Genomic DNA, 115,343 nt, shown 5'->3' on the forward strand with positions numbered 1-115,343 from the left:
CAGGATTTTACCTGGATGTTAAAAGTCGTTAGTAGTCGTTTGTGTTGTATGGTCAAGCGACTAAGCGTATACGGTGGATGCCTTGGCAGCTGGAGGCGATGAAGGACGTAGGAGCCTGCGAAAAGTCTAGGGGAGCTGGCACACAAGCTTTGATCCTAGAATGTCCGAATGGGGAAACCCACTCCTTTTAGGAGTATCCATAACTGAATACATAGGTTATGGAGGCGAACCCGGGGAACTGAAACATCTAAGTACCCGGAGGAAAAGAAATCAATAGAGATTCCCTTAGTAGCGGCGAGCGAACGGGGATTAGCCCTTAAGCTCTTTATGTTTTAGTGGAAGGTTCTGGAAAGTACCGCGATACAGGGTGATAGCCCCGTACACGAAAAGGCATTTAGAGTGAAATCGAGTAGGTCGGGACACGTGTTATCTTGACTGAATATGGGGGGACCATCCTCCAAGGCTAAATACTCCCAGCTGACCGATAGTGAACCAGTACCGTGAGGGAAAGGCGAAAAGAACCCCGGAGAGGGGAGTGAAATAGAACCTGAAACCGTATACGTACAAGCAGTAGGAGCCCTTCGGGGTGACTGCGTACCTTTTGTATAATGGGTCAGCGACTTATTGTCTGTAGCAAGGTTAACCGCTTAGGGGAGCCGTAGAGAAATCGAGTCTTAATAGGGCGTTTAGTTGCAGGCAATAGACCCGAAACCCGGCGATCTATCCATGGGCAGGTTGAAGGTTGAGTAACATCAACTGGAGGACCGAACCCACTAATGTTGAAAAATTAGGGGATGACCTGTGGATCGGAGTGAAAGGCTAATCAAGCCGGGAGATAGCTGGTTCTCCTCGAAAGCTATTTAGGTAGCGCCTCGCGTCTCACCCTCGGGGGTAGAGCACTGTTTGGGCTAGGGGGTCATCCCGACTTACCAACCCCATGCAAACTCCGAATACCGAGGAGTGCAATCGCGGGAGACACACGGCGGGTGCTAACGTCCGTCGTGGAAAGGGAAACAACCCAGACCGCCAGCTAAGGTCCCAAATATCAGTTAAGTGGGAAACGATGTGGGAAGGCCCAGACAGCTAGGAGGTTGGCTTAGAAGCAGCCATCCTTTAAAGAAAGCGTAATAGCTCACTAGTCGAGTCGGCCTGCGCGGAAGATATACCGGGGCTCAAACTGATAACCGAAGCTGCGGATGCTCTTAGGAGCATGGTAGAGGAGCGTTGTGTAAGCCGTTGAAGGTGGATCGGGAGGTCTGCTGGAGGTATCACAAGTGCGAATGCTGACATGAGTAACGATAAGGGAGGTGAAAAACCTCCCCGCCGGAAGACCAAGGGTTCCTGTCCAACGCTAATCGGGACAGGGTTAGTCGACCCCTAAGGCGAGGGCGAAAGCCGTAGTCGATGGGAAACAGGTTAATATTCCTGTACTCGCTATTACTGCGACGGAGTGACGGAGAAGGCTAGGCCGGCATGGCGATTGGTTGTCCATGTTTAAGGTTGTAGGCTGGGGACTTAGGCAAATCCGGGTCCCTAAGGCTGAGAACTGATGACGAAGCCCACTTAGTGGGTGAAGTGGTTGATGCCCTGCTTCCAGGAAAAACTTCTAAGCTTCAGGTAATAGTGAATCGTACTCTAAACCGACACAGGTGGTCAGGTAGAGAATACCAAGGCGCTTGAGAGAACTCTGGTGAAGGAACTAGGCAAAATGGTACCGTAACTTCGGGAGAAGGTACGCCGGTTTTGGTGATGGGACTTGCTCCCTAAGCTGAGGCCGGTCGAAGTGACCAGGTGGCTGCGACTGTTTATTAAAAACATAGCACTCTGCAAACTCGTAAGAGGACGTATAGGGTGTGACGCCTGCCCGGTGCCGGAAGGTTAATTGATGGGGTTAGCTTCGGCGAAGCTCTTGATCGAAGCCCCGGTAAACGGCGGCCGTAACTATAACGGTCCTAAGGTAGCGAAATTCCTTGTCGGGTAAGTTCCGACCTGCACGAATGGCGTAACGATGGCCACGCTGTCTCCACCAGAGACTCAGTGAAATTGAAATCGCTGTTAAGATGCAGTGTACCCGCGGCTAGACGGAAAGACCCCGTGAACCTTTACTACAGCTTTGCACTGAACTTTGAGCCTATTTGTGTAGGATAGGTGGGAGGCTTTGAAGCAGCGACGCTAGTTGTTGTGGAGCCGTCCTTGAAATACCACCCTGGTATGTTTGAGGTTCTAACTCTGGTCCGTTATCCGGATCGAGGACAGTGTATGGTGGGTAGTTTGACTGGGGCGGTCTCCTCCCAAAGAGTAACGGAGGAGTACGAAGGTGCACTCAGCATGGTCGGAAATCATGCAATGAGCATAATGGTATAAGTGCGCTTGACTGCGAGACAGACATGTCGAGCAGGTACGAAAGTAGGTCATAGTGATCCGGTGGTTCTGTATGGAAGGGCCATCGCTCAACGGATAAAAGGTACTCCGGGGATAACAGGCTGATACCGCCCAAGAGTTCACATCGACGGCGGTGTTTGGCACCTCGATGTCGGCTCATCACATCCTGGGGCTGAAGCCGGTCCCAAGGGTATGGCTGTTCGCCATTTAAAGTGGTACGCGAGCTGGGTTTAGAACGTCGTGAGACAGTTCGGTCCCTATCTGCCGTGGGCGTTGGAGATTTGAGAAGAGTTGCTCCTAGTACGAGAGGACCGGAGTGAACGAACCTCTGGTGTTCCGGTTGTCACGCCAGTGGCATTGCCGGGTAGCTATGTTCGGACGGGATAACCGCTGAAAGCATCTAAGCGGGAAGCCTCCTTCAAGATAAGATCTCCCTGAGGCCTTGAGCCTCCTGAAGGGCCGTGGAAGACTACCACGTTGATAGGCTGGGTGTGGAAGCGTTGTGAGGCGTTGAGCTAACCAGTACTAATTGCCCGTGCGGCTTGACCATACAACAGAGATGGTTACTAACGACTAGCTAAGCTAGCGGATTGTGAGTTAGAGACATACGATCGCTTGCGGTGTATTACTACAGATTGTTTTACCGACTTATTTGGGGTTATCGCCGGTCAACAACATGACCGAGGCAAACAGCGATAACGCGGCAGGCCAAGCACTTTGCTTATAAAACCAACGCCAACCCAAGCCAGTTTGCCTGACGACAATAGAGTTGTGGAACCACCTGATCCCTTGCCGAACTCAGAAGTGAAACGCAACATCGCCGATGGTAGTGTGGGGCTTCCCCATGTGAGAGTAGGTCATCGTCAGGCTTCTAATCCGAAAGGGCCACCCAATAGGGTGGCCCTTTTTTTATGGCTAAAAATATTTTAAAGAAGCAAAAAACAAAAAACTAAGAAATGGAAGAAAGGGGGAGCAGAAAATACTTAGTAAAAATTAAATAGAAAAAATAAAAGTAATTCTGGAAAACTTTAATGCTTAACTTTCTATTTAAAAGTCAGTCAGTAAATAAAAAGAAAAAGCTAAAATTACCTGAGCACCTTAAACAGACGCTCTCCTAAAAAGCCTATAAGAATAGGTCTTTACCGATCTTCTCTCCAAACGCCTTTGCACTCACACAAAAAATAATCCAACAAAAATAACTCGCGTAAAAACCAGAAAAGTACCCATACCACTCCCGCCAAAATTAAATTTAGCCGGTAAAAATATCGGTTATTTTTTAGTCTCTGCAGTAATCCCCTGTAACCATGGGGCCTGCAGCCCGTTTATTAAAGTTATGCACAACTCTATCCAGACTTTCTGTTAGTAACTCCAGACTGTGGAAATCCGGGTAAAACAAAACCCCAGCAAGTTTCCCTGTTGTTTGGATAGGGTGAAATACTTTTACTACCGGGCAGCACCTGCGCTGCCATATGAGTCGTGCGCGATCCCGGAGCCGTGCCAGCTTGGAACACCGGAGGCGCCCATAGGGTAGTGTGAGACAGCCCTACCCGTTGGATTGGAGGTGAACCGCGCCTGTGGTGGTCTAAACCGACATAGTGGTTTATCAGGTTTCTAATTAGAAAAAGGGTAGTCTAATAGGGCTGCCCTTTTTAGTGCCTGCGCTGTACTCTAGCTTAGCTGGCGAGCAGCGTTGTAAGTCTTCTATTAGGAATTCCTAAAGGTAGCCGTCATTTAAATTACTGTAACAGCTATACATTGGTGAGGTAATTTAGTGTCCTCTTTTCACTCCAACGTTAAAGCTATAAACAAACGATATATCGCTATTATTGAGCTCTTCCTCAAGAACTGGGTTAAAAGAAAATTTATTTTTTATAGAGTCAGGAATTATTCTTTTGGTAATAAAATGGCGCATGCAGAGGATGCTGTTTTCGCTAGCTACTGAGTATATTGCGTTTAGTAGGGAAACAAAGCTCTCTTCATCAAGATAAGCTGAGATGTCAGAAACGGAGAATTTATCAATTTTATTTTTACAGTTGTATAAATATTGTTCTATCGGTGAGGTTACTATTTCTATGGCTGTTTTATCTAGTGCTCCCTTAATTACTGGATAGTTATTTTTTTCCAAATATAAAGGCATTCCATATGCGGGGTTGTATTTTCCAGTTAGCAGGAATGTCATAAAGAAATTGTCAAGAACCAGGTGGTTCATTAGAGAGTGGTCCATTCTGCCTAATAAATACTCAGAGATTGACACTTCTTGTGGGATATGTTCATAGAACCCAGGATCTTTAAGGAAAGTTCTGAAGAAATATTTGTTGGTAAGGAAATGCAAAAATGTTTTCCAGGTTGGGGTATTCCATTTGTTTTTAACAAACTCACGCTGTTCTTCAATGCTTTTTAGGTGGGTTAGAGTTTTTATTTTGCTGGGTCGAATAACTTTAATTATCATACTGATTAACTTGAAGTGCTTTTCGAAAGCGCCTTCATAAATAAACCCTTTTTCAATGATGTTTATGTTGTTTGACCAAAATAACTCCGCCTTTTTTGATAAAGAGGGTTTTATGTTGTCATAGGTGTTTAATCTCTTTTTGCATGGGAGTATTCCTGAGAACCTTAAAAATTCTTCATAATTTAATTTCTGGATGCCAATTTTTTTTAGTTCCAAGAGATAGTTTTGGCTGGGATTCAAGTCAATGGCTGTTATTTTTTTGGGATTACCCAGTAGAAGGCTTAAGACGCGATCTCCACCGCCAGTAACACATAAAATACTATCATTTTCATTGATATTTAGAGCCTTAAGCTCTGATCTTGAATCTTCATTTGGCCCTGAGTAACTGATTCTGTTTGCATAATGAGAAAGTGATATGTCACTAGGTTTGTTCATGGCATACCTGATCGGGCTGAATTTAGTTACGTTTGATTTAAAAAATAGTCCACTACTTTGGTCAGATAACTCTTGCTATTACACCATTGATTCTGAACCGGGTGACCTAAGACTCTTTGGCTATTTGCGCTGCAAAACCTGAAGTCACTGTTTAAAAATGGTCCATTTTGCATTCTATTAATGATCTTAAGTATCCGCCTTTCTTTTTCTGGTAGGCTGCTTAATAATACGTGGCTGTCTTGAATTTGCCTTAAATCTAGCTCAAAGTAATCGCGATTAAACTTAACGAATTCGTCGATTGTCATTGGGTTAGAGTCGGCAATATTAAAGTATTGGTTTTTTGTGAGTTCATGGTTGTTTGAAATCTTTAATATTGCATCACAGCAAGTGTCAACCGGAATGACATTGATAAGGCAGTTTGGAAGATATTTTAGGTGAATGGGGGTCTGTACATTCTGTTCTTTTAGTCTATTTAGCAGTTTTACATATTCATAGTAACCGGACTGAGAGTTTGTGTAGCCAGTCACCGAGTCTCCTAGGACAATAGTTGGCCTATAGATGGTGTATTCCAGGTTTTTGGACTTTGCGATTAAGTTCTCTGCTGCATTTTTGGTGTAATCATAAGCATTAAAAAATTCTTTAGGTTGATAGAGTTTTTCCTTTATGGTTACTCCGCTGGCATGATCTTTACCGGCAATAAAACTGGTTGATATTTGGTTGAACCGACATTTTGCTGCTACAGCAACCTCTATTAATCGTTCCACACCGTTAACATTTGTATTAATGCTTTGCTGCAGGTTGCTATAGCTATAGCGCATATCAGCTGCACAATTCCAAATTGAACCAATGTGTAGCGAATGTAGTTGTCTGTAAGACATAGAACTTAAGTTGAGCTTTGGCCTGTTCAAATCTCCTGAAATTATTATAAGTCGGTCGAAATCATTTTTCGAAAGTTTGTAAGTCGAATTGACAAAACTATTTCTTTGTTTTAGCTGCTCGAATCGAGCATGAATATCATTTCGCGCAATTAAAACTACATTAAAACCTTTTCGTAATAGTCCCCATGTTAAGTATTGGCCTATAAAGCCAAGTCCACCAACAACCAGTTGTATTCTTTTCAAATCTTGTATTTCTGATAATTTTTTAAAGGTATGCTGGTTTTCTTTCATTGATCCATACGAACCAATCATAGTGGTGAATTAGATGTGTGTTTCTTTAGCCCAAAAGGATTATTCTCCTTGAGAGTCACTTTTACTTTTTTACTGTGGAATATAAAAATTTGGTCTGGTTTCGGGTGTATCTTGAGGGTGCTTATGATTAACACAACTAAGCTATCCATCTATTTAACAAGGTCTAAAGGCTCGCTGTGAAGTCAAACGATGGTAATAAGTGGTAGTCGCATCATGGTGCTGTCATCCATTGCGAAAGTTGTACCAATAACTCAAGCTATGGATTTTCAGTAGAGTACCATTAAGTAATTGTAGTACACCTGAGTATTTGGCCGTAGATTGACTGTAGATTCTCTATTTTTACTGCACCCGTCATAAACGGATCCGGCATCATTGTAGGAGACTTGAATTTATTCTTCCGCTAAAGCGTCTTCTAATAGACGATTTGGAGTTTCCTGCAATCGATACTTTTGGCTATAGCTCTTATTGGATACTTCGATATGATCTATTGCTTGTTTTGGTTTCAAGATTTTCCCATGTAGTTTTAAAAGTGATTTCATATGGGGGACAGTGATCTAAGGATCGAATAGGCTCTCGAAATTACTCAGGGTTAGTTTGTTGGATATTTCCTCTCCTGGAGAGACGTTAGCTTTGATGCCAAAAAGCTTGCCTGGTTCTCATTTTTTGAACACGTTCTGAATAAAGCTTGCTGTAAGCGGCTGAAATGAGAATTGGCGGGTAAGATTGGTCAAAACCGGTAAAAGGAGAATTACCAGTGAAGCGACTAAGGAATGTTATAGCAAAGTTAATGGCGTTGGGTATTTTGAGCCTAATGGGGGGGTGTTCAAAGGATGCGGAAGTAACAGTAGGAACTAAAGTACTTGATCAGCAACATATAGCTGCACGGATTGATGGCCAGGAGGTCAGCGTGCAGGCCTTGGATAAGGAACTCCAGCTTGTGCTGTATGATATTGCTGAAATGGAGCATAAATTACGTCTCAACAAGCTGCATGAAATGATTGCCAAAACAGCAAAAGATGGTCAAGAAATAGAAGTTATGCTTCCCGTTCCAGAGCCACCACGAATAGATCTTGATTATGGCGGGCGCGCCGCTCGAGGAAATCCCGAAGCGCCTATAACAATTGCTGTGTTCTGCTCCTTTCAATCTCCCCACTGTAAATCCTTTCAGCCAACCTTGAGGCGTTTGTTGAGTGACTATTCTGGTTGGGTTCGCCAGGTAAATTTTGATTTTCCCCTTAAGTTTCATCGGGAGGGTATCAAAGCTGCTGTTTCGGCTAAGTGCGCTGGTGAGCACAATATTTTTTGGGAATATCACGACGCCTTATACGCAAAAACTCCAAACCTTGGTGAGAAGTCTTACTCCCAGACCGCAAGCAGTTTACTGATCGATGACAAGCAGTTTAAAGCCTGTATTGGAGATATGAATTATAAAGAAGTTGTTCTGGGGGATCAGGAAATTGCTTTAGGGCTTGGCCTTACAAATGTGCCGGTTGTTTTTATAAACGGTTTGTATCTAAAGGGTGCACGATCATTTGAGCAATATTCTTACTGGATAGAAAAGGAACTAATCAGGCTTGATATAGATCCTCAGAAAAAATATACATGGAAACAACAAAAAGATACTGAGAATCATTTACCTGTTACGGGTCTACCTCTTGCCCTGGTAGGAGTTAGTGAATCGAGTATAGAAAGTAAGTCCAAAGCTTTAATAGAAGTAAATGGGCAGAAGGCACAGAGTTTTTCACTGGGGCAGTCTGTTCTTAAAGATGTCGTTCTGAAGCGTTTGAAAGGGCACTATGCCGTTATTGATAATCAGGGATCCCTGGAGCGTCTGCTATTGCAAGGTGAAGTGGGTAATATTATCCCTTTAACTTTGTCCCATCAGCACGATGAGGAGCTGCGCAAACGTATTGAACAGCCTCAGGGAGAAAAGGGTAAAAAGCTAATCGAGCCGGCTGGTGTGTTGACTCTTGGGCAAGAGTGGTTGGCGAAGCAACTCGAACAACGAGAATTCTTGGAGGCTAAATTTATTGAGGCGGAGCTGGAAGTTGAGGGTCACCATTTGATGCGCTTGGAGGGGGTGGCCAACAATGAGTTCTTTACTGCACTTGGATTCGAAGAAAACGATGTGCTGTTGAGGGTCAATGACAGTTGGGTCCACAGTGGTCAGAATGAGCTTTGGAGTGCTCTTACCAGTGGAAAAGTAATTGATGTTGCCTTTATGAGAAAGGGTTTGCCGCATAGATTGCAGTATGTGGTTGAAGAGAGTGGTTACTTTGATGAGGATTTAGGTAAGTGAATTGATTAGGGCCCGCGGTACTTTATTGCGGGCCCTGAATTTACCGAGCAGTAAAAGTTACTTATTTATCCGGATTTCCTTGCCACAGTAGGTCAGCGACAATATTTTGTCCTTGAATGCTTGGGTGGAAACAGTCTCCACCATCAATATCATCTTTATTAAACTGAAAAGTCCCGGCATTTAACTGATCCTCACCGGTATATTCAGCAACAACTTCTACCCCATTCATACCGTTGTAACTTTCTGCTTCCTCAACAAGGATTTCGTTATAACGTTGTTGGGCTGCGGCTATTCCGTTATAACGAGTAGCAAAGCTCTCTCCATTCATCGAGCCGCCATTCGTTGCAATTCGGCAGATTCCGAAAGTCGACCAGACACTCTCGCAATCTACGCGGGAATTACCGCTTTGCTTATCCAGACCTGCTGCCCGGAGATCGTGTACTCGTGGTACTGAGCCGAGTACTATCGTTGAGCCGTTAGGGAGACCATCGACTAATTTGTCCAGTCCAGCTTGAACTGCCGAGCGCCACTCGCTATCGGTGTAGAGTGGATCGTTACAGTTGGCTGGATCGACGCAATCCCGGTTACAGATGTCATTACCGCCCAATACTACCTCGACATGATCAGGTAAATTACTTTGGGATAGAATCCGATCGGCTTGAGTGGAGAAATTGTCGCCTCCACTACGCATCTCAGCACCGGATTCCGCTGCACTTTTATTGGCAGCCATATTGGGGTAGTTAACTTTATATTTATCGTGAACACTCTCCACTGAATTGTCGTCGCCGTCAAACCAGGAATGCTCGGGTTGGTCCCCGCCGAGAAGACAAAACAGGTCCCAGAAATACTTATTGCGGGTACAGTCTGCACCGAATGCCATGGTAATACTGTCACCCGCAGCAACAGACTTGGAGGGGGCTGCCATTGCTGGCTGTATCGACAAGATGCTCAAACAGAGCGTTACTAGAACTCCATATTTATTCAACATTGTATTTTCTCCCACACCGACTTTCGCCGTAAGTTGTTATCGTTTTATTCACTGCTCCGGTAAACGAGAAGGAGTGTAGGACGCACTCAGATATTGTGAGTGATGAATGCTTTAGACCCTTTGGTCAGTTATCAATAAATTGAAGTCTGTTGGAGTTTTGTCGCCGAGAGCATTGATTACTTTATTGGCGTTTCAAAGCTTTAGTTTTTCTGGCACAGTTTTATGCCATCTGTTTTTCTTCGGACGCTTCCACTATACTGCGCTCTACTTGTCGGAGTGCCTGTGGGCTGAGATCGCTGTTGCGAGATCCGTTGAACCTGATCGGGGTAACCCCCGCGTAGGGAACAAGATCTGAAGTCGCCTGTTTTGTTACAGTTTGGCGTCTTTTCTCTTTGTATGTGCCCTGGATGCTGCGACCTTTAAATTTCCAAGTTTTAAGGTTACGCATGTCTGAGATCATTGAACAATCCGGTAAAGCCGGAAAGTCCTCCCGCGCTGCCAGTCGCGATTCCGCTAAAGAATTTCTTGAAAATCTCACGGTTCAATCTTTCCCCAACTCGAGCAAGGTGTATTTGCCCAGTGAAACTCCCGACATTCAGGTTGGTGCTCGTCAGATCTGTTTGGGAGATAGTTTGGTAGGGGGGGATGCAGAGAATCCGGTGTTTGAACCCAATGAGCCCCTAACCATTTACGACACTTCGGGCCCCTATTCCGAGCCCAATTTTAAAGTGGACGTACGGGAAGGGTTGCCCAAATTGCGCCAGGGCTGGATAGAGGCCCGCAGAGATACTGAACTGCTGGACTCTCGCCAAGCGGCCTACAGCCAGAAGCGTATGGCGGACCAGGGGCTGGATCATATCCGCTTTGAAAACCTTCCCAGCCCTCGCCGGGCCAAACCGGGACAGAATGTATCTCAGATGCACTATGCCCGCCGCGGCATTATTACCCCAGAGGTGGAATTTATCGCAGTGCGCGAAAATATGGGCCGAGCCAAGTTGGCAGCGGAAATGAGTGAAAGTGAATACCAGAAGGCACGTGATGGTATTTACATCCCCGAGCAAATCACGCCGGAATTTGTGCGCCGGGAAGTTGCAGAAGGGCGGGCAATTATCCCGGCGAATATTAATCACCCGGAAGTGGAGCCGATGATTATCGGGCGCAACTTCCTGTGCAAGGTGAATGCAAATATTGGTAACTCGGCTGTGACTTCTTCCATTGAAGAGGAAGTGGAGAAACTGGTTTGGTCCACCAAGTGGGGCGCGGACACGGTGATGGATCTGTCTACCGGTGCCAATATCCACGAAACCCGCGAGTGGATTCTGCGCAACTCGCCAGTGCCCATCGGTACTGTGCCCATTTACCAGGCGCTGGAGAAAGTAAACGGAATTGCTGAAGATCTTAACTGGGATGTGTTCCGCGACACCTTGATTGAGCAGGCGGAGCAGGGGGTGGATTACTTCACTATTCATGCTGGCGTGCTTTTGCGCTATGTGCCGCTCACTGCCAAACGTATGACCGGGATTGTCTCTCGCGGTGGTTCCATTATGGCCAAATGGTGTCTCGCCCATCACCAAGAGAATTTCCTCTACACCCACTTCGAGGAAATCTGCGAGATTATGAAGGCTTACGATGTGAGCTTTAGTCTCGGTGATGGCCTGCGCCCGGGCTCCATTGCGGATGCTAACGATGAAGCCCAGTTTGGCGAGCTGCACACGCTTGGCGAGCTGACTGAAATTGCCTGGAAGCACGATGTTCAGACGATGATCGAAGGCCCCGGTCATGTGGCTATCCATAAGATCAAAGAAAATATGGATGAGCAGCTGAAGCACTGCCACGGCGCACCTTTCTACACTCTGGGTCCATTGACCACGGATATTGCTCCCGGCTACGACCACATTACTTCCGGCATCGGCGCTGCACTTATCGGCACCTACGGTTGCGCCATGCTCTGCTATGTGACCCCCAAAGAGCACCTGGGTCTACCCAATAAAGAGGATGTTAAAGAGGGCCTTATGGCATATAAGATTGCGGCTCATGCCGCAGACTTGGCCAAAGGGCATCCGCGGGCACAGAAGCGCGATGACGCCCTGTCAAAAGCCCGCTTTGAATTCCGTTGGGAAGATCAGTTCAACCTCGGCTTGGATCCGGAGCGGGCACGCACCTATCACGATGAAACGTTGCCAAAGGAATCCGGCAAGGTAGCTCACTTCTGCTCCATGTGCGGCCCGAAATTCTGCTCCATGAAAATCACCCAGGATGTGCGCGATTATGCGGCCAAGCAGGAAGCGGCACAGGGCATGGAGGAAATGTCGATTAAATTTAAGGACATGGGTAGCGAGATTTATCACAAGGGCTGATGAGTATTTTGGGGGAGAGTCCTCTCCCCCAAGAATCGGATAGCAAAAGTATGGCGAGTGCATAGCGCATATCGCTGGGTGTCGATTTGGATTTGCGAAGATAGGTGGTCTGTGACAAGCGAAACCAAAGCCAAAGTAGCTATTGCCGGTGGCGGCCTGTTAGGTCGCTTGCTCGCCTGGCGGCTCTGCCAACGGGAACTGGATATTACCCTGTTTGAAGCGGGTGATCTGTCGGCACCAGTCGGGGGAGCTTGCTGGACGGCAGCGGGAATGATCTCACCACTATCGGAATTGGTGCACAGCGATAAACAGGTTTACAACCTGGGGCTGAAAAGCCTTGAGATTTGGTCTGAGTGGGCCCGGCAGCTGGAGGAGCAGAGCGGGCAGGACGTGGAATACCGCAGGGCGGGCTCAGTGCTGGTTGCTCACGGCAAGGATAAAAGTGAGCTGCTGCAATTCCTGCGGGAGTTACAGGGTAAGTTGGGTGAATCTGCCAGGGAGCAGGTGGAGCCACTCGATAGCAATACTTTAGCGAAATTAGAGCCCTCCTTACATGGCTTTGAACAGGGGCTTCACCTGCGGGGTGAGGCGGATATCAATAATCACCGCTTATTGCCTGCGTTACTCAGCGTATTGCGCCGAGGTGCAGTCACTCTGCGAGAGCACAGCAAGGTAAATTGCGAAGCTGGGCATATCTCTGTGAACTCGGAGCGTGAACAATTTGATTGCGTGATCGACTGCCGTGGTCTCGGTGCCAAGGGGCAGATTGAAGGCTTACGCGGTGTCCGTGGTGAGGTGATGGTGGTGGAATCTCGGGAAGTGGTTTTGCAGCGTCCAGTGCGACTGCTCCACCCGCGCTATAAGCTCTATGCCGTACCCCGCAGCGATGGGCGCACAGTAATTGGTGCTACGGAAATTGAGAGCGAAGACCAGTCGCCCATTTCCGTGCGCTCCAGTATGGAATTGTCTTCCGCGCTTTACTCCCTCAACCCGGCTTTTGCCGAGGCTCGTATTGTTGAGACCCGCGTAAATTGTCGCCCCGCCACTATGGATAATATGCCTTATATCCACAGCGAGGATGGGCTGATTAGGGTGAATGGCCTTTACCGTCACGGTTATCTTTTAGCGCCGGCAGTAGTGGAGCAAGTGGAGAATCAAGTGGCACAACAACTGTTACAGGTGGTTTGATGCAGGTACTAATTAATGGGGAAACACAGAGCCTTGAATCCCCGCTAAAACTCTCTGCGCTTTTACAGCAGCTCGGCTATCGCGGAGAAACATTTGCCGTTGCGATCAACGGTGGATTTATTCCCCGTACGGAATATAGCAATACACAGATAAATAACGGCGATAGCCTGGATATTGTTGCTCCGGTAGTGGGGGGGTAAAGGTGAGCGATCTATTAACACTTTACGGAAAAACATTTAACAGCCGGCTTTTGGTGGGCACCGCCCTGTATCCCTCCCCAGCGATTATGCGCGAATCCGTGCAAGCCTCAGCTTCGGAAATTATTACTTTGTCTCTTCGCCGGCAAAATCCGGCACAGCAGCAGGACAATCGATTTTGGGATTATATTCGCGAGACCGGTTGTCAGTTGTTGCCTAATACCGCTGGTTGTAAATCGCCGCGAGAAGCGGTGGAGCTGGCAAAAATGTCCCAGGAAATTTTCCAGACCGATTGGCTCAAGCTGGAAGTGATTGGCGATGATTATAATTTGCAGCCAGACCCCTTTGGTTTGGTAGAAGCTGCGCGGGAATTAATTCAGTTAGGCTTCAAGGTTTTGCCTTATTGCACAGATGACCTGGTTCTGTGTCGAAAACTTTTGGATGTGGGTTGCGAGGTATTAATGCCCTGGGGGGCTCCCATCGGTACCGGGCAGGGCCTGCTCAATAAATATAACCTGCAAACACTGCGCGAGCGCCTGAGTGATGTACCGCTTATTATTGACGCCGGAATCGGTGCGCCATCACAGGCGGCAGAAGCACTGGAGATGGGCTTTGATGCGGTGTTATTGAATACCGCGATTGCAAAAGCCCAGGATCCGGTACTGATGGCTAGTGCTTTTAAACTGGCTGTGGAATCCGGGCGCGCCGCCTTTAATGCCGGCTTGATGCTCAGGCGTCAAACTGCCAGCCCCAGCACCCCCACCCTGGATATGCCTTTCTGGCAGCAGGCAGAGAGCATATTGCAGGATTAGTATTTTTATGCGCGATCAACTCCAATTGAAAAAGCCAATTGTCTGGACCATTGCCGGCAGTGACTCCGGCGGTGGCGCCGGTATTCAGGCGGACCTGCTGACTATTGCCGACCTCGGCTGCCATGGTTGCAGTGCTATCACGGCCAATACTGCACAGAATACGGTGGAAGTTACTGCAATTAATGCAGTTTCCCTAGAGGTCTTGGGTTCTCAGTTACAGGCTTTACAGCGGGATCTATTTCCTGCCGCAATTAAAATCGGTCTGCTAGCGAATGCTGAACAAGTTGTTGCGGTGGCAGATTTCCTGCGCCAGCTGCAAGCGGTGCAGCCGGTTCCGGTTATTTACGACCCGGTTGCTGTTGCTACCAACGGAGCCGGGCTCACCGAAGGGAATATTACCGCAACGGTGTTGGCTCAGTTGATGCCACAATGTGATCTGGCTACTCCCAATTTACATGAATTGGAATGGCTTACCGGAGCCAGTGTCACGGGTGCGGAATCTATTGTGCAAGCTGCGCATCAGTTGCACGCCTACGGCGGTACCGCAATTTTAGTTACCGGCGGCCATACGCAATTGCGTGCGGGAGAAGTTGCCGACTTACTGTGGGATGGTGAAAAAGCCGATTGGTTTATTGGCCGGGAAGTATCCAGTACAGGCACACATGGCACTGGCTGCACCCTGTCCTCCGCTATTGCCGCTTGCCGCGCTTTGGGCTACCCGTTGCGAGATGCCTGCGTTGTGGGTAAAGCCTATGTTCAGCGGGGCTTGCGCCGGGGAAATAATGCACATATCGGCGCTGGTGCTGGACCTGTAGGTCACTGTGGCTGGCCCCTGGATTTCATCGACTTCCCGGAGATTTTGGTGCGGGGAGAAGAGCGTGCGCTGGATTATGGTTTTGGTGCGGCCCAGCCTCTTGTTCAAGGGTTTGCCCAAACAGACTCTCAAGCATTGGGTTTATATCCGGTAGTGGATACAGTGGAGTGGTTGCAGCGCCTGGCTGAGCTGGGGGTGCGTACTTTACAGCTGCGAATAAAGAATCCGGGTGGGGACCTGCGCGCACAGATTGAGAAGGCAGTGGCTATTGGCAGGACATATAACCTGCGCCTGTTTATCAATGATTACTGGCAGTTGGCGATTGAGTGCGGCGCCTACGGCGTGCATTTGGGCCAGGAGGATTTGCAGTCTGCTGATCTGAGGGCAATTCAAGCGGCAGGATTGAAGCTGGGTATCAGTACCCACGGCTTCTATGAATTACTGTTGGCCTACCGTTATCGCCCCAGTTACCTGGCCATTGGTGCAATTTATGCGACCAACACCAAGGATATGTCGGATCAGTTGCAGGGTGTGCAGAAACTTGCGCAAATGGCAGCACTATTGCCCGATTATCCACTCGTGGCAATTGGTGGTATTAATATGCAGCGAGCCAGTGAGGTTATCGCTAGCGGCGTTGGCAGTATCGCCGTGGTCAGCGCTATTACTAAAGCAAAAGATTACAAGCAGGCGGTTGCCGATTTTAATGTCCTGTTGAAAGGTAAGCATGCGGAAGTAGAGCCATGTTAAGTAGTAAGGAATTACAGCGTTACAGTCGCCAGATAATGTTGCCCCAAGTGGGTGAAGAGGGGCAGAAAAAACTGTCTTCTGCGCGAATTCTGATTGTTGGCTTAGGTGGGCTCGGCAGCCCGGCAGCGATGTATCTGGCCGCAGCCGGTATTGGAGAGTTGCACCTGGTGGATGGTGATCATATCGATCTCTCCAATTTACAGCGCCAGGTTTTGTACAAAACCAATCACCAGGGAAAATCCAAAGCCATGGTGGCTGCACAACAATTGGCTGCAGCCAATCCAACTATTCGCATTCACCCCCACAGCCAAATGGCGAATGAATCCTGGCTGCGCGAGCAGGTAAAACAGGTGGATCTGGTGTTGGACTGCACCGATAACCTGGAAATCCGCCATACGATCAACCGGGTTTGTTATCAGGCAGGGTGTCCGGTGGTAATGGCATCGGTGCAGGGGTTTTCCGGCCAGCTGATTAGTTTTGATTTTTCTGAAGGAAACGGCCCCTGTTATGCCTGCCTGTTTCCGCCCCAGGAGCAGGCTGAAGTCCAGAACTGCTCTACAGCAGGTGTGATCGGTCCTGCGCTGGGGGTAGTTGGCAGCATGCAGGCTCTGGAGGCCATGAAATACCTGATGGATTTGCCGGTATCGAGCTTGAATAAATTGCACTTAATCGAGACGGAAACCTTAGCTTTGCAAACTTTGCAGCTGCCGAGCCATAGCAATTGCCCAGTTTGTAGTGCCTGATTTCTTGTGTTACCAGCAGGAGGCTCGATAAATAGTTTTATTTGGAGAGTCCCTTATTGGCAATGTCTTGTCGCAAAATTTTCTTTCAATAGCCGGGTTAAAATTCACGCCATTTTTGTACCTTATAAATCTTACTTGTCTATATAAATAAGCTATTGGCTCGATAGCTTGTGAGAAGTGAATAAAGGTACCAAAATGGCCTTATAACCATTTCGGTGACAACAGTTTTTGGAAGAGGGATTTGTATTATGAAAAAAATCGATATTGGTATCAGTGAAAAGGATCGGGAAAAGATTGCTGCCGGTTTGAAACATTTGTTGGCAGATAGCTACACCCTTTACCTGCAAACCCACAACTTCCACTGGAATGTTACTGGGCCTCTGTTCCGCGAATTACACCTGATGTTTGAAGAGCATTACACCGAGCTGGCCACTGCGGTGGATGATATTGCCGAGCGCATTCGTACCCTCGGGGTTTCCGCTCCCGGTACTTACCAGGCTTTTGCTCAACTCAGCTCCATCAAAGAAGTTGTTGAGGTACCACCCGCGGAAGAAATGGTAAAAATTCTCACTAAAGGGCATGAGCAGGTGATCAAAACCTGTCGTGAAGTTTTAAAAGATGCCCAGGCGGGAGAAGATGAATCCACAGTTGCCCTGGTATCTGATCGTATGAGAGTTCACGAGAAAACGGCTTGGATGCTGCGCGCAACCAGCAGTCACTAGTCGCTCAAATAAGTAGAGGCACTTTTATAGACCTCAACCAGTAATCGCGGATAAAAACGCGGTTGCTGGTGCCGACAAGGTGCCTCGGCTCTTTAATAATATCCCCACCTCCTGACTCACTACTGGTGCCGATAGCGGCTGGCATTCCAGCCCATATTCCCGAACCTGGGTTTCGCACAAGCTCGGTACTGCACTAATCCCCATTCCCGCACGTACTAACTGGCCGATTGTGCTTAATTGATTAGCTTCGCAGATATAGTGAACTCCTTTGCCACTTTGCCCGAAGGCCTCATCGGTCCAGCGCCTCACCGCTGAGCCGCGGTTCATAGCAATAAAAGGAAAACTGGCCAGGTCACTCCAGCGCACTTTTCCTTTTTCGCTGAGGGGGTGCTGGGGTGGCATGACTGCGATAAAACGATCCCGGTGTAGGGGCACAAACTCAAGCCCACCTAAATCCTCGGGGCGAAAACTGATGCCCAGCTCTGCCCGGCCATCCTGCACCGCTTGGGTTACTCGTTCCATCACCACATCTTCCAACAGGATATTGATTTGTGGGTGCTGGCGGTGAAAATTGGCTAATAATTGGGGGAGTTGGTTGAGCGCATAGGCGGGAATTACTGCCAAGCGCAACTGCCCACGCTCCAGGCGAAAGGCCTGCTGTACCGCATCCAGGGATTGATCCCAGTTGTGCAGTAGTTGTTCGGCGCGGGAGAGAAATTCCTCACCCTCCGGGGTGAGAGTGAGTTGGCGGGCTTCTCGACTGAAAAGCGGGCCGCCAGTCGCATCCTCCAGATTGCGGATGGCAATGGACAGGGCTGGCTGGGAAGTGTGCAATTGAGCGCTGGCCTGGGCCAGGCTGCGGCTGCGGGCCACTGTGACAAAGGCGCGTAGTTGTTTGATCGTGGCACTCACGGCGGCTGGTTCCAGGGGAATTGATAGATTTGGCTATGTTAACTTTTATTTAACAAATCTAAAAAAGATTAAAATAGTTTTAAGTCGTGGGGCAGGGCATGATTGCTCCCCTTGTGCCCAAGAGGGCGATTCGAAAACACAATAATGAGCCACAAGGTCTGTTGAAATGAAGGACAACTCCCAACCGCTCTGGCAACCCAGCGCAGAGGCTATTGCCGCCACCCAGATGGATGAATTTCGTCGCAGGGTTAACCAGCAATACCAGCTGGATCTCAATGATTACGCGGCCTTATACCAATGGTCTGTAGATAATCGCGAAGCTTTCTGGCGGGAGTTGTGGGGTTACACCGGAGTTATTGCTGCAGATAAGGGTGATGAGACACTCAGTAACGACTCCATGCCTGGTGCGCAATGGTTTCCACAGGCACGCCTGAATTTTGCTGAGAACCTGCTGCGTTATCGCGATGACAAGGCTGCCCTGGTCGAGCGCCTGGAGAACGGTAGCCGCCGCGAGCTGAGCTACAAGGAGCTGTATGATCGGGTGGAGCGCCTATCAGCGGCCCTCGTTGCCCAAGGCGTTGTTGAGGGAGATCGGGTAGCGGGCTTTATGCCCAATGTGATCGATACCGTAGTGGCCATGTTGGCCACCACCAGCCTCGGTGCTATCTGGACCTCCTGCTCACCAGACTTTGGTATCAATGGAGTATTTGACCGCTTTGGCCAGGTGCAGCCGAAAGTACTATTTGCCTGTGAAGGATACTTCTATAACGGCAAGGTTATTGATTCACTGCCGCGTCTGCGCGAGATCATGCAGCGAATCGAATCTATAGAAACTTTGGTAGTAGTACCGGTTGCGCGCTCAGAAGAGGAAACTGCTCAGATACTAGCGGCAGAGCCGCTGGGTAAGGCGGTACTACTGCAAGCTTTTGAAGCTGCGGCGCCCGCTCGCGAACTCTCCTTTGTACAAACCGAATTTAATCACCCCCTGTACATCATGTACTCCTCAGGTACTACTGGTGTACCCAAGTGCATCGTCCACGGAGTGGGGGGCACTTTGCTCCAGCACCTGAAGGAGCATCGCTTGCATGGCGATCTGCGCCGTGAGGATGCACTTTTCTACTTCACCACCTGTGGCTGGATGATGTGGAACTGGCTGGTGAGTGGCCTGGCTTGTGGGGCGACTCTAGTGCTGTTTGATGGCTCACCTTTCTACCCTTCATCCCAAAGTCTATGGGATATGACCGATGAAGAGGGAATCAGTGTGTTTGGCACCAGTGCCAAATATATTGCTGCGCTGGAGAAGAGTGGCTGCAAACCCCGGGAGACCCACAAACTGGAGAAATTGCGTGCGGTGCTCTCCACAGGCTCTCCGCTGGCCCACGAAGGCTTCCGCTATGTCTACAGAGATATAAAAGCAGATCTCTGCTTATCCTCTATTTCCGGCGGCACCGATATTGTGTCTTGCTTTGCCCTTGGCAACCCAACTTTACCGGTCTATGCCGGTGAATTGCAGTGTCGCGGCTTGGGTATGGCGGTGGAAGTCTGGAATGATACAGGCAGTGCAGTGGTTGAAGAGAAAGGGGAGCTGGTTTGCTCCAAATCCTTCCCCTGTATGCCGATTGGCTTCTGGAACGATCCAGATGGAGCCAAGTACCGCGGTGCTTACTTTGAAAATTGGCCTGGTGTGTGGGCGCATGGGGACTATGCCGAGATTACGACACACGGTGGTGTTGTGATCTATGGCCGCTCCGATGCAGTACTTAATCCCGGCGGGGTGCGTATCGGAACCGCAGAGATTTACCGCCAGGTGGAGAAAGTCGAGGAGGTGCTCGATAGTATCTGTATCGGCCAGCCCTGGCACGACGATGTGCGGGTAGTGCTGTTTGTGGTTTTGCGAGAGGGTGTTGTACTGGACGAGGATCTGACCCAGAAAATCCGCTCCACGATTCGCGCCAATACCACGCCTCGCCATGTACCGGCAAAGGTGATCCAGGTGGCGGATATTCCTAAAACTATCAGCGGTAAGATTGTGGAACTGGCTGTGCGCAATGTGGTGGAGGGTAAACCGGTTAAAAATAAGGAGGCCCTGGCCAACCCTGAAGCCTTATCGTTATTTGAAAAGCTGCCGGAGTTGGCAGAGGAGTAAGTTAGGGAGCCTCTGAACAACTCCGTGATACCTCTGGCATGCAGAGCGGTTCACAATCAAGGCGCGGCTTCGCAGGAATGTCTAGACCTTTCAAGAGGTCGCAACGCGGAGTGTGGATCGCTCTGCATGCCCCGAAGGGCGGGCCTTGAAGGCCACAGCTGCTGCGTTGCAGCTCTTGCAAAGGGCTACGGCCATTCGCGGCGAGCTGCGCCTAACATCTGCAACCTTCAAGGCCCGCAGAGGCATTACGGAGTTATTCAGAGGCTCCTTAGGAGTAAGGGAGCGTAACCCGGCGCCATTTAGTTTGCTGCGGTTCTGCGCTACCCTTCACTTTATAAACACCAATAATTCACGGTAGAAAAACAGTCATGGTTACTTATTTGTACTGGGCAGCGGTGATTGCCCTGGTTATTGCTTCTCTTTTTATCGGCAGTCGCCTGGGCAGCCTTAAGATCGGCGCAATCGTGGCTGCGGTTTTCTTTGTTGGCGGCTGGCTTGCCTACTACTTTCACTATGAGCAGGTTTTCGTGAAGCGTTTTGGCGGGGTCATGCGTATCTCTGTGCCCGATGGGTACCGCCATATCGGCGCCACCTGGAAAGAAGATAATTTGTGGATCGAGAATTATAACCCCAAAACTAACCAGTGTATTTTCACGGAGTATTCCAAAGGAAATATTCTGGAAGGGCGGGTGATTATCCAGGATTGTAATCCCTTAATGCCCAGCCAAGGCACTCAGCCATAGAAGTCCCAAACGCCGAATCGGCTTATTGGCTGCTCAATAAGTCGATTTAATTATCCCAGCTGTTGTCATCAGCTGGATATTCCAGCCTACGGAGGGAACGGATACCCGGATTTTTTGCGGAGTAGCCGCTACTGACATTGGATAAAGATCTTGCGAATTCTCTTTGTCTCCCTACTTGTTGCCCTTCTAGCGCTGCCAATGCAGCTGGCAGCAGCCATCCCATTTTTTGATCGCTTGCCGGGTTTTACCCTGCTGGTGCAGGGCGATCCCCAGCTGCAGGAAAAATTGACCTCCGAGCTCAACGAGTTGCGCAAGAACAGTAGTGCGCTGGAAAACTACGATGATCCGGCGGATATTGCGCACTATGAGCGGGGTAACCTGGAAAAATTACTGCGTGCGCAGGGATATTATGATGCCACTGTGTATGAGTCTGTTTCTGGCAACCAAATTTTCTATAGTGTCACTCCCGGCCCCCAGTACCATATCAAGAGCCTGGATATTATTATGCCGGCCGGTTTGCGGGCAGGCTTTAGTGGTTTGCCTATCCATGTTGGAGATCCCCTGATTGCCAGCAAGGTACTTGAGGGCGTAAAAAAAATTACCAAGTACCTCAATGAAAATGCCTGTCTGCTGAATGTGGATGTCAGCTACCAGGCAACGGTGATTCACCGGGAAGCTGCTGCGAGACTGGAATATCGGGTGGCCCCCAGTCCCGAAGTCCATATTGGCCAAGTCCGCATTGAAGGAGTCACCTCTATTGAAGAGGACTACCTGTTGGATAAGGTCAAGATTAAATCCGGAGATTGCTTCAGCCGCAGTAAACTGGATGCTGCGCAGTTGCGCCTGCTGCGCACCAACTTAATTGCCAATGTAAATACTGAAGTTTCTGAACCCTACGATGGGTTGGTGGATGTTACTTTTGTTATTCAGGAACGCAATCACCGCACCATAACCTTGGGGGTGGGGTACACCTCTGATGAGGGAGCCGGTATTTCAGCAGCCTGGGAACATCGCAATGTTTTCCATCGTGGGGAAAAAATTGAAGTCGAAAGTAAGCTGAACGAGGTAAAGCAAACCCTGGAAGGCAAGCTCACTATTCCCCGTTTCTTCCATGACAAGCAACGCTTGACCGCCAGTATTGCTTTGGAAGGAGAGGATGTTGATTCCTACCGTTCAGAGTCCCTGACATTCAGTGCACTGGTATCGAGAAAGATCAGTAAGCATCGCACGCTGAGTGGTGGCGCTGAGCTGAAATTCAGTGAAGTGGACGAGAAGGTGGAAGGGGCAGTTGAAGCAGATGATCCCGATGAAAACTACACGCTGTTAGCTTTCCCCTTGGGCTTTAAATTAAACACGACAGACAAACCCCTGGATGCCCGCCGTGGCGCCACTTCTGCGTTGGAAGTAAAACCCTATATCGATCTTAGAAATACCAACACCACCTTTATTAAAAATACCCTACAGCTCACTGCGTATAAAACAGCCGATGACTGGCGTTATAAGCCCACCTTGGCAATAAGGTTGAAAGCCGGGGCAATTACAGGAGAGTCGAATCTTGAGCTGCCTGCGGATGAGCGCTTTTATGCCGGTGGCGGTGGCTCCGTGCGGGGTTATGGTTACCAGGAGTTGGGTCCGCGACTTATTGAGATTAATGATGAGGGTGAGGAAACCCTCTCCGATGCTATCGGTGGTCGGGGACTTAGCGAGATTTCTTTTGAGGGCCGTTTTCGTTTTACGGATACCTGGGGAGGTGTGATTTTTCTCGATGGCGGCAATGCCTATGAGGACGCAGCGCCCAAGTTTTCTGACCTGTTTTGGGGAACGGGTTTTGGCGTGCGCTATATCACCTCCTTTGCCCCCATCCGCATGGACATCGCCTTTCCTCTCGATCGCCGTGAGGGCATCGATGATCGCTATCAGGTGTATGTGAGCTTGGGGCAGGCATTCTGATGCGCTGGTTGGGCCTGTTTGCGCTGGGCGTTGCCCACTGGGTGGGTGCTTTCCTGCGTGGGCTCTGGCGCTCTCTGGGTGCTGGGGGTTCCCTGGTAACAGGCATTTGTCTGTTCCTCCTGATGTCCGCTATCTATTTCCTCAGCACGGAACCGGGGCGCGTCGGCCTTACTCGTGGGGCTTTTTACGCTGCCGAGCAACTGGTGGACGACCTCGAAATTGAGGCAGAGGGAATTCGCAGTGAAAAATTAGGATTTTGGTTTTTCGAGCGACTGAGAATTGACTATCGAGCTAATACGCTTGCCGAAGCCCAGGACCTGGAAGTTAATCTCAACAGCTTGTCCCGAAATCCCATCGATATCGAGCGAGTGGGGGCCAAAGATTTACTGCTCAACCTGAATATCCTCAATGAACTTCTCTCTGCGCTGGCAGATTCCGGCGAAGAGGAGGTTGAAGTTGTCAGTGAGGAGCAGCCATCGACTACTTGGGAGTTGCTAGTTCCTGGGTTTCGTTTGGCGCAGCTGGATATAGCTCGCCTGCAATTGGTGGACAGCCGGTTGACGGGGATTCCCCCTGTTGCTATTCAGGCTGACGCCCAATACCGCTGGCAGGATAAACCGGCGCAGCTATTTATCGAAGTGAGTGAGCTGAATGGTTCCGAGTTTAATCTCACTGTAAATGGCCGGATGCAGGGCGAGCGCTTTGTAATCGATTTCTCTACCAGTGAGGTGGGCCAGGGGTTTGTCAGCCGACAGCTGCATCTGCCGGAAAATCAGGTATTGGATGCTCGCGGCGAATTATCCCTGCGTAAGCAGGGTGAAAAACTGCTGCTGGATATTAATTCGATCGCAGCTCCTCTAGCAGAACATCAGCTGGATCTGACAGGGAGTATCGAAGCCGATATTAACCCCTGGCGCTTATCTTCAACGGGGATTTGGCTGCGAGTGGATGAGCGGCGCAGTACGATTAAAGGCAGTATCAGCGCGGACGGTGTCAATGGGACAGTTAATCTCAATCAAATCCCGCTAACGCTTTCCCGCCCTTGGCAGGATATCCTGGACAGTGGTTGGCTCAGCGCAGATTTTTCAGTGCAGGGCTCCCTGAAACAGCCGAATATTAATGGCAGCTTACAAGTGGAAAGCAGCTATCGGCAGCAGCCCCTGCAATTGGAAGGCCGGGTCGATACCCAGGCAGGTGTGATTGACTTGCAAGCCTTGTCTTTACACTTTGCCGGTGCACGGATCGAAGTGCTCGGTAGTGTAGATATGAATTTGAAAGCACTGGATTTGGTGGGAGAGATTGATGAGTTGGGAGTTGAAGAAATTCGCCGGCTTGCAGCTTCGCTACCCCGGGCTGATAGGGTAGATATCCCCACTGCTTTATCCGGCACCTTGCACCAGTTGCGTGTGGAGGCCATCGGCTCATGGAAAAACCCAAACCTCAATTTGTCCCTGAGTGCAGTGAGTGTTTACCACGACTTACAGGGTGAGTTGTCGGCGGCGATAAGTGGAAACCTGCACGCGCTGACCATTGATGAATTGGTGTTTACCGGTGAGAAGCTAAATCTGGAAGTGATCGGTCAGCTTGATATTGAACAGAAGCAGCTGGATTTACACGGGCAGATCGACGGCAAAAATATCAGTTTGCGCGATGACCTTGGAGTTGCCGCAGCAGAGGGGGTAAGCCTAGGGGGATCTTCCGAAGTAACGGTCCAGGGGGAGTGGAGTAATCCCCAGGTAAGTATTTTACTGGATTCCAATGGCGTCGCGCAGGATTACCCCTTTAACTTAAAAGGGGAAGCCAGTGGCGATATGGACCTGATAGAGGTCAGTGACCTGCGATTGGAGTTATTTACCAACGGCAATGGCAACCAGTTTGGTTCATCCTCAAGCAGAGGCCCTCAGTCCCCCGTGATTGCCTCAGGTTTTGATAAAGGGGAGCCGGAGCCCCTACAGAGCCAAAGCCGCCTGACAGCCCTCGCTGAAGATGCCCAGCAGCTGGGTCGGGTGGGGGTGGCATTGCTGCAGGCCGATGGTTCTATCGAACCTCGGCAAGACCGATTACAAATTGATATGGGCGCGCGCAATCTACCGCTGTTCCTGGTAGATATTGTCGGTCTCTCTCTCCCTAACTCCCTTGAAGGGGAGTTGAGCTTGGATGGCAGGGTTGATGGGGCTATTTCAGACCCGCAGATTAAAGCCAACCTGATCGCCCAGGGAGAATTTCATCTGGAGCCCTGGCATGTACAGGGTACTTTGGACTATGCAGACAGGAGCCTGGTAACTGATGGTATCGAGCTGCTATGGGCGGGTCGCAACCAATTATCGATACTGGGTAGCTTGAATGCAGAGCGACTGGATTTAGAGCTGCGCGGCCAGGGTGATCTATCGGATTTGGCGAATAGTTTTTCTAGCGGTAGGGCGGGTAATGGTGATGTCAGCCTTTATGCCAGTATTGGTGGAAGCCCCAAGCAGCCTGAATTCCAAGGGGAGTTGCGAGCTACCGGAGAAGCCCTGGGGCGAGGGCAGCGCGGAATCCAGGTTCAACCGCTTTCGATAGTATTGGATTGGCAGACAGAGAATGGAGAGCTGGATGCATCCCTGATTGCCCAACACGGCGGTAGCAACGCAGTAAATAGCCAAGTAAGTGTATTGATTGCACCGATCTTCGAGCAACTATTTGCTGAGAATAATCAAACTGGTGGCCTGCGAAATGTGCCCTTTCAATTGCAGGGGCGCGGTACGGCCGATTTGTCAGTGATTGCGGAATATATTGATCCCCGTGTCCACCGTATGCGCGGTTTGCTCAGTTTCAATGTTGACGGTACCGGAAATTGGCAGCGTCCTCTATTAACCGGTGATATCGAATTGAGTAATGGTCGCTATGAGCACCGACCGAGCCATACTCGCATTGCGGATATTAATTTCTACGCGCAGCTGTCTCCTGAGGAGTGGCGGATTGTGCGAGGAAGTGCTACCGATGGTGATGGTGGGCGGATAAACCTGGGAGGGGCGGTCTTTTTACCTCCGGATAGCTCGCCCAGTTTTGATATCGTATTAAGCCTCAGTCGGGCCCACTTGCTTAACTCACCGGGAGTACGCGGTGCAATATCCGGCGATGCCCGTTTGTCGGGCTCAACCCAGGATGCAGAAATTACCGGGCGATTCACTTTGAAGCCGCTGGCTGTACAGATTGAGCAATGGATCGGCAGCAGTGTTCCAGAAATCCAGGTGGTGGAAGTTCAGGTCGATGGCCCACAGGTGCAGCGATCATCTCCCTTGTTTAGCAAAATTGGATTGGATGTAGAGATTGTTTTGGACCAGCAATCCTATGTGCGCGGACTTGGCTTAAATTCTCAATTGCGCGGCGTGGTGGATATTCGAGGCACTGCAGATAAGCCAAAAGCCTCCGGCGAATTAACAATTGTTCGCGGCAGCTTTGATTTATTCGGTAAGAAATTTGATCTGGAAGATGGAGAAATTCGCTTCGAGAATAATGAGGTCGCTATCCTGGTTGAAGGTGCCTATGAATATAGCGATGGAGAAATAACCGCGCAGATATCAGGTACTGCTGCGGACTTGGATATTACATTTACCTCTGACCCCTCGGCCTCTCAGGATGAGATACTGGCGCAGTTGCTTTTTGGGAAGTCATTATCAGATATTTCACCTTTACAGGCTGTTCGTTTGGTTAGTGTTGTTCGCAGTTTGCAGTCGGGTCGAGCGGTATTGGACCCTATCGCTAAGACACGTGAGCTGTTGCATCTGGATACACTCAATATTGAGCAGGAGGAGGGAGATGAAGGTGATGAATACGCATTGAGCTTGGGCAAATATATTACCAATCGAATTTATGTGGAATTACAGAGAAGTACCGATCCTCTCAGTCCCTGGCAGGCGGAGATGCAAATAGAACTTAGGGATAACCTCAACCTGGAGTTCAAAAGTGCCGATGACGGTGACAGTGGTTCCGGTAGTGTAGAGTTACAGTGGAAAAAAGATTATTAGGGTTTTCGCCACTAACCCCCTATCGTTGTAAGAAGCATCGCTAATATTTGGTGATTAGCATATCCGTTATTTTTAACGTGCAACCTGGCTGGGGTGGATTGTTGACGCCCCAGTTGTCGATCACGATCATCATGGATTCATCAAAAATTGCAGGCCCCTTTTCCCGGTAGGCATGCCAAACCTGATTTGAATCATCGCACTTAGACGCAGATGCTCCACACACTCTTATATCCCATTGATAGGTTCCACTAGCTTCACCCGATATGATTTTCCTGGATGTAAAAGTTATATGCTGTTGGGCACCACTCTTCACCTGTAGGGGACCTGTTTGGCTTGTCCACGCCGCCTGTTTGGGAAGCCCTCCCCAATTGGAAGCGAAACCTCCCGGACCATTGGAGCCTGTTGTTTCTACAAAATCGACTTCCCGCTGCCCCCCGGCCCAACATCCACCGGGTTGTCCACACCAGGGAAACATATAAACGGCAATCCACTCTTTAGCACCACATTTACGTGGGGGCACGTCAACCTTAAAGTCAATTGCAGAAATATCTTTCATTCTAATCTCGGTATTCCCGCACTGAACCGCAGATGTATAAGCGCAGGAGCCTTTGGTATCGCCATCCATAATAATAACGCCGGATCCTTCCGTATTGCTTGGTTGAAAGCTGATTTTAGTGCAGCGATTGTTCTTGGCCACTTTGTCATCTTGATGATTGAATATGGGCTTACATGTTGTTGCTGATGCCAGATTTAAGGTGGATAGGGCAGCAAAGATCAGGACGAGTCGGGTTGCTTGTAGCATGGTGTGGAGCTTGCAAACTATAAAACTCAATAAATTATAGTTTGTGTCTTGATGATCAGGCTTTAGTAGAAATGTTTAGCCTGTCAATAAGATAAATTTTGGCTGGTAGCACAAAGGTCACTTTCACTTATCCAGAAGGTAACCTTTTTATAGATGAAGTCCAATGATCATTGAGTGCTTACAAATGATTCTGAACGTAACTTAAAACGTCTGTTGGAGCGCAGTTGTCCTTAAATCTATCTTGCAGGCTGTAGGCCATTTTTTCCAGAGGTGCACCGTTGTAGCCGTAGGTCTGAATTTCACTGATATAACGTTTGATAAATGACTCTGCTCCCAAGAGAGACCATTGGTGGACATGGACTAACTCATGGAAATGGAGGGAAATGTCCGCAGCAAAAGGTGTTTTGACAAAGTAGGTATCTTTGTAAGTGATACCGGCTACTTCCATGTCGACAAAGTCACCCAGACCAGCCTGGTAGAGCTCGGGAAACCTCGGTTTTGGAATATTATCAACCACTACAAAGTAGCTTTTGCTAAGAAATTCTTCCGTATAATACCCTGAAAACTTCTCTGTGAACCTTGCGCAAGATTGTCTCTCTTCCTTGAAGTCTATCAGTGTTTGATCAATCCAATGGTCTATTTTTTGCAACATCTATATCGTCCTGATTGGGAGGCAACTCTGGGGCTTTGCTCACCCCAGAACAGAATTTTTAATATACGAAATAAAGTTGTGCCGAGAGTTATACGTAGGAGTATATCACCGATCTACTTTCTTTTTTCTTTTGAAGATATTTCTTGCAGGGATAGTAAAGTATCGCAATCAGAGCAATCCAGTAAGCATAGGTTCTCAGTAAGTTAGGTGTGTAGCCCTCAGGCCATACTTTGGAGCCATTGAAGAAATTGGTTGCTACTCCAAACTCTAAGTAGCTCCATAGATGTGCGGACAGATTGATCACTGGGACATGGAGTAAATAGAAGAACAATGAGGCCTGCCCAAAGAGGAGCAATACATCCAGTATTCGGTTTTGCCGATTTTCAACGATAGCCATGATCAAGAAAACTATACTCATTGTCATAAGGATATAGCTGAACGACATTGGGTATTTAGCGGTGTTGATAAAGCCCAGAAGCCCCTGCTGTGAATTCCAATCATTGGGGTCGCCAAAGCCTATTAGTCTAACTGCAATAAATATAATCGATAGCGCAGTTGCTGTTGTTATTAGTAGACGCACTCGTTGCTTGTTTGCCATCTCGTAAAGAGGCCCAAATACATAGCCAAGGTACATAAGAGCAAAGAGGGGAATAATATTGTAAGCAGCAAAAATCCCGGTGTTGAACTCGAAAAGTCTAAAACTAGTGCGTACATGCGCAAGAATCCAAAGCCATTCATAGCCACCTAATAGCTGGCGCATGAAGTCATCATTCAGGTATCCATGTAAGGATATTACGGCCAGGCAAACGATGGTGGTCCAAATCATTGGAAAATAGATTAAGCCCGCCAGTATGATCATGGATATGCCCAGGGCCCAGATTACCTGTACAAAAGCGTAATTATAAGCAAACTGCCAAGAGAGGTTTACCAAGGTTAGTTCGAGGATAACTAGTACTAACCCTCGAAGCATTAAGAATTTTGCCAACTCCGGCTTGGAGTTAAGTTTTTTACCGTGAAAGTAGGCACTCAATCCTGTAAGAAATATAAATCCAGGGGCACATATATGCGTGATCCAACGAGTTAAAAACAAAGCGATGGACGATTGGGATAGGTCCAATGGGTCAAACTGGGTCGAAGTCCAATAATCTCGAGTATGATCGAGGGCCATAATAATTACTAATATACCTCTAGTGATGTCTATTGCTGGATATCGCAATTTGTTATCTCCAAAGTTAGTGGGTTTTATAGCGTTTTCTCTCTAAGGGTTCTTGTTACCTTGAGGTTGGAACATAAGAGAGTTAAAGAGAGCTATAAATGATGTCTCTTGGTCTTTGTTTGTTGTTGTTTGGAGGCAGGTGGGAGCTGTCTGCCTTTCATATTGTACATATATTCTTCAGGCAACCAATTGCTTTTTAATTGTGTGATATGTAGGTGGAGGGACGATAGTGTAGGAATTTTTGGTTCTGGCAAGGCCAAGAAATTTTGCCTACCTAATAATCAATATTATTTAATTTGTTTGGTTTTGCTTTTAGCCTAGGGGCAGTTAGAGGCCGGATTATGGATTTGAAAGTAAGACAAAATCAGTGATCGCGGCCTGTTCCCAGTGAATATATTTTCCTGTGGTTAAAAGAGGGGTTTTATCAATAACTGCTTCAAAATTATTAAGCTACAGGTGGAGCATATCAGTTTACTTCGATATTACCGTGCTTCGCCTGAGTCACTACGGTATACGGCAAAACAACGGTATCAGCGGCTACAGAAAAAACAGCATCTATAGCTACCAGTGGAACACGGTTGATAGTTGATCCAGTATTTACAGTCTGACTGGGTTCGCTATTTAGCAAGCAAAAGGAGTAAGAGGTTCCGCTATAAACTCTTGGAATACTTTCGCAATAGCTTTTGTGGCCTCTATGAGTGATATCTACCTGATTATTCTTAGGGTTAACTGTCTTCACTGTGGCACATGATACACAAACTAGAGAGGCTGATACTAAAGAAATAATACGTTTCACAAACTAATCCTTGCTGATGTGATCTTTTGCGGGGCTATAGAGTAGTGTTTTCTAAATTGGTTCCAGATTTTGTGTGTACTATAAGTATTATCTGTACTCAATTGGAAGGGAAGAAAGTCAAAATTTTCACATCTAAGGTTTACTTTGTCGCTGCTTAGCGGTATCTCAAACTCAGAACATTAGTTTCAAGTAAAGGGCGGACTGATATACGATATTGGTTAGAATTTAAATATTTTTTGCCTGATAGTAATTTTTTAGAGTTATACCCATTTGGCCTCTATGCCTTTTCTTTTGAAATCTTCTAAAATTTCTGGATTTTCTTCATTGTAGAAAAGTATGAGCTTTTTCAGGTTTGGTAGGAGGTTTGTGTCTTCGGTGGAATGGATATCAAAGTCGTCAGTAGTTCCACACCAAAAGGGAATGATTTGTAACCAGATATGGCCACCCCCATCCTGATGAAGGTCAGTTATATCGTTTAGCCATTCTTTCTTAATTGGAATGGACCGGAAGTGGTCGAGAGCTTCCGGGATAGGCTCGTACCCTTCTTCTTCTATATCTATATTTCTTTTGGTGTAACTATCGGCAAACTGAAAAATATCGAATTCAGACTGTATTACCTTATAATGGTACATTAACTTATCCAGGACTAATAATCTGAAGTTTTCATCCTTGAATTCCGCATATTCACTCATTTTTAAGTCTACCTTTACTTTCCATATAAGTATTGTGAGATCCATTTTTTTCATTGTCTACAATATATTTCGTAATAGGGAAAGTTCTTTCGGCTTGAGAGAATAAAAGTAGTTTTTACTAGGTCAATCAAGAATTTTAGGTATATCTTTGGCGGTTAAGTAATGCCGATAAGTTAGAGAATTTGAGTTATCGTACTAATTGCGAATGTTGCTTGTTTCAAATGCCCGCCAAAACTCCCGCTCATAGGCTTGGATTAACCGCACGCGAATGGCAATATCATTTTCTCGAACACCTGAAGCTAGTCCTCTTGCAATTATATCGATAGCCTGTTCCCTGAACCCTTCTGGAAGTTGGCTAAAAGTCATTAAGAAACTGAGCTGTTCATTGGTAAAGCGTTTATTTTGTTTGAGAGCTTTTGCAACGCGCTCAGCATTTTTGCCAAAACTCTGAAAGTTGATTAACAGGGCAGCGGCAATTTCGGCGGGTGTAGCGTAGTTGGCTAGCCAGGTAGTATAGGCTGGATAGGCTTGGGCACCTGCGAGTGGTTGGTATTGGGCGATCTGCTCGGGTGAGATGCCCAATGCTTGAATTAGGTTAGGTAACAGGGTATTAGCTTGAATTTCTGCTGTCGTAATTCGAGTAAAAAATGCTCTGGTACTATGTCCCGGTAAGCCACCAAAACGATGCAGAGATAGTGCATTACTTCTCAAGTCCGATAAGTTAATAAGGCGTTGCTCCATTGCGAAAGCCTGTAACTTAGCGTCCGGTAGAGTATTTTTTTCCAGCTGTAGAACAAAGACAGGAGTAGGGCCCTTGAGATACAGCTTTTCAAGGCGCTCTATCAGAGCCTTTGCATCCTGTTGGTTTGTGGCGATATCTGCTGTGGCCGGTTGAGTGATGGCCAAAAGAACAACCAGTCCCACAAGAGCGAATCTTAAACAATGCGTATTGGCCACTATTCCAACTCCGCTGGTGCACGAAATAAGCATAGCAGGAAGACAGAAACTGGACTGGTAGCGTATTTGTCAGGCCACAGTACTTTTTCTGCGTATTAATTCGGCGGGATCAATTCGATAGAAATGACTTAACTCCTTATAGAGCTCCGGGTGTAAGGCGTGCATAGCCGTTGGGATCGTATAGAAACTTTCTGTTGCTACAGCAAAGAACTCAGCGGGAGACTGGGCGCCGTATAAATCGAGCACAGAGGGTGTATCACCAGGAAACTCACCGAATTCAGCTCTTTGTCTCAAACGGTGGAATTCCCGGCTCATAACCTCAGCCCAGGTGGCCCCTTCATCACTGCTTTCAAATAGAGGGCGGCCATCAAAGTAACCATCCTCTTCATCGACTTTGTGGGCGAACTCGTGCAGGGCGACGTTGTGGCCCCGTTCAGGCGACTGTAAATCTTTCTCCAGGTCACCCCAGGAGAGGACTACGGGTCCACGATAATGTGCCTCCCCTTCACGGGCACTGTGCCTGGCTGTTTCTATATAGCCTTCCCGACGTGTTTCGTGAGCGACATAGGTGTCTGGGTAGAGCAACAGGCTGTAAAGGTTGGGGTAGCATTCATTCTTGCGGCCCAATAGGAGTAGGCAGGCATGGGCAGCGATGGCCACCTTCATGCGTTCATTGACCTGAAGCCCCTCGCAACCGACAAACTCTTTGCCGTGGAGAAATAGGGCGATATTACTGCATAACTCTTGCTGTTGATTGGAGTTAAGGTAGTGATAGAGAGGAAGATTTTCCCTAATGAGTTGTAGCTGTTCCCGTGTTAAGGGTTGTGAGCGGAGGTAAAAAATGCGCCACTGTCGGTAGAAGTGGGGAACCAGCCATATCGCCAGGGCCAGCAGGATAATTGCGATAAAAGCACTCACAGCTTAAACACCGGTTGTTTGCGTGAGATATTATCTTCCAGCTTAAATTCTTGGCAGGGAGTCCCCTGGTGAAATTTCATTTGCCACTGCCCTTTACTTCTAACCCAAATAGATGATCGCTTACAAAACCCCTTGTACTCCCCTTGCTGGCCTCGCCGTGCAGATTTATACAACAGCATAATGACTGTGTCAGAGAGAGGAATGCATTCATAGTTTTGGCTGTGAATTTCCCAGCCCGTATTTTCCTCCTGTTGCATTGATCGCACTATTGCCTTGAAATCAAAGGTCCGCCCGGATTTCCCTACCTCTATAAAATCAGGGCTTAGCAGCTTGCTAATGACTTCAGGGTCTTTGCGTATCTCGAACTGATGCAGCTTTGTTTCATTCTCAATCAGAATATCGGTAATCTCATGTATCACTGTTTTACCCGGTATGCCCCAGTTGCGACAAATTACTATTTGCCTGATTTTAGAATGGGGAGTTTACTGCCGAATTCAAGGTTAAGGTTTCGGATGGATAGAGTTATCCGGAAGCGAAGCTTGATAAATGGGGGATGTCTGCCAACACTTAGAGCGTCTGGGTGATTTTCCTGTCACTGTGGAGAAGCTTATGCGTTCGCTATTGGCCCTTCTTATCTTGATGTTTGGAGTCTGTACCCAGGTGCTGGCCCAGTCCGGTGAAACTCCGTTAAAAGTGGCGATCGCCGGGGATGCACCACCCTATGTGATTGACGGTGCGACCAGTGGTTTGGAAATAGATATCGTTCGGCAAGCTCTCCCTGGCTATAAGTTGGAGTTCGTACAGATGGGGTTTGCGGAGACGGCCCCGGCACTTGAGCAGGGTATGGTTCAGGCAGCGGTGAATGTACTCAAGAAGAATGATGGCCTATTTTACTCGAACAATATGATCAGCTTTGCCAATTACGCCATTGCTAAAGCCAGCGCAGAAATGAAGATTGGCAGTATTGCAGATCTCGCGGGTAAGAAAGTGATCACTTGGCAGGGAGCTCCCATGGATCTTGGGCCCGAATTTGAAAAAATGTTTGGGCCTAATGGCACCCAGAAACAGAATGTTATGCAGGCGCCAACAGCTCGTGACTTGGTTGCCCAATTCTGGAAAATGCCAGATGCGGTCGCCGTGGTGGATATGGAGCTATTTAAGTACTACAGCAATAAAATGGGTCATACCATGGCTCAGGTTGACCTATTCCAGATATTCCCGATGATGACAGACTTTCGAGTCGGTTTCCGCGATGAAAAAGTGCGAGATGACTTTAATCGCGGGCTGGCAGAGCTGTGCAGCAGTGGCCGCTACAAAGCCCTATTGCAGAAATACGATGTGGTGCAAAAGCAGGATATTTGTAAGTAGAAAGCCTGAAATTGCGGAACAATTAATCGAGAAAGAAGGGACCTGGATCTTGTGATTTAGGCCTTTCTTGATTGGTGTGGTGGGGCGGGTTCGGACCTACTGCATCTAGTTCGTTGTCGGCAAATAGAAACTTGCTGCTTAATGAATTCTGCGGGGTTATCGATAAATCTTATCGGTCTTAGGTCCCAGTTTCTGAGTGCTCATAACCTCTGGCCAGTTTGATAAAAGCGCTCAGGTATTCAACTTCGCTGTCGTCTTCGCGAGTTCCTAAGAAAATCTGTTTGGCAATACCTTGTCGCCCGAGGCGCACCACCGATAGTGCCAGCTTGGTAGAGTACTCCTCTGCAAGCCAGCGCGGCAGGGCCGCGACCCCGCGGCCGCTTGCCACCATCTGTAGCATGATATCGGTAGTTTCACTGGTCTTGTGGCGCAGTGGCACCACGCCCGCAGGGTTGAGAAACTGGGTATAGATATCCAGGCGGTCCGGCGGCACGGGGTAAGTTAATAACACCTGATCCCGTAGGTCTTCTGCTGTCAGGTACTTTCGCTTTGCCATCGGGTGATCTCGAGGGACTACCAGCACCTGCTCGTAGTCAAATACGGGATCGAAGCGCAGTCCGGCTTTATAGAAAGGGTCAGGGGTAACTAGCAGGTCGATCTCGTAACCCAGTAAAGCGCCGAGACCTCCAAACTGAAATTTCTGCTTAACATCCACATCCACGTCCGGCCAATCTTCCAGAAATGGCGACACTACTTTCAGTAACCACTGATAGCAGGGATGGCATTCCATACCGATACGCAGGGTACCGCGCTCACCCTGGGCCATTTGCTTTAGCTTGCTCTCAGCGTGTTCCAGTTGTGGCAGGACTCGATTGGCCAATCCAAGCAGATACTCACCGGTCTGGGTCAAGCGCAAGCTACGGCCCTCACGCAACCAGATGGGGGCCCCGAGGTTCTGTTCCAGCTTGCGTACCGTGTGACTCAGCGCCGACTGGGTTAGGCAGAGGTGCTTGGCTGCAGCGGTTAGCGAACCGTGATGGTCTACGGCCTGGATTATTGTTAAGTGCGTGCGCTCTAGCATAGCTGTACCCGAGCAAACCATGAGTAAAATTAATGGATAGTTGAAAATATACCATTTTTGTTCATTTATAAAGAGGCTTATCCTGCCTGGCAATGTCAATCACCAAGCAAAGAACTCAGTTTTTGCCTTAGGAATCAGGATACCAGGCCGCAATGAATAAAGAGTTTGCATTCACCATCAAGAGCTTACGTTTTGATGAAAACTATCGTCCAGCGGATAGCACGCGGATCACCACCAATTTTGCGAACTTGGCGAGAGGGGAGAGCCGTCGGGATAACTTGCTCAACACCTTGAGAATGATTGATCGTCGTTTCAATGCCTTGTCGCATTGGGACAACCCTAGTGCAGATCGTTACTCTGTAGAGCTGGATATTATTTCCGTTGATATTGATATTGAAGGCAACGGAGAAGCCTTTCCTACCATTGAAGTATTGAAGACGAATATTGTTGATCATAAAAACAATCAACGGATTGAGGGCATAGTAGGAAACAACTTTTCTTCATATGTGCGGGATTATGATTTTAGCGTGTTGTTGTTGGAGCATAACAAGAAGCAAGACAAGTTTAGCCTTCCTGAGGGCTATGGTGATCTTCACGGGAAAATTTTTCAATCGTTCCTGAATTCAAGTGCCTACAAGGATAACTTCAGCAAGCCCCCTGTTATTTGTCTGAGTGTATCGAGCAGTAAGACTTATCATCGAACTGAAAATCAGCACCCCGTGCTGGGTGTTGAGTATCGGCAGGACGAATACTCTTTAACTGATGAGTATTTCGAGAAAATGGGTTTGCAGGTTCGCTATTTTATGCCGCCGGATAGTGTTGCCCCTTTGGCCTTTTACTTCCAAGGTGATTTGCTTGGTGATTATACGAATCTTGAGCTTATAGGCACTATCAGCACGATGGAGACCTTTCAAAAGATATATCGACCTGAAATATATAATGCAAACTCTGTAGCGGGGACCTGCTATCAGCCCAGCTTGAAGCACCAGGATTATTCACTGACTAAAATAGTTTATGACCGGGAAGAGCGTAGCCAGCTGGCTATAAAGCAAGGGAAGTTTACTGAAGAACAATTTATCAAGCCATACAAAAGTATCCTTGATCAGTGGGCCGCTAATTACGCGCTTTAATTAACAAATATAGATAAGATTATTTTTCATGAATCGCCTATTGCCAACTTCAAGCGCTGGAAGCTTGCCTAAACCATCCTGGCTCGCAGAGTCCGAAAAACTTTGGTCTCCCTGGAAATTACAGGGCGATCAATTACAAGAGGGTAAGCAGGATGCCTTGCGCCTGACATTACAAGAGCAACAACAAGCCGGTATCGATATCGTTAGTGACGGAGAGCAGACCCGCCAACATTTTGTGACTACATTTATTGAGCACCTCAACGGCGTTGACTTCGAGAAGCGGGAAACTGTTAAAATCCGCAATCGCTATGAAGCGAGCGTGCCGACAGTTGTTGGCGAAGTATCTAGGCAACAACCAGTATTTGTTCAAGATGCTAAGTTTTTACGCAAGCAAACCAGTCAAGCTATCAAGTGGGCATTACCTGGCCCCATGACAATGATTGATACTCTCTACGATAGCCACTACAAAAGCCGCGAAAAGCTCGCCTGGGAATTTGCCAAAATTCTCAATCAGGAAGCGCGTGAGCTAGAGGCTGCGGGTGTTGATATTATTCAATTTGATGAGCCCGCATTTAATGTGTTTTTTGATGAGGTGAATGACTGGGGGATTGCCACTTTAGAAAAAGCCATCGAGGGGCTGAAATGCCAAACTGCCGTACATATTTGCTATGGCTACGGTATCAAAGCCAATACAGACTGGAAGAAAACTCTGGGTTCAGAGTGGAGACAATATGAAGAAGCGTTTCCAAAACTGCAAAAATCCAATATTGATCTAATTTCGCTCGAATGCCACAACTCCCATGTTCCAATGGATCTCCTTGAGCTTATTCGTGGTAAAAAAGTGATGGTGGGCGCTATTGATGTGGCAAGCAACACGATTGAAACACCGGAGGAAGTCGCCGATACCTTGCGAAAAGCACTCAAGTATGTGGATGCTAAGGATCTCTATCCCTGTACGAACTGTGGTATGGCGCCTCTATCCCGTAAGGTTGCGAACCGTAAGCTCAATGCGTTAAGTGCAGGTGCAGAAATTGTTCGAAGAGAGCTCTCGGTTTAGCTGTCTACAATATTTAGGTGCTCCCATGTCACTTTCCAGTACAGCCATAGAACCGTTGCGCTTTCGCGAGGCACTGGGACATTACGCTTCCGGTATTACCGTGATCGCATCGCGCCGTGAGGGTGAGCCGATAGGCTTTACCTGCCAGTCGTTTTATAGCGTATCGACGAGCCCGCCATTAGTGTCGTTCAGCGTTATGTCGAGTTCGTATAGCTATCCCAAAATTCGTCAGGCAGGTCGATTTTCGGTCAATATCCTGTCGGATGATCAGGTCAAGATTTCCAACCAGTTTGCTCGTCAAGGCGCGGACAAATGGAGCGAAGTCGAATGGCAGGAATCGCCGCTGGGGAATCCCATTATCGCCGGCAGCTTACACTGGCTTGATTGTGAAATTCATGCTGAACACGCCGCCGGAGATCACCTGATTGTGATTGGTGAGGTGAAGGCGTTAAACCTACAAAAAGCTGCTGCAAGGCAGCCACTTCTGTATTTCAAAGGCCAATATCGCAACCTTACTGCGGTGTCCCCAGCCGGGTAATACATGTGAGCAACGTGTTGCGGACTTGCAGCCCCATCGCCTGCTTCCAGAAGAAACCCGCATGAATTAGTTCGAGGAATTTATGGAATTTCTACTCTACCTGCTGCTAGGAGCTGTGGCTGGGGTGCTGGCCGGCTTGTTTGGCGTTGGTGGTGGCATCATCATCGTACCCGTGCTGGTATTCAGTTTTACTGCCCAGGGTGTCGATCCGCTTGTGCTGACCCACCTGGCCGTGGGTACTTCGCTAGCGACTATTGTCTTTACTTCGATTAACTCGGTTTTGGAGCATCAGCGCAAAGGCGCGGTGCTATGGCCAACTTTTGCCTGGATGAGCCTGGGTATTCTTCTCGGTGCAAGTCTCGGCTCCTTTACTGCGGCAGCTATCCAGGGGCCGATGCTACAAAAGATTATTGGTGTATTTGCTATCACCATTGCCATTCAAATGGCACTGGAACTTAAGCCCAAGGCCAGTCACGCTGTTCCCGGCAAGCTGGGGCTGACAGCGGCCGGCGGGGTAACAGGCTGGGCCTCTGCCATCTTTGGCATCGGCGGTGGCACACTAACTGTTCCCTTTCTGACTTGGCGCAGCGTGCCGATGCAGCAAGCAGTGGCAACTTCCTCAGCCTGTGGTTTGCCGATTGCTGCTGTCGGCGCTCTGAGTTTTATGGTTATTGGTTGGCAGCAACCTGAACTGCCGCAGTGGAGTTTTGGTTTTATCTACCTGCCAGCCATGGTCGGTATCGCCATCACCAGCATGTTCTTCGCCCGTTTTGGGGCGCGTCTGGCTCACAAGTTATCTCCGCAATTGCTGAAGCGGTTGTTTGCCCTGCTGTTGCTCTGCGTGGGTGGGAGTTTTCTTCTCTGAGGCATCAATGAATTGCAGTCTGTCGATTACAGTCCGCTGTAGGCCCGGCTGCGAAGGAGGGTGCTTCAATTCTTCTCTCAAGTTCACTATGTAACCTGCATTCATTAGAAGCTTAGCAGTTTGTCTACAGTATCTATGACGGCCACAGTGCAGGCACGATTATGCACGCAACGGTAACGCAAAGTACCGAGCCCGCCAATAGCGATGCGCAAGCTGTAGCCGTGCTGAAATTTACCATCGCCGTAATCGATGACCAGAACAACGTACAGACTGACGGTGCAGGTGATCTAATGTCCAGTGTTTATATAACAACCAAGACTCTACAAACCGATGCAGGTCAGCCCGTAAACGTCGCAGACAATGCCGCTGATTTGGTAGCGAGTTGTATTGTTGAAGTGGCCAACCGCCTGGCTGAGCATAGTTCTATTACGGCAATGGCGATTCCCACCAGGTGAGACCAGGGTACCAGGTATGCGTCTTATATTGATTTAGTAGAAGAGAATGGTGTGATGGCGTAAATTTGTATCCTTTCTAGTGATCTAGATGGCTACCTTCTGGGATTTGAAAAAAGGTGGAGTTTTTACAAATATGCATAAGGGGGAACATGTGACTTGTAAGGGCTGCGGCTATGACAAAAAATTAATAGATGCTCACATTATACCCAAATTCTTTTATATGGAATTACGTGCTGATGGTAATCACCTAAATGTGCTGCATGCTGGTAATGAAAGAATCGGGCGATCCTTTAAGGGAGATTATGATAATTCTATTCTTTGTAAAGATTGTGATGGAGTCTTTGAGAAATATGATGATTATGCAAAAAAAATTCTAATCAACGGCTTTAATTTATTTCGTCCTATATGGCGCGGGAGCGAGCTTCTTGGGTGGGAGCTGCCGCCGTACGATTTTTCAAAAATAAAGCTATTTTTTCTTTCAGTTTTGTGGAGAGCGTCTATTAGTACTAGGCCCTTTTTTAAGGGGGTGGACCTAGGGATGTTGGAGTCTGATCTTAAGGAGATCGTATTTAACCGGGCTGTTGATATCCATAATAGATACACAATTATGTTGTGTAAATTTTTACCCTCAAAAAGTGGAACACTAGAGAAAACCATAATCGCGCCCGAGAAAGTGAGAGTTCGAGAAATTGTCTATTACAAATTTTATATGGGTGGATACATTGTTTGGGTTAAGATCGACAAGAGAATGGCAGTAAGAGTTTTACAGAAATGTGAGTTGAGGCGTCTTAAAGGGGTTGTGTTAGCAACTGATTTTTATTCCTCTGTGGAGTATGGCGACCTGGAAAAAGCTATGATAGATTTTTATGCTGAGTAAAAGGGTGCTGTTATGTAGGTAGCATATTTCTATATTTTGTTTTTAGGGAAAAGTAGTCGAATAATGAATTGCCATGTATGTGCTTCTTGTGGGGCTATGTAGATGTTAGGTTTAAAAATTCTTGGAGGTGGGGGTGCTTGAAGAGTATGTTCATAGATTTAGAAATGCTTTAGTGAAGGCATCCGAAATTGAGTCCTATCGGCTTTATGAGTTAGAGCGCTGGGAGGAGCTTAATTCATTTCCTTTTGGAGCTTGTGATTTGGCAAGTAATTTCCTAGCTATGTATCTAAAGGAAAAGGGAATTCAGGCTAAAGTAATTTGGTGTAGTAATGAGCTTGAAAAATATAGCGGAATTAATTTTCATGTTTGGCTAGAGGTGGATGATAAATTTATTGATATAACTATCTCCCAGTTCCCGGAGTACAGTCAGGATCGCGTATATATATGCAGAAAAAAATATCCGTCGATATTGTCGGATATTTATAATCACTGCCGTGATCTAGGTCATCATAATTTTCAAGAAAGGGAGATTCAACTTGAAACATCTTCAGGGGGTGGGGGAAAGTTATATGAGGAAATTAGAAATATGGCAGATACGGAGTGGTAATTTTAGTACTCCAATTGGTAGGTATTTAAATTCACGGAGGGAAAATGAGTAGAAAGGCGTTATTTAGGAGGGCAGCTTTGGCGGCTATACATTTTACGAGAAATTATGCTTACTACAAGGCTGGATGGGATGGTAATGGAAAGGCTGTTGCAAGAAATGATTTCTGGAGGAATGCGAATACAAATTTTGTAGATCAGGTGGTGTTGCATTGGTGTTATTTGTTTGGTCGTAGAAATGATCGACACAGCTATCAGTTTGTTGTTCCAAATAAAACACAGTTTAAGGCTGATTTATATGATTCCTTATCTTTGAGTGAAAAGAAATTTGACTTATATAGAAATAAAATGTTGAAGCATAGGGATTCGTTTATTGCACATCTGGATGCAGATGATTCAATGTATATCCCTAAGTTAGATGTTGCATTTCTTTCCGTGAAATTCTATTTCGATAGCTTAAAGAAATTCGACATTGATCAAGTTTATTTAAAAGAGCCAACTTTGGTTCCGGAAAATTTGGATGCCTATTATGAGAGTTCGTATGAGGAGGCGCTTTTGGAGTATGACAGGCACCAAAAGTGGGAGTAGAATTTCAGGACTTTTTTGATTTTCTTATGTTTGCGGTCTGAGATCTATAAGGGTTGGTTTGATGAAAAAAATATTTAGCAGGTTGTCAGATTCGGCTAGCTTGGGCATTCGCGCATATAGTAAGGAATATTTATCAAGCGTAAGGGATGTTTATCCGATAATTGCTAATCCGAACTTGCTTAGATCGCATATTAAAACAGAAGATTTTGGTGGCTGTGAGAGCTTGTTAAAATTTTCATTGGTGTTCAATGATTTGTCGTTGTTGACTATAAATGGCACTAATGAAATTGTATTTAATATGATGAAGCCAAAATGGTTTGAAGAACATTTTGGGGTGAAAGGTGCTTCTGTTGAGATCAGTGCTGACCTGCTGAAAGAGTTGGGGGGAGATCCAGAAAAGTTAAGTATCACTCCAAGCTTTATCTTTCCTTTAGGAGAGTCAATTGACAAAATGCTAAATGAGCTTAGCTCATTTATGGAGAGAGGAAGGTTGTTAATGCAACCTGCTCGTACATTACTATACTTGGAGAATGAAAAAAATGATAAAGGAGGGCAAAACTGGAAAGCTCTTTCTGTATCTCAATTCTCTTCATTGGAGAAGTGGGAGATAATTGACGAAAAAAGCTCAAGACCAATACCTATTAGCTTTGATTCAAATGATCATCTTGATCAGCAATCCATGTTTGAAATAACAATCCCCTATCTTGAAGGAGTTAGTTTTAATGATTTGGAAAAAATTCTTGATGATGAGGGGGATCTGATTTCAGGTGTTCGGCAGTCTATAAAGCAGGCTATCTCAGAATGTGGAAATGGCGTTGACCCTAGATTAATTGCGAAAGATATAATTGATCCAAAGGTAGATGCATTAAACCGGAAGTTTAATTCTATTATAAACTCTCATGTATTTCGTATAGCTGGAGCAAGTGTGGGTACAGTAGTGCTTGCATATACAGCTGTTGCCACGTCTGGAATTTCTTCTTCTCTTGCTACTATTTGTGGAAGTACAGGTTTTGGTTTGTTGGGTAAAGAATACTCCTCATATAAAGAGAAGGTGAATGCTTTAAAGTATGATCCTTATTATTTTCTTTGGCGCTGCAAAAAAGTACAAAAAGAAATTTAATAAGGTACTTCTGTTTAGATAAGTGGAGTTTGCTTGGCTCGATAGTTCAGTTTTTATGTTGCTTCATATTCTTCCCCATAGTTAGTAAATTTTATCAATAGTACCTTGTTCATGTAATTGCCAGTCTCTTGACTGGTCGCGTATAGAGTCGAGAGGTATTTGGGAGGAATGGTGTTATAAAAAAGCGATAATGCAATTCAGCCCCATACACTTCGGTCAGGCTAATCCCTGTAGTCTCACATCTTAAAGAAGTAAATCAACCGGGATATGTTGCGTCCCGTTTCCATTTTTGAAGCTTGTGGAGGCTTTAGATTTAGCTATGCCCCTGTGATTAACTCACGATCTAATGTCGTGTGCAGGCGGTTCTCAAGTGTTTCCGCTTTTGTCGTTTAGCTATCTCTATATTCTTGTGTAAATCATAGTATTTTGATAATTGAAACCCAACTAAATTCTGCGTTACTAAATAGGTTTTTGATGGTGGCTTCAGAGGGGGGTGGTATCTTCGATCGCGATGCTCCCATTGTTGATCGCTCATTAACACCGGTTAATGGCGATGTGGCAATTGTTGTTCTTGATGGACAGCTGGGGTGGAAAATTTTTGATTGGCGCTGAGGACAACTAATGTCCGCCAATAAAGAGTTTGCGCCAATACCAATATGGGGGGTTAGGGGTTGATAGTGGAGGGGCTGGTTAAGGTATCAATCGGGCACGACCGAGGGGCATAAAAAGGGGTTGGTTGAATGCGTAGGTTTTGAATGATTGCCCGGTTTAATTTTAGCCACAACAAAAAAGGGCTTACGTCGTGAAACGTAAGCCCTTTTCTTTGTATGGCGCGCTCGGGAGGATTCGAACCTCCGACCGCCTGGTTCGTAGCCAGGTACTCTATCCAGCTGAGCTACGAGCGCGTCGTTATGGGTGCGAACTATAGAGAGTTGATTCGTTGCCGTCAACCTCTTTTTGGAAAAAATCCTTAAAAATCCGCAACTTATCGAGTTTCTGGGCCCCTCTGGGAGCGGTCGACCAGTCTCAACAGGGCGCGAATTCTGCCGTGCCTTTCCTCAATTTGCAAGCCTTACTTTGAAAAATACTGCCTTGGGTACCAATTGCGCCAGTGATCTTGGGGCGAGGCATTAAATTCCTCGGTGTGATTGGCGGCGAACTATACTCATTACTCTACCGGGATTCCGATGATTCGCACCTTTTCCATTGCCCATTGCCAGGTCCGGCCTATCTTCCGGCGGCAGGCTTCTCCAGAGATATAGTGAGAATATATGGCGGACGAGCAGGACCAAGAGCGAAAGCTGCCGCAGGGGGAGTCTCCTTCACCGCCACCGGGAAAGCCGGTTCCGCAAGGGCCGCTGAATTGGCTTCAGTACTTCCTGTGGATTTTCCTTTTAATACTGACTGTACAGTACTGCACTAACGGACAGCTTTCTGGCAAGCGGACTGAGTTAGCTTATAGTGACTTTAAGAAAGAGGTCGCCGAAGGCAAAGTTGCCAGCGTGGTTATCGAGGGGGATAGAGTCAGCGGCACTTTTAAGCCGGAGGCGGGCAAGCTGCCGGCGTCAAGCACTGGCGAGAAAGAAAAAAAGGCTCCACCGCCGGAGCACTTCACAACCATTTTACCTTCCGTTCAAGACCCCGAACTGCTACCCCTTCTGGAAAAGGAGAAGGTGGAAATCCTGGCAGAGTCTCCGGGAGGGGGCTTTATGCAGCGGATGTTGATTCTGCTTCTGCCCTGGATACTGATTATTGGGCTCCTGGTTTGGATGGGGCGGCGAATGCAGGAAAAGATGGCCAGTGGAGCTCCCGGCAGTCCCTTCGGTTTTGCTCGATCACCAGCAAAGCGGTTTGAGCGCAGTGAGTCTCAAGTGACTTTCGATGATGTGGCCGGGTTGGCAAATGCGAAGAAGGACCTGCAAGAAGTGGCGGGGTACCTTAAGAACCCGGAGCACTATCGCAAGCTCGGAGCGAAGATCCCCCGGGGCATTTTATTGATGGGCCCTCCCGGCACTGGCAAAACCCTGATGGCGAAAGCGCTGGCCGGTGAGAGTGAAGCGCCATTTTTCAGTATTAGTGGCTCTGAGTTTATTGAGATGTTTGTAGGAGTGGGTGCTTCCCGTGTGCGGGATATGTTTGCCGAAGCCAAGAAAGATGCTCCTTCAATTATCTTTATCGATGAGATTGACTCCGTCGGCCGGGCGCGGGGAACGGGTGTTGGTGGCGGACACGATGAGCGGGAGCAGACGCTCAATCAGATCCTTGGTGAGATGGATGGCTTTGATCCCCAGGAGGCGGTGGTGGTGGTTGCGGCAACCAACAGGCCCGACGTTCTCGATGCGGCACTGCTAAGACCGGGGCGCTTTGACCGAAAAATTACTCTGGACCTTCCAGATAAGGCCGCACGCAAGGAAATTCTTGAGATTCATTCCCGCGATGTCCCATTGCACGGCAAGGTGGATCTGGAGCGGCTCGCGGCTCTGACTGCAGGTTTTGCCGGCGCAGATCTGGAAAATCTGATAAATGAGGCTGCGCTGTTGGCGGGGCGAGAAGATAAGTCTGCGGTGGATATGGATTGTTTATTGAGGGCGAGGGATAAAGTGGTTCTCGGTGGCGAGCGCGAAATGGTTATCAGTGAGGAGGACAAGCGGATTATCGCCTACCACGAAGCGGGACATGCGCTGGTAGCAACGCTATTGCCGAATGCAGACCCCTTGGAGAAGGCGACTATTATTCCCAGGGGGCACAGTCTCGGCGCTACCGAGCAGATTCCCACCGAAGAACATCACAGTATGCAGGTCAGTTATCTCCGCGATCGTATCGGCGTAATGCTTGGGGGGAGGGTTGCTGAGCGGGTGGTGTTCAAGGAGGTGAGCACTGGTGCTGAGGCAGATTTAAAGCAGGCGACGCGACTGGCCCGTCACATGGTGACGCACTGGGGGATGAGTGAAAAATTAGGCCCCGTTGCTTTCCGCCGGGGAGAGGAGCATATATTCCTGGGGCGCGAGATGGCCCAGCAGAAGGACTTCAGCGAACACACCTCAGAGATTATTGATGACGAAATTATTGCTTTGATCAGCGGTATTGAGATGAAAGTAGATCAGTTGCTGACAAAAAATCGCAAGAAATTGGATGCATTGGCTGGGGCTCTTTTGGAAAAAGAAACCCTCGATGCAGCGGAAATAAATGAAATACTTTCCCATGTGGCTGCGGGTGGTGATGACACATCTATTGTGCCGAAATAGCTCCTGGCTTTAATGGAAATTTATTTTTCAGGCGGACCCACTGGTCAAATTTAATGTATTTAAAAGTACCAGGTTAATTGAGTTTATTAGTTTTGAATTGCCGATAACCTGAAATATCGAAGGGCACTTTCAGGTTGATCTAAAAGAGCTGAGGGCGCATCAATTTAAAATAGACAAAAAGTTTTGTGTTTTTGGGGTGGTTTAGATACATATTGTCATTGGCTTTTTTGAAAATAATCAATTTTCTATGTAAAAGGGCAACTTAGGGTATCGCCCTTAAACAGTGCATAATTTTATTTTTTCCATTCCCTTTAATTTTTTTCTTCAAGTTGAAAGAACTTTCCAGACTAATTGAGTTATTTTTACAGACATTTACGTTAAATAGACTTCCACACACGGTTGTGAGCCTGTAACCTGTCCATGTCACAGATTCACTACGAAATCTGTGCCTCTTTATCAGCGCGGTCTTGAATCGGAGCTTCACTTAGTCGGAGCCTCTTTATAGAGGTAGAGCGGTGGAGCCAGGCAGTACCGATTGCGATAAGTCCGTTGTTGTACATAAAAAAAATAAAACAATGGAGAGAAAACATGGGAAGTCCGTCAAAACCCAAGCAGCACTCTGCTCTGCTTTCCGCCTGTTCCGTAGCAACTCTTTGGTTAGCCAGTGGTATTAGCCCCAGTTATGCCGCAGAGGGAGCAGTCGGCACCCTTATGGAAGAAGTGCAGGTAACAGCCCGTAAGCGTGCAGACGCAGAATTACTTCAGGATGTTCCGGTAGCGGCAACCGCCTATTCCGGTGACCAACTGGAGGCTCTGCAAACCAGGGATTTACAAAGCCTTTCTTTCAAAATGCCCAACGTCCAGCTGGAGGATGTGGGTACCGTAAAAAATACGGCAAACTTCACTGTGCGCGGTCTTGGAGTGAATAGCTCTATTCCATCAATTGATCCCACAGTAGGGGTCTTTGTCGATGGTATGTACCTCGGTGTGAATGCGGGTGTTGTTACCGATGTGTTTGACCTGGAGGGTATCGAAGTTCTCCGTGGTCCGCAGGGCCTGCTATTTGGTCGTAATGTTACCGGTGGTGCTGTCGTAGTTAAAACAGCGCGCCCAACTGATGAATTCTCTGCTCGCGTCAAAGTGTCCACAACGGATAATCTGGATGTGGTGACTGCGGGTTCAATTAATGGTGCCATCTCTGACGATGTTAACGGCCGTCTGACCGTTTACTACAACGATGACCGTGGCTGGTTCGAAAATGTTGCCACCGGCAATGATAATGCCGGTGCCTCTGACAGCTGGTTTATTCGCCCAAGCTTTAGTGTTCAACTCAATGAAACGGCAGAGCTGCTTGTGCGGATGGAGCACGGCCGCATGGACTCCGATGGAGTGGTTGCGCAAAACCGTGGTAATGAACCTTATATAGTTACCACTGATGACGGTTTTGTTGCCTACCCGAGTGCAACCCAGATTGCTGAGGCTTTCGGTATTCCTGATTGGGACAACAGTGAAGATTCTTTTGAGGTGGCCCAGGACGAAGAGGGTTATCAAAAAGACGAGTGGTCCCAGATCATTACTGAGTTCAATAAAGATGTTGAGTTCGGTGATGGCACTATCACAAATATCCTGGCTTGGCGTGAATATGAGGCTCGGGGCTTAGGGGATATTGATTCCCTGCCTTTTGTTGGTTTCCATGCGGACTCAAGCGTGGATCAGAGCCAGTTGAGTAACGAGTTGCGCTATGCCGGCCGTTTCGGCCGCACGGCCATCACTGCCGGTGCCTATTGGTTCTCTCAGGATGTAACCTACCTGGAAAATCGTTTGCTGGCCGACGGTGAGGGCGGCATTATCGATTGGACCGGTGGTGGTGTGCAGGATCACAGCACTTATGGATTCTTTACCCAGGCTGATATCGATCTGAACGAGGCCTGGGTGTTGACCCTGGGTGGACGCTACTCGAGTGAGGAGAAAGACGCGAAGATTGCCTCTATTCCCCTGAATCTCTGCACACTGGACGGCTGTGCTGCCTACGACTTTGAAGATAGCGAAAGCTGGAATGCCTTCACTCCCAAAGTTGGCTTGCAGTGGACTGTTTCAGACGAGACGCAGCTCTATACATTCTGGACCAAGGGTTTCCGCAGTGGAGGGTACAACTTCCGCAACGCAGGTATAGATCCGACCACAGCAATGCCTTATACCCCGCAGGCAACGGACCAGGAAGAGCAAAGCAGCTTCGAAATTGGGGCCAAGGTAGACTGGCTCGATGGCCGTGTTCGTACCAATATGGCGGTATTCCACAACACGATTGATGATATGCAGCGGGAGGAGAATCTCGCTGACGCAGTGACCGGTGTGGCGCAAATCATTCGAAACACCGCAGATGCGACAATTCGTGGTGCTGAACTGGAGACCATGGCTGCGCTCAGTGAAAACCTGCTGTTTACCTTCAACGTGGGCTATGTAGATGGCGATTACGATAAGGTACTCGGTGACCTGAATGGTGACGGCCTTGTGGATGATGAAGACCTGGGTCTCGAGATCCCACGCCTGGCGCCATGGACTTATGGTATAGGGTTAGTGCACGATTTGTCTCTGGGTTCCTACGGAACAATCACCTCCCGCATTAACTACAATCATCGCGATGAAGCACCGTATACGGATGACAACAGAGGCATGCTGTCTGAAGTGGAAATGGTGGACTTTAGTATTGGTTATACTGCGGATAGCGGCCAATATACAGTTTCTGTATTCGGTAAAAATATGCTTGATGAAGTTACTGAGGGTAATGACACACAGCTACCAGTTACCCTTGGTGGTATCGGTGCCAGCTTTACCCCGCTGAATAAAGGTCGTGTTATGGGGGTTGAGTTTATTTACGAACTCTAATCCCGGCTGAGAACTTGCTGCTTAGAGAAAGTAATTTTTAAGCCAGCAGACTTCGAAACGGCCAGTTCCTTTTCACAATTGAAAGTTGTGATGGGGCTGGCCGTTTTTTATTGGGTTGCGTGTTGAATAAAAACTGCTTGATGATTTTTGATACTCTTGTTTTGTTAGCGTGGCAATAAAAGTGAACCTATAAAGGGGAAAAATATGCGGTTTATTGATCTGCCTACATTTGGTGGGCCTGAAGTTATGCAATTGCAGGAGATGAATAAGCCTGCTCCCGGAGCAGACGAAGTCCTTATCCGTGTAGCCGCAGCTGGGGTTAATCGCCCTGATATTGTGCAGCGCCAAGGGCATTATCCGGCACCTCCCGGGGCATCGCCGGTATTGGGATTGGAAGTGGCTGGTGAGGTTGTTGAAGTCGGGGAAAAAGTTGTGCGCTGGCAGGTGGGAGATAAAGTTTGTGCCCTGACCAATGGTGGAGGCTACGCAGAGTTTGCAGTAGCTCCAGAAGGGCAATGCCTCCCGGTTCCCGCAGGCCTTAGTCTTATTGAGGCAGCTGCATTGCCGGAAACTTTTTTCACCGTATGGACTAATGTATTTGACCGCGCTGGTTTAAAGCCGGGCGAGGTGATTTTAATCCATGGTGGTTCCTCTGGCATTGGTACCACGGCGATCCAGCTGGCCCATCAATTGGGAGCCCGGGTTTTCACTACTGCGGGAACAGAAGATAAATGCGCAGCCTGTGTGGCTTTGGGAGCGGAGAAGGCGATTAACTATCGGGATGAAGATTTTGTCTCCGTTGTGCGCGAGATGACAGATGATCACGGAGCTGATGTTATCTTGGATATGGTGGGCGGTAGCTATATCAATAGCAATATTCGTGTGGCCGCTAACGACGGCAGAATTGTGAATATTGCCTACCTGGCTGGCGCTAAAGTAGAGGTAAATATGATGCCGGTGATGTTGAAACGACTTACATTGACTGGCTCAACTTTGAGGGCACGCTCGCCAGAAGTGAAAGCCGGTATTGCGGAATCGCTGGAACAGAAGGTTTGGCCGCTAATTGAAGCGGGTAAAGTATGGCCGCAACTAGCCGCTGAGTTTCCTCTGCAGCAGGCGGTTGAGGCCCATAACTTACTGGAGTCTGGCACTATCACCGGAAAAATTGTTTTAACCTTGTGATGGCTTGTGGCTGCCTAGGGCGAGGAGTAAGTGGGCATCCGCTGAATAACGCCCTCAGGCACATCCCCGGGTTCACAATAGATTTTGCCGGGCAGGCGCTGTAGAGGTGGGCGGACTGTCACATCATCGCTCATCATTTCCACATAGGCTTTGTATAGATTGCTGATATTGCGTACATACTGCACGGGCTCGGAGCCTCTCACATAGCCGTATCTAGCCCGTTTAAAGTACTGGGGCTGGGCTAGTTTCAGCATGGCGACTTCCACATTGTCGAACCACACATTGGGATCCAGTCCCAGTTCTTTAGCCAGCCGCTGGGCATCGAGTAAGTGGCCGTATCCTGCATTGTAGGAAGCGAGAGTAAACCAGAGTTTATTTACGGTTGGCAAAGCGGGATTAAAGCGATCGCGCACCCAATCCATATATTTTACCCCCGCTTTAATACCTCTTTCAGGTTCGAACAGCGGCGGAGGAAATCCCATTTCCTCGGCTGTGGCAGGCATTACCTGCATCAATCCCTGCGCGCCAACTGGAGATACGGCTTTAGGGTTGAAATTGCTTTCCTGCCACATCTGCGCGACGATCATGCGCCAATCAAAATCGTATTTAAAGGCGGATTCCTTCACCAACTCATCGTAAGGAGAGAGGTTTTCTCCCGGTATTACCCGGGAACTTACTCGCTGGGTAAATCGTTTGTTCGGCTCAAAATAAGCCTGGTATTGTTTTTGATATTGGCTCGTTTTTCTGTAATTTTTCAAAAACTTATTCAAGTTCTGTAGCAGGTGCCAATTTTGTCTTAATACCATCCAGCCCTGTGGACGCGGGTCACCGATAAGGGTTCCGAGTACCAGTTGTGGCTGAACGGATGCCTCAATCTTGGCTCGACCGGAGTGGGATATGGTCGCATCTACCAGTCCGTCGGCGATTAGTGAGAAGATTTGTGACTGGGAAATATCTGGCGGCGCCACACGAATATCGACATCAATACCTGCTTCTTTCAGTGTTTCAGCGGTTTCAATAAATGACGAGTAGGCGCGCAGGGTTAACTTGCGACCATTCAGATCCTGAATCTGGGTGATGGGAGGGCTGCCTTTACCACTGACAATCTGGTCTGTGGATTCGACATAGGGCTTGGTGAAGACCATGCCCTGGTCTTCACGGGCACTGGTAATATTGAGTTCGGCCCCGGCAAAGTCACCGCGGCCTGCCCTCAGCCAGTCGGCAAGGTCTTCTTCGTAGGGGACAACAATAACCTGGAGTTGGAGTTTGTGCTTATTGGCAAAAGCCTGGGCCAGGTCGTAGTCAAACCCCATTAATACCCCTTTCCATAAGAAATAGGTTGTCGGCCCGTTATAAGTGAGTAGCCTGATTACTCCCGATTTTTTAATACCCTTCCAATCGGTAATGCGTTCTTCCTGGGATTTAACCAGGTTGCGGGTCAAAAAATTATCGAGAGTGGTATGTAGGCGTTTGGAATCTTTGCGTACGCCCCAGGCAATATTTTGTACTTCAGATACGTCTGCACCAATCCGCATGTCATCGCGGTAATTGCGCAAATCCTGGGCTGAAAAATCTTCCAAAATAGCAACACGGTTCTTTTGGCCATTAATGATATCCAACAGCGTATCTCGGTTACCATTAATATCAATTTCTCGAATAGTTAGGTTTGAGTTTGGATTTTCGGCAACAAGTTGCTCTGCAGTTTCTTTAATAGAGGAGCCGGCGGGGATAATAAATTCCAGGTCCTTTAATTTGCTCGCATCTGAAATATCTGGACCCTCAGGACCAGTGACGAGTACTAACCGCGAATGGCGAAGAGGAACCGTGAAGTCAATAATTTCTTCACGGGCGTCAGTGACAGTCAGGTTATAGGCGATTACATCTGCCTGGCCATCGATCAGCATTTGCACCGCATCATCGGGCGTTTCAGCTTTTATCCACTTGGGTTCCAGCTTTAACTGTTTGGCCAGTTTGTTGGCAAGTTCGAAGTGACGGAGACTCACCACATCGTCACGAGGTAGCAGGTCCTCGGAAGCGCCGGTTAAATTAACGAACCGAATTGTGCCGTGTTTTCTTATGTCCCTAAGGTCACCGGTTTCGATGTAGTTGACTTGCTGTTCTTTAGCGGGGGTTACTTCAGGCAGTTGCCCTGATCGCTTGTCGGCATCCTGCGCTTCGGCAGCTGACATGGTGACTGATTCGGCTACTCCAGAATCACGCTCTGGTTCCGTGCAGGCTGCAAGGGCAAGCAGTAGTACTGAAAGTAGTATCAAGGTCCACTGGTTGAGGTGGATAGCAGTAGATTCACTATCCATATATTGCTCCGAAGGCACTCTACCTCAACCATTATAGTGTCGCTTGATTTGCGCTCTTTAATTGTTAAAGAAATCAGTTTTCGATGGTATTAACTTTTGCAGTGAAGTTCCCTTTGGCCAGCTTAATATGGACTTGCTGGTCGGTATCCAGTTCTGAACTATCGCGAATTGCGCGATTTTCTGAATCCAGAACAATGGCATAGCCTCGCTGCAATACTGCCAGAGGACTGATGTTTTGTAGTAATTGGGCCCCGTGGGAAAGTTTGTCGCTGCCGCGCTGTAATATCAGTTGTATCGCACGCTCTAGGTTTCCCTTGAGTTGGATTAACTGCTTTCGACTGTTGTCGAGTCGGCGTGTCGGTAGGTTGTGGGCAAAAGCTCTGGAGGCGGAATCCAATTGGGATTTGCGACTTTGGATTTGTTGTTGGCAAGCTGCTACCAGGCGCATCTCCAAATGATCCAGGCGCTGGGCTTGGTTGAGGAGCTGCTCCTTGGGATGGCGCAAACGGTTGCGTCGCAATTGAACCTGTTGAGATAAATGTTTTAGCTGGTTGTCCATGGCGCGGTGCAATCTGCGCTGGACCTGGTCAAGCCGCTGTAAAATTTCTGCAGCATTGGCGCTGGCTATTTCCGCCGCGGCAGAGGGGGTGGGTGCGCGCAGGTCTGCGGCTAAATCTGCAATAGTCGTATCGGTTTCGTGGCCGACTGCAGAAATAGTGGGAATAGGGCTTGCGGCCAGTGCGCGGGCGACAATTTCTTCATTAAAAGACCACAGGTCTTCCAGGGAACCTCCGCCGCGACCGACAATTAATAAATCGTGGCGACCACTGCGGCCCGCTTTTTCAATCGCTGCTGCGATTTGCTGAGCGGCATCCTGACCTTGAACGGCTACGGGCCAGATTTCAATTTGTGCAGAAGGGTGTCTCCTGCCCAATACGTGAATCATATCCCGTATTGCCGCGCCTGTCGGCGAAGTGACAATGCCGATATTGGTTGGCAAAAACGGAAGAGAGCGTTTTCTGCTTGTTTCGAACAGGCCCTCAGCATTCAGTTTTGCTTTGAGCTGTTCCAGCTGGCGCATCAGGGCGCCAAAGCCGGCCTCCTCCATATGCTCAACGATTAACTGAAATTCTCCGCGCCCTTCGTACAGGCTCACCCTGGCCCTGATTAAAACCTCGCGACCATTTTGCGGCCGAAAGGCGACACTGCGATTGCGACCGCGAAACATGGCGCAGCGCACCTGGGCCCGCGCATCTTTAAGGCTAAAATACCAGTGCCCGGAGCTGGGTATGGAAAAATTGGAAATCTCCCCACTGATCCATAGAAGGGGCACACTGCTTTCCAGAAGATGTTTAACTTCCCGATTCAGGTCACTTACCGACAGCACGCTGCGCTTGGCATTTTGACTAGGGGGAATTGTCTGCATCGGTGAATCTCGTCGGGCGTATTGGGCGGAGCAATATTGCAGTATCGCCCTTATAGGTAAAGAGCTTTACCGTACAAATCCGTTTTTCTGCAAATTGATGTTTGCGCTTTGGGCGCGTAGAGGTATAATCGCGCCGATACCCAATCCCGCCTATTCGAGGTTTGAGTGTCAACAATGTCTGAATCCAATCTGCGCATCGCGCGCGAAGCCCTCACTTTTGACGACGTCCTACTTGTGCCCGGATATTCCGAGGTCACGGCCAAGGATGTGAGTTTAAAAACCCAACTCTCCCGCAACATTACCCTGAACATCCCCATTGTGTCCGCTGCTATGGATACAGTGACGGAAGCTCGCCTGGCCATTGCGTTGGCCCAGGAAGGGGGTATCGGCATTATTCACAAGAGTATGTCGATAGAAGAGCAAGCTCTTGCCGTTCGCGCGGTGAAGAAGTTTGAAGCCGGTGTTGTAAAAGACCCTATTACTATTGAGTCCGATGCCACTGTGCGCGAGTTGATCGCGCTGACCAGTCACCACAATATTTCCGGTGTACCGGTAATGGATCGTGGCGATTTGGTAGGTATCGTCACCAGCCGCGACGTTCGCTTCTTGACTGATCTCGACGTCAGTGTCGCCAGCATCATGACGCCGAAAGAGCGTCTGGTGACGGCCCACGAAGATGCGAGCCCCGACGAAGTACGCGAACTGCTGCATAAGCACCGTATCGAAAAGGTACTGGTGGTTAACGACAACTTTGAGTTGCGCGGCCTGATCACTGTTAAAGACTTTAACAAAGCAGAGCAGTACCCGAACTCCTGTAAGGATTCCGATGGTCGCCTGCGTGTGGGCGCGTCTGTGGGCACCAGCCCGGACACCGATGATCGCGTAGCTGCATTGGTAGAAGCCGGCGTTGATGTGCTGGTAGTAGATACCGCCCACGGCCACTCCCGCAACGTGATCGAGCGCGTGCGCCGCATTAAGGAAATGCACCCCCAGGTGGATGTGATCGGTGGCAACATCGCTACGGCTGACGCAGCGCGTGCACTGGTTGAGGCCGGTGCGGATGCGGTTAAAGTGGGTATCGGCCCCGGTTCTATCTGTACCACCCGTATCGTAACGGGTATCGGCGTACCCCAGGTGACGGCAATTGCAGAGGTTGCCACAGCCCTTAAAGAATTTGGTGTGCCCATGATCGCCGACGGTGGTATCCGTTACTCCGGCGATATCTCCAAGGCAATTGTTGCCGGCGCCTCATCAGTCATGATGGGTTCCATGTTCGCTGGTACCGAAGAGGCGCCGGGCGAAGTTGAGCTCTATCAGGGCCGTACTTACAAGTCCTATCGTGGGATGGGTTCTCTCGGTGCTATGTCTCGCACCCAGGGTTCTTCCGATCGCTATTTCCAGGATGCGAGCAAGGGCGCTGAAAAACTGGTACCGGAAGGTATCGAAGGTCGAGTGCCTTATAAAGGTCCGCTGTCAGCCATTGTTCACCAGATGATGGGTGGTTTGCGTTCAGCCATGGGTTACACCGGCAGTGTCGATATCGAGACCATGCGCACTCGTCCTGAGTTTGTGCGGGTCACGGCAGCCGGTATGGGTGAGTCCCATGTCCACGACGTTCAAATTACCAAAGAAGCCCCCAACTACCCGGTGGGCCGACGCTAAGCCTTCGACCTTCTCCAGGTGAAAAAATTTAGACGGAACAAGCAGCAAACGGACCTTTAAGGTCCGTTTGCTGTTATTTAATCCAGTTATCGAGTAAGTCATGAGCCAAGATATCCATTCCAGCCGAATACTCATTCTCGACTTCGGGTCCCAGTACACACAATTGATTGCCCGCCGTGTTCGCGAGCTGGGCGTATTTTCTGAAATTCGCGCTTTCGATATGACCGAAGAGGAAATTCGTGAGTATCAGCCCAAGGGCATTATTCTCGCCGGCGGCCCCGAGTCGGTACCGGAGGAGGGCTCCCCGCGTGCGCCGGAAGCGGTTTATAACCTGGGCGTGCCGGTACTGGGCATTTGCTATGGCATGCAGACCATGGCCCATCAGCTTGGAGGTACCGTACAGGGTAGCGATATTCGCGAATTCGGCTATGCCCAGGTAAAAGTTGAAGGCCAATCCAACCTGTTGAGCGATATCAAAGATCATATCGCTGATGATGGCAGTTCCCTACTGGATGTTTGGATGAGTCACGGCGACAAGGTAGTGGCGATGCCTGAGGGCTTTGAACTGCTGGCTTCCACTGATTCCTGCCCAATTGCCGGTATGTACAACGCTGAGAAGAATTTCTTCGGTGTACAGTTCCACCCGGAAGTGACTCATACCCTGCAAGGCATGCGTATTTATGAGCACTTTGTGATTGATATTTGCGGGTGTGAGAAGCTCTGGACTCCCGCGAACATTATTGAAGACTCTATTGCTAAAGTCCGCGATCAGGTGGGCGAGGGCAAGGTGCTGCTCGGTTTATCCGGTGGTGTCGACAGCTCTGTGGTAGCCGCTTTGCTGCACAAGGCTATTGGCGATCAGCTGACCTGCGTATTTGTAGATAATGGCCTTCTGCGTAAAAATGAAGGCGACCAGGTAATGCAGATGTTCGCCGACAATATGGGCGTCCGCGTTATCCGTTCTGATGCGGAAGAGGATTTCCTTGGGCGCCTCCAAGGTGAAAAAGACCCTGAGGCCAAGCGCAAAATCATTGGTAATACCTTTATTGAGATTTTTGATCGCGAAGCTTCCAAGTTACAGGAGGTGAAATTCCTGGCTCAGGGCACTATCTACCCAGACGTTATTGAGTCTGCCGCCGCAAAAACCGGCAAGGCACATGTGATTAAGTCTCACCACAATGTGGGCGGTTTACCGGAGGATATGCAGTTTGAGCTGGTAGAGCCCCTGCGTGAACTGTTCAAAGACGAGGTTCGTAAGATCGGTCTGGAGCTGGGCCTGCCTTACGACATGGTTTACCGTCACCCCTTCCCGGGACCGGGTTTGGGCGTGCGGATTCTCGGTGAGGTAAAGCGGGAATATGCCGATATTCTGAGAGAGGCGGATGCGATCTTTATCGAGGAGCTGCACAACGCCGATTGGTATCACAAAACCAGTCAGGCCTTTGCCGTATTCCTTCCAGTAAAATCTGTGGGTGTTGTCGGTGATGGCCGTCGATATGAATACGTGGTTGCTCTTCGCGCGGTAGAGACCGTGGACTTTATGACAGCGCGCTGGGCGCATCTCCCCTATGAGCTGATTGAGAAGGTCTCCAACCGTATTATCAATGAGATAGAGCACATCTCTCGTGTGGTCTACGACGTTTCCAGCAAGCCTCCCGCGACAATTGAGTGGGAGTAACTGCAGAATCGAGAGGGGGTGCTTAGCACCCCTTTCTTTTTTTGTTTTGGGCTTCGCGTCTCATTTTCCACAACGGCCCCTTCTCTCTATTCGATCTTTAATTGGTACGGATTGTCGCTAAACGCTTAGCTAAGTTTTCTCTAACTCGTTGATTTTTTGAGCGTTTCCCGGGTTGTTTATTTTTTCTTCATATTGTCACAAAGACCAAATGGCGGGCCTTTGCGGCCTACTACTCTAAGTTAGTCACAGAGATATCCACAGAATCTGTGGGTAGTGGATAATCCTGGTTAGATTGGGGTTGAACTCGTGGGATAAGTTGAGGGAGTGGGAGGAGGGTACCTCCCACAAGGGCAGAGTTAGATTTCTCGACGGAAGCTAATTAGCGCGGCCGTGACCGCCACATTCAGGCTTTCTACATCGTTTTGCATGGGGATACGCACCAGTTCATTGCACTGAGCTGCGACGGCATCGCTAACGCCGTGGGTTTCATTGCCCAGCACAAAAATTGTGGAGACTTTACTGGAGACCTCTTTTAAGGTCGTCTGGGCGTGGGATGACAGCCCACAAACCTGAGCCCCCGCTTCGCGGAACTCCCCCAGGGTGGCTGCCAATTTGTCACAGCGCAAAATCTGGGTTTTAAACAGTGTGCCTGTGCTGGCTTTGATAACCAGGGGGTCTATCTGTGCACAGCCTTTCTTTGGCAGGATGATTCCATCAATGCCGCCGGCACAAGCTGAGCGAATAATCATGCCCAGGTTTTGAGGGTTGGTTATGCCATCCAGGGCCAGAAGTTCATAGGTGTTTTTGTGCTCTGGGGCTGCAACCTTATGTAAAAAGTCCTCCGCTCTGCCGTAGTGGGGCAGGGCCAGGTCGAGGGCTACACCTTGGTCCTGACGGGAATTCTTCGAAATCCGGGACAGGCCCTTGCGATCCCAGTAAGCAATTTCAATCTGACGCTCTTCCGCCAGGGTTTCCATTCGCTGGATTAGCTGGTCGCGCCGGTTGCTGCTGGCCAGATGTAATTTATGGACGGGTACAGATAAATCCTCGAGAGCCTCGAGTACAGGCTTGCGCCCATAAATTGTCAGGAGGCTATCGAAGAAGGCTTTCTTTTCCAGGTATTCGGAGGAGTCTTTCACCGCGTTGGCTCACTCAGCAGTTCGATCAATCTGGCTGCGCTCTCAGGTGAGAGCGAGCCGCGCCGCGCCAACTCTACACAGGCGAGGCCCAGATGGCGATAGCAAAGTGCCAGTTGGCTATCTACTGATGCAAGGCTTTCCACCTGGGCTCCAACGGTTTCCACATCCCCCCTGGCAATGGGACCTGTCAGAGACCTCTCTGGTCCCAGCTCCAAATTGTTTTGCAGAGTCTGTGAAACAATCGGCGCCAACAGGCGAAGAGCACTGTCCCGCTCTATGCCAGCGGCTGCAAAGCTTTGTAAGCTCAGGTCCATTAGGGTGGTGAGGTAGTTGGAGGCGATCACTGATCCAGCGTGGTACAGAGACTTGTTTAGGGGATCAATAGCCAGTGTTTCACAGCCAATGGCTGCAAAAGCCACAGAAATAACCTCTACTGCATGGCTATCCCCTTCGACAGCGACGCTGGTTTTGGCAAATGTTTGCAGCGAGGTTTCCGGTTCGGCAAAGCTGTGGACCGGGTGAGCACTGGCAACCAGGGCGGGTCCCAAGGGGGCTAGTTCTTTAGAGCTGAGAGCGCCACTGCAGTGGAATATAATAGTGCGCTCATCGACCAGCCCGCTATCGGCAAGTTTCTGCGCAAATATAGCGATTTCACTATCGATACAACCAATCAGCCATAGGTCTGCTGAAGGCATCTCTGAGAGGGAATCGACAGCATTGCCTGCACCGATAAATCGACAGGCCCTTTGTCCACTTTCGAGACTGCGGTTATAAATTGACTGTATCTCGAATACACCGCTCTCCTGCCACAGCCGCCCCAGGGTTTTGCCAAGGCGGCCCGCGCCAATAATATTGAGGCTTTGCATCAGCTACCAGCGAGGCAGTCGACGTAGGCGTTAACGGCATTCTCCAGGCCCATGCTGATAGCATCGACAGTAAAGGCGTGGCCTATGGAGACTTCCTGCAAGCCCGGTAACGTGCGATAGCGCGGTAGGTTAACCAGGTTGAGGTCATGGCCGGCATTAATCCCCAGTCCCAGCTGATGTGCGTGCTCGGCGGCGGCACAGTGGGCAGAGAAAATTGTTTCCAGCTCTGGGCTCTGTTTGGCTACGGCTTCGGCATAGGGGCCTGTGTAGAGTTCAATACGGTCAGCACCGACCTGTTTGGCCAGGCTGATTTGGTCCAGGTCTGGATCCATAAACAGACTGACACGTATTCCGGCATTTTTAAGTTGATCAATTATCGGAACTAATCGATCGCCATCTTGCTTGAGGTCAAAGCCGTGATCAGACGTGAGCTGATCATTGGTGTCGGGAACCAAAGTGCATTGGTCTGGTTTGGTTTCCAAAACCAGTGGTATGAGGCCGGGGTAGTCCCCCAGGGGAGCGGCGAAGGGGTTACCTTCAACGTTGAACTCTATGTTTTTGCGGCTGGCGCAGAGTTCTGTCAGGTCGCGCACGTCGCCGGGGCGAATATGTCGTTGGTCTGGACGGGGGTGTACGGTCAGCCCCTGGGCTCCGGCGTCGAGGCAAGTGCGCCCGTGGGCGACCACATCGGGAAAGTTGCCTTCGCGGGAATTGCGAATTAAGGCGATTTTATTGAGGTTTACACTGAGAGCTATCACTGCTTATTCTCCCTTGCTGTGTTCAGCGACACTGTTGTCGCTGGAGGTAACTCGTTTTGCTGAAAGTATGCGGATTGGAATGTTGGGGGCCTCTGGGTGTTGGCGATAGAGGCCGCGGGGTTCCTGTTCGATTTTTTCTACGATATCCATACCCTCGATAACCTTGCCAAAAACCGCGTAGCCAGGCTTGTTCTCGCTGGCATCCAGGCGGGTGTTATCGACCAGGTTTATAAAAAACTGAGACGTGGCGCTATCGGGGTTGTTGGTCCGTGCCATGGAGAGAGTGCCGCGCAGGTTTTGCAGCCCGTTAGCTGATTCATTGGCGATAGCGTCGCGAGTTTCTTTCTTCTGGAAGTCGAAAGTGAAGCCCCCAGCCTGCACGACAAATCCTGGCACAACGCGGTGAAAAATAATGCCATCGTAGAAGCCGCTATCGGTATAGGTGAGGAAATTCTCTACTGTGACAGGAGCTTTCTTGGGGAACAGCTCGACGCGAATAATGCCCAAGTCGGTCTTAAGCTCCACCTGAGGGTTTTGAGCAAATATTGGAAGACTGAACAGAGTACAAAAAAGAAAAGTGAGTAACTTACGCATCATCCGTGTCCTTTGAATGTCCGGGGTCAATCGGTTTACTACTGTGTCAGCGTATGGATAAAGAGAAAGGATAAATATTTGGGTATCGCTGCCTGCGGGTTGCTTCTCAGCACTCCCGCAGTCGTATAGTAAGCGATTTTGGTTGTAGCGAGGGAGATCAGTTGGCCCACTCGGAATTGCGTTTGCGCGGGCGCACATGGGGGGCAATCATCGCCAGAATAGCGCCTAATGCAACGGATAGGGCACCATACAATTGCCATTTGCGGGCATCGCTACCGGATAGGCGCTGAATTTCCGCTTCCGCCATGCTTTTTTCCTGTTTCAGCAACTCGTACTGATGCAGGAGCTTTTGATGGCGATCGTTGAGCGAAATTGCGTCGGCAGAAAGGGACTTCAGGCTTTTGAGTTCGGCGGCCAATTCCTGGCTCTGCTGCTGGGCAGAGGTCAGGGCGCTATTCAGTTCGCCGTTTTCTGTCTCCAACCGGCGAACTTCTCCCCCCAGATTACCTTCCATTTTTTCAAAGCGGGCCAGGTTGGCTTCTGCGGTTGCCAGCTTTAGTTTTGCCACGGGCTCACTGACAAGGTATTGGCGTCTGATCCAGCCTTCAGTGCCGTTGGGGGTGCGCACTTTTGCCCAGCCGTCCGAGGCGGCATCTTCGAGCAGAGCCAGCTCGGTACCACTGGCCAGGCCGCGGTGCAGAATCCGGAATTCATTGCCTTTGCCAGAGCGCATGGGCACGTGAAGTTGGTCGGTAATATAGCGGGTCTCCGCTGCAAGTGCTGCTGGTGCTGAGTTCAACAGCGCTACAGCGAGCACACCGGACAGTAATTTCTTCATTGTGATGCAGCTTGTTAGTTAGAGTTTTTATCAGGGCAGTACAAGCTTGTAGGGCTTGACTGTAACCGATGCATAGACGCCAGCTTCGATATAGGGGTCACTGCCAGCCCAGGCTTTGGCCTCTTCCAAAGAGGGGAACTCAGCAATTACCAGGCTGCCGGTAAAGCCAGCTTCACCGGGCTCTTCGCTGTCGATGCTGGGGTTTGGACCGGCAGCCAGGAGACGACCTTCATCTTTGAGAAGGTTGAGTCGGGCCAAATGACCGGCGCGGGCTTTTTTGCGTAAAGGGAGACTATCGCTAACATCTTCACTGATGATTGCGTACCACATTGTTTTTAATGCTCTTGTTAGTTTTTTTAAGGTGTTATTGCGCAACCATCACTTCTTCCAGTTTCAACCCGGTCAGCTTGCCGATACGGGAGAATAGGAAAATGAGTGCACCCATCAGAATCAGGGTTGATGGGATCGCAATAACCAGATATCCATAGGCGGTCATTTCGCCAAGTTCGGTGTTATAGGCCTCTGTGCCCGGCGGGCTGGTGACGATCATTTTGGCGAGAATGTAATTCAGTGCCGAGGAGAAAAAGAATGACCCGGCAACGATCCATGAAGTCTGGCGCAAGGTGCGGTCGAAGGCTGGCTGGTTACCATTGGCCTGTAATGACTCGGCGATCTTTGTCGTATTCAGGATTTGATCGTTGTAAAGCAGGGTTTTGACCAGCGGCCAGCGGGTGTAAACGGATAGTGCCGTTGCAACACCCAGTAGGCCAGGGATTGCAGCTTCCTTAATCGCAATATACTGCGGGTCCAGCTTGAGCAAGCTGATGCCGCCAGTGAGCAGGATGCCAATAAACCCGAGGGCTGAGAAGAAATTGACCTTGCCCAGGCGCAGCAGGTCGCGAAGGCCATAACCCAGTGGGAAGGCCAGGGCCACTATCAATGCCCAGGTTGGGCCCAACCAGTCATCCCCGGAAAGCTTGGTCAGTATCAATGTCGGAATAATGACATTGAAGGCGATATTGCTGAGAAACCCTTCCTTTTTAGGCTTCTCGGGAGATGTCGTGGTCGAATTCGTTTCGGTCATACTCAATTCCGGTGATAATGCCCGCTGGAAACTGATGGGGTTGATAGCCCGTTCAATTTCCCCGCTGACAAAACTACTGTCAGACTTCGGCCCTGGCGAGTCACCTGTGAGTGACTGCTAGTTCGGGCCTTATCCCTGAAAACGCCGAGTGCCGCATAGACAGCGCAATAGGGCGATTGTTCCTGAAAAGACGGATATGGCGATCTTTTTCATCGTCGAACTGAGTGAGAGCCTGTTGTTGAAGACCCTTTCAGCCGATTTGAATACAGACCTGGTAGATCTGCACTGCCACAGTACCGCGTCTGACGGTATTTTAAGTCCTGCGCAGCTGGTGTCGAGAGCGAAATCCCAAGGTGTGACGATGCTCGCCCTGACCGACCACGATACGGTGGATGGTGTGCCTGAGGCTCAACAGGAAGGTGACTGTTTGGGCGTAGATGTGGTGGCGGGGATTGAGTTCTCCAGTCTTTGGGGGCGCAGACCCGTACATATTGTAGGCCTGAACATCAATCCCGAATCGGGGCCTTTGCAAGAAGCCATTCAGCTGCGTGAGCAGTTGCGCGAGGAGCGGGCAGAGCGTATCGCGGAGAAGCTGGAAAAACGCGGCTTTAGCGGTGCCTTGGAGGGTGGACGTGCCCTGGCGGGCGACTCGGTACTGGGTAGGCCCCATTTCGCACGATGGCTAGTGGAAGCTGGGCATATAGATGATACCGGTAAGGCATTTAAGCGTTACTTGGGTGCCGGCAAGGTGGGGGATGTGCGGGTCGAGTGGCCCCAGCTGGGAGAGACTATCGCCACTATTCACCAGGCCGGTGGCTGTGCGGTATTGGCTCATCCCCTCAAGTATGGATTGACCCGCACCCAGTTATTGCGATTGTTGGGGGCATTTCTGGAAGAAAAAGGAGATGCTGTCGAATTGTTGTGCGGTCGGCAGAACCCGACACAGACGAGGGAGTTGAGGAAACTACTATTCTCAGCTGCGGAAGCGGCGGGCAAATCAATGCCATATTGCTCTCTTGGCAGCGATTTTCACCAGCCGGAGCAGCCCTGGCGTGAATTGGGTTGTGTCAGGTTGCCCGCAGACGTCGAGCCGGTGTGGAATCTGTGGCACACTCTGCACCGGGAACAGCGGGGTCACGTTTCGCTGCCCTAATTCCGGCTTGTGAATTGGGGGCCATCGTCCGGCTTTAAGCCTGGTGGATGGCAGTGAGGTATTTTCAATCGGTAAGGCTTTTGGGGGGCTTTGTGGCGCAGTTTTTTCAGATTCATCCGGATAATCCTCAAGGCCGCCTGATCACTCAGGCAGCAGAGATCGTCGCCCAAGGGGGCGTTATTGTTTTTCCCACCGATTCAGCTTACGCCATAGGCTGTCGACTGGGAGAGAAGCTGGCGGTTGAGCGCATTCGAGGAGTGCGCCAGCTGGACAAGCAGCACAACTTCACATTGATGTGCCGAGACCTATCGGAGCTGGCGACCTATGCCAAGGTCGACAACCAGATGTTTAGGTTGTTAAAGAATCATACGCCGGGTTCCTATACCTTTATTATGCCGGCGACCGCCGAGGTGCCGCGCAGGTTAATTCATCCGAAGCGCAAGACCATCGGTATTCGCGTGCCGGATAATCCCATCGCCCTGGCCCTGATTGAAGAATTGGGCGAGCCGTTGATGAGCTGTAGCCTGATTATGCCCGGCGAAGAACAGCCCCTAACCGAACCTTACGATATCCGCGATACCCTGGAGCACCAGGTGGAATTGGTTATCGATGGCGGTTTCTGCGGGTTGGAGCCCACCACTGTGATCGACCTGACGGGTGATGAGCCCCAACTGATTCGTCAGGGATGTGGGGCAACTGACGAAATACTCGGCTGAAAGCTGCGGCGCCGTGTATAATCGCGCGTTTGCACGATTAAGGGTGGGGCAGGGTGTCCAGTGATGAGTTACTAGCAGAGGTCGAGGAGCAAGTGCTGGCCGAGGTTGCGGCGAGCGATGATGAAGCTCCTGCCCAGGCTGGCGATGCGGAATCGCAGGGCCAGGACTCGGATGAGGATTCCCCCCTGGCTTTGGTGCAGGGCGAAATCTTTAACGACCTCCCGCAGGATCTCTTTATTCCACCAGATGCTTTGGAAGTTGTTCTGGAGGCTTTCGAGGGGCCTCTGGATCTCCTGCTATACCTGATTCGCCGCCAAAACCTGGATATTCTCGAGATCAACGTCTCCGACATTACCCATCAATATATGGCGTATGTGGAGATGATGACGGCAATTCGCTTTGACTTGGCCGCCGAGTATCTGGTAATGGCCGCTATGTTGGCGGAAATAAAGTCGCGGATGCTGTTGCCGCGACCGCCTGAAGCGGAGGAGGAAGAAGGCGAGGACCCCCGGGCGGCTCTGATTCGCCGTTTGCAGGAGTATGAGCGTTTCAAAACTGCAGCTGAGGATCTCGATGAAATCCCCCGTGTTGGCCGGGATGTCCATCAGGCCAATGCAGAGGCTCCCGATCGCAGTATCACACGCCCCGACCCTGAAATTGACTTGAAAGAAGTCCTGGTCGCCTTGGCTGATGTGCTGCGGCGTGCGGATATGTTTGAGAGCCATCAGGTTGAGCGGGAGAAGTTGTCCACCCGCGAGCGTATGACCCAGGTGCTGGATAAGATCCGCCACGGCCAGTTTGTGCCCTTTGTCAGCCTGTTTACCGTTGAGGAGGGTCGCCTCGGTGTCGTAGTGACCTTCCTAGCAGTGATGGAGCTGGTAAAAGAGTCTCTGGTGGAGCTGGTGCAGAATGAAGCTTTTGGCCCGATCCACGTGCGAGCTCGCGCTGCTACCCACAGCAGTGAAAGCGAAGACGGTGCTGATAGCGAGCTTGAGGATCAGACTCTCGAAGAGGTTGAAGATCTAGAGGACGCTGTAGAGGCCTCGGATAAAGCGTCGGAAATGTATTCGAGTTAGAAAATAGAAGATGACAATCGCCCCCGAATTACTGCGCAAAATCGTCGAAGGCGCCCTGTTGGCTGCTGGTCAGCCTCTCAGTGAAGAAAAACTGTTGTCTTTGCTGGACGAGGAAGAGCAACCCTCCAAGACTACCCTGAGAGATGTGCTTGAAGAAATCGCCCAGAGTTGTGCTGACCGAGGGTTTGAACTGAAGAAAGTCGCGAGTGGTTGGCGTTTTCAAGTGCCGGAAGACCTGGCTCCATGGGTGAATCGGCTGTGGGAGGAAAAGGCGCAACGGTATTCCCGTGCAACCTTGGAGACCCTCGCCATTATCGCTTATCGACAGCCGGTAACCCGTGGTGATATCGAGGATATCCGCGGCGTTGCGGTGAGTTCGCATATTGTTAAAACCCTGCTGGAGCGCGGTTGGATTAAAGTTGTGGGGCAGCGGGACGTGCCCGGTAAGCCGTCTCTCTACGCAACAACCCGGGAGTTTCTCGATTATTTTAATTTGAGCACCCTGGATGATTTGCCGACTCTGGCGGAGATCCGCGATATCGAGAGTCTGAATCAGATTCTGGAGCAGGAAGGTTTGCCTCCAGAGCCGGTTCCCGAGGAGGGAGAGTCCGAGGTGGACAATGGTGCTTTGGAAGATTCTGAGTCAGGGCAAGACACCGAGGCAGAATCCTCTACTGAAGCCCCTGCGGCTGAACACGAAGATATAGACGATGCCCTGGTAGAGGCTTTGGCTGAGGAAGTTGCTGCTGAAGCATCAGACGCCGAGACCGAGACCGAGACCGAGACCGAGTCTGAGCCCGGAGTAGATGCCGATGCAGTGCCCGCCGAGACGGATGCAGAGGAAGATCCAGTGGAAACTGCGGCAGCAGAGATCCAGTGGGAAATGGAGCAGGAAGACTCTGAAGGTAATTCGGAGTTGGATGTAAATGTTGATCTAAGTGAAGAGAGTGAACTTCACAGTGATGAGGGAAGCAGCGCTGAATCGCTGCAAGCAGAAGAAGAGAGCGAGAACTCTCTAACGGCAACGTTACCACCCAGCAGTATGTTTGCCGAAGACGACACAGCTGAAGAGGTCGCCGAGGAGTCGGTGGAGGCAAATGCTGATGTCGATGAAGATTCCAAAGAAGTAGTACAAGTGGAAAGCACCACCCCATGAGTGATGGTACCCCGCCAGCAGGCGAGAAATTACAGAAAGTATTAGCGCGCACCGGCCTCGGTTCGCGCCGTGAAATGGAGCGCGCAATTGATGCGGGCCGCGTAACCGTAAATGGAAAAGTGGCGGAGCTTGGCGAGCGCGTAACTGACGCGGATCATATCGAGTTTGATGGTAGCCGGCTGCCTTCGGCAGAGCAGAATCGCTGCCGGGTAATACTCTACAACAAGCCGGTTGGAGAAATATGCTCCCGCCATGACCCGGAAGGCCGCCCGACGGTCTACGATCGCCTGCCGAGACTGAAAACCGGCCGCTGGATTTCTGTTGGGCGTTTGGATTTCAACACCAGTGGTTTGCTGCTGTTTACCAATAGCGGAGAGCTGGCCAATAAATTAATGCATCCCTCCTCGGTAATCGACCGCGAATACTTGGTTCGAATCCAGGGTGATGTGGATGAGGAAATGAGGCGGCGTCTGCTCAAGGGCGTGTTGTTGGATGATGGGTCGGCGCGCTTTACCGACATCGTAGAGAGTGGTGGTGAAGGTAAAAACCGCTGGTTCTACTGCGTAGTGATGGAGGGCCGCAACCGCGAGGTGCGTCGTCTGTGGGAGTCCCAGGGAGTTAGAGTTAGCCGCTTGAAGCGTGTGCGCTACGGCAGCGTCTTTATTCCCTCCCATGTGCGCGTCGGGCAGTGGATTGAGATGGAGCCCCGCGAGATCGATGACCTCTGCGTAACGGCGGGAATGCCGAAACTGGGCCAGCGCCCATTGACCCAGGGTGAGAAACAAAACCTGGAGCGCCAGCGCAGGAAGTTGCGCAAGTCACCGGCGCCAGCCGCGCGACGCAATCGACCGAAGTCGGTTTAAACAGAAAAAGCCCGCAAATTGCGGGCTTTTTTGTATTTCAGTAATCGCTACTCTTAATTGCTGAGTGTTACTGCTGGTTTTCCGGTGTTTCTCCTGCTTCCTCTTCATTCTGGTCTCGCAGTTCACTGGGGACACCCTGAGGGCCATCACCCATTGCATCATCTACATCGGATGGAATATCTGAAACTGAATCGGTGGAGGTTCCGTCGGAGGTGCTATTTTCCGGTGCTGTTTCAACCAGGTTTTTAAGTTTTTCCAACCCTTGTTCATAAGACTCTCCCACCATTTTTTTCACTGCCAAGCCCATCCAGCGTTCTCTGGGACCACCGCCGGTATCGCTGTGGAAGTTCCAGGTAAGAAGGGTGCCGCCATCCTTTGGTTCCAGCTGGAATTCTGCCGTGGCCTGGCTGCCATCACCAAAATCCAGCTTGGTGGCGACTACAGAATCTCGCTTGCTGGCGAAGATAGTTTGACTACCGCTTCCGGCTTTGGAGTTTTCGCCGCGCCAACTCATTTTGGCGCCGACGCCTTCCAGGGGACCGCTGTACTCATAGAGTACCGAGGGGTCGATATGGCGCCATGGGGACCACTCGTTGAATTTGTGGAAATTATTAACGTAGGGGAAAACCACTTGTGGCGGTTTGTTGATAAATACGCTGCGATGAACAGTGACTTCGCGTGGGAATAAATATCCCGCGAGCACGAGAATTACCAAGGCAATAAGAATATAAATAATCCAGCGCATAGCGGGTTCCTTTGCTATTTGCGGGTGCAAGGAAGCAACCGCCAGAAAACTCTGGCGGTAGAGATGCTTATATTAGCTGTTGTACTGCTTAATCGTCGGCGATATGTATTAGGGGTAGTGTGATCTCAACACAAAGGCCGGCAGTCGAACTATTTTTGGCGCTGATACTCCCCCTGTGGTGAAGTATTGAGCGCTGGGCGATAGCGAGTCCGAGCCCAAAGCCGCCACTTTCCCGGGTGCGCGCACTATCAGTGCGGTAGAACGGGCGGAAAATAGCCTCTAACTCCTCATCGTCTACGCCTGAGCCTGAGTCAACGACCGAAATCGTGCAGGAGTCTGTCGATTCCTTAATCGATACATCCACTCGGCCCTGTTCAGGACTGTATTTGATTGCGTTGCGCAGGATGTTTTCTAAGGCCGCGGTCAGGGAACTGCCCCTGGTTGCGACCAGAAGCTCTTCACCTTCAGAGCGAATATCAATAGACAGGTCTTTTTCCGCAGCTTCACTGTGGAGGTCTTCGGCCAGGGCGCTTATCAGGGAATTAACTTCGACCACGTCATCCAGTGGGCGCTGCTCCTGGCTGCTAATAGGGAGTGATAGCACGTCGGCGATAATATCTTCCAGGTAATCCGCTGCCTTGCCGATTTTATCCAGCTCGGTATCCAGCCCGTTTACCTGCTTTTGGCGGGCGATAGCCAGTGCCACTTGAAGGCGCGCTAATGGCGAGCGCAATTCATGGGAGACGTCCTTGATCAGGCGGCGCTGCTCGGACATCGACTCTTGAAGCTGGGCGGTCATGGAGTCGAAGTCCAGGGCCAGGTCAGTCAGTTCATCATTCCGTGACTTCAGGGACGGGGTCACGCGGTAGTCCAGTTCGCCGGCAGCGACGCGCTTGGTGGCGGCACGCAACTGTTCAAGCGGGCGGCTCAGGTAGCGGGCCAACCAGTAGCAGGCTAGACCTGAGGCAATCATGGAAAGCAGCAACATCGGCCAGAAGTTGCGCCACAGGAAGCGCAGCAACAGACCTTCCTTGCTATCCCCTGCAACGACGACGATACGTAGGGGGTCTCCGGTGCGCAGCGGTAGGAAGAAACCTACAGTGGGTTTGTTATTTACCAGTTTGTGAGCTTCGCGATTGCGGTAATCGAGGCTGTCGATCAACGAGCCCATATTTGATGGCACTTCGCGTCCGAGGATGTCGTTGCCTTGTTGATCAACCGCATAAACCCGCCGTTTGACTTTTTTGGGGGCTTTCTCGAGCCAGTGCTGGAATTGTTCGGGGCCGTGACGGCGAGCGATACGCATATTTCGCATGACCTCGCGAAATAGGGCTGGGCCCTCCCAGCGCTCCTCTTGTCGGGGATCGCCGAATTCACCGAAGTGGGTAATGTAAATGGCGGCTACAACCATCACCATGGCGGTGATCCAGGCCCCAAAGAACATTTTCCAGAAGAGACTTCGCATCGTGGAAAACCTACTGCTTGCTCTGGGTGAGCATATATCCGGCGCCTCGGATGTTGATAATCAGGTCGCGGCTGGCACCTTTATCCGCGAGCTTTTTGCGAATGTTGCTGACATGGACGTCGATGGAGCGGTCGTAGGGCATCAGCTTGCGGCCCAGTGCACTCTCGGTGAGCACCTCTTTGCCAACCACTTCGCCGGCATGCTGAACCAGTACCTTGAGCACGGCGAACTCTGCGCCGGTCAGAGCCAAAGCCTGATCGTTCCAATAACCCTGATGCTCTGCAGGCAGTAGTCGAATCTGGCCACTGCTAAGACTGTCGTCGCTCTCTTCAGTTTCGACTCGGCCGCGGCGGAGCACTGCGCGCAGTCGGGCCGCCAACTCCCTGGGATTGCAGGGTTTGGGCAGGTAGTCGTCGGCACCCATTTCAAGGCCGACGATACGATCCACAGTGTCTCCTTTTGCAGTAAGCATCAAAACCGGCAGGGAGCGGCTTGCTGCTGATGCCTCCTCCCTGAGTTTGCGCAGTACTTCAAAGCCATTGTGAACGGGCAGCATGACGTCCAGGACCAGAGCGTCAAAGCTTTCGCTCTGAGCAAGCTCTAATCCCCGGCCACCATCATTGGCAGCAGTTACTTGAAAACCCTCTCCGGTAAGGTACTCCCTTAGCAAGTCGGTGAGTTCGGTGTCATCGTCGATTAAAAGGATGCGGCTCATGGCGTTCTCTCAGTTTCTGTGTGGCCATTATATGCAAAGCGCTGGCGCTGGTTACCGCCGGCGATGGAGCTTTTTACCGTTCTTAACAAATGTTTACCGGCGTTTTCCCCCGTTTACATAAGCTGCGCTTACTATGAAGTCACTGAACGCGAACATGAGGACGAAGGAATGAAACACTGGAAACAAGCGATAGGAAGCTTGGCCTTGGCAGGTGTCCTGGTTGCTCCAGCAGCGATGGCTTTCGGCGGTGGTGAAAGCGGTCAGGGGCGCGGATTTGAATATATGGTCCGCCAGCTTGAGTTGACCGAAGGCCAGCAAGCACAGCTGAAGGCCAATCGTGAGAGTACTCGTGAAGCGCGAATGGCGCAACGTGAGCAAATGATTGAACTGCGCCAGCAAATCAATGAAGCGATCGAATCTGGTGCTGACCAGACGACACTGGACCAGCTGGGTGAGGAGCTTGGCAAACTAAAGGTTCAGCAGATGCAGAATCACGATACGATGAAAGAACAGTTCAAGGCCATTCTGACTGATGAGCAGAAGGCCAAGCTGGAGCAGCTTAAGAGTGAGCGCAAAGAGCGCCAAATGAAACGGCGCGATGAAAGCTCTGCAAGCCAGGATACTGAGTCCTAGGCCCCCCAACCAAAGACTCCTTGTGCGATCCGCTGGGTGCACCCTTCCCCAAGGCCCAGCAGGTTCATAACCCTTAGCCCCCGCTGCCCCGGGGGCATTTTTCTTTATACCTGCCGAAACCTGATCAGATAGGTAACTTGCTGAGCCCGGTTATTGCTGGGAGAATACGCCGCCTTGTAATTTAGTATGTAGCGGCCCGGATTGGGCGGAGAGGGTTGACTGTGAGTAAAATCGGCTTGTTCTATGGCAGTGACGAGGGTAATACCGAGTCTGTAGCTTTGCGCATCCGCGCCCGCCTTGGCGAAGACAGTGTAGACCTGTTTGATATTGCCGATGTCACCCAGTTGGATATTGTTAATTACCAGTACCTTATTTTTGGAATCCCTACCTGGGACTTTGGTCAGATTCAATCTGACTGGGAAGAGTTCTGGGAGGATGTGCAGGAAATCGATTTTAGCGGAAAGACCGTCGCTTTATTTGGCCTGGGAGACCAATTTGGGTACGGCGACTATTTCCTGGATGCGATGGGCATGCTCCACGATGTTATTGTAGAAAAGGGAGCCTCTATAGTGGGGCACTGGTCCACACAAGGCTATGAGTATGAGGCCTCAAAAGCTGAGGTAGAAGGTGAATCAAAGTTTGTCGGCCTGGCTATTGATGAAGATCAGCAGGAAGAAATGACTGCAGATCGGCTGAATCGCTGGTGTCAGCAAATAGCTGAAGAGCTTGCGCTTGACTGCGATGTTCTTGAGCTGGATGACTGATTCGTTATGAAAAGCTCCCTGTTATTCAGCGAATTTTGGCCCTGGCTGACAGAGCATACAAATTGCATCGTCAGGGCCGGAAGTAGTGATTCGGTAGTATACGATGATGATGACTACCATTGGCGCTTTACCGCTGAAGATGCTCGGACCAAACTGGTTCAGGTAATGCGCGGTAAACGACCTGTCGCCGAGCTGTTTATTGAGCCTGAACATATAGCCGCGGTACGTATTTCTCCCGGCGAGAGGGGAGAGTACAACTTTGACCTAGTAGCAGAAGTCCAGGGGCGCGAGCAGGTTGTTTATTACTTTGTTCTGACTCACTCACTGGAAGATGTGGATACGAATCAAAATCCCTCCCCAGCCGCTCTCCATTAAAAACATTTCGATGCTGTGGAAGTTATACTGGTCAGCCCTTTATAACTTCCGGATTAAATTTCTAATTTAAATTCTACCCCTCTCTTTTATTTCCCTTCACAACCATTAATTTGAAAATTCTTTTACAGTCGGTGCATTTTGTAAGCTGTATCTATTATAAAAAGCGCTTGTTGTGAGTTCTTAACAAAGGTTTACCACAGTTATCCCCCGTTTACACGGCGCCCACTTACTATGTACTTACTGAATGCAAACGAGAGGGTTGAACGATGAAAAACTGGAAAACTGTAGTAGGTAGTTTGGCTTTGGCTTTGGCTGGCGTTGTAGCAGTACCAGCCGTTGGCATGGCATGTGATGGTAAAGGACGTATGGAAGGTCGCGGCCATGGACCAGAAAAAATTGCTAAAGAGCTGGACCTGACGGAAGCTCAAAAGGATCAACTGAAGGAGCTTCGCGAGTCCAACCGTGAAGGAAAAATAGCTAAGCGCGAAGAAATGCACAAAGCGTATGAAGAGTTGCGTGAAGCAATTCGTTCCGGTGCCGATCAGCAAACACTGGCAAGCCTGGGGGCGGAGATTGGCAAACTGGAAGTCGCTAAAATGCAGAGCCGCAACCAGATGCGCACTCAATTTGAGTCTGTATTAACAGATGAGCAGCTCGCTAAGCTGGAAACCCTGAAGGCTGAAAAAAAGGATCGTCATATGAAGAAGTGGAAGGCGTATCGCGATCACAGTTAAGTGGGTAGCCTGGTTGAGGTTACTGAGAAACCGAAAAGAAGTAGCCCCAGATTATTTGGGGCTACTTCGCCATTTAGATTTTAGCCTTCATTGGACAGTTCCTCTACAGCTCCGACACCTATATGCTGATCTAAAAATTCTAGTAATTCTGTATAGAGTCTCATATTGTTCTCTTCTGAATAGAATCCGTGTCCCTCATTTTTAATAAATAGTGTTTTAACCGGAAGTTCTTCCTTTTTCAACGATGCAACAAGTGCTTCTGCGTGCTCAATAGGGGTTCTCTCATCCTGTCCTCCATGAATTAAAAAGACAGGTATATTGAGCTTGTCGGTATTTTCTATAGGAGAATTTGTCTTAAGAAAGCTCTCATTCTTACGCATAGTACGCTTTAAATAAGCGATACCGCGTTCACTCTCCTTGACATCTCCTTTTGTGTAAAGCATTTCCAAATCGTAGGCGCCGGAATAGCCAGCTGCGCATTGATATAAATCCGGGTAAAGAATTGGGTTCATCAATGCTGAATAACCTCCGAAGCTAATACCATATATACAAATTCGCTCGGGATCTGCATAGCCTTTCTCTATGGCCCAATGAGCTGCGTCGGCGATATCCTTCTGGATTTTCCCGCCCCACTCTTGGAAACCTGAAGTGTAATGGTTCATGCCGTATCCGGTGGAGCCTCGAAAGTTGACCTGAAGCACGAGATATCCATTTTGGGATAAAAGTTGTGCATCCTGGTCGTATCCCCAGTAATCGCGAGCGTGAGGGCCTCCATGAGGGAGTACAACCATTGGGTTCATTTTTTCTGAGTGCTTGGGGAATGTAAGATAAACGCCAACCTGCAAATTATCTTCGGTGGTGAATGAGTCAGCTATCATAGGGTTGAGCTGTTCGGGCATCATCCATTCCGCTGAAGATAAAAGGAAATCCACAGCCTTGGTTTTTAAGTTTACAAGGTAGTAATCTCCGGGCAGTCTATCACCACTTACCTCTAGTACACCCTTAGAGCCATCTGTTGTGAAGCTAGTAAATTTGATTCGGTACCCATCAAATGCTTTCTTTAAGCCGCGAAAGAATGGTGCAAAGCCATTCCCTTCATTAAAAAATTTCTCAGCCGGATAATCTGGATCTAAGTAGACCCCGAGAGGTTTGTAAGATCCTGGGGAATAAACAATATTGCTAATGTCAGATCTGTGATGTTGAAATACTACTGAGTAATTTTCAGATCCGGGCGTAACTTTTATAAGTTGTTGCGTTTCAGATTTTGGGTTTATTGTTAGGTAGGCCTCACCTGTACTCTTGTCAAACCCAACCAGAGTGCCTGAGTCTAAAGTTTTATCTTTTACTCTTTCCCAACCTTTTTTCGATTTGAAATATAACTGATAGTTGTTTTCTTTGTCAGTACCATCTGCGTAGAGTAGGTTTCCAGCTTTGTCTGTATAAGCACGTCCTAATATTTGAGGTAGTTTAGTGATATTCTTCTTTACTCCAGAATAAATGTTTAACCGCGCGACCTCACCCCTGGTTTCCCAGTTGTTATACCAGGGATATGTGGAAATAAGAATTTCTTTCTTTTCATTTTGTAGTGGGTCAATAATAGAGGCATGAGCCCTGGTGGCCTCTGCTTTTTTTACACGCGAGCCAACCTGCCTCTCTCCAATCATATGGCCAAAAATCAGTTTGCCTCTGGAGCCATCATAGTTTATTGCGTAGAGAGATCCATAGTTTACCGGGATTTCTAAAGCAGTGGTTTTTGTTACAACTTCAGCGACAATCCTTTCATTATTTGCCCACTCAAAGTGGCCTACCTCTTCTCTACCATTAAACCGAAGCATGCCGGTTATTTTCATCGGATGAATGGACATAAAGAATAAAACTGACTCACCTTCATACAATTTCCTGACTGCTAAATGAGTACCATCAGGAGAGATTTTTACTTCTTTAATCTCTGTGTGACGTACCAAGTCATCTAGTGGAATTTGCTTGGAGAGGGCCAGGGTTGGCCAAATGAGTAGTACAGCTAAGAGTATTCGCATAATTCAATCCTTGTAATTTAGGAGGCATTATGCGATAGAGCAAAGATGGCAACAAGTCGAAGCGGATCTTTATGATCCGCTGGCCAACGATAAAGATTAATTGAAATATTAATTAGTTGCTAAGTCTTCACTTTCCCTATCAGGCTTGTGCTGATCAAACCAATATAAAATCGATGCAACTTTTGCCACTAACTGACTTGGCCTGGCAGCGATACTGTGGGATGCCCCCGGAATGCGAACCATGGCAGCATCAACGTCATTAAGTTTTAGTGCTTGATAAAACTGTTCTGTTTCTGACATCGGTGTGCGGTAGTCCTCTTCCCCTGTTAAGAGCATAGTGGGAGTGGTAACGTTTCCGACATAGGTGAGCGGTGAGCGACGGCGGTATTCCTCAGGTTTCTCCCAGGGCATCCCTGAGAACCAATAGCTAGTAAAAAACCTCGAATAATCAGCAGTTAAAACGAAGCTCTCCCAGTTGATGACAGGCTTGGCAACAACAGCAGCCCTGAAGCGATCGGTTTTGCCAATAATCCAGGCTGTCAGTGTACCCCCACCACTGCCACCTGTAACAAAAAGCTGCTCTTCATCAATATAACCTTGAGCAATTACTGCATCGACGCCAGAAATCAGGTCGTCGTAATCCTGGCTCGGGTAGTTATGGTGAATTAAGTTGGCAAATTCATGGCCGTAGCTGGTGGAGCCACGGGGGTTAGTGTACAGAACAACATAACCAGCAGCGGCAAATAATTGGACTTCGGCGGCAAATCTGGGGCCGTAATTAGAGAAGGGACCACCGTGAATTTCCAATAGAAGGGGATACTTCTTCTCGGGGTCGAAATTGGGTGGGTAAGCGACCCAGCCCTGAACATCTCGGCCGTCAAAGCTCGATTTGTAGTTGATTTCCTCAATATTTGCCATCTCGCGCAGTGGCATCAGGTCGCCATTGAGCTCGGTGAGTGCCTGGGTTTTGCCGTTGCGCGCTAGAGCCAGTTCGGCGGGATTTTGAGGGGTTGTTTGTGTGTAGGCGATGTCCCCGCGTTTGGAGACTGCAAAATTGGCACCGGAGTATGGGCGTCCCAGCGAAAGGCCTCCAGCGTCGCTGGCCATTAGGGTTTCGCTGGAACCAATTTTCTTGATGGCAATTTTGGTGGAGCCGTGATCGTCGTAGCTATAGGCAATTCGCTTGCTATCGCCCAGCCAGTGGAAGTTGGAGATGCTGCGATCCTTGGCAGTTTTTATTTTACGGGACTTCCCGCTATTGAGATCCAGGACGCGCAGAGTATGTTGTTGGTATCCGAGCTTTTGATCCTCAAAGCCTAAATAGGCCAGCTTCGTACCATCTGGAGACATCTGCGGGTGATGGTCGGGACCATAACGTTCGGTAATTTGCTCGATACTGCCGTTTTGTAGGCTTACCTTGTAAATTTCCGAGTTCATCAGCTCGATTTCGTGATCGGGATGACGATTGGCTGAGAAGTAAATTGCATCGTTATTTTTACTCCAGGCGAGACTGCTGTGGTGATCGTACTCGCCTTCGGTAAGCTGGCGAGGGGTACCGCCCTCTCGAGGGATCACAAAAACCTGTACATGCCCCTGCTTTAAATAGCCCATGCCATCTGAACGATAAATGCTGCTGTCGATAAACTGTGGTGGCTTAGCCCACTCTGCGCCTTCCGGGGCACTGGGGAGCTTTACTGGCAGAGGTTTGCTCTCCGGTACGAACATAGTGAAAGCTATTTGCTTACCATCCCGTGACCACTGGATATTGGAGGGGGATTTTGGCAGGTGAGTAATCTGCAGATTCTGGCCATTATCTAGCCACAGCAGGTGGATCTGCGGGCTGCCACTGCGGGTGCTGATAAAAGCGATGGTCTTCCCGTCTGGGGATAGCTGTGGGGAGTAATCGGAGTAGTCTCCAGAGGTCAGAGGGCGGTGATCTTTGCCATCGGTACCGATACGCCAAAGGTTCGCGCGCTTGCCGTCTTTCATTTTGTTCATTGAGTTGCGGACGTAATAAATACTTTTCCCGTCACTGCTGAACTGAGGGCTACTCGCGTATTCGAGGTTAAATACATCTTCGTAACTAAAATTGGGTAGTTGGTTATCAGCGAGCGCAGGGCTGGCGATAAACATCGCTGCGACAATTTTTATTAGCCGGTTCATGATCTTTAGGCTCCTCCTTCTTGTTTCCTAGAGGATACCTGAGGAAGGGGGGGGTAAAGGGAGTGATCCGTTGACTGGTGTGCTCGATGGGATAATCCGTGATGGAGCAGCAGGATGGCTGACCTGCTACTCCGTTATTTGGCCGAATATACCTGTAAAATTTTGAATTAGTTGGTTGCCAAATCCTCGCTTTCATTTTCTCTATCGGGTTTGTGTTGATCAAACCAGTAGAGGGTCGAAGCTACTTTAGAGATTCTCTTGCTGGGTCTATCGGAAAAGTTATGGGATGTGTTTGGAAGGCGCACCATAGCTGCCTCTACATCATTTAACTTTAGTGCTTGGTAAAACTGCTCGGTCTCAGATATCGGGGTGCGATAATCGTTTTCTCCAGTCAATAGCATGGTCGGTGTAGTGACATTGCCAATATATGTGAGTGGAGACCGGCGTCGATACTCCTCGGGGGCCTCCCAAGGCATCCCGGAAAACCAGTAGCGAGTAAATATTTTGGAGTAATCGGCAGTTAGAACAAAGCTCTCCCAATTGATTACCGGTGCGACAACTACCGCAGCCCTGAATCGTTCAGTTTTACCAATAATCCAGGCCGTCAGTGTGCCGCCGGCACTCCCACCTGTGACAAATAATTGATCCTCATCGATATAGCCTTGGGCGATAACTGCATCGACACCTGCCATTAGGTCATCGTAATCCTGGCTAGGGAAGTTGTGATGGATCAGGTTGGCAAACTCATTGCCGTAGCTGGTAGAGCCACGAGGGTTAGTGTAGAGCACGACATAGCCTGCGGCGGCAAAGAGTTGCATTTCGGCAGAAAAGCGAGGGCCGTAGTTAGATAGTGGGCCACCGTGAATCTCAAGTAACAGGGGGTATTTATTTTGGGGGTCGAAATTTGGGGGGTAGACTATCCAGCCCTGGATATTGCGACTATCGAAGCTGGATTTATAGTTGATCTCTTCCACATGGGCCATATTGCGTAGAGGTATCAAATCACTGTTGATCGCCGTGAGAGTTTTTATCTTGCCGCCAAGAGAAATTGCAAGTTCTGCGGGAATTTGAGGTGTGGTTTGTGTATAAACTACGTTTCCACGTTTGGAGACAGCAAAATCTGAAAAACTATAGGGCGCGCCTAGTGTCAGTCCACCGGCGTCATCCGCTATCAAGGTTTCCTTTCCGCCAATTTTCTTAATGGCAATTTTGGTTGAGCCATGATCGTCATAGCTGTAAGCAATACGCTTACTGTCAGCTAGCCACTGAAAATCGGAAACGCTACGATCGCTGGCAGTTTTTATTAGCTGGTTTTTTCCATTAGCGAGGTCGATCACTCGCAAAGTGTTTTGGTGGTAGGAAAACCGCTGATCTTCATAGCCTAAATATGCCAGCTTTCTTCCGTCGGGTGAGATTTGAGGTTGAAAATCGGGGCCAAATCTCTCGGTTACTTGCTCAATATTTCCATCGTTGATATTTACCTTGTAAATTTCTGAATCCAGCAGTTCAATTTCATGATTTGGGTGGCGATTTGCTGAAAAGTAAATGGCCTTATTATTTTTGCCCCAGCTGAGTTGGCTGTTGTGCTCGTAGTCCCCACTGGTGAGCTGACGGGGAGTGCCTCCTTCACGGGAAATCATGAAAACCTGTGAATTGCCCTGCTCTAAGTATCCCTGCCCTTCAATGCGATATAAGCTCTTATCGATAAACTGAGGTGTTTCCTCCCACTCGCCCCCTTCTGGTGGTGTGGGAAGCTCCACTGGCAGCGGTTTGTTCTCGGGCACGAACATGGTGAAGGCTATATGCTGACCATCGTGGGACCACTGGATATTTGATGGGGCTTTGGGTAGATGGGAAATTTGCTCACTTTTACCATTGTCTAGCCACAACAAATGTATCTGGGGCTTTCCACTCCTGTCGCTGATAAAGGCAATGGTTTTTCCATCTGGAGATAGATGTGGCGAGTGGTCGTGAAAATCTCCCGAGGTTAGGGGGCGATGATCTTTGCCATCATCGCTGATATACCAGAGGTTTGCCCTTGTGGTATCTGCCATTTTGTTCAGGGAGTTGCGCACGTAATAAATATTTTTATCGTTAGTGCCAAACTGTGGGTCGCTGGCGTACTCCAGGTCGAAAATATCCTCGTAGCTAAAATTGGGTGAATGTTCATTTGTATTTGCGTGGGTGGAAAATGCCGGGCTTGCAATAACTGCCGCAGCGATAAACTTTATAAACCTATCCATGGTCCGTGGGCTCCTTTTTATTATTAGATGCAGCATACCGAAGGGGTGTCAACAGAGGGGATAAATACGCTGAAGTGTAGTATTGAAGGGATAGTCAGTTTATTTGGCGGATAAACCTTCTGAAACCTTATTGCTCCAGTGGTATAGCTGGGGCTTCTTAAAAGCAGGTTCAAAAATTCTGTCCTTTTAATGAGTTAGGCCTATGTCGAAAAAAATTAAGTAATTGCTATTTTTAAAATTTCACGATAAATGCCGTAGAGGATGCCTAAGTTTTTGGTCTCTGATGAGCTGAGAGCTGTTTGCGCATTCTAGGTTAGAGATATCTTCATAGCTGAAGTTAACTTGTATGTTTACTGCAGTGGTCTATATCGATATCTTCAGGAGCAAGCAATTTTTCTGCAAGGTATCTAGTTATTAGCTAATTCCGGACTATTTGGGTCAGGTTTATGATGCTCGAACCAGTAGAGAATAGATGCAACTTTAGTTATCAACTGGCTTGGTTTGCGAGCAATATCGTGGGAGGCATTGGGCAAGCGTACCATTGCTGTATCTACTTTGTTTAGTTTTAATGCTTGGTAGAACTGCTCGGTTTCAGAGATTGGAGTCCGGTAGTCCTCCTCTCCAGTCAAAAGCATGGTAGGGGTAGTAATATTACCTACATAGGTTAAGGGAGAACGCCGGCGATATTCTTCAGGTTGCTCCCAAGGGGGTGCAGAGAACCAGTATTTGGTGAAATAGCTAGAAAAGTCAGAAGTTAATACGAAGCTTTCCCAATTTATGATAGGCTTCGCCGCTACAGCAGCACGAAAGCGATTTGTCTTGCCAATGAGCCAAGCTGTCAATGTGCCCCCGCCGCTACCACCAGTCGCAAATAGCTGATCTTCATCTATATACTCCTGTGCAATCACGGCATCGACCCCAGATATCAGGTCATCGTAATCTTGACCTGGATAATTGTGATGAATTAAGTTGGCAAATTCATGGCCGTAACTAGTAGAGCCTCGGGGGTTGGTGTATAGAACTACATAGCCAGCTGCAGCATATAGCTGCACTTCTGCGGCGAATCTTGGACCGTAGTTATAAAATGGACCTCCGTGGATTTGTAACAATAGTGGGTATTTTTTCATTCTATTGAAATTAGGTGGATAAGCGATCCATCCTTGGATGTTGCGATTATCAAATCTGGATTTGAAATTAATCTCTTTTACTTTGGCCATTTCACGCCTGCGGATCAGCTCGCCGTTTAAATCGGTAAGTGTGCGAATCTTGCCGTTGTGAATAAATGCTAACTCAGCAGGACGTTGTGCGTTGGCTTGGAGGTAAGCTATATCTGCATTCTTGGAAACTGCAAAATTTACCCTGTAAAATGGTCGGCCGGGAAACGCGAGTGATGATCCGCCGGCATCACTTGTTATTAGGCTTTTCTCGCCGCCTAATTTTTGGATCACTATTTTTGTGGAGCCGTAGTCGTCATAACTATATGCGATGCGGTTACTGTCCTCCAGCCATTTAAAACTTGAAATGCTCCGATCTTCTACTGTTTCAATTCTATAAGAACCTCCGCTATTCAGCTCCATTATATATAGCGAATCCTGGTGATACCCCAGACGCTGATCGTCAAAGCCCAGGTAGGCAAGCTTTGTGCCGTCGGGAGAAATTTGCGGGAAGTAGTCGGGCCCAAATCTTTCTGTAATCTGTTTAACTTCTTGATTTTTAATTTCGACTCTATATATATCTGAATTTAATAGTTCAATTTCGTGGTCTAAATGTATGTTTGCAGAGAAATAAATTGAATCGCCATTTGCGCTCCAGGTGAAGCTGTCTATGCGATTGTGTTTGCCGCTGGTAAGTTGATGTGGTTTGTTGCCCTCTAGAGAAACTACAAAAATCTGAGCGTATCCTTTTTGCAGGTAACCCAGGGAGTCAATACGATAAATATTACGGTCAATAAACTTCGGAGTAGGTGCCCATTTTGCTTTTTTAGGGGGTGTGGGAACCTGGAACGGAAGCTTTTCACTTTCTGGTACAAACGTAGTGAAGGCGATTTGCATGCCATCTGGCGACCACTGAAGATTTGAGGGAGGCATTGTCAGTTGGCTAATTTGATGGTTTTGGCCGTTGTTGAGTTCAAGAATGTGAATTTGAGGGCTGCCACTGCTAGTACTTATGAAAGCAAGACTATTTCCGTTTGGGGATAATCGAGGCGAGTGATTCAAAAAATTGCCAAAGGTTAGCTGGCGGTGAAGTTTCCCATCAGTAGTTATTTGCCAAATATTAGCGCGTCTACTGTCCGATACTTCATCTACTGAATTACGGGTGTAGTAAATACTATCGCCCTTGGGACTAAACTGTGGATCCTCAGCGTATTCCAGGTCAAATATGTCTTCATAGCTAAACTTTTGGAATTGCTCACTTTCAATAGAGTGGGTTGGAAGTGTCAGAATTGCGATAAATCCGGCAGTGATAAATGTTATAAGCCTTTCCATAGTCAGTGAGCTCGTTTTTTATTATTGGATGGAGCATAACGAAGGGAGGATATCTTATGGGGAAAATACGTTGAGTCGCTATATTGAGAGGATAGTCAGTTTATTTGGCGTATAAACCTTTTGGCGTTTTACTTTCCCAGTGAGGAAAGCTGGGGCAAGTCAAAAGCAAACTTTATACTTTCTCCTTTTTTGAGTCCGCAAACTAAGCCAAGTTAATCGAAATGGTAGCTCTGTTAATACTTTCCGATAAATATCTTTGAGAGTATCAAACTGGTCGACCCCAACCATTTCGTCACACTGTGTGAATAGTAGTTTTTCGGGTTCTAATTCGGTAACCACAATTCTGGTGGGCACGGTACTAATGGGACCTGGGTGTGTATTGGGCTAACGGCAAAAAGGGCGACCTACCCCTACGATAATAGCAGCTGTATTGAAAAGGGGGTGAGCTACGGTACTTGGTGGCTTTAGGTTTCACTCTGCCATGTGTTAGCCGTTTCCTCTACGAAACTTCGATAGCTTCGCGGACCTTGCGGCAAAAGTGCGGCTTGAGCCTCGAGATCTTCCTGATTGACTGGATGGCCGTTTGTTTTGAACCAGCGGTGCATGATCAGAAGATCGAAATTCAGCCACGGGGGCACCATGGTTTCGATGCTGTTGGCAAAGTCTTCCGGCGTTAGGTCGGGGTAGATGACGTCGTGCCCAAGTGCTATGGACCAGAGTGCAGCGGTTTCAATGCCGTTGGGGGCATCCAAACTCGATAAAAGAAATACTCCGTTCTTCCCCCTGATATCTAAGAGTGCTGTGGCTGCCGCGAGCGCAACATCACGGATGTCAATGCGCGCGATTGGATGGGTCCCCAGCGGCGTTGGATAAGTACCTGCAGTGATCGAACTCTTTTGAACAAGATCATTCTGAGCGAAGTAGGTGGGCCGCAATATTGTATGCGCGATTCCGCTTGCTCGCAGTGCTGCTTCAATGGCAAATTTTCCGCCCGCATGGGGGATCATCGGTGCGCGAACTGCAAGATCGCTCGATAGGTAAACGATGTGCCTGGGGGGTGCTTCAGCGGCGATCGCCAGCGTGGACAGGCCTTGCTGGGTCTCCTTGGGGCTATTCGCGATGAGCAAAAAGACACTCTCAACCCCCTTAAATGCGGGCCTCAGGCTGAAAGGATCATCCATATCTGCAATGACTGTATCAATATCATCGGGGAGGCTCGCGGCATAGGCGGTCGATCGTGTGGCGACACGGATCTTTGCGCCACTCGCATGCAAGATCGGCACGAGTTCCCGGCCGACATTTCCTGAGCCGCCAAAGATGAGGACAGTCATCGATGTAATCCACTGATGCTCAGGGCCAGACTGCGCAAAAGAATGCGCGAAAAGGTTTGTCGGCGTGCCACCCTACTGGGGCATCCAATGGTATGAAGAAGCTGTCACCAGCGTGGAAGGTCTCCTCGCCGTTTGATGTTGTGACCCGCACCGCCCCCTCCAGCATACATAGCAGTTCGTTCCGGCTGAAAGCTGTGATATTGCAATGACAAGGGCCGGACATCAAAGTGCCGACCTGGATCCTGCCATCGCCAGACTCGTATGCCAGGTGCCGGGCTTGGTGTGGTTCTAGAGCGCTGAGATTGGTCTTTCTACAGTCGTCTTCTGAAATGTTTGGAAGCGGGCGCACGACTTTCAGCTTAGACGGATCAGTCTCTGTTGGATATTCATCATTGAAAAGATTGATAAAGTACTTGCGGTAATATACTGGCATGTCCCATGCGCAATTAAGTCCTTGCGGGAGGAAAAACGGCTCTCCAGCAGAGATAACTTCTTTGTGTCCTGTTTCGTCGATAATGCCGACGTGGCCCTCGATCAGAAGCATAAACTCAAAGAGCGGATAGGGATTGAGCCCTGTGCTGCTCCTGCCGGAGCAATCCCAGGTCCCGGTACAGAGGCCGTTGCGCTCAAAGGCTTTATACCCTCGCTGGATTGGTGTCGGGCCGGTAAGAAAAGAGGGAGGGATGACTGCCCAGGACTCAAGGCCTTCGCCACTTGGGTTGTGCGGGTCCAACTTGATTACGCTTTTCATGGCGTCTTTCTCGAGGTCTCGAGATGGTGGCAGGAGCCGCGCGACTCGAGAATCAGTGAGCGGTTGGTGGTCGTCGGCGCGATTCACTAAGTATCTCTGCCGCAACTCATTTAGTAGTCTAAACCAACTTGGCGATAGTTGTTGCTCTTGATAAATTGTGTTGGCCCGAGCCACCCTGCACAGTCTGGAGTAATGGGGGGTATAGGAAGAGTTGGCAAATACGCTGAATAGTAATATTCAAGAGGTGGCCAGTTTTTGGCAAGATAAACCTGCTGGAGTTTTACTGCCCCAGCCATGAAAACTGGGGCCTCGCAAAAGAATATTTTGAGCTTTTGCCCTTTTCGAGCCTCTAGGGGGTCGGATTAATTTAAGTGAGTAGCTCTTTTAAGACTTCCCGATAAATATCTTTGAGGATATCCAGGTGGTCGGCCTCAACCCTTTCGTCCACTTTATGAATAGTGGCATTTACCGGTCCCAGTTCTACGACCTGGGCTCCGGTAGGGGCAATAAAGCGGCCATCGGAAGTGCCGCCGGCGGTCGATAGCTCCGTTTTTTCCCCGGTGATGGTGAGAATTGCCTGCTGGGTTGCCTGAACCAGTGGGCCTGCGGCGGTGAGAAAAGGCAATCCGGATAATTTAAAATTCGCTTCGTACTTGAGGTTGTGCTTATCCAGGATTGCGCGGGCCCGAGTCTCAAGGTCTTCGGCGGTTAATTCAGTGGAAAAACGCCAGTTGCAGAGTAAATCCACTTCGCCGGGAATAACATTGGTTGCGCCGGTGCCGCCATTGATATTGGAAACCTGGAAGCTGGTTGCGGGGAAGAATTCATTCCCTTGGTCCCACTCTTCGGCAGCGAGTTCAGCGAGAGCAGGGGCCAGGGTATGTATCGGATTCTCGGCCAGGTGAGGGTAGGCTACATGGCCTTGGGTGCCGAGAACTTTTAGTTCCAGGCCGAGTGAGCCCCTGCGCCCATTTTTTATAATATCGCCAACCCGTTCACTACTGGATGGCTCGCCGACGATACAGCAGTCAATCTTTTCTCCCTGTTCTTCGAGCCACTCGACAACCTTAACGGTGCCGTTTGTTGCGGGGCCCTCTTCGTCGCTAGTGATTAGAAATGCTATGCGACCGCTGTGGCCTGGGTGTGCCGCAACGAACTCCTCACAGGCAACCACCATGGCTGCCAGGGAACCCTTCATGTCCGCCGCACCGCGGCCATATAGAAAGCCGTCGCGAATTTCAGGCTCGAAAGGGGGGCAGCTCCAGTTTTCTTCTGGGCCTGTGGGTACGACATCGGTGTGCCCGGCAAAGGCGAGTAGGGAGCCTTCACTAGAGCCATCGCGCACAGCCCAAAAATTGTCTGTGTCACCTCTGCGCAACTTTGTTACCAGGAATCCTATTTTTTCCAGGCGCTGGATCATAAGGTCCATACACCCCGCATCTTCGGGGGTGACAGAGCGGCGGCGAATCAGGTCGAAAGCGAGTTGGAGGGTGGGAGTCACTTGGGCTTTCCTTGTATAGGGAGATGGGCTGTAAAGGCGCGGCTAAAGGGGTAGGGCGCAGCGGTGCGGAACTGGAGTTCCGCACCGTACAATTTTAATTGCTGTGTAGAGCTTCATTGAGCTCGATAGCACTCTTGTTAGTGAGACATTCCACTGCACCGTTAGTGGAGTTGCGGCGGAATAGTAAATCGGACTTTCCGGCCAGGTCTCTGGCCTTGATGTGCTCTACCAGCTTGCCGCCATCATCCAGCAGGGCGATTTTGGTTCCGGCTGTAATGTAGAGCCCCGCTTCGACAGTGCAGCGGTCGCCGAGGGGAATGCCGATACCGGCATTTGCACCGAGCAGGCAGTTATCGCCTACTGAGATAACGATATTTCCGCCACCGGAAAGTGTGCCCATAGTGGAGCTGCTGCCACCGAGATCGGAACCGGCGCCGACAAATACACCGGCGGAAATGCGGCCTTCAATCATACCGGGCCCTTCGGTGCCAGCATTAAAGTTAACAAAGCCCTCGTGCATGATTGTGGTGCCTTCCCCCAGGTATGCGCCCAGGCGCACTCGAGCGGTGTGTGCGATACGAACCCCAGCCGGTACTAGGTAGTTGGTCATCTTGGGGAATTTATCCACGCAGGAGACATCCAGGTGCTCACCTTTGAGCCTTGCATCCAGTTGTCGCTGCGGTAATTCCTCGAGATCAATGGCTCCCTGGTTGGTCCAAGCGACATTAACCAGCTTGCCAAAAATACCGTCGAGTTTGGTCTCGTGGGGCTTTACCAGGCGGTGGGAGAGAAGATGTAGCTTTAGGTAGGCCTCGGGCACTGACTGCGGGGCTTCGTCAGTAGCCAAAATAACTACTGCGAGAGGTCTTTGGGAATTGGCAAATTGCTGCAGGATTTCCGCTTGGTCAGCGGCGCCTGCACCGTGAAGAGCATCGGCTAATTTCTGTAGCTGGGTGGAGTCCAGAGGCAGGCTGTGATTTCCCTCTGCCACGCCGAGAGTTTCAGTAACTGCGTTAGCGATTTCTGCGCTGGGTTTAAACAGGGGTTTGGGGTAGTAAACTTCTAGCCAGTCGCCCTTGCTGTTACAGGTGCCGACACCAAAACCGATGCTGTAAATATTGCTCATGGTGGTTATCTCCTAATTCGACTGGCTTTGCAGTTGTTCGAAGGTCGCCTCTTTAAAACCGAAAAGGATTTCCTTTGAGGTGGTAGTGACCGGGCGTTTGATTAAGGTAGGGGTCGCACTGGCCAGATCTAAGGCGAGTGCATTGTCCATTTCGTTTTTCTGTTCATCGCTCAGTTCACGCCAGCTCGTTGAGCGGCGGTTTAGAACCTCTTGCCAGCCAAATTTATCCAGCCATGCTTGTAGGGGGACATCTTCCATGCCGTCTACGCGAAAATCGTGAAAGCGATAATCGACTCCATTTTTCTCCAGCCATTTACGGGCTTTTTTTACGGTGTCACAGTTCTTAATGCCGTATAGAGTAATCACGGTTACGCCTTTTTGGTTTTCTTGGGGTTTTTACGGTTTGGGTAGCAGGTTGTGCAAATTTCACAGACGGTGCCGTCGCAGCCCCGCGCAGAGCAGAACTCGCGACCGTAGAAAATAATCTGCAGGTGCAATTTATTCCACTTGTCTCTTGGGAACAGCCGCTTCAGGTCTTTTTCAGTCTGGGTAACATTTTTGCCATTCGTCAGGCCCCAGCGCTGGGCCAACCTGTGAATGTGGGTATCGACAGGAAACGCCGGGTGTCCAAAAGCCTGTGACATAACCACGCTCGCCGTTTTGTGTCCGACCCCGGGCAGGGTCTCCAGCGCAGCCATATTCTCAGGCACTTCGCCGTGGTATTCGTTGATCAGGATTTGCGAGAGCTTACTGATGGCTTTGGATTTTTGCGGAGAGAGGCCGCAGGGGCGAATGACTTTTTGGATCTCTTCTACCGGGACCTGCGCCATATCCCTGGGATTGTCTGCCAGCTGCCAGAGCGAAGGGGTTATCTGGTTGACCCGCTCATCGGTGCACTGAGCGGAGAGCAGTACCGCAACCAACAGGGTATAGGAGTCTTTGTGGTCGAGAGGAACGGGGGTTTCCGGGTAGAGTTCCTCCAGGCGCTGCAAAATATAAGTGACGCGCTCTTGTTTGAGTAGATTTTTTACTGCCATTGTTAAGATATGCCTGGGCGTGGGGTTCCTGTATGTTCTCGAATTGTCAGTTGTTCTTGAAGAGTAAGTTGTTCTTGAAGAGTAAGTTGTTCTTGAAGAGTAAGTTGGCCTTACCTGCAAAATGCCTTTATACGGTGCGCAGCGTCGATGCACTCTTGCAGTGTCGCTACCAGTGCCAGACGCACATACTCGCGACCAGGGTTCAAGCCGATGCTATCGCGGGCGAGAAATGCACCGGGAAGTACCGTGATATTTTGCGCCTCATAGAGTTCCCTGGCAAAACGCTCACCATCCCCGACCTTGGGCCATAGATAAAAGCTTGCCTGTGGCTGTTGTACCTCGAGGCAGCCGTCGAGAATTTCGAGAACTGAAGAAAACTTTTCACTGTAAAGCGCGCGATTCTGGCGGACGTGTTCCTCATCCTGCCAGGCTGCGATCGAAGCATATTGATTGGGCAGCGGCATGGCGCAGCCGTGGTAAGTTCGATAGAGCAAAAACTTTTGCAGCAGAGCGGCATCACCGGCGACGAAGCCCGAGCGAAGCCCGGGTAGGTTCGAACGCTTTGATAGGCTGTGGAATACTACACAGCGGCGAAAGTCCGTTCGCCCCATCTCCTCGCAGGCCTGTAATAGCCCTACCGGCGGTGATGACTCGTCAAAATACAGCTCCGAATAACATTCATCGGAAGCGATGGTGAAATCGTAGCGGTCTGCCTTCTCTATCAGCTGTTTGAAATCTTCAGCTTCGAGAAGAGCGCCGGTGGGGTTGCCGGGAGAGCAGAGGTAAAGCAATTCGCACTGCTGCCATACCGACTCCGGCACCGAGGTGAAATCCGGTTTAAATTGGTTTTCCGCCACACAGTTAATAAAGTGCGGCTGCGCTCCGGCGAGAAGGGCTGCGCCCTCGTAGATCTGGTAGAAAGGGTTGGGCATCAGGACTTTGCTGCCTGCGGACACGGTCGCCTGGGCGAATGCAAAAAGTGCTTCCCGGGTCCCGTTCACCGGCAGCACCTGGCTATCTGCGCTCACATTGGATAACTGAAAACGCTGGCTCAGCCAATCGGCGATCGCCTGCCGCAGGGGCTCTATTCCCTTGGTCAGTGGGTAGGCGGCAAGTTTGTCCAGGTGCCGAACAAGCTCTGCGCTGACAAACTCCGGTGGCGCATGCTTGGGCTCACCGATGGACAGTGCGATATGCGGCTTGTCCGCCGCTTGGAGGCCCTCTTTCAGGGCTTGCAGCTTGGTGAATGGATAGGGCTGCAGCTGTTCCAGGTTTGGGTTCATGGTCGTGAGCGGGCCTCGGGCGTTTTTTCGGTTAGGCGTCTTGGTTGTTCAGTTCCAGGCAAATGGCTTTTTCCAGTGCGCCGTTGGCCTCGATGTCGGTAAGTGGTGATCCCTCGGCATCGGTAATGTGAAAAATATCTTCGACCCGTTCGCCGAGTGTCGAAATTTTTGCATTGTGCAGGCGCAGATCGTGGGAAATAAAAATTCGCGCGATGCGGGCCAGCAAGCCGGGTCTGTCGGCACTGGTAATTTCCAGGGTGCTGTAATGATCGCCGGGCTCAGTGGAGAGATGAGCCTGGCTCTTCAATTCAAACATTTTAAGGCGGCGGGGTGTACGCCGCTGAATAATCTTTGAGTAGTCCTCAACCAGGGCCAATTCCTGCTGCAGGGTGTCGCGAATCTGCGCTAGTCGCTGGGGTTCGTCCAGTAGCGGTTGGCCCGCTTCATCCAGCACGTAAAAAGTGTCCAGGGTATAACCGGAGGCAGAATTGTACAGGCGCGCATCGTGAACGTTCAGGTTGAGCATATCCAGCCCGGTAACCGCTGCGGCAAATACGTTGGCTCTATCAGGTGTGTAGACAAAAACCTGGGTAGCGCCGTCGTGCTCGCCAGGCCCTGAGTTTCGCGTTAAAACCAGGGTGTCTTTTTGGCTGGCGTCGGGGCTGCTGTGCAGTTCGTGGATGGCTGAAGTGTGCCAGGTGATATTGTCAGCGGTTTCGCGAACAAAATAGTCATCCCCCATTTGTGCCCAGATATTTTCCACCGAGGCTTGCGGAAGTCCCATAGCGTCCAGTTTTTCCATTGCCTGGCAGCGGGTTTCCTCGATGATTTCTTCCCGGTCGATGGGGTTTTCCAGGCCTCGGCGCAGGGCGTGCCGGGTGGCCTGGTAAAGCTGGCGCATCAAACTGGCCCGCCAGCTGTTCCAGAGTTCCGGGTTGGTGGCATTGATATCTGCGACTGTGAGGGCGTACAGGTAGTCCAGATGTTCGCGGTCACCCATTTCGCGGGCGAAAGCGTGTACGATTTCGGGATCACTGATGTCCTGCTTCTGTGAAACCTGGCTCATCAGTAGATGCTTTTCTACCAGCCAGCAAACCAGACGCCGGTCGCGGGCGGGCAGCTGGTGGCGCTGGCAGAATTCTGCCGCATCCACAACGCCCAGCTTGGAGTGGTCGCCCCCCCGCCCTTTGGCGATATCGTGGTAGAGACCGGCAATATACAGCAGTTCCGGTTGGCGCATTCGCTCGAGAATCTCCGCTGCAATCGGAAATCTTTCCCTCGCCTCGGGGCTCCGGAAGCTGCGCATATTGCGCACAACTTGCAAAGTGTGGGCATCCACGGTGTAGATATGGAATAAGTCGTGCTGCATTTGCCCGGTTACCTGCCCAAATTCCGGTAGGTATCGCCCGAGAATACGGTAGCGTGTCATTCGGGATAGCTGGGTCGACAGGCCCCGGGGCGAGTGAAGCAGTTGCATAAACAACTGGGTATTTTTCGGATCTGCGCGGAATTGGTCGTCGATCAGGTGTCGGTGCTCGCGAATCAGGCGGATGGTGGAGGCTCGTACTCCGCTAATATCCGGATTGTTGGCCATCAGCACGAAGATCTCTAGCAGGGCCGACGGCTCCTGGTTAAATACTTGCGGGTGGGTAACCTCAATATTGCCGTCGCGCAGCTGGAATCGCTCATTTAGCGGAATGACCAGCTGGCTGCCTTTGCGCTGAAGGATGGCTTCGCCGAGATATTGGAGAAGTACATCGTTCAACTCCTGCAGTGCCATCACGATGCGGTAGTAGTTGTGCATAAACTGCTCAACGGCGAGCTGGGTGTCGCTATCCACATAACCGAATTGCTTCGCCAGTTCTCTTTGGTAGTCAAACAGCAGTCGCTCTTCCGCGCGGCCGGCGAGCAGGTGCAAGCCGTAGCGCACACGCCAGAGGAAGGTTTCCCCGGACTGTAATATGGCGAACTCTTCCTCGGTAAAAAATGCCTTGCCCTGCAGTTGCTTCAGGGTGCGCACTTGGAAAAAATATTTGGCAACCCAGGCAATTGTCTGGATATCCCGCAGGCCCCCGGGAGAATTCTTAATATTGGGCTCTAGAATATATTCAGCAGCCTGCTGATTGCTGTGCCGCTTTTTCTGTTCGGCGAGCTTGGCCTTGAAGAATTCTTCGGTGGGCCAGAGCCTTTTGTGTTCCATTAGCGCAGTTAGCTGCTCGCCAACAGTACTGTCGCCGACAACTGTGCGGGACTCAGTGAGGTTGGTGGCCACGGTGATGTCCTTCGCGGCCAGCTCCAGGCACTCCTCGATATTTCGTACAGAGTGGCCGATATCCAAGCCCAGGTCCCATAAAAAGGCCACCAGGCGCTCTATGTTGTCGATGGTATCCGGGGTTGGGTGATCGCTGGAGAGGATGAGTAAATCGATATCGGAGTGGGGGTGCAGTTCTCCGCGGCCGTAGCCGCCCACAGCGAGAAGCCCTATGCCATCTCTCCACTCGAACTGGTGCCAGGCGTAATGCAGAAGGCAGTCCACAAAAAGGGCGCGCTCGTGTACCAGTGTGACAACGTCCTCTCCTTCGCGAAAGCGCTCTGCCATTTGCCGTTCGGCTGCGCCGACAGCATCTTTGAATATCTCCAGAGTGGGTTTGTCGCCGGAGCTTAAATCCCTGCGAAAACGAGACTGATCAAAGAAAAACAGGGGGCGTTCAAAGTAGGGAGGGCTGACCGGCTGCATGGGAAGTCCGTTTTGCTCTTGGGCTGCCGCAGGTGGGGGCGGCTTGGGTTCGGTTTGCGGAGATTCGCTACTGTGGTGCCGCGAGTATTGCAATTATTCCTCGCGGCACTGTCAGTACGGCTTTAGAAGTTCTCCTCGCTACGTGCTGTGAGTACTTCTACCCCGTCGCTAGTCACTGCCATGGTGTGTTCCCATTGGGCAGAGAGACGGCGGTCCTTGGTTACCGCAGTCCAGCCGTCTCCCAGCACGCGCGTGGCCGCTTTGCCTGCGTTAATCATGGGTTCAATGGTGAAGGTCATGCCCTCTTTGAGCACTTCACCAGTTCCCGGCTGACCGTAGTGAAGAATTTGTGGGTCTTCATGGAAGACGTCGCCGATGCCGTGTCCGCAGAAGTCGCGTACCACTGAGTAATAGTTTTTCTCAGCGTGCTGCTGGATGACGTGGCCAATATCGCCGAGGGTAGTGCCGGGGCGGACAATTTCGATGGCCTTGTACATGCACTCCTGGGTGATTTGTACCAGGCGTTCAGCGTGGGCGGCGGGCTTGCCGGCAAAGAACATCTTGCTGGTGTCACCGTACCAGCCATCTTTGATAACGGTCACATCGATATTAATGATGTCGCCCTTCTTGAGAATTTTGCTCTCGGAGGGGATACCGTGACAGACCACTTCGTTGACGGAAGTGCAGATAGATTTTGGGAAGCCGCGATAACCGAGGCAGGCCGGGATCGCTTTCTGTACCTTCACGATGTGTTCGTGGCAGCGTCGATCCAGTTCTTCGGTAGTGACTCCTGGAACGACATACTCGCCAATCATTTCCAGCACCTCTGCGGCGAGGCGGCCTGCGGTGCGCATCTTGGCGATTTGTTCTGGGGTCTTAATGGCTGAGGTCATGCGTATCCTTTGTTTCTGGGTTGGGGCGGGTAGCGCCCAAGAGGCGGGCTATTGTAGCGGATTGCTGGCTGTAGGACACATTTTGCCGCTATTGGCGCAAGGATGGCTCAGGCGTCCCGCCAATAGCATTGAGGCGTGATCATTTGCGCGAAATCGGCGCCAATTCTTCACTATGAGGTGCACTTGTGGTATAAAGCGCGCCGCCTGGGGATACTCCCTGGGCGAGTAAAAGCCGCACACGCATCGACACATGTGTCTGGGTGCCCTGAAAGGGGTTGACGCATGGGATACGTGGAGGACTAACCCGTATATATAGAGGTTTATTATGCCGCAAGTAAGTATGCGCGATATGCTGCAGGCTGGTGTTCACTTTGGTCACCAGACCCGCTACTGGAACCCGAAGATGGGTCAATTCATCTTTGGTGCCCGCAACAAGATTCACATCATCAACCTTGAGCACACTGTACCGGCTTTCAACGAAGCCCTGCAGATCATCAAGGGCATGACTGCTCAAAAGAAAAAGATTATGTTTGTTGGCACCAAGCGTGCTGCACAGAAGTCTATCAAAGAGCAGGCAGAGCGTTGTGGCCAGCCTTACGTCAGCAACCGCTGGCTGGGTGGTATGCTCACCAACTACAAAACCATCCGCGCTTCCATCAAGCGTTTCCGTGAGCTGGAAGCCCAGTCTCAGGACGGTACTTTCGAGAAGCTGACCAAGAAAGAAGCTCTGATGCGTACCCGTGCCATGGATAAGCTTGAGCGCTCCATCGGTGGTATCAAGGATATGGGTGGCCTGCCTGACGCGATCTTCGTAATCGACGTTGAGCATGAGCGCATCGCTATCCAGGAAGCTAACAAGCTGGGTATCCCCGTAATCGGTGTTGTCGACACCAACAGCGATCCCGCTGGTGTTGATTACGTGATCCCCGGTAACGACGACGCTATCCGCGCAATCAAGCTGTACACCACAGCTGTAGCCGACGCAGTACTTGCTGGCGCTGCAGAAGCTGGTAACACCGTTGCGAAGGACGAGTACGTCGAAGCTAACGATGACGAAGCCGCTGCAGAGTAATTTGCAGGGCTAAGTGGTGTAACACAGTCGTTTTACACTGCGAACTCAAAAAGGGGCCCGAATTACGGCCCCTTTTTTCTAATTTTTAGTGACAGAACCCCGAGGATTGAATCATGGCGATTACCGCGTCTATGGTAAAAGAACTGCGCGAGCGTACCGGCCTGCCGATGATGGAGTGTAAGAAAGCTCTGACGGCTGCTGATGGCGACATCGAAAAGGCGATTGAAGACCTGCGCAAAGCCTCCGGCCTGAAGGCCGCTAAGAAAGCTGGCCGCACCGCTGCTGACGGCGTTGTTGCCGCTAAAGTTGCAGAAGATGGCAGCTACGGCGTACTGGTTGAAGTGAACTCCGAGACTGACTTCGTTGCTCGCGATGAAAACTTCCAGGCGTTTGTTGCCAAGGTTGTGGAGAAGGCATTTGCCGATCGCCAGCAAGACGTAGCTGCCCTGATGGAAGGCGAGCTGGAAACTGCTCGTGAAGCTCTGGTTCAGAAAATCGGTGAGAACATCGGCGTGCGTCGTATCGAGCTGGTTGAAGCTCCAGTTGTAGGTGCTTATGTTCACTCCAACAACCGCATCGCTGCCCTGGTAGCTCTGAGCGGTGGAGAGGTCGAGCTGGCCAAAGATGTTGCCATGCACGTGACTGCAGTTAACCCGCAGGTGAACAAGCCGGAAGATATGCCTGCTGACGTCCTGGAAAAAGAAAAGGATATCATCAAGGCTCAGCCGGATATGGAAGGCAAGCCGGCTGAAATCGTAGAGAAAATGATGGGCGGTCGAATCAAGAAGTTCCTGAAAGAGAACAGCTTGGTAGAGCAGCCTTTCGTTAAGAACCCGGACGTAAGCATTGGCAAACTGGTTAAAGATGCCGGTGCCGATGTGGTTTCCTTTGTTCGCTACGAAGTGGGTGAAGGTATCGAGAAGGAAGAGGTGGATTTCGCAGCGGAAGTTGCGGCCCAGGTTAAGTCCTCTTCTTAATCGCATATTATTGGGTGCCCTCGGGCACTCAATCGCAGTGGGGTGCTTCCGCTGGGGTTTCTTGCCCGCAGTGGAGCACCCCTCTGTGTAAATGACTGAAATTGTTGTAATGTTCAGCGGCAAGGCCTGGCCACTAACAGGTACATTGAAGGGGACTAACGAATGCCCGGTATTAAAGACCGCAAGTATAAGAGAATTTTGTTAAAGCTCAGCGGCGAAGAGCTGATGGGTGATCAGGGTTTCGGTATCAGTCCCAAGGTGCTGGACAAAATGGCCCTGGAGATTGGGCAGCTGGTTGGTATCGGGGTCCAGGTGGGTCTGGTTGTTGGCGGTGGTAACCTGTTCCGTGGCGCTGCGCTGAGTGCGGCCGGCCTCGATCGTGTTACTGGTGACCACATGGGGATGCTCGCTACGGTGATGAATGCCCTGGCGCTGCGCGATGCCCTGGAAAGATCTGACATCTCCTCAAGAGTGATGTCCTCGATTCAAATGAGCGGTATTGTCGATCACTACGATCGCCGTGCGGCTATTCGCTACCTGGAGCGTGGCGAAGTTCTGATTTTTGCTGCCGGTACCGGCAACCCTTTCTTTACCACTGATTCTGCAGCTTGCCTGCGTGGTATCGAAATTGAGGCTGAGCTGGTTTTGAAGGCCACCAAGGTCGATGGCGTCTACTCTGCTGATCCCAAGCTCGACCCGACAGCAACTCGCTATGACCAGTTGACTTACGATGAGGTTCTCGACAAGAAGCTCGGCGTGATGGATTTGACCGCTATCTGCCTGTGTCGCGAGCACAATATGCCTGTACGTGTATTCCGCATGGATAAGAGCGGGGCGCTGTTGAATATTGTGGTTGGCGGCGTGGAAGGCACCTTAATTGAAGAGGAAGTGAAATCGTGATTGAAGATATAAAAACAGACGCGAAAGCTCGTATGGGTAAGGCACTTGATGCCCTGGCTGGAAATTTCAACAAGATTCGCACCGGCCGTGCACACCCGAGTATTCTCGATGGCATCCACGTCTCCTATTACGGTTCTGATACTCCGTTATCTCAGGTTGCCAATGTTACTGTTGAGGATGCGCGCACTCTCTCCGTAACTCCCTGGGAGAAAAACCTGGTCCCGGATATCGAAAAGGCCATTATGAAGTCCGATTTGGGCCTCAACCCCAGCACAGCTGGTGCGGTTATCCGTATTCCAATGCCTATGCTGACCGAAGAGACTCGCAAGAACTTCACTCGTCAGGCAAAAAGTGAGGCAGAGACCGCGCGGGTTTCCATTCGCAATATTCGTCGCGATGCGCTGGCGGACGTGAAATTACTGGTTAAGGATAAGGAAATTTCTGAGGACGATGAGCGTCGCGCAAGTGACGACATTCAGAAAATTACCGATCAGTTTGTCGCTGATGTGGACAAAGCACTGGCAGCGAAAGAAAAAGACTTGATGGAAATTTAATGAGCATCGGTGGTACCGAGCTACATGCTCCCGGCCCACGTCACATCGCCATTATTATGGATGGCAATGGGCGCTGGGCTGCCCGAAAGGGCCTTTCCCCTTCAGCCGGCCACAAGGCCGGTGTCGAGCGTATCCGCGACCTGCTTTCAGCTTGTAAAACTCGCGGTGTTAAAGCGCTTACTCTGTTCGCCTTCTCCAGCGAGAATTGGCAGCGCCCTCCGAAGGAAGTCGAGCTGCTGATGAGCCTGTTTAATTCCTATTTGCGCAAAGAGGCCCGGCGGATGCGGGAGGAGGGGGTTCGCCTGAGAGTTATTGGTCGACGGGACCGATTCTCTCCTCGCTTGCAGCGCGCTATAGCCGAAGCGGAAGATATCACCCGCGCAGGGACTGAGGGCGACCTGATAATTGCTGCTGATTACGGCGGGCGCTGGGATATTGCCCAGGCGGCCCGAAGATTGGCTCAAGAGGTTGCCGATGGCACGCGCTCCCCAGAGTCGATTACTGAGGATGGACTTGGCGAATACGTACAACTTCAAGATCTGCCGCCGGTAGACCTTTTGATCCGCTCCAGCGGTGAGCAGCGTATTAGCAACTTTATTCTCTGGCAGGCCGCTTACAGTGAATTCTATTTTACTGATACGCTTTGGCCCGACTTTGACGAAGCTGAGCTGGATAAGGCTATCGCAGAATATGAGTTACGTGATCGCCGCTTCGGCGGTCGCGCTGAGGGGGATGACGCGATCGCTCAGGCGTGATCCGGGCAAGTCTGCGGCGCCAGGCTTGCGATACAAATTGGTTGGAAATCTTTGCCGACACGCTCTTGATCTGTAAAAAGTATCCAGACAGAGTGGTCAAGTTACTAACAAAGGGGTTTGCGGTGCTAAAACAAAGAATAATTACTGCTTTGGTGCTATTGGCACTGTTTATGGGGGTATTGTTTTTACTTCCAATGCAGTGGTTTTCACTGATATTTGTGGCGGTTATCTTGCTGGCGGGCTGGGAGTGGGCCAACCTCTCGAATTTGAATCGAGCCTTGCGCTTCGTTTTTTTGGCCGCATTGGGGTTAACCCTAATGGTCACGGCTCAATACGTCTTTTCAATGAATTTTGATGATCCAGATATCGATCGCGGCCGCCAGATTCTGGCTGTAGCCTGTGGTTGGTGGGCGCTCGCTTTCTTGTGGGTGCAGAGCTACCCGTCCAGTGCTGCTCTGTGGGGCAACCGATGGGTACGAGGCCTGATAGGCCTTGTTGTGTTAGTTCCAACCTGGTTGTCACTGGTAGTTTTGCGAGGCTTGGATCACGGAGCCTGGCTGGTTCTGTATGTGGTGGCGATCGTTGCAGCGGCGGATGTCGGTGCTTATTTTGTCGGCCGCAAGTTTGGTAAGCGGAAGTTGGCTAGAGAAGTTAGTCCGGGCAAGTCCTGGGAGGGGTTTTTCGGTGGCTTGGGTGCTTGCTTGATTTTGGCTCTCGTAACTTCCTACCTATTTGAGCTTCCACTGAAAAATACTGTCTTGTTCACTTTTGGTGTCTTGGTTACTGCACTGGCTTCAGTTATTGGGGACCTGGTGGAGAGCATGTTTAAGAGGCATAGAGGGATTAAGGATAGTAGTCATATGTTACCGGGGCACGGTGGCATCCTCGATCGGATAGATAGCCTTTCCGCGGCTCTTCCAGTGTTTACAATGGCCGCACTAGCGAGCGAGCTGCCGAAATACTTGTAGAGGCGTTTCCGCTCCAGTTTTGTGTTTTATTCGCTAGCGCCCAGCTTAATGCTGGGCGTGCAATTGTTTGGTGGCAGCAATATTGCTACCAGAGGTACGAAAAGGGCCTATGCAAGTAATTCCCCCGCAACAAATTACCGTTCTCGGCTCCACTGGCTCGATCGGCGTGAGCACCCTGGATGTGTTGGCGCGACACCCGGAAAAATATTCTGTTTTTGCCCTTACCGCCCGTGAAAGGGTTGCCGACCTTGCTCAGCAGTGTCGGCGGTTTAAGCCTCAATATGCTGTTGTTGTCGATGAGGCGCGAGCTGAAGAGTTGCGAGTACTGTTTGGCGATGAAGTGGATACGGAAGTCCTAAGTGGGGTGGAAGGCTTGTGTCGTGTTGCCTCCGATACTCAGGTCGATACAGTCATGGCGGCGATCGTGGGAGCTGCGGGATTGCGCCCAACCTTGGCGGCAGTAGACGCGGGCAAGAAAGTGTTACTGGCGAACAAAGAAGTGCTTGTTATGGCGGGCCCAATATTTCAGAGGGCCTTGAATAAGAGTGGTGCGCAACTGTTGCCGATTGATAGTGAGCACAATGCAATCTTTCAATGTTTGCCATTCCCCTGTGAGGATCTCGAAGCTGCGGGCGTGGAAAAAATACTGCTTACGGGTTCGGGCGGGCCATTTCGCACACGGGCTGCGAATGAGTTGGGGGCGGTGACGCCGGATGAAGCTTGTGCACACCCCAATTGGTCGATGGGCCGGAAGATTTCCGTTGACTCCGCCACAATGATGAATAAAGGGCTCGAATTTATAGAAGCGTGCTATTTGTTTAATGCGCGCCCTGAGCAGATTGAGATAGTCGTGCACCCCCAGAGTATTATTCACTCGATGGTACAGTACCGGGATGGCTCTTTATTGGCGCAGATGGGTAATCCGGATATGCGCACGCCTATCGCCCATGCCCTGGCTTTTCCCCAGCGCATTGATGCAGGGGTGCCAGCTTTGGATCTGATTGCGCAAGGCAGGCTGGATTTTGAGGCCCCGGATTTTAATCGTTTTCCTTGTCTGCGTTTGGCGCGAGAGGCTGTAAATGAGGGAAAAAGTGCTCCAACAGTCTTAAATGCAGCGAATGAAATTGCAGTAGAAGCCTTCCTGGAGGGGCGTTTAGCATTTACTGATATTGCATTGGTGATAGAAAAAGTGATGAATAGGGCTCCCGTTGTTGAACTGTCGGGGCTCGAGGCAGTCGAAGCCATTGATTTCAATGCGCGAGAACTGGCCAAGCAGGCGCTTGCCGCCCTATAAACACATTGCCCGGCGTATAATGGCCGCTAAATTGCGTATGACAAGAAGTTGTAGCTGAGTATGGATCTAATTCAGACGGTAATCTGGGCCTTGGTGGCTCTCGGTGTACTGGTATCTTTCCACGAGTTTGGGCATTTTCTTGTAGCACGTCTGTGTGGTGTTAAGGTGCTGCGGTTTTCTGTGGGGTTCGGCCGCCGGTTGATCTCCCGCTATGATCGCCACGGTACCGAATTCACTATTTCCGCTATCCCCCTCGGCGGTTACGTAAAAATGCTCGATGAGCGCGAAGGGCCTGTAGCGGCTGAAGAGCTGGATCAGGCGTTTAACCGCAAGAGCGTATGGGCGAGGATGGCGATTGCCGCTGCCGGCCCTGCCGCTAACTTTCTTTTGGCGGTAGTCTTTTTCTGGGCTGTGTTTCTCGGTGGAACAGCGGGCCCGGTTCCTATTGTGAAATCCGTTGAGCCCGGGAGTATTGCTGCGTCGGCAGGCCTTGAGTCCGGGCAGGAAATTGTTGCTGTTGATGGTGAGGCTACCCCTACTTGGCAGGCCCTCAATTGGCGCCTGGCAAACCGCCTGGGTGATAGTGGCACCATAGAATTCTCTGTGCGCTATCCGGATTCCAACCTCGAATACCATATGGTGGCGGATATCAATCGCTGGCTTGCCGGCCGTGAAGTTCCCGATCCGCTCGGGGAGATTGGTCTGCAGCTCTGGACTCCACCGGTGAGTATGACTCTTCATAATGTGGTGGAGGGAAGCCCGGCAGCCTCAGCTGGGCTCAAGGCTGGAGACAAGATTGTCTCGACCGATGGCCGTGACTTTTCATCTTTTCAAAGCTGGACCGATTATGTGAGAGCCCGCGCTGGTGTTCCAATGGATATCACTGTCGAGCGTGGAGGCGAACCGCTGACGGTGTCTGTAACACCGGCGGAGATCAAGCTGGACAGTGGTGAAACCATAGGGCAGGTCGGAGTGCAGCCGGTATCAGAGACTTGGCCGGATGATCGAGTACGGATTTACCACTATGGGGTGGGTGGCGCTTTAGTTAAGGGCTTGCAGGAGACCTGGGATAAAACAGTCTTTACCCTGAATAGTTTGAAGAAACTATTATTTGGTCAACTTTCGACCAAAAACTTGAGTGGCCCCATTACCATTGCTAAAGTGGCGGGTACTTCCGCGGAAGCGGGATGGCAGTCTTTCCTGTCATTGCTGGCGTTGCTCAGTATTAGTCTTGGTGTACTCAATCTGTTGCCTATCCCGGTACTCGATGGTGGTCACCTCCTTTACTACGGTATTGAGGCGATCAAGGGGTCCCCTGTGTCAGAGAGGGTGCAGGTGATTGGTTTACAAGTGGGCATGGCCCTGGTGCTCTGCATTATGGGGTTGGCTCTGTACAACGATATTTTACGTTTGTAGTGCCCTGGATTGGCTTTTTTCCGGGCTGATAATGTGAGTGAGATTTTTATACGTGTGAGACGTTTTGTCTTAGCACGATTTTGTTGTGAGTAAAAGCGACTCGGAAGCGGTATGAAGTATTTGCTGAAAGCGATCTTTCTGGGCCTGGTGCTGCCTCTCAGCGCTTTGGCACAGTCGTTCGTTCTCAGCGATATCCGAGTAGACGGGTTACAGCGGGTTTCTGCAGGTACAGTTTTTTCAGCGCTTCCGATTCGGGTAGGCGACGAAGTTGAGCCTGGCGAGATTCAGGATGCAACCCGAGTATTGTTTCGCACTGGTTTTTTTGAAGATATTCAGATTGGCCACGAAAACAGCGTTCTTGTTATTACCGTGAGAGAACGACCGGCTATATCAAAGATAGATATATCCGGGAACAAGGCGATTGCCACTGAGGATCTACTGAAGGCGATGAAGGAATACGGTCTTGCCGAAGGCCAGATCCTAAAGCGTTCGACCCTCAGGGGGTTGACCCAGGAGTTTGAACGCCAGTACGTGGCGCAGGGTCGATATGGCGCCAGTGTTAAAGCGGAGCTCAAGGAGCTGCCGCGCAACCAGGTTGAACTGCGGGTTGCTGTCGATGAAGGGGTTGTTGCTGCGATTAAACATATTAATGTCGTAGGAAATCGTGCCTTTTCTGATAAAGAGCTGGAAGAGATTTTTGAGCTTAAAACTACTGGCTGGCTCTCTTGGTTGCGCAGTGATGATAAGTATTCTAGTGAGAAACTCACTGGTGATTTGGAGCGCTTAAAGTCCTATTACCTGGATCGTGGATATCTTGATTTCCAGATTGATTCGGCTCAGGTATCTCTAGGGCCGGACAAGAAGAGTGTATTCATTACCATTAACGTGGTTGAGGGTGGTGTTTACACGGTTAGTGAGGTGGAAATTGCTGGAAACCCGATAGTAGCGGAGGAGGAAATCAACCGCCTGCTATTGGTGCGAGAAGGTCAGCGGTTCTCCCAGGCGAGGGTGACGACCACTTCAGACTATATTGCTAAACGCCTGGGCAACAAAGGTTACGCTTTTGCCGAAGTGAATGGTGTTCCTGAGGCCAATGAAGAAGAGAGTACAGTAAAAATTACCTTCTTTATTGATCCGGGAAAGCGCACTTATGTGCGACGTATTAGTTTTCGCGGGAACACTCGCACCGCAGATGAAGTCTTGCGGCGTGAACTGCGCCAGATGGAGTCAGCTTTGGCTTCCTCTGCGCGTATAGAGCAATCCAAAGTGCGCCTTGAGCGCCTTGGATACTTGAAGGTAGTGAAAGTTGAAACAACTAAGGTGTCCGGCACCTCAGGCCGGCCCGATGTTGATTACATGGTAGAGGGGCAACCCTCTGATTCTGGGGGAGCGGGGCGCTAGTTGGCGCTGTAACTCCTGGATTGCGAATAAAAACACCTGGAATTAGTAGATGAAACATTTCCTGAAAGCGGCTTCTCTTAGCCTAGCGCTGCCTCTGAGTGCTTTAGCACAGTCATTTGTAGTTGATGACATCCGTGTGGAAGGGCTGCAGCGCGTCTCTGCCGGTACCGTATTCTCAGCTCTCCCTGTGCGAGTAGGGGATGAGGTGGAGACTCTGGAAATTCAGAGCGCCACTCGGGCACTGTTTCGCACCGGTTACTTTGAGGATATTCAAATCGGCCAGGAAAATGGTGTCCTGGTTATCACTGTGCGCGAGCGGCCTGCAATTTCCAAGATCGAAATTACAGGCAACAAGGCGATTGCAACAGAAGACCTGTTGAAGGGCATGCAGGAGAATGGCCTTTCAGAGGGGCAGATCTTCAAGCGCGCTACCCTTGAGGGGTTGGCCCAGGAGTTACAGCGCCAATATGTTGCCCAGGGACGCTATGACGCCAGTGTTAAAACTGAAGTAAAAGAGTTGCCACGCAACCAGGTTGAGCTTCGCGTAATTGTCGATGAAGGTTCTGTGGCCGCAATTAAGCACATCAATATTGTTGGTAACAAAGCGTTTTCCGATGAAGAGCTTGGAGAGATTTTCGAGCTGCAAACTACCGGTTGGTTGTCGTGGTTGCGCAGTGATGACAAGTATTCCCGAGAAAAATTGACCGGCGACCTGGAGCGTCTCGAATCTTATTATTTGGATCGTGGGTACCTGGATTTTAAAATTGACTCTACCCAGGTTTCCCTGAGCCCCGACAAAGAGAGTGTATTTATCACCGTCAATGTGTTTGAGGGTGATGTGTACACCATTAGTGAAGTGGACCTGGCTGGTGATCCTGTAGTCCCTGAAGAAGAAGTTAAGCGCTTGCTACTGGTGCGGGAAGGGCAGACCTTTTCCCAGGTTCGCATGACAACAACCTCGGATTATATTACCAAGCGTCTTGGGAATGAGGGCTATACCTTTGCTGAGGTTAATGGTATCCCTGAACCCAATAAAGAAGAGAAAACGGTAAAAATTACCTTCTTTATCAATCCTGGCAAGCGGGCGTATGTTCGCCGAATTAATTTCCGAGGTAATACTCGCACTACAGATGAGGTTTTGCGCCGCGAGATGCGTCAGATGGAGTCAGCTTCTGCATCGTCTGCCCGTATAGAACAGTCTAAAGTCCGCCTTGAACGCTTGGGTTACTTCAAGGAAGTAGAGGTGGAAACCAGTGAGGTGCCAGGTACTTCTGACCAGATTGATGTCGAATACACGGTTGAAGAGCAGCCTTCAGGTTCTATCGGTGGCACTATAGGTTGGGCCCAGAGCAGTGGCTTGGTGTTGGGTGCTAATATCCAAGAGAATAACTGGTTAGGTACGGGTAAATCCGTAGGTATTGGGTTGAATGCCTCCACCTACCAGACTTCTGTGAACTTCTCCTACCTCGACCCTTACTTCACACCGGATGGTGTGAGCCGTGGCTTTAATGTTTTCTACACAGAGAATGATTACTCCGAGGTTAACCTCTCTGACTACAACACCACGACTTATGGTGGTGGTGTTAGTTTTGGCTACCCGATGTCAGAAATTTCTCGTCTCGGGTTGAATATTAATTTCAACCACTTGGAATTAACCGCTTCAAGTAGCTCTGTGCAGGAGATTTCCACAACACCTCAGCCAATTGATGGTGTGACCGGTGTTATTACCGATGCTGAGGCTAATGATATTCTTACGGCTTTGGACGAGGGTATTGCTGAAGACTTGGCAATGTCATTAACTGATGATCTATTTCCCACTCCAGATGGCTTTATTGATCGCTATGGAGATGCCTTTAACAGTTTAAGCCTCACGGCATCTTATGCGCGATCAACTTTAAATAGAGGCGTTTTGGCAACCAGAGGAGCATCTCAGAACTTTTCTGCTGAGTTTTCTGTTCCAGGCAGTGATCTTGAATATTACAAGCTTGTTTATACTGGGCAGTATTTCCGCCCATTAACGAAGAGTTTGACTCTGCGTTTACGTACTCGTTTGGGATACGGTGACGGTTTCGGGGACCTTGATGAGCTGCCGTTCTTCAAGAACTTCTATGCGGGTGGCTTTGGCTCTGTGAGGGGCTTTGAGCGAAATACTTTAGGTCCACGTTCCACCCCAGCGATTGGGTTAGGACCTTACGTATACCCAGATGGAGTTACTGCTACTACACTCGCTCCCTGCGCAACAGATGGGGAATCAATAACGCAGACTTGCTACTTGGTTGATGATAATGGGGATCTGGTGACATTTGACAGAGATGATGCTGACCCCTTCGGTGGTAATATTTTAGTTGAGGGTAGTGCGGAAATTATCTTCCCACTGCCGTTTATCAAGGATCAGCGTTCTTTGCAAACAGCTTTCTTTATCGATGCGGGTAACGTTTTCGATACCAGTTGTGGAGATACCCAGATCAACTGTTACGATGTGGACTTTGGTAAGATGAATGTCTCTGCGGGAATTGGCTTGACCTGGATTACCGGGTTTGGTCCGCTGACATTCAGCTTGGCCAAACCGCTGAAGAAAAATGATGATGATGATGTGGAAGCATTCCAGTTCACCCTGGGTAACAGCTTCTAAATTTGTCAGATAAAATGAATTAGGCGTATATCAGCGCAATTAAAATAAAATCTATTGGAGAGACCGACGTGCTTAAGAATGTAAAAATTGTTGCAGTATTACTTGCAGGTATGACCTTGTCCGGCGCAGCACTGGCGCAAACCAAGGTTGCGGTACTTAACCTACAAGCTGCGATCATGAGCACAGATGCAGCTAAAACCAAGGTTAACTCCTTGAAGACCAGCTCTGAATATTCGAAGCTGCAGAGCAGTGCCGAGTCAATTCGTTCTGAGCTGCAAAAAATGGCTGAAGATGCCAAGAAAAACAGTGTGACCTGGTCCGATGAGCAGAAGACTGAGTACCAGCGCAAGATGAATTTCCAGCGCTCAGATTTTGAGACAACGGTGAAAAAATTGCGTGCAATGGAAGCTCAAGTGGGTCAAGAGATCCAGGCTTCTATGGGACCAAAGGCTAGGGATGCCCTGGACGCACTGATTAAAGAGCAGAAGCTTGACGTAGTGCTGGATTCCAATACTGCCTACTATGTAAGTCCCAGCGTCGACCTGACAGAGGCTGTTGTTAAGCGTATGAACGCAGCCAAGTAAGTCGATAGTCTTATATGAAAGATAGCTTTTCTCTTGCCCAGTTGGCGCAAGAGCTGGGGGCCGACTTGCGGTTGGCGCCCGGTTCAGATTCCAATCAAAAAGTTCAGGGTTTAAATACACTGCAGGATGCCGGTGCAGAGCACTTGGCTTTCCTCGCAAGCCCTAATTATCGACGCTTTCTGAAAACGACCAAAGCTGCCGCAGTGCTGGTATCGGAAGAGTTTGTTGAAGAGTGCCCGGTAACGGCTTTATGTGTTGCGGACCCCTACTTGGCCTTTGCTCAAGCAACAGCCCTGTTCGATACAACTCCTGAAGCACCTATTGGTATTCACCCCTCTGCAGTGGTTCACCCCACGGCAGAGATTGGTGCTGGTGTCAGTGTGGGGCCCGGCTCTGTGGTCGAGGCCTACGCAAAATTGGAGCCTGGAGCGATTGTTGGTGCTAACTGCTATGTTGGTGAGGGCAGTTTAGTCGGTGCAGGAACACGCCTGTATGCCGGCGTTGTTTTTCATCATAACTGCTCTATCGGTGCACACGGTATTATTCACAGCCAGACGGTTATTGGAGCCGATGGCTTCGGGTTTGCGCCTAATAAAGGCAGCTGGGTGAAAATTCACCAGCTTGGCGGAGTGCAAATTGGCGAAGATGTGGAAATTGGAGCCAATACCTGTATAGACCGTGGAGCTTTGGGTGATACGGTGATTGGGCGAGGAGTCAAGATCGACAATCTGGTCCAAATCGCGCACAATGTGAAGATTGGTGACTACACGGCCATAGCCGGGTGTGCCGTAATTGCCGGTAGTGCTGAGATAGGGAAGCATTGTCTTCTCGGTGGCTGTAGCCGTATTAACGGGCACATAACGATTGCAGATGGCAGTCAGGTGTCGGGTAACACGTTTGTTACTAAGTCGATAAAGGATACTGGTAGCTACTCTGGAGCGCTATCCTTTGCCGATAGTTCTACCTGGCGTCGTAATGCTGTGCGTTTTGGTCAGTTGGATCAAATGGCGCGCAGATTGAAAGATTTGGAAAAACAGGTTCAGGCACTGTCCCAAAAGAGTGGGACAGACGATTGAACTTTAGTTATTAATTAATTTGGCTTTGTTGTTTTCGGGGCGTTTTACGCCCCGAAGTGGTTTCTGGGGGCATTTGGAATGATGGATGTACGTGAAATTCGCGAGTATCTGCCGCACCGTTATCCTTTTTTGTTGGTGGATCGTGTAGTAGAACTCGAAGAAGGGAAGTATATAAAAGGCTATAAAAACATTTCTGGAAATGAAGAAGTTTTTAATGGCCACTTTCCGGAAATGCCTATTTTCCCGGGAGTGATGATTGTTGAAGCCCTGGCTCAGGTCTCGGGAATCCTCGGCTTTAAAACGTTTGGCAAAAAACCGGAAGATGGATATCTGTATCTGTTCGGTGGGGTTGATAAGGCGCGCTTTAAGCGTCAGGTGATCCCAGGTGATCGCCTTGAGCTCGAGTCTGAAGCGGTATCTGTTCGCAGAAATATCTGGAAATTCGCTTGTAAAGCCAGTGTTGATGGCGAGCTGGCAGCTTCTGTTGATATCCTATGTGCCGTCAAAAAGGTTCAGTAATTCTGTAAAGCTCGCTGGAGAGTTAGATTCAGGATTTTCCGGGTAGCCTTTGTTTTTAAGGGTACAGGTTACCCAGTACGATTAATGCCGAGGAGTAGATCCCAGAATGCAGACAAGTATCCACCCTACAGCTATTGTCGACTCTACGGCAGTAATTGGTTCCGGGGTGAGTATTGGTGCTTACACCATTGTTGGAGCCGGCGTAGAGATAGGTGATGGCTGTGATATTGCCTCTCATGTGGTGCTTAGTGGGCCGACCAAACTGGGGAAGAACAACCGAATCTACCAGTTTGCTTCCGTAGGGCAGGATACCCCGGACAAAAAGTATCGTGGTGAAGAGACGACACTCGTTATTGGCGACAATAACGTGATTCGCGAGGGGGTTACGATCCACCGTGGTACCGTTCAGGACCGAGGTGAGACCACTATTGGTGACGAAAACCTGATCATGGCCTATGCCCATATTGGCCACGATAGTGTTGTTGGTAATCACACTATTATGGTGAATAACTGTGGTTTGGCCGGTCATGTTGTTGTTAAGGACTGGGCGATTCTGAGTGGTTATAGTTTGGTTCACCAGAACTGCACTGTGGGAGAGCATGCTTTCCTGGGAATGGGCGCTGCTATCGGTAAAGACGTTCCCGCTTATGTTATGGTTGCCGGGAACCCTGCTGAAGCAAAGACCATTAACTCGGAAGGGCTGCGCAGGCGGGGCTTTTCTAGAGAAGATATTGCCCTGATCAATAAAGCTTACAAGACCGTTTATCGTCGCGGTCTTACTATGCAAGAGGCGCTGCAGGCCTTGATGGAGTTGCGTGAACAATCTCCAGTTATTCAGCCGTGGATAGAGTCTTTGCAGTCTTCCACCCGCGGCATTGTTCGCTAATTCACTTCTCTTTGGAGCTGTTTCGTGCGGCTCCGATTGCACTTTATGCAACTCCCATTTAATTCCAACGTAAACAGCTCCCCAAGAGGAGGGATTTAGGCGTGTCAGAAAAAAATAAGCCGATACGAATTGGTATTGTTGTCGGTGAGGCGTCAGGAGATATCCTCGGTTCTGGTTTGATGGCCGCATTAAAAACTCGGCTTCCTAATGTAGAGTTTGAGGGAATTGCCGGGCCGCGCATGCTGGAACTGGGTGCTAAAAGTTTATTTCCTATGGAGCGGCTATCGGTAATGGGGCTGGTGGAGCCTTTGAAGCGCCTTCCGGAACTGTTGAAAATCCGCAGATCTCTCCGCCGCCACTTTACTGATAACCCTCCCGATCTATTTATTGGTATAGATTCCCCGGATTTTACATTGACTCTTGAGGCTGCACTCAAGGCTGAGGGTATACCCACCGTCCATTATGTCAGTCCTTCGGTTTGGGCTTGGCGGCAGGGTCGAATTAAAAAGATTGCGCGGGCTGTCGACCATATGTTGACCCTGCTTCCATTTGAAGCGAATTTCTACCGAGATAACCAAGTACCGGTGACCTTTGTTGGCCACCCTTTGGCTGATGAAATTCCCCTGCAAGTGGATGTCGCCGGCGAGCGCAAAGCATTGGGCTTTGAGAAAGACGACCGGGTAATTGCCCTTTTGCCTGGCAGTCGTGGAGGTGAGGTTCGCATGCTGGGGCCGTTGTTTCTGCAGACGGCCCGATGGTGCTATCAGCGTCATTCGGATATTAAATTTGTTATTCCCGCTGCCAACAAGCAGCGTATGGATGAGATTCAAGAGCAGCTAAAAGATTACCCTGAACTCCCTATCACTTTACTTGAGGGGCAATCGAGACGGGCCGTTTCAGCGGCAGACTGTGTGCTTATTGCATCGGGTACAGCAACCCTTGAAACAATGTTGCTAAAGAAGCCCATGGTCGTCACCTATAAATTGGGAAGATTGACGTCCATGATTGTCTCGCGAATGCTGCATACTCCATGGGTTTCCCTGCCGAATTTGTTAGCGCAAAAAGAACTGGTACCGGAGATTTTGCAGAATGATGCTATTCCAGAGAATCTCGGTGCTGCGATCATGCAGTTTTTTGAAGACCCGCTCCTTGGGGATCATTTGGAGCGCGAGTTTTTCGAGATGCATCAACAGTTGAGACGCAATGCTTCTGAGCGGGCTGCTGATGCCGTGGTGGGGCTGCTGGAAGCTAAGCCTGAATCTGCCGAGTAGTATAAGTTATGAGTAGTAAAACAGAATTGCCCCCCTATGTTTGCCCTTTCAAGAGTGATTTGATTGCAGGTGTCGATGAGGTTGGGCGCGGCCCCTTAGCTGGTGATGTAGTTGCCGCAGCTGTGATTCTTGATCCTAACAAGCCAATTGCCGGGCTTGCCGACTCCAAAAAGCTGACTGAAAAAAAGCGCGAGCAGTTATTTGATGAGATTTGTGAGCGAGCACTCAGTTACTCCATAGCTCGTGCAACAGTAGAGGAAATTGACCAGCTAAATATTTTGCAGGCAAGTTTACTGGCGATGCATCGTGCAGTTGCACAGCTATCCGTGCAGCCTGAATTTGTGTTGGTGGATGGCAATAAAAAACCGAACTGGGATTACCCTTGCGATACCGTTGTAAAGGGCGATGGTCGTGTCGCTGCAATTGGGGCGGCATCTATTTTGGCTAAGGTGACCCGTGATAGGGAAATGGTGGTGCTGGACTCTGAATATCCCGGTTACGGCCTTGCAGGTCATAAAGGGTATCCCACCAAGGCGCATATGGAAGCTTTACAGTTGCAGGGTCCCACTCCAATACACCGCACCAGCTTTGCACCGGTAAGGCGCTTGCTAGAAGAGGTTGAGTGATTAACGGCTGTAGCGTCACTTGTCGATTCGCTTGATTCTGGCCCGGGTAATCATCTTGTCTGAGACCTCCTCAATTTCCACCAGGTAATTGAGGATGTACAGGCTGATATTGCCGTCGGGGATGCTCTCCAGGTGTTCCATTGCCAGGCCGTTAAAGGTTTTCGGTCCGTCAGTGGGTAGCTCCCAGCCCAGGGTGCGATTAATATCGCGAATAGAAGTGCCGCCCTCGATCATGTACCAGCCATCTTCTATGGCGACTATCTCCTCGTCATCGCTGGGTACTGGACTTGCGGTGAAGTCGCCGACAATTTCCTCCAGCAGATCTTCCAGGGTAACGATACCCATTACCTCTCCGTACTCATCAACTACCAGCCCCATGCGGCGCTTGGTTTTCTGGAAGTTCATCAGCAGTGTGGGGAGTGGTGTTGCCTCGGGTACGAAGTAAGGCTCATCAGTGAATGAATTGAGCCGCTCTGCCGTTAAATTTTCCGGTCCGTCGCGCAGTATTTGCGCCGCTTTTCGCAGGTGAAGTATGCCTACTACTCGATTGATGTCACCGCGATATACGGGGAGGCGAGTGTAGGAACTTTCCGCTAGCTGCTGCAGGATCTCTTCGGCGCTGTTTTCCAGGTCAACGCCCATGACTTCATTGCGCGGAATCATGATGTCTTCAACGGTTGCCTGGTCCAGGTCCAGCACGTTGAGCAACATGCCTTTGTGCTTGCTGGGAAGTAGGGCGCCTGATTCGAATACAACGGTTCGGAGTTCTTCGGGGGCCAGGTGTTCCGCTTCGCTATTCGCTTTTGTTTCGACTCCCAACATACGCGCCAGGCCGTTGGATATGCCACCAATCAACAGCACCAGGGGAGTGAGCAGCCATTGCAGTGGGCGCAAAATAAATGAGGCGGGGAAAGCAATTTTTTCCGGGTGTAGAGCGGCAATAGTCTTTGGCGTGACCTCAGCAAAAATCAGTAGGGCAAGAGTTAAGACTATGGTGGTGAGTATTTCTCCGTATATCTGCGCGAATACTGAGCCGGCGATTACGGATACAAGAACGTTAACGAGATTGTTGCCGATTAGAATTGAGCCGATCAGCTTGTCCGGGCGTGCGAGTAGCTCTGTGGCGCGCTTTGCCCCGCGGTGCCCGCTTTTGGCTTGGTGCCGCAGGCGATAGCGGTTAAGCGCCATCATGCTGGTTTCGGAGCTGGAGAAGAAGGCGGATATCAGTATCAATAGGGCCAGCAAACCGAATAGCAGGCCCGTGGGCATCTCGTTCAAGGGAGAACTCTTTTTATTTCCAAGCGGAGATATTGGAACATATTGCCGACCTCCGCAAGCTTTGCAGTCGTATATTCGATTACCCGCGCTGGAGAATGACTTCCATAACCAGCTTACTACCAAAATAGGCAAGTAGTAGGGCGGCGAAAGCGCTTAAGGTCCAACGCACAGCGGTATTGCCTCTCCAGCCCAACCTCCAGTGTCCCCATAGGAGTATGGTGTAAAGAACCCAGGCGACCATAGAGAGGATGGTTTTGTGTATTGGTCCCTCTTCAAACAAATTGCCAACAAAGACGAAACCGGTCAGCAGGGAGGCGGTGAGCAGTAGTTGCCCGAAAGTGATCAGGCCAAACAGCAGTGATTCCATGCTCTGCAATGGTGGCAGAAGACGGGTGGCGCCTACCGGCCTGTGGTTGTGCAGTTGCTGGTTAAGGTAATAAAGATAGATCGCCTGAAGGGTAGCCAGGGTCAGCAGCGAATAGGCAGAAATAGACAATAGAGCGTGTACCGCAATGCCGGCAGAGATTTGTTGATGTGGCGTTACGGTGCCCCAAATATGGGATGCGGCAAATTCAGTGGCGGCTCCCACTGGTGCGAAAATAAGAATAAGTAGCGTAAGTGGCCGGCCAACGGCCAGGATCAATAATAGAAAGTTAACTACCCAGGCAATCAGCGAGAGCATTGCTAGCAGGTCAAAGCGATAGCCTTCGGGTGAAAAGAGAACGTGTCCCAGGGATATTCCGTGGGTGACAAGTGCACCCGCCAAAAGGCTGAGAAGCAGTTTGGAATTCGGCTGTTGTTTTCGGGCCAGAGCCGCACCTGCAACTATGGTTGTGGCCAGGTAGAGAGCGATAGCTGTCCAGTGGGCGAAAGCCGCCATGGGTAAATCCGTGTCTTCATTATTGCGTTAGGGCAGGAGTGTGTCATAGCCAGTTGAAACAAGGAAGACTTGCGATATTTCGGCTGTGGCGAGACCTGGGCTATACTGCCGCGCCTCAGAGAGGGAGTTGCAGTTTGCTCCCCCCTAATTTCGCGCCCCTCCGCACTGGGGTTGAGTCCGTAAACGGAGAGATCGAGACGAATTTATGTTCGATAACCTGAGTGACCGCTTATCGGCGGCCTTAAAGAAAGTTACCGGTAAAGCGCGCCTTACGGATGACAATATCCGCGATACTTTGCGCGAAGTGCGCAAGGCGCTGTTGGAGGCGGATGTCGCTCTGCCAGTGGTTAAGGCATTTGTTCAGCAAGTGCGCACCGCTGCGGTAGGACAGAAGGTTAGCAAGGCTCTCAACCCGGGCCAGCAGTTCGTCAAGATTGTTCAGGATGAGCTGGTTAAGGTGATGGGTGCGGCTGCAGAGCCTCTCAACCTCGCCGTACAACCTCCGGCGGTAATCCTGATGGCGGGCCTCCAGGGCGCTGGTAAAACCACCAGTGTGGCCAAGCTGGCCAAATACCTGCAGGAGCGTGAAAAGAAAAAAGTCATGGTGGTGAGTGCGGACGTCTACCGCCCCGCTGCTATCAAACAGCTGGAGACCCTGGCTGGCGAAGTGGGGGCGCAGTTCTATCCCTCTACTGCTGAACAGAAGCCGCTGGATATTGCCAAGGGCGCTGTTGATGCCGCGCGCAAACAATTTGCCGATGTGCTGATTGTGGATACGGCGGGCCGACTGCATGTGGATTCCGAGCTGATGGATGAGATCCGTGAGCTGCACAGCGAGTTGAATCCGGCGGAAACCCTGTTCGTGATCGACGCAATGATCGGTCAGGATGCGGTGAATACCGCAAGTGCCTTTAATGATGCGCTGCCGCTGACCGGTGTGATTCTCACCAAGGCCGATGGCGATGCCCGTGGTGGTGCCGCTCTCTCCGTGCGTCATGTCACTGGCAAGCCAATCAAGTTTATCGGTGTTGGTGAAAAGACCGACGCCCTGGAAACCTTCCACCCGGATCGTATCGCCTCCCGTATCCTGGGTATGGGTGACATTCTGTCTCTGATTGAAGAAGCAGAGCAGAAAATTGATAAAGAGAAAGCCGAAAAGCTGGTTAAGAAGGTCCAGAAGGGTAAAGGCTTTGACCTGGAAGACCTGCGCGATCAGCTGCAGCAAATGCAAAACATGGGTGGCTTTGGCTCCCTGTTGGAGAAAATGCCCGGCATGGGCGGTGTAGCGCAGGCTGCACAACAGGCCGATATGGGTAAAGAATTTAAGCGTATGGATGCATTGATTTCCTCCATGACGCCTGCCGAACGCCGCAATCCTGACCTTCTTAACGGTTCGCGCAAGCGCCGCATTGTCGCCGGTTCCGGCACCCAGCTGCAGGACTTGAATCGCCTGCTCAAGCAGCACAAGCAGATGGGCAAGATGATGAAGAAGCTCAAAGGCGGCGGCATGGGTAAAATGATGCGCGGCCTCGGCGGCCTGCCCGGTATGGGCGGTGGTATGGGCGGTGGTATGGGCGGTATGCCCGGAGGCCTGCCACCGGGCCTCAAAAAGAAGTAGAGAACCGCGGTTCTCCGGGCGGCTTGGCGACCCTATACAAATCTGGGGTGGTACATTAGAATACGCCGCCTTTCTGCCGGCCCTGCTGCCGGTACAAAGTTGTTGTGGTGACTGCTTAGTGCGGTTGCCTAGTGTTGAACCTATAGGAAAGTTACATGGTAACCATTCGTTTGGCCCGTGGTGGTGCTAAAAAGCGCCCGTTTTATCATCTGACCGTTACCGACAGCCGCAAATCTCGCGACGGTCGTTTTATTGAGCGTGTTGGTTTCTTCAACCCGGTTGCCCGTGGTCAGGAAGAGCGTCTGCGTGTTGATCGCGAGCGTGTTGATTTCTGGCTGGGTCGTGGCGCACAGGTTTCTGACCGCGTCGGCAAGCTTCTGAAAGAATCTGCTTAATTTGCGCGTAAGTGGTGCTCCTGTGACAGATAACGGAAAACCTTCCGAAGAGTTGGTCACGGTTGGGCGCGTTACTACCGTTTATGGTGTGCGCGGCTGGGTCAAGGTTCACTCCTATACCGAGCCGATGGACAACATCCTACAGTTCCCTAATTGGCGCTTGCAGGGGCCGAAAGGTTGGGAAGCTCTCGAAATTGACGCTGGTAAGCGTCACGGCAAGGGCTTGATCGTACATGTGAAAGGCATTGATGACCGCGATTTGGCGGCTCGACTTTGCCAGCGCGATATTGCTGTAGCTCGTGAACTGATGCCTGAGCTTGAGCATGGTGAGTATTACTGGCACCAGCTCGAAGGGTTAAAGGTTGTCAGCCATTTCGATGGCGAAGATCACGACTTTGGTACCGTCGCTCGCATGATGGAAACTGGCGCCAACGATGTAATGGTGGTGCGCGGTGGAGCGGATAAGCGCGAGCGCTTGATTCCCTATCTACCTGATCAGTTTATTACCAATATTGACCTGGAAGTCGGTGTAATAACCGTCGACTGGGACCCGGCTTTTTAAGGCGTAGGAGCGATGACAAAACGAATCGCTCTGGTAAGCATTTTTCCGGAAATGTTTGCCGCATTGACCGAGTATGGCGTCAGTGGACGGGCTGTGAAAGATGGCCTTTTAGAAGTTCGCTGTTGGAATCCTCGGGACTTTACCAGTGACAGGCACCGGACTGTGGACGATCGCCCTTACGGCGGCGGACCGGGAATGGTGATGTTAGCTGAGCCCCTTTACCAGGCTCTCGAGGTTGCTCGAGCTTGGGCTGGTGAAGATGGTGAATCTGTACGCAGTATCTACATGTCTCCCCAGGGTCGACAGCTCGATCAGGGTGGAGTGGAGCAGCTGTCTGCAGCTGGCAACCTGGTGTTGTTGGCGGGGCGCTACGAAGGTGTGGATGAGCGTATCGTCGAATCTATGATCGACGAGGAGTGGTCCATTGGTGACTATGTCCTCAGCGGTGGCGAACTGGCTGCTATGGTGATGGTGGATGCTATTACCCGCTTGATTCCCGGCGCACTTGGACACAACCAATCGGCGGTTGAGGACTCTTTCTCCTCTGGCCTGCTGGACTGCCCACACTACACCCGACCGGAACAATATCGGGGAGTAGCGGTACCGGAAGTTTTGCTTTCTGGCAACCATGAAAAAATACGCCGCTGGCGCCTGAAACAGGCATTGGCGCGCACGCAACAGCGACGCCCGGACTTATTGCAAGGGTTGGAGCTGAGCGATGAGCAGAAGTTGTTGTTGGATGAGATCCAGCGGGAACAGAAGCTCGAAGAAAATTGAGGCCGAATTCGCCGGGAGGCGCGAGTAGTTCGGTGAACTAGCTGAGAAGCTACACAATCTGTATTTGGGAGCGATCCAAATGACTAACAAAATTATCCAGCAGCTGGAGCAGGAACAGCTGAAGAGCGAAGTACCTCCCTTCGCACCGGGCGACACTGTAATCGTTCAGGTAAAAGTAAAAGAGGGCAACCGTGAGCGTCTGCAGGCGTTCGAAGGCGTGGTTATCGGTAAGCGCAACCGTGGTCTGAACTCCTCCTTCACCGTGCGTAAAATTTCCCACGGTGTTGGTGTTGAGCGTACTTTCCAGACTCACAGCCCGATGGTTGACAGCCTCAAGGTTAAGCGTCGCGGTGACGTGCGTCAGGCCAAGCTGTACTACCTCCGCAGCCTGACTGGTAAAGCTGCACGTATCAAAGAGAAGCTCAACTAAGCTCTCCTTGATCGCAGAAAA

Annotated in this window: 98 protein-coding genes, 1 tRNA gene, 2 rRNA genes and 1 riboswitch; of the genes, 60 read left to right on the top strand and 41 right to left on the bottom strand. The window is 50.0% G+C overall.

Annotated features, from left to right (window positions below):
* Positions 1–50: 50 nt before the first annotated feature.
* Positions 51–2,932: ribosomal RNA gene (locus tag ACJJI3_RS00020) — 23S ribosomal RNA — on the top strand.
* 203 nt (positions 2,933–3,135) lie between these two features.
* A 5S ribosomal RNA gene (gene rrf / locus ACJJI3_RS00025) occupies positions 3,136–3,251 on the top strand.
* Between the two features lie 899 nt (positions 3,252–4,150).
* On the opposite strand, the gene ACJJI3_RS00030 is transcribed toward rrf, so the two are convergent.
* Both ACJJI3_RS00030 and ACJJI3_RS00035 read right to left on the bottom strand, forming a co-directional pair.
* Entirely contained in the window at positions 4,151–5,266 is a 1,116-nt protein-coding gene (locus tag ACJJI3_RS00030; protein WP_444941054.1) for a DUF3419 family protein, read from the bottom strand.
* 26 nt (positions 5,267–5,292) lie between these two features.
* On the bottom strand, positions 5,293–6,435 hold the full coding sequence (locus ACJJI3_RS00035; RefSeq protein ID WP_444941055.1) for an SDR family oxidoreductase: 1,143 nt from the start codon (positions 6,433–6,435) through the stop codon (positions 5,293–5,295).
* A gap of 775 nt (positions 6,436–7,210) precedes the next feature.
* On the opposite strand from ACJJI3_RS00035, the gene ACJJI3_RS00040 reads away from it, so the two are divergent.
* Entirely contained in the window at positions 7,211–8,755 is a 1,545-nt protein-coding gene (locus ACJJI3_RS00040; protein WP_444941056.1) for a thioredoxin domain-containing protein, read from the top strand.
* A gap of 61 nt (positions 8,756–8,816) precedes the next feature.
* Here ACJJI3_RS00040 and ACJJI3_RS00045 read toward each other — a convergent pair whose 3' ends face one another.
* On the bottom strand, positions 8,817–9,743 hold the full coding sequence (locus ACJJI3_RS00045) for an SGNH/GDSL hydrolase family protein (protein ID WP_444941057.1): 927 nt from the start codon (positions 9,741–9,743) through the stop codon (positions 8,817–8,819).
* Positions 9,744–10,005: 262 nt separating this feature from the next.
* Positions 10,006–10,104, top strand: a riboswitch (TPP riboswitch).
* A gap of 85 nt (positions 10,105–10,189) precedes the next feature.
* On the opposite strand from ACJJI3_RS00045, the gene thiC reads away from it, so the two are divergent.
* The 7 genes from thiC to ACJJI3_RS00080 all read left to right on the top strand — a co-directional run bounded on the left by thiC (position 10,190) and on the right by ACJJI3_RS00080 (position 17,323).
* Entirely contained in the window at positions 10,190–12,100 is a 1,911-nt protein-coding gene (thiC, locus tag ACJJI3_RS00050; RefSeq protein ID WP_444941058.1) for a phosphomethylpyrimidine synthase ThiC, read from the top strand.
* Positions 12,101–12,211: 111 nt separating this feature from the next.
* On the top strand, positions 12,212–13,288 hold the full coding sequence (gene thiO / locus ACJJI3_RS00055) for a glycine oxidase ThiO (protein ID WP_444941059.1): 1,077 nt from the start codon (positions 12,212–12,214) through the stop codon (positions 13,286–13,288).
* A complete protein-coding gene (gene thiS, locus ACJJI3_RS00060) occupies positions 13,288–13,488 on the top strand; it encodes a sulfur carrier protein ThiS (RefSeq protein ID WP_108734077.1) in 201 nt (66 codons plus the stop codon). Before thiO ends, thiS begins: the two co-directional genes overlap by 1 nt.
* Before the next feature lie 2 nt (positions 13,489–13,490).
* Positions 13,491–14,297 carry a thiazole synthase gene (locus ACJJI3_RS00065; protein ID WP_444941060.1) on the top strand — a complete coding sequence of 269 codons (807 nt, stop codon included), beginning with the start codon at positions 13,491–13,493 and terminating at the stop codon, positions 14,295–14,297.
* A gap of 7 nt (positions 14,298–14,304) precedes the next feature.
* Positions 14,305–15,858, top strand: a complete 1,554-nt coding sequence (gene thiE, locus ACJJI3_RS00070) for a thiamine phosphate synthase (protein WP_444941061.1) — start codon at positions 14,305–14,307, stop codon at positions 15,856–15,858.
* Complete coding sequence (locus tag ACJJI3_RS00075; RefSeq protein WP_444893139.1) at positions 15,852–16,601, top strand: HesA/MoeB/ThiF family protein; 750 nt, start codon at positions 15,852–15,854, stop codon at positions 16,599–16,601. Before thiE ends, ACJJI3_RS00075 begins: the two co-directional genes overlap by 7 nt.
* A gap of 248 nt (positions 16,602–16,849) precedes the next feature.
* Positions 16,850–17,323 carry a Dps family protein gene (locus tag ACJJI3_RS00080; protein WP_108734073.1) on the top strand — a complete coding sequence of 158 codons (474 nt, stop codon included), beginning with the start codon at positions 16,850–16,852 and terminating at the stop codon, positions 17,321–17,323.
* 33 nt (positions 17,324–17,356) lie between these two features.
* Here the strand turns inward: ACJJI3_RS00080 and ACJJI3_RS00085 are convergent, their stop codons facing one another.
* Positions 17,357–18,235 carry a LysR family transcriptional regulator gene (locus ACJJI3_RS00085; RefSeq protein WP_444941062.1) on the bottom strand — a complete coding sequence of 293 codons (879 nt, stop codon included), beginning with the start codon at positions 18,233–18,235 and terminating at the stop codon, positions 17,357–17,359.
* A gap of 166 nt (positions 18,236–18,401) precedes the next feature.
* Between ACJJI3_RS00085 and ACJJI3_RS00090 the strand changes: the two genes are divergently transcribed.
* From ACJJI3_RS00090 to ACJJI3_RS00105, 4 genes are all read left to right on the top strand, one after another.
* Entirely contained in the window at positions 18,402–20,381 is a 1,980-nt protein-coding gene (locus ACJJI3_RS00090) for an acetoacetate--CoA ligase (protein WP_444941063.1), read from the top strand.
* Between the two features lie 368 nt (positions 20,382–20,749).
* Positions 20,750–21,124, top strand: coding sequence for a hypothetical protein (locus ACJJI3_RS00095; RefSeq protein WP_108734070.1), 375 nt, complete (start codon positions 20,750–20,752; stop codon positions 21,122–21,124).
* 150 nt (positions 21,125–21,274) lie between these two features.
* Positions 21,275–23,074 carry an autotransporter assembly complex protein TamA gene (locus tag ACJJI3_RS00100; protein ID WP_444941064.1) on the top strand — a complete coding sequence of 600 codons (1,800 nt, stop codon included), beginning with the start codon at positions 21,275–21,277 and terminating at the stop codon, positions 23,072–23,074.
* Complete coding sequence (locus tag ACJJI3_RS00105) at positions 23,074–27,081, top strand: translocation/assembly module TamB domain-containing protein (RefSeq protein WP_444941065.1); 4,008 nt, start codon at positions 23,074–23,076, stop codon at positions 27,079–27,081. Before ACJJI3_RS00100 ends, ACJJI3_RS00105 begins: the two co-directional genes overlap by 1 nt.
* Before the next feature lie 40 nt (positions 27,082–27,121).
* Here ACJJI3_RS00105 and ACJJI3_RS00110 read toward each other — a convergent pair whose 3' ends face one another.
* From ACJJI3_RS00110 to ACJJI3_RS00145, 8 genes are all read right to left on the bottom strand, one after another.
* Positions 27,122–27,883, bottom strand: coding sequence for a hypothetical protein (locus tag ACJJI3_RS00110; protein WP_444941066.1), 762 nt, complete (start codon positions 27,881–27,883; stop codon positions 27,122–27,124).
* Positions 27,884–28,061: 178 nt separating this feature from the next.
* Positions 28,062–28,535 carry a hypothetical protein gene (locus ACJJI3_RS00115; RefSeq protein WP_444941067.1) on the bottom strand — a complete coding sequence of 158 codons (474 nt, stop codon included), beginning with the start codon at positions 28,533–28,535 and terminating at the stop codon, positions 28,062–28,064.
* A gap of 88 nt (positions 28,536–28,623) precedes the next feature.
* The gene (locus ACJJI3_RS00120) at positions 28,624–29,751 is read right to left on the bottom strand and encodes an acetyltransferase domain-containing protein (RefSeq protein WP_444941068.1); all 1,128 of its coding nucleotides are present in this window, start codon (positions 29,749–29,751) and stop codon (positions 28,624–28,626) included.
* Between the two features lie 466 nt (positions 29,752–30,217).
* The gene (locus tag ACJJI3_RS00125) at positions 30,218–30,547 is read right to left on the bottom strand and encodes a YceK/YidQ family lipoprotein (protein WP_413662864.1); all 330 of its coding nucleotides are present in this window, start codon (positions 30,545–30,547) and stop codon (positions 30,218–30,220) included.
* A gap of 260 nt (positions 30,548–30,807) precedes the next feature.
* The gene (locus ACJJI3_RS00130; RefSeq protein WP_444941069.1) at positions 30,808–31,293 is read right to left on the bottom strand and encodes a DUF6892 domain-containing protein; all 486 of its coding nucleotides are present in this window, start codon (positions 31,291–31,293) and stop codon (positions 30,808–30,810) included.
* A gap of 141 nt (positions 31,294–31,434) precedes the next feature.
* The gene (locus ACJJI3_RS00135; RefSeq protein ID WP_444941070.1) at positions 31,435–32,163 is read right to left on the bottom strand and encodes a thiaminase II/PqqC family protein; all 729 of its coding nucleotides are present in this window, start codon (positions 32,161–32,163) and stop codon (positions 31,435–31,437) included.
* A 102-nt stretch (positions 32,164–32,265) separates the two neighbouring features.
* On the bottom strand, positions 32,266–33,114 hold the full coding sequence (locus tag ACJJI3_RS00140; protein WP_444941071.1) for a M90 family metallopeptidase: 849 nt from the start codon (positions 33,112–33,114) through the stop codon (positions 32,266–32,268).
* Entirely contained in the window at positions 33,111–33,533 is a 423-nt protein-coding gene (locus ACJJI3_RS00145; RefSeq protein ID WP_444914403.1) for a nuclear transport factor 2 family protein, read from the bottom strand. The genes ACJJI3_RS00140 and ACJJI3_RS00145 overlap by 4 nt, the downstream gene beginning before the upstream one ends.
* Positions 33,534–33,723: 190 nt before the next feature.
* On the opposite strand from ACJJI3_RS00145, the gene ACJJI3_RS00150 reads away from it, so the two are divergent.
* A complete protein-coding gene (locus ACJJI3_RS00150; RefSeq protein ID WP_444896505.1) occupies positions 33,724–34,482 on the top strand; it encodes a substrate-binding periplasmic protein in 759 nt (252 codons plus the stop codon).
* Between the two features lie 178 nt (positions 34,483–34,660).
* Here the strand turns inward: ACJJI3_RS00150 and ACJJI3_RS00155 are convergent, their stop codons facing one another.
* Positions 34,661–35,563 carry a LysR family transcriptional regulator gene (locus ACJJI3_RS00155; protein ID WP_444941072.1) on the bottom strand — a complete coding sequence of 301 codons (903 nt, stop codon included), beginning with the start codon at positions 35,561–35,563 and terminating at the stop codon, positions 34,661–34,663.
* Between the two features lie 152 nt (positions 35,564–35,715).
* On the opposite strand from ACJJI3_RS00155, the gene ACJJI3_RS00160 reads away from it, so the two are divergent.
* The 10 genes from ACJJI3_RS00160 (at position 35,716) to ACJJI3_RS00205 (ending at position 43,408) form a co-directional block, all read left to right on the top strand.
* Positions 35,716–36,693 carry a DUF1852 domain-containing protein gene (locus ACJJI3_RS00160; protein WP_444941073.1) on the top strand — a complete coding sequence of 326 codons (978 nt, stop codon included), beginning with the start codon at positions 35,716–35,718 and terminating at the stop codon, positions 36,691–36,693.
* A gap of 28 nt (positions 36,694–36,721) precedes the next feature.
* Positions 36,722–37,750 (top strand): methionine synthase, encoded by a 1,029-nt coding sequence (locus tag ACJJI3_RS00165; protein WP_444941074.1) that lies wholly within the window; start codon positions 36,722–36,724, stop codon positions 37,748–37,750.
* Positions 37,751–37,775: 25 nt separating this feature from the next.
* A complete protein-coding gene (locus ACJJI3_RS00170; protein ID WP_444941075.1) occupies positions 37,776–38,288 on the top strand; it encodes a flavin reductase family protein in 513 nt (170 codons plus the stop codon).
* Between the two features lie 82 nt (positions 38,289–38,370).
* The gene (locus ACJJI3_RS00175) at positions 38,371–39,153 is read left to right on the top strand and encodes a sulfite exporter TauE/SafE family protein (protein WP_444941076.1); all 783 of its coding nucleotides are present in this window, start codon (positions 38,371–38,373) and stop codon (positions 39,151–39,153) included.
* Positions 39,154–39,314: 161 nt separating this feature from the next.
* On the top strand, positions 39,315–39,608 hold the full coding sequence (locus ACJJI3_RS00180; RefSeq protein WP_444941077.1) for a hypothetical protein: 294 nt from the start codon (positions 39,315–39,317) through the stop codon (positions 39,606–39,608).
* A gap of 88 nt (positions 39,609–39,696) precedes the next feature.
* Positions 39,697–40,485 carry a hypothetical protein gene (locus ACJJI3_RS00185; protein WP_444941078.1) on the top strand — a complete coding sequence of 263 codons (789 nt, stop codon included), beginning with the start codon at positions 39,697–39,699 and terminating at the stop codon, positions 40,483–40,485.
* Between the two features lie 133 nt (positions 40,486–40,618).
* Positions 40,619–41,092: a hypothetical protein gene (locus ACJJI3_RS00190; RefSeq protein ID WP_444941079.1), complete on the top strand. Its 474-nt coding sequence runs from the start codon at positions 40,619–40,621 to the stop codon at positions 41,090–41,092.
* A 44-nt stretch (positions 41,093–41,136) separates the two neighbouring features.
* Positions 41,137–41,676 carry a hypothetical protein gene (locus ACJJI3_RS00195; protein WP_444941080.1) on the top strand — a complete coding sequence of 180 codons (540 nt, stop codon included), beginning with the start codon at positions 41,137–41,139 and terminating at the stop codon, positions 41,674–41,676.
* Between the two features lie 61 nt (positions 41,677–41,737).
* On the top strand, positions 41,738–42,796 hold the full coding sequence (locus ACJJI3_RS00200; RefSeq protein WP_444941081.1) for a hypothetical protein: 1,059 nt from the start codon (positions 41,738–41,740) through the stop codon (positions 42,794–42,796).
* A gap of 474 nt (positions 42,797–43,270) precedes the next feature.
* Complete coding sequence (locus tag ACJJI3_RS00205; RefSeq protein WP_444941082.1) at positions 43,271–43,408, top strand: hypothetical protein; 138 nt, start codon at positions 43,271–43,273, stop codon at positions 43,406–43,408.
* 216 nt (positions 43,409–43,624) lie between these two features.
* Here the strand turns inward: ACJJI3_RS00205 and ACJJI3_RS00210 are convergent.
* A tRNA-Arg gene (locus ACJJI3_RS00210) sits at positions 43,625–43,701 on the bottom strand.
* A 366-nt stretch (positions 43,702–44,067) separates the two neighbouring features.
* Between ACJJI3_RS00210 and ftsH the strand changes: the two genes are divergently transcribed.
* The 3 genes from ftsH to ACJJI3_RS00225 all read left to right on the top strand — a co-directional run bounded on the left by ftsH (position 44,068) and on the right by ACJJI3_RS00225 (position 50,109).
* A complete protein-coding gene (ftsH, locus tag ACJJI3_RS00215) occupies positions 44,068–46,041 on the top strand; it encodes an ATP-dependent zinc metalloprotease FtsH (protein WP_444941083.1) in 1,974 nt (657 codons plus the stop codon).
* A 588-nt stretch (positions 46,042–46,629) separates the two neighbouring features.
* A complete protein-coding gene (locus tag ACJJI3_RS00220; protein WP_444907618.1) occupies positions 46,630–48,927 on the top strand; it encodes a TonB-dependent receptor in 2,298 nt (765 codons plus the stop codon).
* Between the two features lie 204 nt (positions 48,928–49,131).
* Positions 49,132–50,109 (top strand): NAD(P)H-quinone oxidoreductase, encoded by a 978-nt coding sequence (locus ACJJI3_RS00225; protein ID WP_444907619.1) that lies wholly within the window; start codon positions 49,132–49,134, stop codon positions 50,107–50,109.
* A 14-nt stretch (positions 50,110–50,123) separates the two neighbouring features.
* Here ACJJI3_RS00225 and ACJJI3_RS00230 read toward each other — a convergent pair whose 3' ends face one another.
* Both ACJJI3_RS00230 and xseA read right to left on the bottom strand, forming a co-directional pair.
* Positions 50,124–52,424: a transporter substrate-binding domain-containing protein gene (locus tag ACJJI3_RS00230; protein WP_444907620.1), complete on the bottom strand. Its 2,301-nt coding sequence runs from the start codon at positions 52,422–52,424 to the stop codon at positions 50,124–50,126.
* Positions 52,425–52,497: 73 nt separating this feature from the next.
* Positions 52,498–53,850, bottom strand: a complete 1,353-nt coding sequence (xseA, locus tag ACJJI3_RS00235; RefSeq protein ID WP_444941084.1) for an exodeoxyribonuclease VII large subunit — start codon at positions 53,848–53,850, stop codon at positions 52,498–52,500.
* Between the two features lie 174 nt (positions 53,851–54,024).
* On the opposite strand from xseA, the gene guaB reads away from it, so the two are divergent.
* The gene (gene guaB / locus ACJJI3_RS00240) at positions 54,025–55,512 is read left to right on the top strand and encodes an IMP dehydrogenase (protein ID WP_282933710.1); all 1,488 of its coding nucleotides are present in this window, start codon (positions 54,025–54,027) and stop codon (positions 55,510–55,512) included.
* 100 nt (positions 55,513–55,612) lie between these two features.
* A complete protein-coding gene (guaA, locus tag ACJJI3_RS00245; protein ID WP_444914393.1) occupies positions 55,613–57,190 on the top strand; it encodes a glutamine-hydrolyzing GMP synthase in 1,578 nt (525 codons plus the stop codon).
* 356 nt (positions 57,191–57,546) lie between these two features.
* On the opposite strand, the gene rlmB is transcribed toward guaA, so the two are convergent.
* The 7 genes from rlmB to ACJJI3_RS00280 form a co-directional block, all read right to left on the bottom strand.
* Positions 57,547–58,329, bottom strand: coding sequence for a 23S rRNA (guanosine(2251)-2'-O)-methyltransferase RlmB (gene rlmB, locus ACJJI3_RS00250; RefSeq protein WP_444941085.1), 783 nt, complete (start codon positions 58,327–58,329; stop codon positions 57,547–57,549).
* A complete protein-coding gene (locus ACJJI3_RS00255; protein WP_444941086.1) occupies positions 58,326–59,195 on the bottom strand; it encodes a Rossmann-like and DUF2520 domain-containing protein in 870 nt (289 codons plus the stop codon). The genes rlmB and ACJJI3_RS00255 overlap by 4 nt, the downstream gene beginning before the upstream one ends.
* Positions 59,195–59,953: a pyridoxine 5'-phosphate synthase gene (locus ACJJI3_RS00260; protein WP_444941087.1), complete on the bottom strand. Its 759-nt coding sequence runs from the start codon at positions 59,951–59,953 to the stop codon at positions 59,195–59,197. The genes ACJJI3_RS00255 and ACJJI3_RS00260 overlap by 1 nt, the downstream gene beginning before the upstream one ends.
* Positions 59,954–59,956: 3 nt before the next feature.
* Complete coding sequence (locus ACJJI3_RS00265) at positions 59,957–60,547, bottom strand: peptidylprolyl isomerase (RefSeq protein ID WP_444898217.1); 591 nt, start codon at positions 60,545–60,547, stop codon at positions 59,957–59,959.
* A gap of 157 nt (positions 60,548–60,704) precedes the next feature.
* Positions 60,705–61,385: a TIGR04211 family SH3 domain-containing protein gene (locus ACJJI3_RS00270; RefSeq protein ID WP_444896521.1), complete on the bottom strand. Its 681-nt coding sequence runs from the start codon at positions 61,383–61,385 to the stop codon at positions 60,705–60,707.
* A 30-nt stretch (positions 61,386–61,415) separates the two neighbouring features.
* A complete protein-coding gene (locus ACJJI3_RS00275) occupies positions 61,416–61,715 on the bottom strand; it encodes a YciI family protein (RefSeq protein WP_444933848.1) in 300 nt (99 codons plus the stop codon).
* 34 nt (positions 61,716–61,749) lie between these two features.
* Positions 61,750–62,469 (bottom strand): VC0807 family protein, encoded by a 720-nt coding sequence (locus ACJJI3_RS00280; RefSeq protein ID WP_444941088.1) that lies wholly within the window; start codon positions 62,467–62,469, stop codon positions 61,750–61,752.
* Between the two features lie 196 nt (positions 62,470–62,665).
* Between ACJJI3_RS00280 and ACJJI3_RS00285 the strand changes: the two genes are divergently transcribed.
* The 5 genes from ACJJI3_RS00285 to rluB all read left to right on the top strand — a co-directional run bounded on the left by ACJJI3_RS00285 (position 62,666) and on the right by rluB (position 67,433).
* Positions 62,666–63,622: a PHP domain-containing protein gene (locus tag ACJJI3_RS00285; RefSeq protein WP_444925565.1), complete on the top strand. Its 957-nt coding sequence runs from the start codon at positions 62,666–62,668 to the stop codon at positions 63,620–63,622.
* Positions 63,623–63,714: 92 nt separating this feature from the next.
* Complete coding sequence (locus ACJJI3_RS00290; protein ID WP_282933701.1) at positions 63,715–64,338, top strand: L-threonylcarbamoyladenylate synthase; 624 nt, start codon at positions 63,715–63,717, stop codon at positions 64,336–64,338.
* 53 nt (positions 64,339–64,391) lie between these two features.
* Positions 64,392–65,414, top strand: a complete 1,023-nt coding sequence (locus ACJJI3_RS00295; protein WP_444941089.1) for a segregation and condensation protein A — start codon at positions 64,392–64,394, stop codon at positions 65,412–65,414.
* 10 nt (positions 65,415–65,424) lie between these two features.
* Positions 65,425–66,570: an SMC-Scp complex subunit ScpB gene (gene scpB, locus ACJJI3_RS00300; RefSeq protein ID WP_444941090.1), complete on the top strand. Its 1,146-nt coding sequence runs from the start codon at positions 65,425–65,427 to the stop codon at positions 66,568–66,570.
* A complete protein-coding gene (gene rluB, locus ACJJI3_RS00305; RefSeq protein ID WP_444907630.1) occupies positions 66,567–67,433 on the top strand; it encodes a 23S rRNA pseudouridine(2605) synthase RluB in 867 nt (288 codons plus the stop codon). Before scpB ends, rluB begins: the two co-directional genes overlap by 4 nt.
* 67 nt (positions 67,434–67,500) lie before the next feature.
* On the opposite strand, the gene ACJJI3_RS00310 is transcribed toward rluB, so the two are convergent.
* From ACJJI3_RS00310 to ACJJI3_RS00320, 3 genes are all read right to left on the bottom strand, one after another.
* Positions 67,501–68,178, bottom strand: coding sequence for an SRPBCC family protein (locus ACJJI3_RS00310; RefSeq protein ID WP_413662837.1), 678 nt, complete (start codon positions 68,176–68,178; stop codon positions 67,501–67,503).
* An 88-nt stretch (positions 68,179–68,266) separates the two neighbouring features.
* Positions 68,267–69,643, bottom strand: coding sequence for an ATP-binding protein (locus ACJJI3_RS00315; RefSeq protein ID WP_444941091.1), 1,377 nt, complete (start codon positions 69,641–69,643; stop codon positions 68,267–68,269).
* Between the two features lie 10 nt (positions 69,644–69,653).
* Entirely contained in the window at positions 69,654–70,358 is a 705-nt protein-coding gene (locus tag ACJJI3_RS00320; RefSeq protein WP_444914384.1) for a response regulator, read from the bottom strand.
* A 168-nt stretch (positions 70,359–70,526) separates the two neighbouring features.
* On the opposite strand from ACJJI3_RS00320, the gene ACJJI3_RS00325 reads away from it, so the two are divergent.
* The 4 genes from ACJJI3_RS00325 (at position 70,527) to ACJJI3_RS00340 (ending at position 72,864) form a co-directional block, all read left to right on the top strand.
* Positions 70,527–70,991 (top strand): Spy/CpxP family protein refolding chaperone, encoded by a 465-nt coding sequence (locus ACJJI3_RS00325; protein ID WP_444941092.1) that lies wholly within the window; start codon positions 70,527–70,529, stop codon positions 70,989–70,991.
* Positions 70,992–71,212: 221 nt separating this feature from the next.
* The gene (locus ACJJI3_RS00330) at positions 71,213–71,755 is read left to right on the top strand and encodes a flavodoxin (RefSeq protein ID WP_444941093.1); all 543 of its coding nucleotides are present in this window, start codon (positions 71,213–71,215) and stop codon (positions 71,753–71,755) included.
* A 6-nt stretch (positions 71,756–71,761) separates the two neighbouring features.
* A complete protein-coding gene (locus tag ACJJI3_RS00335; RefSeq protein WP_444941094.1) occupies positions 71,762–72,130 on the top strand; it encodes a hypothetical protein in 369 nt (122 codons plus the stop codon).
* Between the two features lie 266 nt (positions 72,131–72,396).
* Positions 72,397–72,864 carry a Spy/CpxP family protein refolding chaperone gene (locus ACJJI3_RS00340; RefSeq protein WP_444941095.1) on the top strand — a complete coding sequence of 156 codons (468 nt, stop codon included), beginning with the start codon at positions 72,397–72,399 and terminating at the stop codon, positions 72,862–72,864.
* 80 nt (positions 72,865–72,944) lie between these two features.
* On the opposite strand, the gene ACJJI3_RS00345 is transcribed toward ACJJI3_RS00340, so the two are convergent.
* The 13 genes from ACJJI3_RS00345 to map all read right to left on the bottom strand — a co-directional run bounded on the left by ACJJI3_RS00345 (position 72,945) and on the right by map (position 92,451).
* Complete coding sequence (locus tag ACJJI3_RS00345; RefSeq protein WP_444941096.1) at positions 72,945–74,900, bottom strand: alpha/beta hydrolase family protein; 1,956 nt, start codon at positions 74,898–74,900, stop codon at positions 72,945–72,947.
* A 108-nt stretch (positions 74,901–75,008) separates the two neighbouring features.
* Positions 75,009–77,063, bottom strand: coding sequence for a S9 family peptidase (locus ACJJI3_RS00350; protein WP_444941097.1), 2,055 nt, complete (start codon positions 77,061–77,063; stop codon positions 75,009–75,011).
* Between the two features lie 167 nt (positions 77,064–77,230).
* Entirely contained in the window at positions 77,231–79,306 is a 2,076-nt protein-coding gene (locus ACJJI3_RS00355; RefSeq protein WP_444941098.1) for a S9 family peptidase, read from the bottom strand.
* A 407-nt stretch (positions 79,307–79,713) separates the two neighbouring features.
* A complete protein-coding gene (locus ACJJI3_RS00360) occupies positions 79,714–81,792 on the bottom strand; it encodes a S9 family peptidase (RefSeq protein WP_444941099.1) in 2,079 nt (692 codons plus the stop codon).
* Positions 81,793–82,256: 464 nt separating this feature from the next.
* Positions 82,257–83,123, bottom strand: a complete 867-nt coding sequence (locus tag ACJJI3_RS00365) for an SDR family oxidoreductase (protein ID WP_444941100.1) — start codon at positions 83,121–83,123, stop codon at positions 82,257–82,259.
* A gap of 19 nt (positions 83,124–83,142) precedes the next feature.
* The gene (locus ACJJI3_RS00370; RefSeq protein WP_444941101.1) at positions 83,143–83,874 is read right to left on the bottom strand and encodes a cupin domain-containing protein; all 732 of its coding nucleotides are present in this window, start codon (positions 83,872–83,874) and stop codon (positions 83,143–83,145) included.
* A 367-nt stretch (positions 83,875–84,241) separates the two neighbouring features.
* Positions 84,242–85,375 (bottom strand): succinyl-diaminopimelate desuccinylase, encoded by a 1,134-nt coding sequence (dapE, locus tag ACJJI3_RS00375; protein WP_444941102.1) that lies wholly within the window; start codon positions 85,373–85,375, stop codon positions 84,242–84,244.
* A gap of 94 nt (positions 85,376–85,469) precedes the next feature.
* Positions 85,470–86,501: a 2,3,4,5-tetrahydropyridine-2,6-dicarboxylate N-succinyltransferase gene (gene dapD, locus ACJJI3_RS00380; protein WP_444941103.1), complete on the bottom strand. Its 1,032-nt coding sequence runs from the start codon at positions 86,499–86,501 to the stop codon at positions 85,470–85,472.
* Positions 86,502–86,513: 12 nt separating this feature from the next.
* Complete coding sequence (locus ACJJI3_RS00385) at positions 86,514–86,867, bottom strand: ArsC family reductase (RefSeq protein ID WP_444941104.1); 354 nt, start codon at positions 86,865–86,867, stop codon at positions 86,514–86,516.
* A gap of 2 nt (positions 86,868–86,869) precedes the next feature.
* The gene (nth, locus tag ACJJI3_RS00390; RefSeq protein ID WP_444941105.1) at positions 86,870–87,538 is read right to left on the bottom strand and encodes an endonuclease III; all 669 of its coding nucleotides are present in this window, start codon (positions 87,536–87,538) and stop codon (positions 86,870–86,872) included.
* Positions 87,539–87,648: 110 nt separating this feature from the next.
* Positions 87,649–88,821, bottom strand: coding sequence for a succinyldiaminopimelate transaminase (gene dapC, locus ACJJI3_RS00395; RefSeq protein WP_444941106.1), 1,173 nt, complete (start codon positions 88,819–88,821; stop codon positions 87,649–87,651).
* 31 nt (positions 88,822–88,852) lie between these two features.
* Positions 88,853–91,558, bottom strand: a complete 2,706-nt coding sequence (locus tag ACJJI3_RS00400; RefSeq protein ID WP_444942531.1) for a [protein-PII] uridylyltransferase — start codon at positions 91,556–91,558, stop codon at positions 88,853–88,855.
* Positions 91,559–91,680: 122 nt separating this feature from the next.
* Complete coding sequence (map, locus tag ACJJI3_RS00405; protein WP_282933678.1) at positions 91,681–92,451, bottom strand: type I methionyl aminopeptidase; 771 nt, start codon at positions 92,449–92,451, stop codon at positions 91,681–91,683.
* Between the two features lie 325 nt (positions 92,452–92,776).
* Here map and rpsB point away from each other — a divergent pair, with 325 nt between their 5' ends.
* The 16 genes from rpsB to rnhB all read left to right on the top strand — a co-directional run bounded on the left by rpsB (position 92,777) and on the right by rnhB (position 109,382).
* Entirely contained in the window at positions 92,777–93,523 is a 747-nt protein-coding gene (gene rpsB / locus ACJJI3_RS00410; protein ID WP_282933677.1) for a 30S ribosomal protein S2, read from the top strand.
* A 113-nt stretch (positions 93,524–93,636) separates the two neighbouring features.
* Positions 93,637–94,500, top strand: coding sequence for a translation elongation factor Ts (gene tsf / locus ACJJI3_RS00415; RefSeq protein ID WP_108734016.1), 864 nt, complete (start codon positions 93,637–93,639; stop codon positions 94,498–94,500).
* A gap of 162 nt (positions 94,501–94,662) precedes the next feature.
* Positions 94,663–95,400 carry a UMP kinase gene (pyrH, locus tag ACJJI3_RS00420; protein WP_282933675.1) on the top strand — a complete coding sequence of 246 codons (738 nt, stop codon included), beginning with the start codon at positions 94,663–94,665 and terminating at the stop codon, positions 95,398–95,400.
* Positions 95,397–95,954, top strand: coding sequence for a ribosome recycling factor (frr, locus tag ACJJI3_RS00425; RefSeq protein ID WP_444941107.1), 558 nt, complete (start codon positions 95,397–95,399; stop codon positions 95,952–95,954). Before pyrH ends, frr begins: the two co-directional genes overlap by 4 nt.
* Positions 95,954–96,709, top strand: coding sequence for a polyprenyl diphosphate synthase (uppS, locus tag ACJJI3_RS00430; RefSeq protein WP_444941108.1), 756 nt, complete (start codon positions 95,954–95,956; stop codon positions 96,707–96,709). Before frr ends, uppS begins: the two co-directional genes overlap by 1 nt.
* 122 nt (positions 96,710–96,831) lie before the next feature.
* Positions 96,832–97,677, top strand: coding sequence for a phosphatidate cytidylyltransferase (locus tag ACJJI3_RS00435; protein WP_413662816.1), 846 nt, complete (start codon positions 96,832–96,834; stop codon positions 97,675–97,677).
* Positions 97,678–97,786: 109 nt separating this feature from the next.
* Entirely contained in the window at positions 97,787–98,971 is a 1,185-nt protein-coding gene (ispC, locus tag ACJJI3_RS00440; RefSeq protein WP_444941109.1) for a 1-deoxy-D-xylulose-5-phosphate reductoisomerase, read from the top strand.
* Positions 98,972–99,031: 60 nt separating this feature from the next.
* The gene (rseP, locus tag ACJJI3_RS00445; protein WP_282933671.1) at positions 99,032–100,387 is read left to right on the top strand and encodes an RIP metalloprotease RseP; all 1,356 of its coding nucleotides are present in this window, start codon (positions 99,032–99,034) and stop codon (positions 100,385–100,387) included.
* A 111-nt stretch (positions 100,388–100,498) separates the two neighbouring features.
* Positions 100,499–101,788: an outer membrane protein assembly factor BamA gene (bamA, locus tag ACJJI3_RS00450; RefSeq protein WP_444941110.1), complete on the top strand. Its 1,290-nt coding sequence runs from the start codon at positions 100,499–100,501 to the stop codon at positions 101,786–101,788.
* Between the two features lie 49 nt (positions 101,789–101,837).
* Complete coding sequence (bamA, locus tag ACJJI3_RS00455; protein ID WP_444933826.1) at positions 101,838–104,420, top strand: outer membrane protein assembly factor BamA; 2,583 nt, start codon at positions 101,838–101,840, stop codon at positions 104,418–104,420.
* 68 nt (positions 104,421–104,488) lie between these two features.
* A complete protein-coding gene (locus ACJJI3_RS00460) occupies positions 104,489–105,004 on the top strand; it encodes an OmpH/Skp family outer membrane protein (RefSeq protein WP_413662813.1) in 516 nt (171 codons plus the stop codon).
* A 14-nt stretch (positions 105,005–105,018) separates the two neighbouring features.
* Entirely contained in the window at positions 105,019–106,080 is a 1,062-nt protein-coding gene (lpxD, locus tag ACJJI3_RS00465; RefSeq protein WP_444941111.1) for a UDP-3-O-(3-hydroxymyristoyl)glucosamine N-acyltransferase, read from the top strand.
* 78 nt (positions 106,081–106,158) lie between these two features.
* A complete protein-coding gene (gene fabZ, locus ACJJI3_RS00470) occupies positions 106,159–106,599 on the top strand; it encodes a 3-hydroxyacyl-ACP dehydratase FabZ (protein WP_108734005.1) in 441 nt (146 codons plus the stop codon).
* Positions 106,600–106,705: 106 nt separating this feature from the next.
* Positions 106,706–107,485, top strand: a complete 780-nt coding sequence (gene lpxA, locus ACJJI3_RS00475) for an acyl-ACP--UDP-N-acetylglucosamine O-acyltransferase (RefSeq protein WP_444896539.1) — start codon at positions 106,706–106,708, stop codon at positions 107,483–107,485.
* 101 nt (positions 107,486–107,586) lie between these two features.
* Complete coding sequence (lpxB, locus tag ACJJI3_RS00480; RefSeq protein ID WP_444941112.1) at positions 107,587–108,756, top strand: lipid-A-disaccharide synthase; 1,170 nt, start codon at positions 107,587–107,589, stop codon at positions 108,754–108,756.
* 8 nt (positions 108,757–108,764) lie between these two features.
* On the top strand, positions 108,765–109,382 hold the full coding sequence (gene rnhB / locus ACJJI3_RS00485) for a ribonuclease HII (RefSeq protein ID WP_444941113.1): 618 nt from the start codon (positions 108,765–108,767) through the stop codon (positions 109,380–109,382).
* A 15-nt stretch (positions 109,383–109,397) separates the two neighbouring features.
* Here the strand turns inward: rnhB and ACJJI3_RS00490 are convergent, their stop codons facing one another.
* Together ACJJI3_RS00490 and ACJJI3_RS00495 are read right to left on the bottom strand one after the other, a co-directional pair.
* Entirely contained in the window at positions 109,398–110,660 is a 1,263-nt protein-coding gene (locus tag ACJJI3_RS00490) for an HlyC/CorC family transporter (protein WP_413662809.1), read from the bottom strand.
* Between the two features lie 79 nt (positions 110,661–110,739).
* Positions 110,740–111,540 (bottom strand): cytochrome C assembly family protein, encoded by an 801-nt coding sequence (locus ACJJI3_RS00495; protein ID WP_444896543.1) that lies wholly within the window; start codon positions 111,538–111,540, stop codon positions 110,740–110,742.
* A gap of 205 nt (positions 111,541–111,745) precedes the next feature.
* Here ACJJI3_RS00495 and ffh point away from each other — a divergent pair, with 205 nt between their 5' ends.
* The 5 genes from ffh (at position 111,746) to rplS (ending at position 115,322) form a co-directional block, all read left to right on the top strand.
* The gene (ffh, locus tag ACJJI3_RS00500) at positions 111,746–113,158 is read left to right on the top strand and encodes a signal recognition particle protein (RefSeq protein WP_444941114.1); all 1,413 of its coding nucleotides are present in this window, start codon (positions 111,746–111,748) and stop codon (positions 113,156–113,158) included.
* 155 nt (positions 113,159–113,313) lie between these two features.
* Positions 113,314–113,553 carry a 30S ribosomal protein S16 gene (gene rpsP, locus ACJJI3_RS00505; protein ID WP_108733998.1) on the top strand — a complete coding sequence of 80 codons (240 nt, stop codon included), beginning with the start codon at positions 113,314–113,316 and terminating at the stop codon, positions 113,551–113,553.
* Between the two features lie 22 nt (positions 113,554–113,575).
* Entirely contained in the window at positions 113,576–114,115 is a 540-nt protein-coding gene (gene rimM / locus ACJJI3_RS00510) for a ribosome maturation factor RimM (protein ID WP_108735295.1), read from the top strand.
* A gap of 12 nt (positions 114,116–114,127) precedes the next feature.
* The gene (trmD, locus tag ACJJI3_RS00515; protein ID WP_444941115.1) at positions 114,128–114,892 is read left to right on the top strand and encodes a tRNA (guanosine(37)-N1)-methyltransferase TrmD; all 765 of its coding nucleotides are present in this window, start codon (positions 114,128–114,130) and stop codon (positions 114,890–114,892) included.
* Positions 114,893–114,965: 73 nt separating this feature from the next.
* Complete coding sequence (rplS, locus tag ACJJI3_RS00520) at positions 114,966–115,322, top strand: 50S ribosomal protein L19 (protein ID WP_282934563.1); 357 nt, start codon at positions 114,966–114,968, stop codon at positions 115,320–115,322.
* The last annotated feature ends 21 nt before the right edge of the window (positions 115,323–115,343 follow it).

The sequence above is a fragment of the Microbulbifer maximicatervae (SeqCode) genome, assembly GCF_052466985.1.

Excerpts from the sequence above, each read along its gene's own strand:
- ACJJI3_RS00030 (WP_444941054.1), bottom strand. The coding sequence starts at position 5,266 with ATGAACAAACCTAGTGACATATCACTTTCTCATTATGCAAACAGAATC.
- ACJJI3_RS00035 (WP_444941055.1), bottom strand. The coding sequence starts at position 6,435 with ATGAAAGAAAACCAGCATACCTTTAAAAAATTATCAGAAATACAAGAT.
- ACJJI3_RS00045 (WP_444941057.1), bottom strand. The coding sequence starts at position 9,743 with ATGTTGAATAAATATGGAGTTCTAGTAACGCTCTGTTTGAGCATCTTG.
- thiC (WP_444941058.1), top strand. The coding sequence starts at position 10,190 with ATGTCTGAGATCATTGAACAATCCGGTAAAGCCGGAAAGTCCTCCCGC.
- thiS (WP_108734077.1), top strand. The coding sequence starts at position 13,288 with ATGCAGGTACTAATTAATGGGGAAACACAGAGCCTTGAATCCCCGCTA.
- thiE (WP_444941061.1), top strand. The coding sequence starts at position 14,305 with ATGCGCGATCAACTCCAATTGAAAAAGCCAATTGTCTGGACCATTGCC.
- ACJJI3_RS00075 (WP_444893139.1), top strand. The coding sequence starts at position 15,852 with ATGTTAAGTAGTAAGGAATTACAGCGTTACAGTCGCCAGATAATGTTG.
- ACJJI3_RS00080 (WP_108734073.1), top strand. The coding sequence starts at position 16,850 with ATGAAAAAAATCGATATTGGTATCAGTGAAAAGGATCGGGAAAAGATT.
- ACJJI3_RS00090 (WP_444941063.1), top strand. The coding sequence starts at position 18,402 with ATGAAGGACAACTCCCAACCGCTCTGGCAACCCAGCGCAGAGGCTATT.
- ACJJI3_RS00095 (WP_108734070.1), top strand. The coding sequence starts at position 20,750 with ATGGTTACTTATTTGTACTGGGCAGCGGTGATTGCCCTGGTTATTGCT.
- ACJJI3_RS00105 (WP_444941065.1), top strand. The coding sequence starts at position 23,074 with ATGCGCTGGTTGGGCCTGTTTGCGCTGGGCGTTGCCCACTGGGTGGGT.
- ACJJI3_RS00110 (WP_444941066.1), bottom strand. The coding sequence starts at position 27,883 with ATGCTACAAGCAACCCGACTCGTCCTGATCTTTGCTGCCCTATCCACC.
- ACJJI3_RS00115 (WP_444941067.1), bottom strand. The coding sequence starts at position 28,535 with ATGTTGCAAAAAATAGACCATTGGATTGATCAAACACTGATAGACTTC.
- ACJJI3_RS00130 (WP_444941069.1), bottom strand. The coding sequence starts at position 31,293 with ATGAAAAAAATGGATCTCACAATACTTATATGGAAAGTAAAGGTAGAC.
- ACJJI3_RS00150 (WP_444896505.1), top strand. The coding sequence starts at position 33,724 with ATGCGTTCGCTATTGGCCCTTCTTATCTTGATGTTTGGAGTCTGTACC.
- ACJJI3_RS00155 (WP_444941072.1), bottom strand. The coding sequence starts at position 35,563 with ATGCTAGAGCGCACGCACTTAACAATAATCCAGGCCGTAGACCATCAC.
- ACJJI3_RS00160 (WP_444941073.1), top strand. The coding sequence starts at position 35,716 with ATGAATAAAGAGTTTGCATTCACCATCAAGAGCTTACGTTTTGATGAA.
- ACJJI3_RS00165 (WP_444941074.1), top strand. The coding sequence starts at position 36,722 with ATGAATCGCCTATTGCCAACTTCAAGCGCTGGAAGCTTGCCTAAACCA.
- ACJJI3_RS00170 (WP_444941075.1), top strand. The coding sequence starts at position 37,776 with ATGTCACTTTCCAGTACAGCCATAGAACCGTTGCGCTTTCGCGAGGCA.
- ACJJI3_RS00175 (WP_444941076.1), top strand. The coding sequence starts at position 38,371 with ATGGAATTTCTACTCTACCTGCTGCTAGGAGCTGTGGCTGGGGTGCTG.
- ACJJI3_RS00180 (WP_444941077.1), top strand. The coding sequence starts at position 39,315 with ATGCACGCAACGGTAACGCAAAGTACCGAGCCCGCCAATAGCGATGCG.
- ACJJI3_RS00185 (WP_444941078.1), top strand. The coding sequence starts at position 39,697 with ATGGCTACCTTCTGGGATTTGAAAAAAGGTGGAGTTTTTACAAATATG.
- ACJJI3_RS00195 (WP_444941080.1), top strand. The coding sequence starts at position 41,137 with ATGAGTAGAAAGGCGTTATTTAGGAGGGCAGCTTTGGCGGCTATACAT.
- ACJJI3_RS00200 (WP_444941081.1), top strand. The coding sequence starts at position 41,738 with ATGAAAAAAATATTTAGCAGGTTGTCAGATTCGGCTAGCTTGGGCATT.
- ACJJI3_RS00205 (WP_444941082.1), top strand. The coding sequence starts at position 43,271 with ATGGTGGCTTCAGAGGGGGGTGGTATCTTCGATCGCGATGCTCCCATT.
- ftsH (WP_444941083.1), top strand. The coding sequence starts at position 44,068 with ATGGCGGACGAGCAGGACCAAGAGCGAAAGCTGCCGCAGGGGGAGTCT.
- ACJJI3_RS00220 (WP_444907618.1), top strand. The coding sequence starts at position 46,630 with ATGGGAAGTCCGTCAAAACCCAAGCAGCACTCTGCTCTGCTTTCCGCC.
- ACJJI3_RS00225 (WP_444907619.1), top strand. The coding sequence starts at position 49,132 with ATGCGGTTTATTGATCTGCCTACATTTGGTGGGCCTGAAGTTATGCAA.
- ACJJI3_RS00230 (WP_444907620.1), bottom strand. The coding sequence starts at position 52,424 with ATGGATAGTGAATCTACTGCTATCCACCTCAACCAGTGGACCTTGATA.
- xseA (WP_444941084.1), bottom strand. The coding sequence starts at position 53,850 with ATGCAGACAATTCCCCCTAGTCAAAATGCCAAGCGCAGCGTGCTGTCG.
- guaB (WP_282933710.1), top strand. The coding sequence starts at position 54,025 with ATGTCTGAATCCAATCTGCGCATCGCGCGCGAAGCCCTCACTTTTGAC.
- guaA (WP_444914393.1), top strand. The coding sequence starts at position 55,613 with ATGAGCCAAGATATCCATTCCAGCCGAATACTCATTCTCGACTTCGGG.
- ACJJI3_RS00255 (WP_444941086.1), bottom strand. The coding sequence starts at position 59,195 with ATGCAAAGCCTCAATATTATTGGCGCGGGCCGCCTTGGCAAAACCCTG.
- ACJJI3_RS00265 (WP_444898217.1), bottom strand. The coding sequence starts at position 60,547 with ATGCGTAAGTTACTCACTTTTCTTTTTTGTACTCTGTTCAGTCTTCCA.
- ACJJI3_RS00270 (WP_444896521.1), bottom strand. The coding sequence starts at position 61,385 with ATGAAGAAATTACTGTCCGGTGTGCTCGCTGTAGCGCTGTTGAACTCA.
- ACJJI3_RS00275 (WP_444933848.1), bottom strand. The coding sequence starts at position 61,715 with ATGTGGTACGCAATCATCAGTGAAGATGTTAGCGATAGTCTCCCTTTA.
- ACJJI3_RS00280 (WP_444941088.1), bottom strand. The coding sequence starts at position 62,469 with ATGACCGAAACGAATTCGACCACGACATCTCCCGAGAAGCCTAAAAAG.
- ACJJI3_RS00285 (WP_444925565.1), top strand. The coding sequence starts at position 62,666 with ATGGCGATCTTTTTCATCGTCGAACTGAGTGAGAGCCTGTTGTTGAAG.
- scpB (WP_444941090.1), top strand. The coding sequence starts at position 65,425 with ATGACAATCGCCCCCGAATTACTGCGCAAAATCGTCGAAGGCGCCCTG.
- rluB (WP_444907630.1), top strand. The coding sequence starts at position 66,567 with ATGAGTGATGGTACCCCGCCAGCAGGCGAGAAATTACAGAAAGTATTA.
- ACJJI3_RS00310 (WP_413662837.1), bottom strand. The coding sequence starts at position 68,178 with ATGCGCTGGATTATTTATATTCTTATTGCCTTGGTAATTCTCGTGCTC.
- ACJJI3_RS00315 (WP_444941091.1), bottom strand. The coding sequence starts at position 69,643 with ATGCGAAGTCTCTTCTGGAAAATGTTCTTTGGGGCCTGGATCACCGCC.
- ACJJI3_RS00320 (WP_444914384.1), bottom strand. The coding sequence starts at position 70,358 with ATGAGCCGCATCCTTTTAATCGACGATGACACCGAACTCACCGACTTG.
- ACJJI3_RS00325 (WP_444941092.1), top strand. The coding sequence starts at position 70,527 with ATGAAACACTGGAAACAAGCGATAGGAAGCTTGGCCTTGGCAGGTGTC.
- ACJJI3_RS00335 (WP_444941094.1), top strand. The coding sequence starts at position 71,762 with ATGAAAAGCTCCCTGTTATTCAGCGAATTTTGGCCCTGGCTGACAGAG.
- ACJJI3_RS00340 (WP_444941095.1), top strand. The coding sequence starts at position 72,397 with ATGAAAAACTGGAAAACTGTAGTAGGTAGTTTGGCTTTGGCTTTGGCT.
- ACJJI3_RS00345 (WP_444941096.1), bottom strand. The coding sequence starts at position 74,900 with ATGCGAATACTCTTAGCTGTACTACTCATTTGGCCAACCCTGGCCCTC.
- ACJJI3_RS00350 (WP_444941097.1), bottom strand. The coding sequence starts at position 77,063 with ATGAACCGGCTAATAAAAATTGTCGCAGCGATGTTTATCGCCAGCCCT.
- ACJJI3_RS00355 (WP_444941098.1), bottom strand. The coding sequence starts at position 79,306 with ATGGATAGGTTTATAAAGTTTATCGCTGCGGCAGTTATTGCAAGCCCG.
- ACJJI3_RS00360 (WP_444941099.1), bottom strand. The coding sequence starts at position 81,792 with ATGGAAAGGCTTATAACATTTATCACTGCCGGATTTATCGCAATTCTG.
- ACJJI3_RS00365 (WP_444941100.1), bottom strand. The coding sequence starts at position 83,123 with ATGACTGTCCTCATCTTTGGCGGCTCAGGAAATGTCGGCCGGGAACTC.
- ACJJI3_RS00370 (WP_444941101.1), bottom strand. The coding sequence starts at position 83,874 with ATGAAAAGCGTAATCAAGTTGGACCCGCACAACCCAAGTGGCGAAGGC.
- dapD (WP_444941103.1), bottom strand. The coding sequence starts at position 86,501 with ATGAGCAATATTTACAGCATCGGTTTTGGTGTCGGCACCTGTAACAGC.
- nth (WP_444941105.1), bottom strand. The coding sequence starts at position 87,538 with ATGGCAGTAAAAAATCTACTCAAACAAGAGCGCGTCACTTATATTTTG.
- dapC (WP_444941106.1), bottom strand. The coding sequence starts at position 88,821 with ATGAACCCAAACCTGGAACAGCTGCAGCCCTATCCATTCACCAAGCTG.
- ACJJI3_RS00400 (WP_444942531.1), bottom strand. The coding sequence starts at position 91,558 with ATGCAGCCGGTCAGCCCTCCCTACTTTGAACGCCCCCTGTTTTTCTTT.
- map (WP_282933678.1), bottom strand. The coding sequence starts at position 92,451 with ATGACCTCAGCCATTAAGACCCCAGAACAAATCGCCAAGATGCGCACC.
- rpsB (WP_282933677.1), top strand. The coding sequence starts at position 92,777 with ATGCCGCAAGTAAGTATGCGCGATATGCTGCAGGCTGGTGTTCACTTT.
- tsf (WP_108734016.1), top strand. The coding sequence starts at position 93,637 with ATGGCGATTACCGCGTCTATGGTAAAAGAACTGCGCGAGCGTACCGGC.
- pyrH (WP_282933675.1), top strand. The coding sequence starts at position 94,663 with ATGCCCGGTATTAAAGACCGCAAGTATAAGAGAATTTTGTTAAAGCTC.
- uppS (WP_444941108.1), top strand. The coding sequence starts at position 95,954 with ATGAGCATCGGTGGTACCGAGCTACATGCTCCCGGCCCACGTCACATC.
- ispC (WP_444941109.1), top strand. The coding sequence starts at position 97,787 with ATGCAAGTAATTCCCCCGCAACAAATTACCGTTCTCGGCTCCACTGGC.
- rseP (WP_282933671.1), top strand. The coding sequence starts at position 99,032 with ATGGATCTAATTCAGACGGTAATCTGGGCCTTGGTGGCTCTCGGTGTA.
- bamA (WP_444941110.1), top strand. The coding sequence starts at position 100,499 with ATGAAGTATTTGCTGAAAGCGATCTTTCTGGGCCTGGTGCTGCCTCTC.
- bamA (WP_444933826.1), top strand. The coding sequence starts at position 101,838 with ATGAAACATTTCCTGAAAGCGGCTTCTCTTAGCCTAGCGCTGCCTCTG.
- lpxD (WP_444941111.1), top strand. The coding sequence starts at position 105,019 with ATGAAAGATAGCTTTTCTCTTGCCCAGTTGGCGCAAGAGCTGGGGGCC.
- fabZ (WP_108734005.1), top strand. The coding sequence starts at position 106,159 with ATGATGGATGTACGTGAAATTCGCGAGTATCTGCCGCACCGTTATCCT.
- lpxA (WP_444896539.1), top strand. The coding sequence starts at position 106,706 with ATGCAGACAAGTATCCACCCTACAGCTATTGTCGACTCTACGGCAGTA.
- rnhB (WP_444941113.1), top strand. The coding sequence starts at position 108,765 with ATGAGTAGTAAAACAGAATTGCCCCCCTATGTTTGCCCTTTCAAGAGT.
- ACJJI3_RS00495 (WP_444896543.1), bottom strand. The coding sequence starts at position 111,540 with ATGGCGGCTTTCGCCCACTGGACAGCTATCGCTCTCTACCTGGCCACA.
- ffh (WP_444941114.1), top strand. The coding sequence starts at position 111,746 with ATGTTCGATAACCTGAGTGACCGCTTATCGGCGGCCTTAAAGAAAGTT.
- rpsP (WP_108733998.1), top strand. The coding sequence starts at position 113,314 with ATGGTAACCATTCGTTTGGCCCGTGGTGGTGCTAAAAAGCGCCCGTTT.
- trmD (WP_444941115.1), top strand. The coding sequence starts at position 114,128 with ATGACAAAACGAATCGCTCTGGTAAGCATTTTTCCGGAAATGTTTGCC.